Here is a 114,939-nt window from a genome sequence, read left to right as displayed (position 1 = left end):
ACAACAGGGCCTCTAGACGTGCGAGATTGTCAGTCGTTCTCTGACCCTTGTAAGCGCCGTAATAGAGTTCATGAGCGACGATGGCTGAAAGCGCAAAATCCTGCGGTTTGTTTCGCCTGAGTCTGGTGAGGATATCCTCATCGCCTTTCATGACAGCGATGACTGCATTCGTGTCCAGCAGATAGATCATTTGAAGATATCGTCGAGGGCCGGCCGCTCCTGCTCCTCAGGCTTGTCTAGCGCCGCATCGATGAAATCGTCGTCAACTCTCCCGATCACCTGATCGAGCCAAGCCCAATCTTGCGGGAGAGGTTCGAGCACTATTGCCTGGCCGTGGCGGCGTATTGAAACCTCATCGGTTTCGAAGCGAAATTCCTTCGGCAGACGTACCGCTTGCGAGCGACCCGACCAGAATATTTTTGCCTTGTTCATTGTGTCCAGAGCCAATGATATCTAGCAAAAATATATAGCAACTCTCCGATGTGAACAAGGACGCTCCTTCCTGAACTTTACGGCGCGCAGGCCGACTGCGGCATCGGCTGCAGCCGATAGACCTTGTCGTCGGACTTGGTCTTGCCATGCGCCGCCTTCGAGCAGAGATCGACGACCGCCACCGCATTGTTGGGGTTCGCGAGCATCATCATGCCGTTGGCGCCGCGCTTGAGGAAAATCTCCTTCTGCGAGATGTCGCAGGAAAAATCGCTCATCTTCGAGCTGGCCGAGCAGCGCCACTGGTCGGCCTCGCCCTGGCAGGAATAGGTCTGCGTGACCTTTGCCCCTTTCTGCCTGGTGGTCACCGAAACGGCGATGTCGGCGCCATCCGGCCAGTTCGCGGTATCGCCGCTTGCGGCGAAGGAAGCGAGCTCGACCGGGCCGCGGAAGACGCGGATCGATTGCGTCAGTTGGTTGGGATGCGACTTCAGATGCGCATCGTCGTAATCACGCCCGAAGCAGAACGGTTGATCGGGCTTAAGCCGCACGCGCAACGGATCCCCTAGCGCCGGGTCGATCGGGTCGATGCGCGCGAACTCCGCCTTGCAGGTGTCGGCCGGCATCGGGTCCAGCTTGAAATTGTCGTCCCCGCTGCCCAGCGCCTGCTTGTTGTACTCCGCCTTGCTCATCTGTTCGGCGGCGTCCGGGTCGAGATATATGTCGGGGGACAGACCGGACAGGAGCAGCTTGCCCTTGTCGTCGACCTTCAGTGAAGCCAGCGTGCGGTCGCAGTCCATGCCGCAGCGGATGCCGCTCGAAGGATCGCTCGGGTCGTTCTTGTTACACCAGCTGCCCGCCCATTCCGGCTTCTTGGCGTCGCGCACCGTGGTGGTGAGAAAGCCGGTATAGGACGTATTCTGGTTGGCGGCGGGTTCTTCATTCGGCCGGCTGACCGGATCACGGCCGTAGAAGAAGAAAATGCGCGCGACCTTCTGGTGCGGATGCGCCTTGAGATGAGCGGCATCGTAGATGCGGCCGAAGCAGACGTCGGCGCCATTGGGGCTCAGCTCCTTGAGGGTGAGAGCATTGTCGGCGCGCGCCGCACCGGCAAAAGCGGCAAGGACAGCGCCAAGAATAGCGCCCGCCATGGTCCTCGCTACCATGGTCCTCGATGTCATATGATCCTCCTCCCACCGACAGGACTGGGGTTATGCTAGTCTAGGAGTGCGGGCCGGACCACGCAAAACTGCGCGAGAGGGCAAGGCAAGGGAGGATGCGATGTTGCGCCGTGATGTTTTTCGTGCCGGTCTTGCCGGCGCAGCAGGCCTTTTCGGCCTGAGCCGGGCAAATGCGGCAACAGCCGAGGAAAGGCTGAAGGTCGCCTATCACCTCAGTGACGCGGACAAGGTCAACTTCGTCCTTGGCAACATCAAGAACCACTATGAAGGCACCAACGGCAATGTCGATATCGTGCTTGTGGTGCACGGTCCGGCTCTTGCCGCCTTCAAGTCGAAGGGCGCTTCCGGCGCTATTTCCAGCCGCTTTGCCGGCCTTGTCCAGCAGGGGCTCGTTCCGCAAGCCTGCGGCAACACCCTGAGTGGCATGGACATCACGCTGACCGACCTGCTGGCGGGCTTCCAACTTGCCGAAAAGGGCGGCGTCGTGCAACTCGCCGAACTGCAGCACCAGGGTTATGTGTATCTGAGGCCCTGAACGCGCGCACTTGAACGCCAACACTTGAACGGAAGGCCGGCAATGGCCTACGAAAGATGGCAATCCGGAGGCCAGCCGACATGACGACACTTGCCATCCCCGATCTTGCCGGCAAGGCGGTGCTGGTTACCGGCGCCTCGACCGGCATAGGCGCAGCACTTGCGCGTGCTTACGCGGCGCAGAGGTGCCGGGTTGCGCTGCACTACAATGCGAGCCGCGAGGCCGCCGAAAACCTGGCCAAATCCGTCCGTGACGACGGCGGCGAAGTGTTTCTGACCCAGGGCGACTTCTCGATCGCCGCCGACGTCGAGCGTGTGGTCGAGGAAAGTGCGGCGCATTTCGGCCGGCTCGACGGTCTGGTCAACAATGCCGGCGGCATGCTCGGCCGCGTCGCCTATGCCGACCAGGACGAGGCGCATTACGACGCGGTGATGGACCTCAACGCCCGCTCGGTGCTGACCGCCTCGCGCAAGGCGATCCCGTGGCTGAAGCGTCAGGGCGGCTTCATCATCAACACGTCCTCGATCGCCGCCCGCAACGGCGCCGGCGGCGGCGCCGGCCTCTACGGCTCGTCCAAGGCCTTCGTCTCCAACGTGACGCGCGGCATGGCCAAGGAGCTGATCGGCTTCGGCATCCGTGTCAACGCGGTCGCGCCCGGCACCATCCTGACGCCGTTCCACGAACGCTATTCGAGCGCCGAGCAGGTCAAGGCCATGGTCGCCACCATTCCGCAAGGCCGCGCCGGAACGGCGCAGGATTGCGTCGGCGCCTATCTGTTCCTGTCGTCCGATCTGTTGAGCGGCTACATCATCGGCCAGGTGATCGAGGTCAATGGCGGCCAGTTGATGCCGTGAGCTGGCAACTGCATACTGAGTTCCGCGTGTAACCTGGAGGGAGATCAAGGCATGTACGGACTGATCGGCAAGATGCGGGCGGCGCGCGGCCAGCGCGATGCGGTCATGGACGTGCTGAGCGAAAGCACCGGCGCGCTCCCCGGCTGCCTGAGCTACATCATCGCCACCGATCCGGTTGACGCCGACGCGATCTGGGTCACCGAAGTGTGGACCGACCAGGCGAGCCACAAGGCCTCGCTGCAACTGCCGGAAGTCCAGGCGGCGATCGCCAGGGCACGTCCCTTCATCGCCGGTTTCGAATTCCAGATCGAGACCCAACCGGTCGGCGGCTTCGGCCTTCCGGCGCCCGAAAAGGCCGGTTGATCTCTTCGGAAATCTCAAAACTCGCCGGGCTGAGTCGCCGCCTTCTGCAACATCGCTATTGGCGGCAGATATCCAGTTCCCGACCACTTGCAATGCCCGAGCGATTGAACTAAGTTCATCAGACTAAGTCTGATTGGAGTGGCCAGCGATGCAGATCGTAAACATCCACAATGCCAAGACCAATCTCTCACGTCTCGTGGACCAGGCTGCCAAGGGTGAGCCGTTCATTATTGCCAAGGCGGGCAAGCCGCTGGTCAAGGTCGTTCCCATCGATCAGCCAGCCGCGACACAGAAAAAACGGCTTGGTTTCATGGTGGGCCAGTTTTCCGTGCCCGACGATTTCGACCGCATGGGTCAAGATGAGATCGAGCAGTTGTTCGGCCTCAAAACATGAAGTTGTTATTCGACACTCACTTGCTGCTGTGGGCAGCCAGTGAGCCAGACCGGCTGCCACTTGCGGCTGTAGCCGAGATGGAGGCTCCATCAAACGAATTGCTGTTCAGTGCTGCCAGCCTCTGGGAGGTCGCAATCAAGCGCGGCCTTGGGAAGGACGGCTTCACGGTCGATCCGCGCTTGCTTCGGCGCGGCCTTCTCGACAACGGCTATGGCGAATTATCCATCACCAGTGAGCACGCCGTCGCTGTCGACGGACTTCCGTCCATCCACAAAGATCCCTTCGACCGAATTCTTATTGCCCAAGCGACCGTGGAAGGCATCACCTTGCTGACTGTGGACGATCTTGTCGCCCGTTACCCTGGTCCTGTCCGAAAGGTCTGAGCAGAGATCCTTCAAGGGAGGATCGGTTAAAGGACGACGGGTTTCGTTTTCCTGTGTATTCAGGTTCGCATTTCCCGCATCCGGGTCTAAGACCAAAGATGGATTCCTCGCCAGAGCGATCATCCCAGGACCAAGCGCCGCCTGAACGCATGGCGCGCCTGCGCCCGCCGCGGCAGTGGCTGGTGCTGGTGGTGTTTTCGTTGCTCTTCGCCGGCGCGCTCGAGCTTGCCGCCCTGCCGGCGGCGCTGTTGATCGGCCCGATGCTTGCCGCGATCCTGGCCGGCACCAACGGCGCCACCGTGCGCGTGCCCCGCCCGCTGTTCGGATCTGCCCAGGCGATCGTCGGCTGCCTGGTCGCGAATTCGATCTCCGCCGACATCTTTCCGGTGTTCTATGACGAATGGCCGCTTTTCCTCGGCGTGGTCGTCGCTACCGTCGCCGCCTCCAGCCTGCTCGGCTGGCTGATCAGCCGCTGGCGCATCCTGCCCGGCACCACGGCAGTCTGGGGCTCCTCGCCCGGTGCCGCCACCGCCATGGTGCTGATGGCCGGCGCCTTCGGCGCTGACCAGCGTCTCGTCGCCTTCATGCAGTATCTGCGCGTCATCTTCGTCTCGATGACCGCGGCGCTGGTTGCCAAGATGTGGGTCGACACATCCGGTGTCGAGGTGCCGCCCATCATCTGGTTTCCGCCGATCGATCTCTTCGCCTTCGCCGCCACCATCGGCATCGCGGTCGTCGGCGGCCTGCTTGGAAAGCTGGTCAGGCTGCCCTCGCCCTTCTTTCTCGGCACCTTCATTTTCGGCGCGGTGATCCATCTCGGCCTCGGCGTGCCGATGCAACTGCCGCCCTGGCTGCTGGCAATCAGCTACGCCATGGTGGGCTGGTCGATCGGGCTGAATTTCACCCGGCCGATCCTGCGCCATGCGGCGCGCGCCCTGCCGCAGATCATCGGCTCGATCGTCGCGCTGATTGGCTTTTGCGGCGGCATGGCCTTCGTCATCAGCCGCCTGCTCGGCATCGACCCGCTGACCGCCTATCTGGCGACCAGCCCCGGCGGCATGGACAGTGTCGCCATCATCGCCGCCGCGGCGCGGCACGTCGACATCTCCTTCGTCATGGCGCTGCAGTCGGCGCGCTTCCTGGTCGTGCTGCTCATTGGGCCAAGCCTAGCCAAGCTGGTGGCGCGAAACGTCGGGGCCTGATCTGGGCTGTCCGGTGCAGGGGGAGCGGAGGAGAAGGGCCCATGGAACGCCGTCAGAATGCCGTCGATCTTTTCCGGTCGCGTTGCCGTCGTGACAGGTGGCGCGCAAGGGCGCCATGACGCCATGTGGCCTCAGCTGATGATCAGGCTTGCGATCCGGTCGCCGTCCAGCGTGAAGGCCATGTCGCCCTCGCCGTTGAAGCCATTGCCCGTCACCGCGACGCGGGCGTGGTAGACGCCGTCGCGTTGCGCGACGCGCACGATGCGAAGATTGGATTGCACGCCGATATTGTCCGACTGGTTCCATCGCGCGACCTCGTCGCGGCCATGGAAATCGCGTCCCCAGTCACTCAGGAAAGCATCGTCGGTGAATGTGCCCAGAAAGGCCTCGGTATCGCCGCCGTTGGTGGCTTCGACAAAACGGCGGATCGGGTCGGGCGTGCTCATCAATCCAGCCTGTGCATCAGGTCGTCATCCAGCCAGCGGCCGAAGAAATAGACCAGCTGCTTGTGCCACCATGGCCAGTCATGGCTGACATCGCCGCCCCAATAGTCGACCCAGGCAGGGATGGACTTGTCGCGCAGCACCTGTTCCAGCTCGCGCGTTTCGACAAGCATGCGCTCTTCCCAAGCGCCCTGGCCGCAGCAGAAGATCAGCCGCAGCGCCCGCAGCCGCCCGAGCAGCTTCTGGTCGACGATGCCCGGCAGATAGTCGAGCGGCGAGTTGAAATAGATGTTGCCTTCCAGCGTCCGGCCGAAAAAGTCGCGGGCCGAATAGACGCCCGACAGCGAGATCACGCCGCTCGCCAGTTCCGGGAAGCGGAACACGAAATTCGACGAATGGTAGCCGCCCATCGAGCAGCCGCAGAACAGCGGCTTGAGAACGCGCCCGCCATTGGCCTTGGCGGCAGTCGCCTGCAATTCCGGCAGCGCCTCCTCGCGAACATAGCGGAAATAGGCCTCGTGACGGGCGATGCGATGCGCCGCATCGGCATGCTTGTCGAAGAAGGATTCCGAATCGATGCCGTCGAGTGTGAACAGCTGGATGCGGCCGGTGTCGATGAAGTCGGCAAGTGCTGCGACCCCGCCCGAATCCTCGAACTGATAGAACCTTCCTTGCGAGGTCGGGAACACCACAACCGGGCGCCCGGCATGGCCGTAGCGCTTGTATTCCATGTCGCGGCCGAGATTGCGGGCATGACCCTTGTGATAGGAGACGTCCATCCGCTCAGGCCCTTTCCGCATGGATATAGTCGACCGCCTGGCGCAGCGCCTTCGGATCCTTCGAACGCATCTGGTAGGCGTAATTGCCCATGGCGCGGCTGAAGACCTCTTCGATGGCCTGGTGATGGACGATCTTGTCGCCGTGGGCGGCTAGCACGTCCGCATGGCTGTGCAAATAGTCGATGTGGCGTTTGCGGCTGGCGTAGGCGGTGAAATACTTGCCCTTATAGGGGCCTCCGGCGGCATCCTTGACCACCATATCGGCCCATGCCGCATAGACGTCGATGTCGAAAGTGTAGTTGATGGCATCGGTCATCCAGGCGCCGGGCGGGCGCATGTTGACCTCCAGCGCGATGACGCGATTGTCCTTGGTCTCGAAAAGCTCGATGTGGAAGAAGCGCTCGCGCACGTCGAACGCCTTCAGGATCTTGCGGCCCGCCTCTTCCACTGCCGGCGTGATCTCGGGAAAGCAGGTGTAGCTCATGTGGCGGTCCTTGTTGACCGCATCCATGATGCTCTGGTCGTAACGGTGGCTGGCTGCCAGCACCACCTCGCCGTCGCGGTTGACCAGCCCATCGAATGTCACCACCAGCCCCTCGATGAACTGCTCCATGACGAAGGTCACGCCCTCCGGCTTGTCCCTGAAGAACTGGTCGAGCTCCCTGGCGTTGGAGATCTTGAAGGTGTTGGAGGCGCCCGAGCCGGAATCCGGCTTGACCACCACCGGATAGCCGACGCGGCGGATGAAGGTCATGGCGCCGGCGCGGTCGGAGCATTTGCGCTGCGGGATGGTCTCGACGCCGCTCTTGCGGAAGAAGGCGCGCATGCGGCTCTTGCGCTTCAGGTTTTTGACGAAGTCGAGCTTGGTGCCATAGATGTTGAAGTCGGTGCGGATGTTGGCTTCGAGCTCCAGCCAATGCTCGTTGAGCGACTCGAAGCGGTCGATGCGGCCCCATTTGTGGATGAAGTGGCCTATCGCCCGGAACACCGCATCGTAGTCTTCCATGTCGGCGATGCGGTAGTATTCCGAAAGCGCCGGCTTCAGCTTGCTGTTCAAGCTCTCGTAAGGCGCATCGCCGATGCCGAGCACGGTGGCGCCGGCCTTCTTCAGCCGGTCGCAGAAATCGGTGCCGTTGGCTGGAAAATGCGGCGAGAAGAACACGAAATTCATGGACGACCCCTCCCCGGAGCTTTGCCCGGTAGCCAAACCTTCGGAGCCAACTCTGGCGCATTTGCGTGCCGCGGGGAAGACTATCCGCATCGGCGACGACATCGACACAATGCATTCATCCATGCGTCCCGCTTGCCTCCGCCGGGCCGCTCCTGTAAGAGAGCCGCCATGATCACGCGTGTCCGCTCCGTCGCTTCTTCTCGCACCGGCTTTGCTGGCGAGACCGCGCGCGCGCTCGCTTCGACCCTGCTTCTTCTCGGCCTTATCGGCGATCGCCGGGTTCGCTGAAGGAGCGCCCGGCGGTCGAAAACCGCCGCTTAAGGCACATGCTCCTTGGCCAGACTTTGGCAAAGTCACATCAAGCGAACGAATTTTTGGTTGAGGCGACGCTCGCCACCCATCCGCCTGAAGCGGGCATGCGGGCCGCCGGGAGAAATGACGATGAACGCACGAGACGAGATCCGCGCCGGCGAGGCTGAAGCCGAGAAGCGCGCGGCCGGCCATATGCCGGATGCAGCACGTAAATATCAATCCTACCCAACCGTCGGCCTGACCGACCGTACCTGGCCGAACAAAATTATCGACAAGGCGCCGATCTGGTGCTCGGTCGACCTGCGCGACGGCAACCAGGCACTGATCGACCCGATGGGCCATGAACGCAAGGCACGCATGTTCGCCATGCTGCTCGACATGGGCTTCAAGGAAATCGAGATCGGCTTCCCCTCGGCCTCGCAGACGGATTTCGACTTTGCCCGCTGGTGCATCGAGGAAGGCGGCGTGCCCGAGGATGTGTCGCTCCAGGTGCTGGTGCAATGCCGGCCCGAGCTGATCACGCGGACTTTCGAGGCGCTGAAGGGCGCGCACCGCCCGATCGTTCATTTTTACAATTCGACCAGCGAACTGCAGCGCCGTGTCGTCTTCGAAAAGGACGTCGCCGGCATCAAGCGCATCGCCACCGACGCCGCCAAGATGATCACCGACATGGCCGCCAGGGCCGGAGGCGGCTACCGTTTCGAATATTCGCCGGAAAGCTTCACCGGCACCGAGCTCGAAGTCGCGCTGGAGATCTGCAACGCGGTCACCGAGATCGTGAAGCCGACGGCCGACAACAAGCTGATCATCAATCTGCCCTCGACGGTCGAGATGTCGACGCCCAACGTCTATGCCGACCGCATCGAATGGATGTGCCGCAACCTCGACAACCGCGAGAACCTGATCGTCTCGCTGCATCCACATAACGACCGCGGCACCGGCATCGCCACCACTGAGCTCGGCCTGATGGCCGGCGCCGACCGCGTCGAAGGCACGCTGTTCGGCAATGGCGAACGCACCGGAAATGTCGACATCGTCACGCTGGCGCTCAACATGTTCACCCAAGGCGTCGATCCGGAGCTCGACTGCTCCGACATCAACCGGATGAAGGACGTCTACGAGTATTCGAACCAGCTGAAGATCCCGGAACGTCACCCTTATGTCGGCGAACTGGTCTATACGGCCTTCTCCGGCTCGCATCAGGACGCCATCAACAAGGGCATGAAGGCGCTGAAGAAGGCCAACACGCCGATCTGGGAAGTGCCCTATCTGCCGATCGATCCGGCCGATGTCGGCCGCACCTACGAGGCGATCATCCGCATCAACTCGCAGTCGGGCAAGGGCGGCATCGCCTATGTGCTGCAGGCCGATTACGGCCTCAATCTGCCGCGCAATCTGCAGATCGAGTTCAGCCAGGCGATCCAGGCGATCACCGATGCGGAAGGCAAGGAAGTGCCGGTCAAGCGCATCCACGAACGCTTCCTCGAAACCTATGTCGACCAGCCCGGCGCGCGGCTGAAGTTCCTCGACCACCGCACCTATCCCGACACCGAGGTGAAGGGCCGGCGCATGGTCGAAGCGGATATCCTCGACAACGGCAAGGAAGTGACCATCACCGGCTCGGGCACCGGCCCGATCGACGGCTTTGTCGATGCGCTCTCGCGACATGTCGGCGTCGACATGTCGGTGCTGGACTATTCCGAGCATTCCTTGCAGCGCGGCTCCAACGCCTCGGCGATCTCCTATGTCGAAATGGAGTATCCGGGTGGCAAGCTGTTCGGCGCCGGCATCAACACCAACATCGTCGCCGCTTCGCTGGAGGCCGTTGTTTCGGCCGCCAACCGTATCATCGGTCGCTAGAAAGGAATGGTTGGACTCGGCGGCTTCGCCGTAGCCTCCGTCCGGAATTGCGTTGAAACAAAGAGATAGAGCGCTTCGCCGTTTCCGTGAAACGGCGAACCGCTCTCATGCATGTCGCCCAGAAGTGCGCAGCGGTTCTGGGACAACGACATGCATCAAAACAAAGACTTAAAGCGCGTCGCCTGAATCCGTTTCAGCGCGACGCGCTTAGGCCGGCTGACCGGATGATACATCCATCGGAGCGTGGCGCATTCCAGCTCGCGCCACGCTTCAAGGAAAAACGCGCCTGCCATTCGTTAACCGGCGGGGGAATTTCCGGTGGCTTACGCGATCGTACAACAGAAGCATCCTTGTGCGGGGACGCGAGCGCTATATGATCGCGCCCTAACCTGTGCCGACTTCGAAAGGATCGACACTTGGAGCATGCCCCGCCTGCCGCCCCCGCAGTGCGCGAGACATTGGAGCGACTGCTTGCCAGCGAAACGTTCGGACGCTCCGAGCGTGCCCGCAGGCTTTTACGTTATCTGGTCGAACGCGAGCAGGCCGGCGAGGCGGACAGGCTGAAGGGCGTTTCCATTGCCATGGACGTCTTTGGCAAGGACGGCGATTTCGACGCCTCCACCGACGCCGTGGTCAGGGTCCAGGCCGGTCGCCTGCGCGAACTCCTGGAGCAGTACTTCGCCAATGAAGGTGTCGCCGAGCCGGTGCGCATCGCGATCCCGCGCGGCGGTTATGTCCCTTCCTACGAGCTGAACGCAATCCGGCTGCCTGGCGCCGCCAAGCCCGCCGCCGGCGGCCATGCTGCTTCGCCCTTGGCTGAGCATTTGGAGAATCCCGCGCCCGCCGATGCCGCGCCTGCGGATGCCGCGCTGCTGATGACCAACCCGGCGACACCTGTATTGGCGTCATCGCTGACGCGCCAATTGCGGTTCTTCTGGGCTGCCATGGTTCTGGTCATCGCGATGCTGGGCGTCCTTGTCGTCCGCCAGGGCAATGCCTTCCTCCATCACGGCGACGACGCGGCCGCAGCGGCCGAAACGGCGGGCGTCACCGACAGCATCGCTTCGCAAACGTTCGACAGCTTGCCTTTGATCTATATTGCCACCAGGGCCGACGGCGCGGAGGCGAGCCGTGTCGCCTCCGCGCTGCGCGCTGGCCTCGCCGGCTTCGATACCATAGATTTCATCGGCCGCGACGCCGACGCAACGCGCGATAGGTCCGCCGATCCGATCAGCTTCGTTTTCGACATTGTACCCGGACCCGCGACGGGCGACATCACGGTCGAATTGCAGAGCGTTGCGACCGGACGGGTTCTCCTGTCGCGCAACTTGACATCGGCCGAAAGCGCGCCTGGTGTGGTTGAAAGCAACATCGCCAGCCTCCTGACTTCGACCGTTCCCGCTTCCGGTGCGATCTACAGTTACATCGACCAGAGCGACATCCGGACCAGCCAGATCGGTTGCCTGGTGCTCGACGACCGCTACTATCTCGACCAGAGCGCCAAGACGCATGAGGCTGCGTATCGCTGCCTTGAGAAGCTGGTCAGCCAAGGCAGCAAATCATCGCTCGTCTATGCGGAACTGGCCTCGCTTCACCTCGAAGCCGTCACCAATTCCTACGCCTATCCCGCCGACGCGACGCTCGAAAAAGCCATGTCGCTTGCCCACCGCGCCGTTCAGATGGGGCCGATGAGCCCGCATGCGCATCGCGCCTTTGGCTACCTCAACTCGCGTCTCGGCAACACGGACGAAGCGATCCGCTTGATGCGCAAGGCCTATGAGCTCAATCCATACGATCTCGGCATGGCCGCCGCCTACGGCTACGGGCTGATCTTCGCCGGCAAGTATGACGAGGGAACGCCGATCCTGGGCCGCGCGGTCGACGCCTTCAGCGGCCATCCGACCTGGTGGGATTATGGTCTGTTCGTCGGAGCCTTCATGCAAGGCGACTTGAAGAAGGCCGCTACCGCCAGTGAATCGCTGCGCACGACGGCATCCAAGTCGCACTATCTGGCCGCGCGCCTGATCGGCGCCAGGATTTCGGGCCGCGACAAGCTGGCGGGCGAGCTTGCCAACGAGCTCACCGCCGAATTCCCGAAATTCGCCGCCGACCCGCGCGCGACATTCGTCGACCGCAAGTACCCCGCGGATCTCACCGATCGGCTGGTGCAATCCTTGCGCGCCGCCGGGATCGGCAACCCGAGCTAAACACGCCTTCCGCCATGTTTGGGACATGCATGCGCGTCGAGCCCTCGACGGGTCGTGGCGGTCGCGAAAATTTTACTGGCCATCGGTCCGGATCAGGAGCAATTCAGCCACAATTCGCAATACCTGCCTGTCTTGTTAACCGCTTCCATTTTTCATGCTTCCATTCCCTTATGCCGTCGAAGGCGGCGCTGGTCAAAAGACGATCGTCTTTCTGCATGGCTTCGGAGCTTGCAGCGAGATTTGGCGTGACGTCATGGCATCGCTAGCGCTGGAAGGGACCGTATTGGCCTACGATCTGCCGGGCCATGGCCAGTCGCTGGAATGCGAAGGCATGGGCGGCGCCAAGCCGGCCGCGCGAGCCATCCTCGCCGATCTTGGCGCCCGCCAGCTGGTCAAGGTCCATCTCGTCGGTCACTCCATGGGCGGCGCGATCGCGACGTTGATGGCGCTTGCCGATCCTGGCCGCGTGGCTTCGCTGACGCTGTTGGCGCCCGGCGGCTTCGGCCCGGAAATCAACGCGGCCCTCTTGCGCCGCTATGCCGCCGCGGCCGGCAGGAAACAGGTCCGCGCCAGCCTTGCGGCCATGTCGGGTCCGCGGAGCGTGCCGCCGGACCACGTGGTGGATGCCCTCTTCCGGATGCGCAAACGGCCTGGCCAATTGCAGACCCTGATCGATATGGCGGCCGCGATGACCAGGGATGACCGGCAAGGCGTCATCCCCGGCGCGCAACTGGATACGCTCGAGATGCCGGTGATGGTTGTTTGGGGAGCGGAGGATCCGCTCCTGCCTGTCGAGCAGACCGAGGCTCTGCCGTCGCACTTCCATCTGCACCATGTTCTTGACGCAGGTCACATGCTGGTCGAGGAGGCTCCGGACCTGGTTGCTGAGATCGTGCGCCGCAACACGCGCCGCCGCGGCCGGCGACAACGACCGGTGTTCGGCGCGACGGCAAGCTGACCGTCGCTATCATTCAGTGCATTTTGCCGGCGATTGTGTTAACCCGCTGTTAACCAACAGCGAGGCAGCCGCCATGAAGGACGCAGGCGACAAAATCACTCCGATCGAGCCGTCGCGAAAGCTCTCGGATGCCATACGCGACGTCAAGAACGCCTTTGCCGACCGCGATGACGTGGTCGTCGACATGCGCGAGGCGCATCGCATGCGGCTCGATCTGTTGGCGAGCGAGCTTGCTCCGGTCTTTGCCGATGTCCCGGCCGACATGGACAGCTTCGACTTCGCCGTCTCGTCGGGCCTGCAGCCGAGGCTATGGATCGATGCGGTGAGCCACGTCGCCATGGGACGCGACCGCCGCACCTACCGCTTCCTCAAGGATACGCGCGTCGGCCGTGTGGTGCTGGCCGAATCGACCGAGATGAAGGCCGTCGCCGATGCGGTGACGCGCTACGTGGCCGAGCGTGTCGTCGAGCGGCAGCGCATGATGGAAGGCGGCATGGAGAGCGCCGTTCCCTGCCTGCATCGTCCCGTGGTTCAGGAAGCGGAGCCGCCTATCCAATCCGAAACCCGACGCAACGGCTGGACGAGCTTCTTCGCCGGCCTTGGCCTGATCACCGCCGGCGCCCTTGTCGGCCTGGCGGTTTCGCTGGCCTTGTTCTGGGACCGCATCATGCAGATGAAGATCAGCTTCTGACCAGAGCAATTCCTGCCTGGCCCGCCGCGCCGGCCGGCACGTCGAGGTCCATGGTCTGCAGGTCCGATGGCGGCAAGGCGGGGCCGGTCAGGCCGCGCCGGATCAGGCGCAGGCGCCAGTTGCCCTGTTCGCCATCGATTTCGAAGATGTTGTACTGCGCCGCCGGGTGCTTGCTGCCGGGCGCCTGGCCGGCGGCGGCAACTCCGACCACGGGCACTTTTGCGGCACGTGCGCCGATGGTGAACAAGGACGGCAGGTGCGAGTGGCCGTGCAGGACGAGTTCTGCGCCATGCCGACGAATGACCTTGTGGAAACGGGCAATACCGAACAGCCGCTTATGCTGCGGAACCGCGCCGCGCACCGGCGGGTGGTGGATCATGATGGCCCGGAACAGCCCCTGTTTCGCCGTATCGTCGAGAACCTTGCCGAGCCGCTCGGCCTGCTCTTCCATGAAGAAGCCGTTTGCCATGAAGGGCGCGGTGGCGCGCGCCGTGGTGATGCCGATCAGCGCGACATTGCCGCGCACGCGCAGGTACGGAAAGGAATTGCGGTCGACCGGACTGTTGACGCCGTCGCCCGTCATCCACGGAGCCCACGCCCGGCAGACCTTGTCGAAGGCGCCCGGCACATAGGCATCGTGATTGCCGGGAACCACGGAAACGTCGTGCGGCGATCCAAGCGTCTCCAGCCAGTGCTTCGCCATCTCGATCTCGCCGTCGAGCGCCAGGTTGACGAGATCGCCGGTGACGGCGAGGTGGTCGGGAGCGCTGGCCTTGATATCGGCGACCAGTGCGTCGATCACCGCGTCATGCATATGGCGGCGGCGGTTGCGCTGCCAGTTGACATAGCCCAGCACGCGCTTGGACGCGAGATCGCGATAGGTTACATCGGGCAGCGGTCCCAGATGAGCATCGGAAATATGCGCGAGCCTGAACATGATCCCTTCTTAAGCGACGCCGGCGAGGCTTTCCACTCACCGTTTGCTGTTCGCCTGGGGATCGTGGGATGAACCGCCGAGCCGATCCGGAAGAGGCATTCCGCCAGACCGGTTGGCCGGGGCTGCGGGCGAGGCTCTTCCATTTTTATTTCCTGCTGCGCCGCCCGATGACGCTCGGCGTGCGCGGCCTGGTTTATGACCGCGCCTCCAATTCCGTCTTCCTGATCCGCCACACCTATGTTCCGGGCTGGCAATTACCGGGCGGCGGAGTCGAGATCGGCGAGACGCTCGAGGAAGCGCTGGCACGCGAGCTGGCCGAGGAAGGCAACATAGCGCTGACCGCTCCGCCGGTGCTGAAGTCGATGCATTTCAATCGCCGCTCCAGCAAGCGCGACCATGTCGGCCTTTATCTGATCGAAGCTTTTAGCCAGACGGCGCCTAAACTGCCGGACCATGAGATCGCCGAAGCCAGCTTCTTCCCGATCGACCGCTTGCCAAAGGAGACGACACCGGCGACGAGGAGAAGACTCGAAGAAATCTTTGGTGGCGAACGTGTATCGCCCTATTGGTGATTTCTCAAAGCCGTTATCTGCTCCAAAGAATCAAAAGCGCCGTCGTATCCTCTATAGATTGTTGGAGACATCTGCATGACAACCGAAACCGCCAAGCCCGCCAACGTATGGCCGTACGTTGGCATTTACATTGCGACCACAATAATATTGACGGCAATATGGGTGATGGTTGGTTACCTGGCTCCCGCTTTGGTCGAACTGGCTCCCACTTTGGTCGAAAAAGCGAAAACGGCCGCCAGCTTCGTGACGATTTTTGCATCCACGCTTTCCGCATATTCGATCTTCATAAGACGAAACGGCAGGCTTTTTGATCGTGGTGAATATTGGAGGGTGGTCTTACTCTCAACGGCGGCCACCCTGCTGTTTTCAGCAATCATGATGTTATTTTCGATTACGGTTAGAACCGCACCAGGAAGCGTGAACGACGTTCCCGCCAGGATTTGGATCATCCTGCTGATTATCGGCGCGATTTTCGGGCTTTGCGTCAATGCTATAGGCTTTTCCAGCCGGTTCGGCAAAACGCTTTTGAAGGCCCATAGCAAGCGACAGACTCAGCTCGACACTGAGCCTTTCCGATAAGCTATCGCTGCAAGCAGCGTCACGCCGCCTTCCTGAATCTGCCCCGGTCATGCGGCGCGGCATAATCAAGCTCCGGCCCCACCGGAACGATCCCCGTCGGATTGATCGATCTGTGGCTGCCGTAATAATGCGCCTTGATGTGGTGCAGATTGACCGTGCTTGACACGCCCGGAACCTGATAGAGATCGCGCAGATAGTTCGACAGGTTCGGATAGTCGGCGATACGGCGCAGATTGCATTTGAAATGGCCGACATAGACCGGATCGAAGCGAACCAGCGTGGTGAACAGCCGCCAGTCCGCCTCGGTGATGCGATCGCCGGCCAGATAGCGCTGTTTGGATAGCCGCTCCTCCACCGTATCGAGCGCGGAAAACAATTCGCCGAATGCCTCCTGGTAAGCCGCTTGCGTGGTGGCGAAGCCGGCGCGATAGACGCCGTTGTTGATCGCCGGATAGACCAGCGCATTGATCTTGTCGATCTCAGCGCGCAGCGCTGCCGGATAGAAGTCGAGACCCGCATCGCCCCATTCGTCGAAGGCGGAGTTGAGCATCCGGATGATCTCGGAGGACTCGTTGTTGACGATCGTCTTTTCCTGTTTGTCCCACAGCACCGGCACCGTCACGCGGCCTGAATAAGCCGGATCGGCCTTGGCGTAGATCTGGTGCAGGAAATCGAGGCCGTAGAGCGTGTCCCCGGTGGCGCCGTCCTCGGTTTTGAAGGTCCATCCGTTTTCGCCCATGAAATGGTGCACCACGGACACGGAGATGATGCCCTCGAGCTTCTTCAGGGCACGGAAGATCAGTGTGCGATGTGCCCATGGGCAGGCGAGCGACACATAAAGATGATACCGGCCGGGTTCCGCCTTGAAGCCGCGCGTGCGCCCTTCCGCCGGCCTGCCGTCGCGCGTGATCCAGTCGCGCCATTGCGACTCCGTTCGCACGAACCGGCCGCCGCTGTCGGTGTTGTGGGAGCGGTCCTGCCATCTGCCTTCAATCAACAATCCCATGCAAAAAATCTCCGTGTGGTTCGCATTATCTAGGCTGATGATCGGGCCGGCGAAGCCCCTCAGGCGCTGAACAGTTCGTCAAATGACGAACCAGTTCGTCAAAGGGTGCAAAGAAAAAGGCAAAGAGCGCCGATTGCAGCGGCACAAAATTGGTGCTAGCGGAAGCGCCCATGTTCGACTTTGCTTCGATCCGGTTCGACCGACGACGAAAGGGCGCCCGCGCTTAAGAAGCGCTGATTGGCGAACGCTGCCGCTTGCAGCAAACCTTCCTCGCATACCGGAACGCAAAGACCATGAGCCTTGCCGACGTGAAATACCTGCCGGAAACCCCGGCGCATGACGCTGAAATCGAAGCCATCAACGACGAGGCCTTCGGCCCCGGCCGTTTCGTGCTTGCTGCCTACAAGATCCGCGAGTCGGGAGGACATGACCGTTCGATGTCCTTTGTCGCCGTCAAGGACGACAGGGTGATCGCCTCCGTGCGTATGACGCGCGTCGCGGCAGGCGCGGGTCGCGCCATGATGCTCGGTCCGCTTGCGGTGCGCCCCGCCTTCAAGAATCTCGGCATCGGCCGCAAGCTGGTCGCGATTGCGCTGGAGGCGGCCAGGAAGGCCGGCGCGCCCGCCGTCATTCTGGTTGGCGACGAGCCATATTATGGGCCGCTCGGCTTCAGGCGCTTTCCGCGGGGGCAGATCACCATGCCGCGCCCGGTCGATCTCGACCGGCTGCTGCATCACGAAATCAAGTCGGGCGCCGTCGCTCGCTTTGCCGGCGATGTCTGTCACGCCAACACGGCGAGGATTGCGGAATTTGCCCCGGCTTTGGCGCGCTCGGCCGCCAATGCGCAGCCGTCGTTGGACCATGGTATTGCGGTTGCGCCCCCTTTGCAGGCTTCGTAGCATAATCCGAAATCCTGGGAGGCTTGCATGAACCCGAATGGCCAGATCGCGATCGTCACCGGCGGCGGATCGGGCCTTGGCGAGGCGACGGCGCGCGCGTTGGCGAGCAAGAGCGCCCGTGTCGCCATCCTTGACGTCGGCATCGAGCGCGCGGTGAAAGTCGCAACCGACATCGGCGGTATTGCCGTCCAATGCGATGTCGGCAGCGGTGACAGCGCTACGGCCGCGATCGCCGAAGCGGCCGACAAGCTTGGTGAACCGCGCATCCTGGTCAATTGCGCCGGCATCGCCATCGGCGTGAAGACGATCGGCAAGGATGGACCGCATCCGCTCGACCAATACCGCAAGGTGATCGAGATCAACCTGATCGGCACCTTCAACATGATCCGCCTCGTCGCCGATCGGGCGGCGAAACTCGATCCGCTCGCTGGCGGCGAGCGCGGAGTCATCGTCAACACCGCCTCCGTCGCCGCCTATGACGGCCAGATCGGGCAGGCCGCCTATTCGGCCTCCAAGGGCGGCGTCGTCGGCATGACGCTGCCTGTGGCGCGCGATCTGGCGCGTTCGGGCATCCGCGTCTGCACCATCGCGCCCGGCATCTTCAAGACGCCGATGATGGCCGGCATGCCGCAGGAGGTGCAAGATTCGCTCGGCGCTTCCGTTCCCTTCCCGCCCCGGCTTGGCGAGCCGTCGGAATATGCATCGCTTGCCCTCCACATCATCGAAAACCAGATGCTGAACGGTGAGACCATCCGCCTCGATGGCGCCATCCGCATGGCGCCGAAATAGGCCGGATGACTGGATCGCCGACAAGCGCGAGCGTTTCGGCCGAAAAGACCGGCCCGCTCGCCGGCTTGAAAATGATCGAGATGGCCGGGCTCGGCCCGGTGCCGCTTGCCGCCCTGATGCTGTCCGAGATGGGCGCCGAGGTGTTGCGCATCGAACGTGCCGACACCGGCCAACCGCTTCTGAACCTGCCGGAAGAATACGACCTCGACCGCCAAGGCCGTTCGATCCTCAAGCTCGACTTGAAGCGTCCGGCGGGCGCGGAGCTGTTGCTGCGGCTTGCGGCACGGGCCGACTTGCTTGTCGAAGGCTTCCGCCCAGGCGTGATGGAGCGGCTCGGCCTCGGGCCTGATGTCCTTTTCCAACGCAATCCAGCGCTGATCTATGGCCGCCTGACGGGATTTGGCCAGGATGGGCCGCTATCCGGGCGAGCCGGGCACGACATCACCTATCTCGCCTATGCCGGCCTGCTGCACGCGATCGGCAGGAAGGACGCGCCGCCAGTGCCGCCTCTCAATCTCGTCGCGGATCAAGGCGGCGGCGCCATGATGCTGATCGGCGGCGTGCTCGCCGCTCTCTTCCAGCGTTCGCGCACCGGAAAAGGCCAGGTGGTCGATGCCTCGATGATCGAGGGGGCCTCGATGCTCGCCGCGCCGATCCACGCCTACATGGCGGCGGGTCTCTGGAGCGACAGGCGCGGCGAGAACCTGCTCGATTCCGGCGCACCGTTCTACGACACCTATGAGACGGCGGACGCAAGGCACATTGCCATCGGCTGCCTCGAACCGCGCTTCTTCGCCGAATTCGCCAGGCTGCTGCCGCTCGCCGGGCATTTTGTCGGCGGCCAGTACGACAAGTCGCTATGGCCCGCGATGCGCGCCGCCATTGCGGGGCGGGTCAAGGAGAAACCGCGCGACGAATGGGCCGAGCTTTTCGCCGCGACCGATGCCTGCGTGGCTCCAGTGCTGTCCCTGGTAGAAGCCAGGAACCATCCGCACAATCGCGCCAGGCAAAGCTTCGTGAGGTCCGGCGGGCTCGAGCGCCCGGCGCCGACGCCGCGTTTCTCGCAAGGCCCCCAACCGCTTGCCGCGATGCCGGCCGCCGCCGATCGCCAGCCCGCAGGCATATTGACCCGTTTCGGCCTGGGCCAAGAGGAAATCGAGGCCCTTGCAAAGGCGGGTGCGCTCGGTTGATAACCGGAGAATAGAAATCAACTTATCCCGGGTGAGCCAGTGACCGAACCGAAAAAAGATGTCATTCGCGAAACCGACGCCGAGGCGATCAGACTGGCGAAAGCCCTGATCCGCGGAGCCCGTTTCGGCGCGCTCGCGGTGATCGAGCCCGGCACCGGCGCGCCGCTGGCAAGCAGGGTCGGCGTCGCCACCGACATCGACGGCGCGCCGCTGATCCTGATCTCGATGCTGTCCGCGCACACCGGTGCGCTTGTCGCCGATCCGCGCAGCTCGCTGCTGCTTGGCGAACCCGGCAGGGGCGATCCGCTGGCGCATCCGCGCATCAGCCTGGCATGCCGAGCGCTGCAGCTGGAGCGGGGATCGGCCGATCATATCCGCGCCGAAAGGCGCTACCTCAACCGCAATCCGAAGGCAAAGCTCTATGCCGGGCTCGGCGACTTCTCGTTCTTCCGGCTCGAGCCCGAGCGAGCCAGCCTGAATGGCGGCTTCGGCAAGGCCTATCTTCTCGACCGCGATGATTTCATCACCGGCGGCGCCATTGTCGAGGAGCTCGCCGGCAGCGAACAGTCCGCGCTCGACCACATGAATGCCGACCATCGCGACGCGCTATGCATTTATGCCCGTCATTTCGGCCGCGCCGAGGGCGACGGCTGGATCGCCACCGGCTTCGACGCCGACGGCATGGATCTCGCCGCTCCGGATGCGACCTGCAGGATTTTCTTTCCACAATCCCTGCAAACCGTGCGCGGATTGCGTTCCGTGCTGGTGGAGATGGTCAAGACGGGACGCGCGGCAGAGCAAGGACGATAGTTGATCGTGCGCCGTCGAAAGCAACTCTTGAGATTTAAACGAAATGATCTACCTTCGTTGTGACGCTGATTCAGCAGCGCCTATAGACATCTGAACATTGTGGAATCGGGCGCCATTGCCCCCTGGCGCCAGGATGAGCCAGGACCCTTGGGGGATCTATGATCTCAAATAAGCTAATCGCCAGTGCGGAATCGGCGGCCGCGTTTCTCACTCTCATGGGCAACGAAAAGCGCTTGATGATCGTGGCCCATCTGATCGACGGCGAAATGTCGGTAGGCGCCATCGCCGAGAAGGTGCAACTCAGCCAGTCCGCGCTGTCGCAGCATCTCGCCAAGTTGAGGGCGCTCGATCTCGTCGAGACCCGGCGCGACCGCCAGATGATCTACTATTCCTGCAGATCCGAAGCGGTTCGCGAATTGCTGCGTATGCTGGAAGGCATTTTCGGCGACGGCGACCTTTCGCAGATGGCCTATCGGTTGCGCCGCGCCGGGGCTTGACCCGCGGCTCCTGTCGCTCATTACCTCGCTGATGAACCCCGGAGCAGTTCCAGGAAAGGTGTGAGACGGCTGATGCTTGTCGCCCAGAAGTGTGCAGCGCTCTGGGACAACGACATGCATCAAAACAAAGACTTTAAAGCGCGTCGCCTGAGTCCGGTTCAGCGCGACGCGCTTTTAGGCTCGGCGACCTCGCGCTAGCCGCCCGTCCGGAATTGCGTCAAAACAACGAGATAGAGCGGTTCACCGTTTCGGTGAAACGGTGAAATGCTCTGTCCGGCGAGGCGTGCATGAATCTCATCCCTATCGACGATCCCCAGGACCCGCGCGTCGCCGCCTATCTCGACATCCGCGAGCGCGACCTCGTCGGTCGACACGGGCGCTTCGTCGCCGAAGGCAAGGTGGTGCTGGACCTCTTGCTGTCGACCGGGCGCTTCTCCGCCGAGTCGGCCCTCATTCTCGAAAACAGGCTGGCCGGCCTGCAGGCGGTCTTGCGCAAGGCGCCTCCGGATTTTCCAGTCTATGTTGCCGCCGGTGAGGTCATGGACCGAATCGCCGGTTTCCACATGCATCGCGGCATCCTGGCGATCGGCATCCGTGGCGATCCGGCGCCCGCCGAGGTTCTGGTGGAAGCCTTGCCTCAGCACGCGTCGGTCGTCGTCCTGGTCGGCATATCCAATCACGACAATGTGGGGGCGATCTTCCGCAATGCCGCGGCCTTCGGCGCGGACGCCGTGCTGCTCGATCAGACCTGCTGCGATCCGCTCTACCGCAAGGCAATCCGCGTTTCGGTCGGCGCAGCGCTGAAGGTTCCCTTCGCGTCCTTCGGCGATAGCGGAACCTTCATCGCGACGCTCGATCGGCTTGGCTTCAGCCAGTTCGCTCTCTCGCCGCGCGGAAACGTCGACATCCGCGCCGCGGAGCGTTCGGCCAGGCTCGCACTCTATCTCGGCACCGAAGGCGAAGGCCTGCCGCCGGATATGCTTGCCCAGCTCCACACTGTGAGAATCGGCATGGCGGAAGGCTTCGACAGCCTGAACGTCGCGGCAGCCTCGGCTATCGCCCTGCATCATTTTTCGAAGGCTAGTCTAGAGCCGGATGATTTCAGGTCCAATAGACCTGAAATCTGAATCCGCCTCTCGATCAGAGAGATAGAGCATGATGTCGCCTGAAAACCGCTTCACACTTTTCGGCATCATGCTCTAGCGACCGACAGCCTGGATAACCGGGCAGGCTTGTTCAGTTGGTCGAGCCGGCTTTCTGCAAAGCCCTCACCCGGTCGGCAAGGCTGATGCCGCGCCCATTTAGCTGCCCGTCGCCCGCCAGGGCCTTGGCGATAGGGGAATCCGGCCCGTCGAGTTTCATCGTCAGGTTGACGACCTCGGCCGCCAGTTCGTTCATTTGTTCGCGAAGGCCGGCACCGGGGCGCGTGTCGCCTGCCGATTCGGGCATTGCGGTCCCCGAGGCGGCAAGATCGGTTTTCAGTCGTTTGTTCTCGCGCTCCAGCGCCGTCAGCCTTGCCTCCAGCCGTTCCCGGTCGCCCTCGAGCTTGGCGATTGCCTTGTCGACATCGTCGCTTTTCACATCGCCGCCGGCGGCCAGCCGTGCGACGCCGTTTGCGGGCGCGGTCTCTTTCGAACGTTCGCGCATTCGAGCGAGGTCCTTCTCGCGCCGGTCGAGCTTTTCCTCGCGGTCGGCCAGCGTAGCGAGCAGCCGCTCGACCTTCTTGTCGAGCTCGGCCGTTTTCTTCTTCTCGACCTTCAACGCTTCGCGCGCGGCCTTGCTTTCCGAGGCGACTTCCTGGTTTCGCCTGTCCGCCTCCTTGCGCTGGCTGCGCAGCATCGCGATGTCGCTGGCGAGTTTTTCCAGTTCCGATTCGCGCGCAACCAGCTCGATCTGACGGTTCGAGGACGAGAAGCTGGCGTCGTCATACATCTGCTCGAGCTTTTGCAGCTCCACCGCGCGTTTCTCCAATGCCCGCTCCGTCTGTGCGTGCTTTTCCGACAGACGGTGCAAGTCCTCCTCGCGCTGCCTGAGCTCCGCATTTTTGGCCTGCAGATCGGAGAGCGCCTGGTTCTTGTCCTTCGTTTCGACCGCGAGCCCCTTCAAGGCCTCGCGCCCGCGACCGATCTCGACCAGCTGTTCGGCCGCCTTCTCCTGCAGGTTCTTGACGGTTATCTCCAGCCGGCGCGTCGTCATGGCATATTCCGCCCGGACCCGGTCCTTGTCCGCCTGGATTTCGGCGGGCGTCAGTGGCAGCGAGGCCTCGAGGCGCCTGCGCGTCAGGACAACGGCCCGCCGCCAGACAGCCGGCGCGATCAGCGACACCAGAAAAGCGGCGCAAAGGAAACCGAGTACGAAGAACAGGACCGACTGGACCAAGGCGTTCTATCCACTTTACGAAACGGCAATCGCTGGATCGTGCCACCTTGGCATGGCGGAAATTCAACGCCGCGGCAAGAGCTCGCTGTCCGAGCGATTGTAACGAGCAGAACCCGCTCAGAACGGGTTCCAGGTCGGCCTTTCGGTGAGCTTCAGATAGCCGAGATTGACGCCGAGACGGGCACCGACGCCGGTACGGATCGGCACGATCAGCACACGGTTGCTCTGCAACACGTTGAAACCGACACCCGCAATCACATAGGCGGAGCCGGCAACGCCGCCGAAGCGGTTATAGAGGCTGCTGATGTCGTCGAGGTTGTAGACCAGCATCATCACCCGCGATCCCTCGCCGCCGAAATCCCAGCCGAGCGATGGACCTTGCCAGAACACCTTATGGTCGCCGGCGTTCTTGGTGTAGAGCGTGCCTTCGCCATAGGTCAGGCCACCGATCAAGGCACCGGAACCTTCCTCGCCCAGCAGGTAGCCGTTGGGCAGGCCGTAGGAGGCAAAGATCTTCTCGACCACGGTGGCCAGTCCCCCGGACGTCTCGCCGAAGAATTTATGACCGGAATCGACGATCTCCTGAGCGGTGTACTGCTGGGCCCGTGACGCCGAGGTCGAAAGGACAAAAGCCCCCAGGAGTGTGATGGTCATGGTGAGGACACGGACGAACGTCCGGTCGTAGTATCGGGAAAACATGCTTCCAATCTCCGTCAGGGAGCACTTTCGCCGACGCCTCGCACCCCTGCGGCTCTTGGCGGCCGTTCAGGGTGGCTATCACGGGCAAATTATGCCGTAATCCTTTTTCAACCATTAAGCTCTCACAGGAAGATGGCGGTTCGAAGGCTGTGCTGTCGCTCGGCGATGGGTTTTCCCGCTGTGAACACACCATTTTTGCCGTCGACAATTGTGGATTTGTTGATGCGCGCTCGGGCGCTGTGTATTCAGAAAGCCTTGGAAAGAGCGTGATTCGTGTGGGCAGGCGCGAAAACGGTCGCTCGGCCATGAACAACTGACCTAAGCAGGGATTTCACCGATGGCCGAGCTCTTTACCCTTTCCGCGCCCGATCTCGCCGCGCTGCTTTGCAGCCGTGTCTGCCACGACATCATCTCGCCGGTCGGCGCAATCAACAACGGACTGGAACTGCTCGACGAAGGCGGCGCCGACGAAGACGCCATGAAGCTCATTCGCCAGAGCGCCAAAAACGCCTCGGCGCGACTGCAGTTTGCCCGCATCGCTTTCGGCGCCGCGGGTTCCGCCGGCATGATGATCGACACCGGCGATGCCGAAGCCGTGGCCATCGCCTTCTTGAAGAACGAAAAGCCGGAACTGATATGGAACGGCTCCCGCGCGCTGCTGCCCAAGAACAAGGTCAAGCTGCTGCTCAACCTCATTCTCGTCGCCCATGCGGCCATCCCGCGCGGCGGCAAGCTCGTGATCACGCTGGAAAATCTCGAAACCGAGCCGCGTTTTTCGCTGTCGGCCAGCGGCCCGATGCTGCGCGTGCCGCCGAAATTTCTCGAACTGCATTCCGGCCACAAGCCGGAGGAGCCGATCGACGCCCATTCGGTCCAGCCCTACTACACGCTGCTTCTGGCGCGTGAGGCCAATATGACGATCTCGATCCACGCGACCGCCGAAGAGATCGTGCTCACGGCCGCGTAATATCAAGAAACGACAAAGTATCGCTTGTCGCCAATATTTGCATCCACAATGCAGGCGCAGCAATGTCCACGCCCATTGCGCTAAAGACGCCGCAGCTCAAAACGGCGCGATACGCCTCTTTGGAAAAACTTTACCTAACGTCTTTTCGGCTTCTTTACCAGATTGGCCTATGGTGCTCACCGGTTACCCGGAGGGTGCCAGTTCGGTAGATGGCAAAGAGGACCCGGACATGAAGCGCTGCCTGTTCGTCGATGATTCGAGCGTCATCAGGAAGGTTGCAAAACGCATTCTTGGCGGCTCGGACTTGATTGTCGTCGAGGCGGCGAGCGGGGTCGAGGCTGCCGAAATCTGTGCCAGCGACATGCCGGATGTCATCGTCATCGACGGCGGTCTTGCCGACATCCAGGCAGCGGACCTCATTCGCCGCCTCCGCGCCATGGAAAGTCCCATCAAGCCGCAGATCCTGGTGTCGCTGGTCGAGGTCGACGTCGCGGCGATCATGCGCGCCAAGCGTGCCGGCGCACAAGGCTATCTGTTGAAACCCTTCAACCGGGCTCAATTGCTCGAAAGCTTCCGCGTCCTGAAAATCGCCGCCTGATTCGCTGGAAGCATTTCAAACAAAAAACCCGGCCTGAGCCGGATTTTTCCTTGAAATCATCCGCTCGCTTTACGCGCTGACGCGGATATCTTCCGGTTCGCGCAACACATAGCCGCGGCCCCACACCGTCTCGATGTAGTTCTGGCCGCCGGACGCAGCGTCGAGCTTCTTGCGCAGCTTGCAGATGAAGACGTCGATAATCTTCAGCTCCGGCTCGTCCATGCCGCCATAGAGGTGGTTGAGGAACATTTCCTTGGTAAGCGTCGTGCCCTTGCGCAGCGAGAGCAGCTCCAGCATCTGGTATTCCTTGCCGGTTAGGTGCACGCGCTGGCCGCCGACCTCGACCGTCTTGGCGTCGAGATTGACCACCAGGTCGCCGGTGGTGATGACCGACTGGGCATGGCCCTTGGAACGGCGCACGATGGCATGGATGCGCGCCACCAACTCGTCCTTGTGGAAGGGCTTGGTCATGTAATCGTCGGCGCCGAAGCCGAGGCCGCGCACCTTGTCCTCGATGCCGGCCATGCCGGAGAGGATCAGGATCGGCGTCTTGACCTTGGAGAGGCGCAGCGTGCGCAGGACTTCATAGCCCGACATATCGGGGAGATTGAGGTCCAGAAGGATGATGTCGTAATCGTAGAGCTTGCCGAGGTCGACGCCTTCTTCGCCGAGATCGGTCGTATAGACGTTGAAGCTTTCCGATTTCAGCATCAGTTCGATGCTTTGTGCGGTTGCACTGTCGTCTTCAATCAGCAGAACACGCATTTCATTCCCCTTTTCTGCTGCCGGACCCTGTCACGACCCGTCCGGGACCCGGAGCAGTGATTGCCTGAACAGAAGGTGCCACCGACTGGTTAACAAATCCTAATTTCGTGCCATCCACGATACCAGATTTTTTAACCCCTTTCTACACCCACTTGAATCTAATAACGAATCACAGACCAAAATCGCTAACGCACCACATTAAAAAGTCAGCCTAAGTGACTCCAGAGACTCGTTGGCCGGGCTTCCCGCCGCAGCCGGAATTTTTACCCGGCCTTAAGTCCTCGCCCGTATGATTAACAATGCCCGTAAACGAATGGTTACCGCCGGCAAAAATCTTTAGGGCTTTGTTTCCCATAGCCCAGGGAAAGCCGGGGGAAACTTGCGGCGCTCGGCTCGTTCCGGGCGGGTTGGACGGGTATGCAGGTGTGCGTTTGCGGAGTATCGAGTCATGAAGTCACGTGAAAACCTCGTTCGGCTGAAGCAATTTCAGGTGAATGAGAAGCGGCGGCAGCTTTTGCAGCTGGACATGATGATCGCCGAGTTCGAGCGCATGGCCGTCGAGCTGGAAGCGCAGATCATCGCCGAAGAGAAAAAAGCCGGCATCACCGACATCAACCATTTCGCCTATCCGACCTTCGCCAAGGCGGCGCGCCTGCGCCGCGACAACCTCAGGAATTCACAAAGCGACCTCGCCCAGCAGCGAAGCACTGCCGAATCATTACTCGGCGAAGCTGAAGCGGAGCTGTCCAAGGCGGAGATGCTGGAATCGCGGGACACCAAGATCCGCGAGGCCGAAACAGGCGGCCGCAGCGCCATGATCGGCTGATCGCCGCGCATTTTTTGAAAGTCGTTGCCGCGGACATACCGGCTTTTTCAGAACCGACTACCGGTCGAATCGGCCTCGCCGCCGGCTTCAGGACGCAGCCGCCATCTCGCCATGAACAGCCGATGCCCGGACCCGGGCATCCTTGATTTCCGGCGTATGCTCTTCCGCCCACGACCGGATTTGGTTGAGCAGCCCCGCCAGGTTCTGGCCAAGCTCCGTCAATTCATACTCCACGCGCGGCGGGATGACCGGAAACACCTCGCGCCGGACAAGGCCGTCTCGCTCCAGCACACGCAGCGTCTGCGTCAGCATCTTGGGCGTGATGCCCTCCAGCTTGCGCGCCAGCTCGCCATTGCGCAGCCGGCCGCGCCGCAATGCGCAAACGGTGAGATAAACCCATTTGCTGGCCAGCATCTCGAGCACCGTGTGCGACGGGCATGTCCGCCGGAAGGCGTCGTACCCGAACGGGGATCTGTCTTCACTATCCATGAGGTGCCTATATATAGAAAAGGTACATACTAGACAATAGAATATTACTATCCAAATGATACCGGCACATTCAACAGGAGGTGTTCATGCGTGCCGTTATCCAGAACTCCGTCGGCGGACCCGACGTCCTTTTCGTGGCCGAGCAGCCCGACCCCTCACCCAGGCCCGGTGAAGTTCTCGTCCGCGTCAAGGCGGCGGGCATCAATCCGGTCGACGGCGCCGTGCGCGGCGGTTTCTACCCGCTGCTCGGCGAGCCGCCATTCATTCTTGGTTGGGATATTTCAGGGACCGTCACGGCGCTCGGCGACGGCGTGAGCGCCTTCAAAGTCGGTGACGACGTATTCGGCATGCCGCGCTTTCCCAAGCAGGCCGCGGCCTATGCCGAGCTTGCCGCGGCGCCGGCGGACGAGATCGCCGCGAAGCCCGTCGCCATCGACCATGCGCATGCCGCGGCGCTGCCGCTGGCTGGCCTGACGGCCTGGCAGGGCCTCGTCCGGCATGGCGCCCTGCAGGCCGGACAACGCGTGCTGATCCATGCCGGCGCCGGCGGCGTCGGCCACCTGGCTGTTCAGATCGCCAAGGCGCGCGGCGCTCATGTCATCGCTACAGCAAGCCCGGACAAGCTCGATTTCGTTCGCTCGCTCGGCGCCGACGACGCCGTTGACTACACCAAGGGCAACTTCGTCGAGCAGGTCCGCAATGTCGATCTTGTGCTGGACGCTATCGGCGGCGACCATGTCGACGAGTCGCTGAAGGTGGTGCGTGATGGTGGCGTCCTGGTGTCGCTGCTCGACGTCCACGACGCCACCAGGGCGAAAGCCAAGGAGCGGAACATCCGCGTTGAACGCATGTCTGTAGTCCCCGACCGCGAAGGGCTTATCGAGCTCGCCAGGCTCGCCGATACCGGGAAGCTCGCGGTCCATGTGGTGAAAGCCTTTTCGCTCGACCAGGCGGGGGCTGCCCATGCTTTCCTCGCCACCCGGCCGATCGGCAAGGTTGTGCTGACCGTCTGAAGCTTTTGCAGAAAGCGAAAGGGGCGCGGAACACCGCGCCCCTTTTCGTTCTACGGCTGTCCAGCCTAATGCCGGTATTGCTGGATACGCGTGGTGCGCAGCCCGGCAAGGCCGTATTCGTCGATCGATGCCTGCCAGGAGAGAAATTCTTCGGTGGTGAGCTTGTAGCGCTGGCAGGCTTCCTCAAGGCTGAGCAGGCCGCCGCGTACCGCGGCGACCACTTCCGCCTTGCGCCGGATAACCCAGCGCCGCGTGTTCGTCGGTGGCAGATCGGCGATCGTAAGAGGGCTGCCGTCGGGCCCAATAACATACTTGACTCTAGGTCTAACCAGATCGGTCATCGTACTCTCTACTAAAAAATCAAAGACCCAATCCCCGCCACAGTACCGCCACAGCTTTAAAAATTGCCTAAGCGAACCCTAATCACTAGGTAAGGATCGTGAACGCCCGGTTAGGATTTCGTTTAGGATTTGAAACAACGGCCTCCAGGCCCTGGTTTTGCCCATAAACCCGTCTCGACCCGCAAGCTGGCGCAAGCGTGGCGCTTGACCTATATTCCGGCCATTGGCATTGAGCGCCGCACAGTGAAAGCACCATGAACAGCCTCGATCTTCCCCGCCGCCCCGAAGAAACCCGCGTCGTCGTCGCGATGTCGGGCGGTGTCGATTCGTCGGTGGTTGCCGGCATCCTGAAGCGTGAAGGCTATGACGTCGTCGGCGTGACGCTGCAGCTTTACGACCACGGTGCGGCCACCCACCGCGCAGGCTCCTGTTGCGCCGGACAGGATATCGACGATGCGCGCCGCGTCTCGGAGACGCTCGGCATCCCGCATTACGTGCTGGACTACGAGGAGCGCTTCCGCAAGGCGGTGATCGATCCGTTCGCCGAGAGCTATGTCGCCGGCGAGACACCAATCCCTTGCGTTTCCTGCAACCAGACGGTGAAGTTCGCCGACCTGCTGGCGACCGCCCAGGATCTCGGCGCCGACGCTTTGGCCACCGGCCACTATATCCGTTCGCGCGCCAACGGCGCGCATCGCGCGCTCTACCGGCCTGTCGACGCCGACCGCGATCAGAGCTATTTCCTGTTCGCCACCACCCAGGCGCAGATCGATTACCTGCGCTTCCCGCTCGGCGGCCTGCCGAAGCCGCAGGTGCGTGCGATTGCCGAGGAAATGGGGCTGACCGTCGCCGCCAAGCAGGACAGCCAGGACATCTGCTTCGTGCCGCAGGGCAAATATTCCGACATCATCGCCAAGCTGAAGCCGGCGGCCGCCAATCCCGGCGACATCGTCCATATCGATGGCCGCGTGCTCGGCCGCCATGAAGGCATCCTGCGCTACACGATCGGCCAGCGCCGCGGCATCGGCATCGCCTCGGGCGAGCCGCTCTACGTCGTTCATCTCGACGCCGACCGCGCGCGCGTCATCGTTGGCCCGCGCGAGGCGCTGGAGACGCACAAGATCTACCTGCGCAACATGAACTGGCTGGGCGACGGACCTCTGTCCGACGTTCCGGCCGGCGGGATCGAGCTCTTCGCCAAAGTCCGCTCGACCAGGCCGCCGCGCCCGGCCGTGCTGCATTACCGCAACGGCGTGACGTCGGTCGAGCTGGCCGACGGAGAATCGGGCATCGCGCCCGGACAGGCCTGCGTGCTCTATTGCGACGACGGCAACGAGGCGCGCGTCTTCGGCGGCGGCTTCATCGAGCGCTCTGAGCGCGGCGCCGAGGCCGAGGCCATGCTGTCCCGGCTTGCCGCCGGGCCGGCGCAGATCCCGGCCGAGTAAGTTCTAATGCATGTCGCCCAGAAGTGTGCAGCGGTTCTGGGACAACCGACATGCATCAATACAAAGACTTAAAGCGCGTCGCCTGAATCCGGTTCAGCGCGACGCGCTTTAAGTTTATCGCCGCTGCTTCAGGACGGGCTCAGACGGACGAGCCGGTATGGATCACCGTGCCGGCGGTCAGGATGCGCAGCACCCGGATCGCTTCCTCGCCGTCGGTGCGCGGCTCGGCGCGCGTCTCGATGCATTGCATGAAATGGGCGAGTTCGCGCGTCAGCGGCATGCCTTCTCCGACCGGCACGTAGGAAGGCTCGTTGGCGGTGAAGGCCCATTGGCCGCTGTCCTGCCAGACAGCGTGGCGATAGACGGCAAGCTTGCGCTCCCATGGCTCGACGTCGTCGAACACCGCCATCGCCTTGGTGCCGACGACCGTGAGACGTCGCTCGCGATAGGGATTGAGGCGCGAGGCGAAGAGATGGCTGCGCAGGCCGTTCGGGAAGCGCATATGCAGATGCGCGAAATCGCTGAGATTGTCGAGCAGCGCTGCCCCCTCGCCCCTCACCTCGATCGGCTCGGTGCCGGTGATGGCGAGAATCATCGACAGGTCGTGCGGCGCAAGATCCCAGAGCGCGTCGTTTTCGGTATGGAACTTGCCGAGGCCGAGCCGATGCGAATGGATATAGCGCACGTCGCCGAGCTCGCCATTGTCGATCAGCGCCTTCAATGTCTCGAAAGCCGGATGGAAGCGCAGCACATGGCCGACCATGAAGACGCGGCCATTGTCTTTCGCCGCCTTCACCGCGCGCTCGGCGTCCGTGACCGTCAGCGCGATCGGCTTTTCCACCAGCACGTCCTTGCCGCTTTCGACGGCGCGCACCGCGGTGTCGGCATGAAACTGCGGCGGCAGCGCCATGACGATGGCGTCGATGTCGGCTCGCTCGAACAGCTTGTCCGGCTCGATCGCGAGGCAATCCTGCTCGCTGGCGAAACCTTCCGCGCGGGCGCGGTTGGCGTCGGAAACGGCGTGGAGCGCGCCAAGCGCCTTGAGGGTGCGGATATGGTTGCTGCCCCAGTATCCGCAACCAAGGACGGCGATGCGCGGCTTCATTCGCTCAAACTCTAGAATTTCATGGCCGAGACATAGCGACGTGCTCCGCCGAACTCAACCCCGCGACATGCGCCGAGTGCCTGCCCGGCAAAGCTTTTCTGGGATGAGATTATTCTGGCCAGATTATGCAGGCATGTCGGCCGCTTCCAAGCTTGACAGCCTCACCCTCCCAACCTTATATCCGCGCGACCTTGGCGAACGCCTTGAAATACCGATCCGTTCAGGACGGTTTTTTCGAGCCATTTGCCACCCTGGCGGGGTAGCTCAGTTGGTTAGAGCACGGGAATCATAATCCTGGGGTCGGGGGTTCAAGTCCCTCTCCCGCTACCAAAATCCCTCTAAACTATTGAAATCACTGCTAAAATCGCGGATAGATGGTAGCGCCCAGCGCTAAAATCCTCAATGATTTCAAGACCGAGCCTGTTACCATTGCGGCGCCAACGAACGTGTCGCGACGCTTGGCGACAACATGGCGAATGTCTTGATTGGGCCGGAAGCAGTAGGTCCGCTTGTGATGCAGGCAAGAACGATAGCGACTTCAAATCTCAGCAACTGACTTCCTGAGTTGGACCTAAAGCGCGTCGCGCTGAACCGGATTCAGGCGACCCGCTTTAAGTCTTTGTTTTGGTGCATGTCGTTGTCCCAGAACCGCTGCACACTTCTGGGCGACATGCATTAGATTAGGACAGACATTTGGCGCTCGCTCGGTAATCGACCGCTTGGCGCACCGCTGCGAACATTCGAAACCGTGATGTTCGACTGGCCTGAAATGCAGTGCGCTCCAGGTCGGCACAGCCAAGCGGCATCAGGCCAGGAGCCGCCACATTCGCACGCGACCTGTACCACGCAATTCCGTTTCCTCGAGGGGGTCGCAAGAAAAATTGGGTCCAAGCAGTTCGTGGGTTCCGTCCGAAATACGGATTTCATCGGGCTCCGCGGCCTTTTGAATGCGCGCGGCGAGATTAACGGTGTCGCCCCACAGGTCATAGACAAACCGCCTTTTGCCTATCACGCCCGCCACGATCGGTCCGGAGTGAATTCCAATCCTGAGACTTAGCGGTTCGCCTGCGAAGCGCTCGCGCCTGGCCGCCTCACGCAGCTCAAGTGCATAGTGCGCAAGGGCTTGCGCATGATCGGGTCGGGCGGTGGGCAGGCCAGCGACCGCCATGACACAATCGCCGATGGTCTTGATCTTTTCGCAGCCATATTCTTCGGAGAGCAGATCCGCCGACTTGAAGAAGTAATTCAAAATAGCGAGCGTGGGCGCGGCTCCGACGCTCCGCGCCCTTTCCGTAAAACCGACGATGTCGGCAAAGAGCACACTGACTTCCGCATGGCTGTCCGCAATCTGCTCGTCCGCTTTCAGTCGCTCCGCGATCGACGCCGGAAGAATGTTGAGGAGCAGGGATTCGGCACGCCGGTATTCGCGCGACAAACCCTCCTGGCTCTCCCTCAATGCCTCGTTAGTCGATTGCAGCGTCGCATTGAGTTGACGCTCCCTCTCCTGAAGGAGCGTCATTTCATAAGCCTTCTGCTGAAGTCGCTGCTGGTGGTCGCGTTCGGGAGCGGCGTCGAGAAAGACCAGCCACACCGAGTCGCTGCCACCAAAGAGATGAAGGTCGGCGACGTGGCCGCCGGGCAGTTCCATCATGGGCATATGGAATGGAAGCTCCGGGCAAGGCAGCAGCCCTTCCATGAATTCAAGCTGATCGGCAACGAGCTCGCCAGTGTGAAGCGACGAGAGCCCGTAATGTTCGAGGTTGCCGCCCTTCTCTTCTATGCATTGCCGGGCGTCGATTTTCAGAAATGCGGCAAAGCGCTCGTTAGAGAAGAAATCGTATATCCAGCTTCTGACTTCTTTCGGCAATCTGGCCATGGTCTAATTGGTGACCATCGAAGCAAGCTGACGGAACGCATCGTCGACATGTTCGCCCGAAAGCGCGCTCGTCAGATAGATTTGCCATCCACGTTGCTTCAGTTCGTCGATCTCACCATCCGATATCGCCCACCGGTCGGCCAGATCGGATTTGTTGAACAGCAATACGAACGGCATTGCGCCGAATTCGGCCTCGACCCGCTCGCGCAGCGTCAGCGCCACGGCGAGCGTGGCGGGCCGGGTTCCGTCGACGACAAGCACGAGCCCGGTCGCACCTCGCACATAGCTGACGCGGAATGACCCGATGTCGTCTTCGCCGGCTAGATCCCACAAAATCAGGTCCACGGTTTTGTCCGGAAACGCGACGCTCTTCTTGTCGATTTTCACGCCCACCGTGGTCAGGTAGTTCTCCGAGAAGATGCTTTGCACGAACCTGCGCACCAGGCTCGTCTTGCCGACAGCGAACCCGCCCAACATGCAGATCTTTTTTTGCAGCATCCTGGGCTCCGCACTACTCCAGGTTCACCGTAACCGAAACCCGGCGATTGGTGGAGTTCCCAGTTAGACTATTTTCATTTTCGGGCACCGCCGGCTCAAAGGTGCCGGCGCCGCGAACCTGCAGCAGTTCCGGAGCGACGCCGCGCTTGTTGAGAAGCGCGCGAACTGTCTCCGCCCGGGCGGCGCTGATCGACGCATTGGCCGTCTCACGGCCCGTGGTGTCCGAATGGCCGGTCAACATGAACCGCGCTGTCACGCCTGCCTTGCGGGCAGTTTCGGCGAATTCCTTCAACTGATCAGCCAATCTGTCGAGCACCGGCGTCTGCTCCGGTCCCGGCACAACTCGACCGGAAGAGAAGAAAATATCGGTCGTCTGGATGGCCTCTCTCAAATGATTAAGTTCTGCAAGGTTCAGCTCGCGCAGCTGCGAGACATCCAGAACCACTCCGTCCGCCGAAAGCTGGTCGGCGGCTGCCTGCGCCCGGCTGATCCAGCCGGCAGCTGCCTCGCCCACGACAACGATGCGACCCTGGATGATCGAAAGCCGAACCGATTTCGGCGGGGACAGCGACGCCGTCAGCCGCTTCACAACGAACTTCGGATCAAGACTCTGATAGAATTGCCACTGTGAATGAACGCGGGCGGGATCAACCTCCGTTCCGGACAGCAGAGCTTGCGGGTCGGCGGCAAGCGGGTCTCTCAGGCCGGAAATGTAGAAATGCCCGCCCCTCTCCGTTTGTTGAGCGACGATGATTCCCGGTTGGGCCTCAAGTCGCGACACATAATACTGCCAGTGCTCCGCCGCGCGTGCATCGGGGCTCACATCACGAACCTTGGAGATGTCGAACTCCGGTCCGCCTGCTGAAAGCTGTCGAGCCGCTGCGCGCGCCCGATCTATCCAGGTGTCGGGAGCCTCACCCTCGGCAACGATGCGGTCATTGACGATCGAAAGTCGTACTGTATCCGGCGGATACAGCGACGCCGTCAGCCGCTTCAGCACGAACGCCGGCTCAAGGCTCTGGTAGAACTGCCAGCTTGCATGAACGCGCGCGGGATCGACCTTCGTTCCGGACAACAGCGACTGGGGGTCGGCGGCGAGTGGGTCTCTCAGGCCGGTAATATAGAATTGGCCATCGCGCACATTCTGTTGGGCGACGATGATGCCGGGCTGGGTCTCCAGTCGCGACACATAGGCCTGCCAGCGCTCCTCGGGGCTCACGTCACGGACCCCGGAGATGTCGAAGACCGGTCCGCCGGCCGAAAGCTGCTGGGCGGCGGTCCGCGCCCGGTTGATCCACGCGGTGGTGGCCTCACCCGCGGCAACAATGCGACCATCGACGATCGAAAGCCGCACCGAATCCGGCGGAGCCAGGGACGCCGTCAGGCGCTGCAACACAAACTCCGGCTCGAGGCTCTGATAGAACTGCCAGCTTGCATGAACACGCGCTGGATCGACCTGCGTTCCGGCCAACAGCGACTGCGGGTCGGCGGCAAGCGGGTCCCTCAGACCGGTAATATAGAATTGGCCGTCGCGCACATTCTGATCGGCGACGATGAGGCCAGGCTGGGTCTCCAGTCGCGACACATAGGCCTGCCAGCGCTCCTCGGCGCTCACATCACGGACCCCGGAGATGTCGAAGACCGGTCCGCCTGCCGAAAGCTGCTGGGCGGCGGCCCGCGCCCGGTTGATCCACGTGGTGGTAGCCTCACCCTCGGCGACGATGCGACCATCGACGACCGAGAGGCGTACCGAATCCGGCGGCGCCAGCGACGCCGTCAGCCGCTTCAGCACGAATTCCGGCTCGAGGCTCTGATAGAACTGCCAGTTTGAATGAACGCGCGCGGGATCGACCTCCGTTCCCGACAACAGCGACTGCGGGTCGGCGGCGAGCGGGTCTCTCAAGCCGGCAATGTAGAACTGGCCGCCGCGAATTTTTTGGTCCGAAACGACGATCCCCGGCTGGGTCGCCAGTCGCGACAGATAGGTCTGCCAGCGCTGCCCGGCTTGCCAGGAAAGAAAGAACCAGACGCCTGCCGCAGTCAGAATCAGCAGGGCTGCCGTCACCACCAGCCACGGGAATCCCTCTTTTGAATCCGTATGCTGCAGCTCGACGCAGGTCTGCAACTGGGTCTCTACGCCGGGCAACTGCGAGGTATCCCCGTCGAAGCGCTCCAAAGCCTGCGAGGACTGATCATGGATGCGAAGCAATACGTCGCGGATTACGTCATGCAACTGCTCTGGCGGATTTCCCCTGATCACCGCAACCAGCGTCGCAAACGGTCCGACTTCCGACCAGAGGCGAAGCTCTCCGAACCGGATGGTGTCCAGGCCGCTGTTTTCTTTCTCGTTGAACGAATCCTTCACAAAATCCTGGATTGCGCTGAGCATCGAGGAAATCAGTTGAGGGTCTTCGCTGGTCGCGTTTTCGGCTGTTACATGCGCGATCAAAAGCCCGGAGCTGCGGCTAATGAGAAAGACATGCTCCACGCGATATACGAGAGAATGCTTGAGAACGACTTCCGAGAAGCTTGTTCCCGTTCTCCAGGCCTCAAATCTCCACTTGAGGCCATGCCAGGTAAATATATGCCTTAAAGATTCATTCAGCGACTGGAAGGTCTGGTCAATCTTTTCGCCAATCGACTTGCGAATGGCCGGCAGAAACACCGGATATAATATATCCGTCAGTGTGTTCGGGTTCTTCTGGATGGACCGTTGCGCAGCTCTTTCGACGGCCGGCGCGAGGGCCTCGCCGAGTTGCATATGAGACGCGCGCGCGGTCGCGTCGGGGAGAATGTTTCCTACAGCGGCCGCAAGCTGCTCAGGTTCGTCGAGCAGGTGCGTAACGCGTGAAAGCTCCGAGATTTCGTGGCCGACGAGCAGTTGGCGAAGCTTTTCCAGCTGATGATCGGCGGCCGGAACGCCTTCGTAAAGCGCATGGTTGTCCGGATCGACGTTCCGGGCGATTTCCACCAAAAGGCGGGCCAAAGCCTCGCGATCAATCCCGGTATCGATCGAAGCTTGTCTCTGAGGTAGGCTGATTGGTTCGACGCTCGACGTCAAGTTCCGATCAACTCACTTTCCAGCCACGCTCCGAATTGCCCTTGCTGCCGACGGGATCCTGGTTGAGACATTTCGCGACCTCGACGAACAGGCCGGCCAGAAGATTCCGGTCGGTCTTGACGTTGCTGAGATCGGAAAAGATCTTCTCCATCAGCATTTGAGCGCTTTCATTCTTTTGCTTGATTTCCTCGCGCAGCAAATGGTCGCTTCTGTTCATGCGATCCGCGATTTCGCGCTCGAGCTCGCTCAATTGATCCGACAAGGCGCGCACCTGCTTTTCGAGCGCCTGGTTTTGATCGCGAAGATTGCGGTCGATCTCCTTGTCGGCCTCGGCGCGCGCATCTTTTTCGTTCCGCAACTGCGTCGCCAGCGAGTCAACCTGCTTCTTGGCATTCGACTCGTAGGTTTCAAGATTACGCTTGGCTTCGGACTCGACATCCTTGAAGCGTTGCAGGAACCGCTCCTCAAGCTTGGAGAAGCGGCGGTCGTAATCCTGCATCTGATTGCCGAACAAAAGATCACGTATCTTGTCGACACCTGGAGCGTCACCGCCTGCCCCGCCCTCGCGAGCCTGGCCCGCCATGAAGTTCAGCCCGTTTCCCTCCGCATTACCTATCAGATTTGCATCCGCTTTATTTGCTGAAGACGCGGCACTCGAAGATTCCTTAGCCATCACTATGCCCCAATTGCCCAGTGGAAAACTCGGAAACCGGAATTATGTCAGACAAATACCCGACCGGCAAGCCGAAATCCTCTTGGCTTAAACCGATTCGTGCGTCCCTCGCTCCCTCTTGGACTAGCAACAAATGCATACGTTCCGATTGATGTTGCTTTGCATCTCTTTGTCGTAGCGAAAATAGCTGGCTAATCCGATTGATCATTGGGCACGATCCACTGTTGAAAAAGTAGCTTATCCCAAAAAATGAGGCGAAGTTATGCGTTATCTTTGGATCAGTCGGAATTATCTAAACTATATGTGTAGATACTGCCTCACGCCTGGATGTATACTGCGACAGTCGGCTTCTAACGCGTGCCCAACGCGTGACGGAAGGTCTTCGTTCGGACGGAGAATGGCTGTTCGAGAATGCACGGACAACGGCTGTTATTGCCGCAAGGGCTGCCTGCGGCCTTTGCATTAGCGATGTCTACTTTTGATGAATCGACAGGACCTTAGAAATGTCTGCCATGCGACGCATTCGTGACAGGCAGCTTGGGGCCGGCACTGGACTGTCGGGTTTTGGGACGGCCGGGCAACCAGCTGACGGATGTGGTTGGAAACCGTCGGGTCGAATTTGAAGCAGGCTTTCAAATGGAACCCGCTGTGGTATCTCGGGAAAGTTCGCAGGAGACTGTTTGGACGCAGCGTCCCTGAGGACCGTTTCCGTTGGCAGGAAATCGCCCGCTATGTTTCGGGACTCTTGCCATACCTTCGAACCAGGAGTGGGTAAGACGGCGTGGCGCATAATCCCTTGGTTTCAATCGTGGTTCCTGCGCACAACGCGGAGGCGACGCTGGCGCGCGCACTCGATTGCCTTCTCGATCAGGAAGTAGTGGATTGGGAGGCGATCGTCGTCGACGATGCCTCCACGGACAGCACCGCCGCGATCATCGCCGGTTATGTGGAGCGCGATGCCCGGTTTCGGACGTTGAGCTCTTGCGCGTACAGCGCCGCCGGCGCCCGCAATAACGGGATTTCGAAAGCGCGCGGCCACTGGGTCTTGTTTCTGGACGCGGACGATTGGGTGGATGCCAGCTTCCTTGTGAAAATGCTGGCCGCATTGAAAACCGCTCCCGATGCAGTGGCCGCCTATTGCGGTTCTCGGCGCGTGATGCCCGATGGCGAACTCACCCCGTCGAGCATCTCAACGGAGGTTGCGATCCAGCCCTTCGAAACATTCGCCCGCCGGTGTGCCATTCGCACTCACGCGCTGCTGGTCGACCGCGAGAAAATTGTCGAGTTGGGCGGTTTCGATGTGTCGCTGCGTACCTGCGAGGACTGGGATCTGTGGCAGCGCCTCGCGCGTCTAGGCGGACCTTGGGTGATGGTCGACGAGCCGCTCGCTTTCTATCAGACCGGACCCAACTCGCTGACCCGCAATTCGACGCAGATGCTGGTCGATGCGGAAACCGTGATCGCCCGCGGCTTTTCTCCTGATCCCAGGGTCGAACACCCAGCATCGGCCCACGCCAACGGAGCGATCGAGGCCCACGGCTGCACTGCTTCCGAAGCACTCGCGTGGTTCGCGTTGTGGAACGCCGCGTCGGATTGCGGCCGCGGCTCGCGCTCGATCAACACGCAGTCCCTGCGCGCGCTCCCGGCAGGACGCAAGTGGGCGCGTGAGATCGCCAAAGTGGTCTTCGACGGCCTTATGGTGGGAAGCCTGTCGGTGCCAGCGCAGCTGGCTGCCAGGTGGGACAGGTTCAGCGGCCCCCTCGCCGAGTTGATCATCGAACTCGGCAAGGTCTGGGGCGATCCCGTAGCCGGTCGCCGCGTCCAGTATCACCTTGAGCAAATGATTCTTGACGTCGACGACCTCGCCGCGCCGCGCAGGCTGACGCGGACACTCGGAATTCGCGTCGACGCTCGAAAACCAACCCCGACCGAATTGCCGGAAGGAATCGATCAGATTTATGCCTGCCTGATGATGGATGGCCAGATCGAGGCGCGCGTGCAGTTCGGCGTCCTCGGAACGGTGACAAGGCGTCATTGGATTGAATTGATCCTGAATTCCGTGCCCCCTGAGCGACATGCAAACAGTCTCTCCGGCGATAAGCGCGCGGGCCGCCGGCCTGATCGGGACAGCCACTTCGGCAAACTCGCGCAATTGGCCGCGCAAGCGCGGCGTCTGGTTCGGTCGAGTCCCGAAGCTACAGGGCCCCTTGCAGCGCCGCGCCGTGCAAAGGCCGCGGATCGGCACGACAATGATCGCACGTCGTTCTGGGATCGCCATTTCGCGATCGAGGATCCCTGGAACTATGGCTCGGCCTACGAACAGGAAAAGTATGAGCGGCAGCTCGAAATTCTGCCTGCCGGTCCTATCGGACGGGCGCTTGAGCTGGCCTGCGCAGAGGGCCATTTCACGCGGCGACTGGCGCCGCGAGTGGACCATTTGACCGCAACCGACATCTCCGCCGTAGCCGTCGGGCGAGCGCGCGCGCGATGCGGCGATCAGCCGAATATTGAGTTCGGCGTGCTGGATTTCGTCGCCGACACGCTGCCGGGCGAGATGGACCTGATCGTTTGCTCGGAAGTGCTCTACTACCTGGATGATGCCGCCGAGTTGCGGCGCATCGCCAAGAAATTCGCTGAGGCGTTGGCGCCTGGCGGCAGTTTCATCAGCGCACACGCATTCGTGTTGCGTGACAATGTTGAGAAGACGGGCTTCGACTGGAACACATTCGGTGCACAAGTGATCTCGGAGACGCTGGCGGCGACCGAAGGTCTCGTGTTGGAGCAATCGATCCAGACCGAGCTTTACCGCATAGACCGCTTCCGCCGCATGTCCCCGGACGACGTGACGACGCAACCGACGATTGATCATGTGCCAATCCGCGCGCGCCTCGAATTCGGGGTAGCGCGAAATGTCGTCTGGGGCGGGGCGCGGGCCTTGCGCCGCGACGTCAAACGGAGTGAGCGGCGGCAACGTATCCCTATCCTCATGTATCACGGCGTCGCCGATGATGGTCCGGCCGCGCTCGCCCGTTTTCGGTGCACGCCGGCCGCGTTCGGCAGCCAGATGGCATGGCTGCGCGCCAATGGCTTTCACGCGATCACGTCCGAGCAACTGGAAACTTTCATCGCCAACCGCCAACCGTTCGTTGGCCGGCCAGTGCTCATCACCTTCGATGACGGCTTCCAGAACTTTGCCGACCATGCCTGGCCGGAGTTGCGCAGCAACGACCTGACCGCGGAAGTGTTTCTGGTGACGGATCTAGTTGGTGGCAGTGCACGGTGGGACGCCGCCATCGGCCCGCCGACGCCACTTATGGACGCCGGGACCGTGCGACGCCTCGCGGGCGAAGGTGCATTCTTCGGAAGCCATCTGGCGACGCATCGCGCGATCGATGGTCTGTCGAGTTCCGACCTGGCCGCCGAGCTCCTGCGCTCTCGTATGTTCATCGAACGGTGGACCGGTCGGCCAACCACTGCGTTCGCGGCACCCTTCTCTGTCACCGACCGACGGCTGGGCCGGCTGGCCAAGGAGTGCGGCTACCGGATCGGCTTCGGCGGCAGACACGGGCCGGCGGACCTCGATTGCGATCCCATCGACCTTCCGCGCATCGAGATTCGTGGGGATCGCTCGCTCGATGATTTTGTTGCCATTGTCGAGGCCGTGCTCGAATGAACCGTGACCCTGTCAGGGTCATTATTCCCGCTGACAATGCGCGAGATGCGATCGACGAGACGCTCCGCAGCGGCTCGCAGTGCTGACACGCGCGAGCAGGCAACGCGAAATTCCGCTAATGACTGACCCTAAAGCGCGTCGCGCTGAACCGGATTCAGGCGACGCGCTTTAAGTCTTTGTTTTGAAGCATGTCGTTGTCCCAGAACCGCTGCACACTTCTGGGCGACATGCATTAGCCGACATTCAGAGCGTCTGCACCAGTGTGGCGCGGGCCGCCCTAAGGCTCGAGACAGACGAAGGATTTCCATCCATTCGCATCGGGAAGGATTTTTTGGTAGGCTGCCGCAAGGCAAATTGGGGTTTCGGCGTGATGGTGGTCGACGATCGCCTTCTCGAAGGCAAGATGACCGAGATCGAGCAAGCGCGAGCCTGGAGCCCGCGCGTCATCTCAAAATTCGAGACGCTTATCAGGAGCGGCGACGACCAGGCGCTCTATCGGGTCAATCCGCTGGCCTTCGCCCGCGACCGCGCAATCGCCGAGCCTGAAGCAATCGACCTCTTCCTCCACGCGGCCCGTTGCGGCCTGTTCGATATGAGCTGGGACGTGCTCTGTCCGCAATCCGGGATGGTGCTCGACAGTTTCGGCGCCCTGCGCACGCTGCAGACGCATTACGTCTGCGGTCTCTGCGACGTATCGGGCGATACCAACCTCGACGATTTTATCGAGGTCTCCTTCTCTATATCGCCGCATCTGCGGCGCCTTCCGTTCCACGAGCCCCAGACGCTCTCTGTCGAGGATTTTCACTGGAAGCTACACTTCAGCAATGCCGGGCGGCTACCCGGGCAGGACGTGCGCTTTTTGGACGTTCTGCGAGGCTTCGTGCGGGGCATGACGTTCCTGCCGCCGGGCACCACGACAATGCTGTGCGCGGACCTCGATCCCGGCTCCCTGTCGGGCGTCAACGTGCAGACTCAGGCGGCATTCGCTGTACCTGTGTCAGGGGATCCGGTGTTGGCGCCGACACTTCTTAAGATCAGCTATGACGGCAAGCGTTTCTTGCCGGCGTTGCCGGCCGTGCCGCCCGGTCCGGTTGTCATTGAGGTTGCGAATACCGGACCCGGTCGTGGCGCGTTGCTTCTCATCAACTGGCCGCCTGAGCTTGTCGCGTTGACGACCAAACCGACGCTCGATTTCGATCCATATGTTTCCGGCGGGGCGCTGCTTGCGCAGCAAACCTTCCGCCAGCTCTTCCGTTCCGAGCGTGTCGACGAGAAGGAGGGGCTCGGCATCCGGCAGATCACCTTCCTGTTCACGGACCTCAAGGGTTCCACCGCCATGTACGAGCGTCTTGGCGACCTCAATGCCTATGCCCTGGTCCGCGAGCATTTCGCTCTTCTCAATGCGGCGGTCCACCAGCATTCCGGCGCTGTCGTAAAGACAATCGGAGATGCGGTGATGGCAGTATTCTCGCGACCATCGGATGCAATTTCGGCCGCCCTGCATATTTTTGAAGAAATCGATCGCTTCAACAGCGGTAGTGTCAGGCCAGGGATTATCCTCAAGATGGGTGCGCACTGCGGTCCATCGATTGCCGTCACACTCAACGACAACCTCGACTACTTCGGCCAGACTGTGAATGTCGCCGCACGCGTGCAGTCACTGGCGGAAGCCGGACAGGTCTGCATCTCCGAGGCGCTCTATTCCGCGCCCGGTGTAAGTGACCTGCTTGCCGGCCGAGACGTCATCGCGTTTGAAGCGCCACTTCGAGGTGTAGAGGGCGATGCAACGGTCTATCGCATTACGAGGGGATAGATGCGATTGCGTGCCGCAAACTTATCAGCGGTTGCCTCGGCCCGAGTAAAAACAAATACTTACAGCGGGTCCATCTACGAAAAAGCTGAACCGCTCTGGCGTTCCGAGCCAAGCCCCCAAAGGCACACGTACTGAAGTTTCACCACCACTGCCGTCGACATATTCCGCACGGCAGTCCATCGGTGCTCATCTCAAGGTGTTTTGCGCGCCTTGACGCGGACGGGTATGAGCAAACGGCAATATGGCAAGGCGTGAGGTTTCGTCTCGTCGACTAATAATAGAGCGAGTTCTGCGAACATAGCTGCATCGTCGCAACATACTCCCGCAAAAGTGTCTATTGGGCGACTTGGGACACGGCTGACATCAGCTCCTGCGGGCTAGGCGCCCCAAACATGTATCGCCCACCCTCTGGAACCTCCGTGAAACTCCAGCGGACAACCCCCTGCCGGTCGAGCAGGAACTGACCGATCAGTTGTCCGTGTCCGGTTGCCATCATCTGCTGGTCGGCTTCGGTCACGTCGTAATGGTCCCTCTTGTCGAGGAATTCGCTGGCCGCAAAAGGGTCCATTGGACCGGGCAACTCGCCCGGTATGTCGACCCGCATATCCTTTGCCACTGCCATCGAGACCTTATACGGCCAGTTTGTCTCGTCTTGGGTGAATTCGAGATTGGGTAGACCAAAAGCACGATGTGAAGCGCGTTCAGGATCGGAGGCGGCAAGCAGATTCGGCATCGGGTGGTAGCGGAAGTAGAGACGCGCCCGCTCGATCGGCGTGTTGACAACCGTCAGGCTCCCCACGCCTTTTTCGCGCAACTCCGGATCAAGCCGCGCCTGGGCAGCGATATGGCGCCGGCAAAACGCACAATGAAGACCTCGAAAAAGGCCGATCAGCACAGGTTTTTGTCCGCGAAAGTCGTCAAGCGCGATCTTGCCTTCCTGGGTAATGGCGTCGAGCACCACGTTCGGCGCACGGTCGCCCGGTTGAAGCGGTACCAAGTCAATACGCGTGGACATTTCCAACCTCCCACCCCGGCTAGTCGAGAAAAGGCAGCACCACAAGCGTTTCCGGGTCGAGCCCGTGCTGGGCGCATATACCCTGCGCCAGGGAAAAGTAGCGTTCGGCCTCTGCCAGATTGTCGAGGTCGAGATTAAGCGTTGCAAGACCATCATAGCACGGAAACAGCAGTTGGGGTTCGCCCGTTTCGCGGGCTACGTCCATTGCTTCGTTGAACAAGCCAACCGCCAGTTCCGGATGGCCGTTGCACTGGTGGATCTGCCCAAGCACGATTAACGGCACCGGCAGGTGCTCGCGCTGGTCGAGTGCCCGGTCGATCTCGATGGCCTTCTCGGCAGCAGGCACGCCCTCGGTTGGACAGCGATCCGTGAAAGTACAACAAGCGACGGCCAGATTGGCGAGGAGGCGCGCCTGGAAGCCCAAATCACCAATATGGCGCGCCACTTCAAGACCGCGCCGACAGACCTCCATCGCCTTTGCCGGATCGATGGTCGTGTAAAGCACGCCGAGATTGGTGTAGCCGCGGCAGGCCGTGCCCAGTAGGCCGGCGGCTTCGGCCAATTCAATGCTGCGCTCAACCAGACGCAGGGCTTCATGGTTTCGCCCAAGGCGAGCCAACGCAACGGCCTTCGTATTGAGTGCCTCGGCGGTCACAAGAGTGGCATCACACCCTGCCTCTGAGATATGCTCCGCTGTCAGAGTGCCCACGCAATCCAGCGCCGCGTCTGCCCATTTTGTCGCGAGAGCGTGATCTCCGCTACGGAACGCCTGTCGGCCCCGTTCTTGCCAGAGATGCGCCTGCTCTATCGGGGCATCCGCTCCATCGAGGAGCGCTGCCGCTTCGGCATAGCGGGATTCTGCGTTGTCCCGCTTGCCGACATCCCAGAGCAGCCGGCCGATCTTACGCAAAACGCGCGCCGAAGCGACACGATTGCCTGACTCGCGATATGCCTGCAGCACCGCCTCGTAGTGGTGGTGCGCGATCTCGCGGCGGCCTACCGGGCCGCTCAAATCGGCAATGCGCTCTGCAATTGCCAGTTTGAGCGGTGTTTGCCCGGTCACGCCCAACGCAGTCAGTGCTCGCTCGTAGAAACGAAGGGCGTCGTCGTTGGCGTATATCATGCGAGCGCGATCGCCCGCCGCCTGCAGGTAATGCGCGCCCTTCTCCCGCTCGGCGCTCTGTGCGAAATGATGACCGAGCACGGTCAAATCCTCGAGCCGTTCCGGCTTGTCGCCGCACAGTTGCTCCAAGGCAGCACCGACCCGCCCGTGGATGTCGGTCCGGCGTTGCAGGAGCAGATTCTGGTAGATCACGTCCTGCAGCAATGTTTGCGTAAAGCGGTAGCTTTGCGACGAGACCGAGCCTGATCCGGCAACCTCCTCGATGATTTCCGCATCGCAAAGCAGTTCGCAGCCGGCTTCGAGGCGGCCGGGGTCGGCTGTCACGGCTTTCAGAAGTGTGGCATCGAAGCGCGGGCCGATTACCGCGGCTTCCTGGGCCAACCGGCGCACCTCTTGGGGCAGCCGGTCGACGCGGGCAAGCAACATTGCCTGGATAGTGGCGGGAATGCCGGTTGCGACTTCGCCTGCCACAGTCCGCCATTGCTGGCCGTCGCGCATGAGCACACCGCGATCGATAAGGCCGCGAACGATCTCCTCTACAAAAAGGGGGTTGCCGCCCGCCCGCTCGAGGATCTGGTCGGGAAGCCCCCCTGCGGACTTTACCCAGCTCTCGCCGAAAAGCGCCGCCAGCAGGCTGCGTCCGTCATCACTGTTGAGCGGCGAAAGCCTGAGCGCCGTGTGACTGACCCGACTTGACTCGAGTTGGTCGTTGTCCGGTGCCGGACGATGCGTGACCAGTAACATCAACCGCGTGCGTTCCAACCTGTCCATCACGAAACGTAGTGCCTCGAGCGACACGGCGTCGGCCCAGTGCAGGTCTTCGACGACAATCAACAGCGGCGACAACGCAAGCCGCCGCTCGATGATTGTGCGGACTGCGTAGAGAATTTGCCGCCGCAGCTGCTCGGGCTCGACATGCTGCAAGGTGGCATCGGGGTCGCCAAGGCCAAGCACATGGTAGAGCAAAGGCATCAGCCGCTTCGCCTCCTCGCCCTGCAGGCCGAGATCGGTAAGCAAGCCCGCGAGCTTCCCCCGCATTTCGTCCCCATTGTCGTTTTGCATCATCCCGGCAGCGCTGCGCACCACCGCGCCCAAGGCGCCAAATGATTGTTCGCCCAGCGGTGAGCAGATGGCCTGCCGCACCGCGACGTTGCGAAAACGATCCTCGTCGCCGACGCGGGCGACGAACTCCTTCACCAGCCGCGATTTCCCGATGCCGGCTTCTCCGACGAGGCGGACAAGTTGGGCCGCGCCGCCGCACGCCTGGTCAAGGCTCGCCAGCATTCTATTGAGCTCCGCACCACGACCTATTATCGGCGCGCTGAGGCCGAGCGTCTCGAGCCCACGCGCCGCGCGCGGCGCCGCAAGCGGTGCATCCAGTCGATGGACGAGGACACTGCCAGCCTTGCCGCGGAGCACGACATCACCCAGCGACTCATAAGAGAAGGCATGCCGGGTCAGCCTGTGGGTGAGCTCGCCGACCAGCACCTGACCCGGTGCGGCCAACGATTGCAGGCGTTGCGCCGTATTCACTGTATCGCCGGTCACCGAATAGGATTTAGCGGTGCCGATGCCCAATCCGCCAGTGACGACCGGACCGGTGTTTATGCCGATGTGGAGTAACAGAGGCGAGCCGGAGTGGGGGGCGCTTTCGCCGAGCCGCGCCGTCCGGGCGATCATGTCGAGTGCGGCGCGAAGCGCACGTTCCGGATCGTCCTCATGTGCTACCGGCGCACCGAACAATGCGAGCATTGCATCGCCGATGAATTTGTCGACGAAACCACCGAAGTTTCGCACGGCCACCGTCAATTCCTTGAACAATTCGTTCTGCAGCGCTTGCATGACCTCGGGGTCGAGCTGCTCGCTGAGTGTCGTGAAGCCGCAAAGGTCGGCGAACAGGACCGTTACCGTCCGGCGATCGGCGTCTGAGACGGGATGCAGCCCATCGCCTTCGATGTTCGGAAGCAGCGACGGAGTGCGAGAAGGCGGCACAATGGTCCGGCTTGGTGTCGGAGCAGGCCGTTCGAGGGCTTTTGCGGGCGCACCGACGCTTGCCCCACATTTCGGACAGAACTCGAAATCAGGTGCGCAGAGGTAGCCGCAACTGGCACATGGCACGGGCTGGCGCCGGCCACACCTTGGACAGAAGGCGTAACCGCCCTCAACCTCGAAACCACAGCCCGCGCAGTCCATCGAACAAGACCTCACCCAGGGGCCGTCACGGCGTGATCTCGCTACGCACTTCACGGCCGGGTATTCACACAAGGATGAACCGTTAGTCGTCGACCAGCAAGCGGCAACGCAAATGGCCATCGAGCGATCGGCGTGGGTCCGGTGGCAGAGCGCTGCCGATTCGGGCCGCTGCGTGGCCGTCGATTGCGAAAGTTCCCTCTTACCCTCCGTCTTCCTGCTATCCTGGAGATGAGGAGACGACCCATGAGCGAGAATCGTAAGCTAGCGGCAATCCTGGCTGCAGATGTGGTCGGGTATAGCCGGCTCGCGAGCGCGGACGAAGATCTTACTTTGGCGAGGTTGCGGGCTCTGCGCAGCGACTTGATCGATCCGACCATCGCAGTGCACCACGGGCGAGTGATCAAGCGCACCGGGGATGGAGCGCTGGTTGAGTTCCGCAGTGTGGTGGATGCCGTGCGCTGCGCCGTTGAGGTTCAAAATGGTATGGTTGAGCGCAATGCCGGCGTGCCGCAGGACCGCCGCATCGAGTTCAGGATCGGCATCCATCTGGGGGATGTGGTCGAAGAGAGCGACGGCGACCTCATGGGCGACGGCGTCAACATCGCCTCGCGTTTGGAGGGCGTCGCGGCGCCCGGCGCCATCTGCCTGTCCGAGGATGCCTATCGCCAGGTCAAGGCGAGGCTCGACCTCTCGGTCAGCGATCTCGGCAGCACGCAGCTCAAGAACATCGCCGAGCCGATCCGGGTCTACTCGCTGCAAGTCGGCAGCGCCGGGACCAAGGCGGCCGCCACCTCGGAAACCGCGACGGGTCGGCCGGCGACGGCCGTTCCGCCGAAGCTGTCGATCGCCGTCCTGCCGTTCACCAACATGAGCGGTGACGCCGAACAGGACTACTTCGCAGACGGCATCTCTGAAGACATCATCACGGCGCTGTCCAAGCTGTCGCAGCTCTTCGTCATCGCACGCAATTCGTCGTTCACCTTCAAGGGCCAGAACGTCCATGTGCAGGAGGTGGGCACGAAGCTCGGCGTGCGGCATGTGCTTGAGGGCAGCGTACGCAAGTCGGGGAACAGGGTGCGCATCACCGCGCAGCTCATCGATACAGCCTCGGGCGGCCATCTCTGGGCGGAGCGGTTCGATCGCGACCTGACCGACATATTCGCCGTGCAGGACGACGTCACGCAGCAGATCGTCGGTGCGCTGGCGCTCAATCTGACTGAGGGTGACCGTCAGCGGCTGGCGCCCGAGCACCCGCGCAACACGGAGGCGTATGACTGTTTCCTGCGGGGGCGGGAGCTGTGGCACCGGCTGACGAAGGAGACGAACGTCGCAGCCCGCGACCTCTTGCAACGTGCCATCGAACTGGAACCGAAGTTTGCCTCTGCCCACGCCTTCCTCGCCCTCACGCACGGACTCGATTACCTGAACCGGTGGGGCGCGTCGCCGCCGGAATCGATGGCGCAAGCGGAAGAGGCCGCAACGCGAGCGGTAACGCTGGATGACAGCGATCCCTGGGCGCACTGGGCGCTGGCTATAGTCAAGCTGTACACACGACGACACGATGAGGCCATCAACGAGGCCGAGCGCGCGATAGTCCTCAATCCGAACTTCGCCGAAGGGCATGTCATCCTCGGCGAGGCGCTGTACTATTCGGGCAGATCCGAGGAGGCCCTCGAGAGTTTCGCCCGGGGGAAGACCTTGAATCCATACTTTCCGGATGTGCTTCTGCACTTCCAGGCTTTGGCCTTGTTTCAACTAGGAAGGTACGAGGAGGCCGTTGACCTCTTGATGCAACGGCTGGCGCGCAACGCTGTCACCGACGTCTCGCGCGCGCTTCTGGCGGCCAGCTACGGCCATCTGGGCCGCTTCGCCGAAGCCCGCGCGGCATGGCAGGAGGTGCTTCGCGTCAATCCCGACTATTCGCTGGAATACCGTCGCAAAGTCTTGCCCTACAAGAACCCTGCCGATTTCGAGCTCGTGGTGGACGGGCTCCGCAAGGCCGGTGTCGTGCAATGACAGTTTGGGCCATGTCAGGTCAGGCTTGAACTGCAGCCGATCGCGATGGCCCCTCCGCGAATAAGGCCTGAAGCGAGGCTCAGGTCGCCTTGATCGCTGCCCGGCCGATCTTGCGCCATCGGGCGTCTTCGCGAACCAGTCTCAGGTCGTCGGTCGTCTCGGCAAATGTCCGTAAACGATATTGCCGGAGCAGTTCCGGGAAGAGTGCCCCTTGCGGCTGGCCGGCAAGCTGCTCGCGGACCGAGATCTTTTCATCGATGACCCGCATGCCCCAGGCATTTTCCCGAACCTGCAGCTCCGCAGCCAGATCGCGCTCTTCGGGCGCGTTTTCGTCTAGCACAGCCAGCAGGATCGAGTGGAAAAGCGCTACATAGCCAATCTGTCTCAGGCCGCCCACGACCCGCACGCGCGGCAGTATGGCGAGAACGAGAAACATCAGGAACAGGTTCGGCAACAGCACGCCGTCCAGCAGTGCTTGCCTGAGATGCAGCCGTTCGAACGGGATGGAAAGACCATGCGGCCTGTCAGGCTCGACCAGGTGCCCGTTCCTGATGACGAGCTTGCGCACGCGCTCCTCACGGATGCCCCAGAAATAGTCCGTGGCATTGGGCAGAAATCTGCCAAATGGGCTCGATACGGCCTCTTGCAAGGCACTGTCGAGCCGCTGACGTCTTGCGGGCTCGATGAGCAGCCTGGAAAGAAGGCTGTCGTCATGTTCCAGATGGCGCGCCATGGCAGCAGCGGCGAGCCGATCATCGATGAAAACCGGCAGGGCCATGCCGGATCGATCCCAATTGGCGATCAGATCCTCGTTGAGAGCTGTCAGCGCATCGGCGGCGGTTCCAAACACCTTGTCCTGGTTGGCAAGCAGTGTGCCCAGCCAGCGGCTGACATCCGTCTCATCGCCCACCGCTTCGAGCGCGCGGGTGTTGAGAGACACGGGACCGGCCGCGCAGGTGCTTTTGCGGCACAGTTTGTGGCGGCCCAGGCCGAACAGGTTGATTTTGTCGTAGCCGACATCGAGCCATCCTGGGCCCTCGCGGCCAACTGTCTCCATGGTCATCGTCGTTCCCATGAAGCCGAAAAAGGCCGACAGGCCGTTTTCGACCGCGCCGAGCCAGGCAAGCAGGACGGCATCGAAGGTAATCCGGTCCATCAGAAGCAGGCAGTGCAGGCCGGACTGAATCACCGGTCTGTGCTCGAACTCTTCGAGGGCCTTGCCGATTTCCTCAGGCCGCATAATCACATCGAGGCGCTCATGCAGGGCTTCGCGCAGGATCGAGCGGGCAGCGATCGCCGGGCCGGATGCAGGCCTTGCCACCGGGCGCCACAGATGGCGGGCATAATCGGAAACCGATGCGTTCCAGTTCTGCTCGATATCACGCACGACTTCAGGGCAGAGCAACGACAGCACAGCCAGAATTTCCACCGGAGGCGTAGCTGCTGGATCAAAGACGACGGTCATTGATACCGTCTAGCCGCTTGCGCCGCACACGCCAAGGGCGACCAGACTTGCTTGATGCGACCAGCCCACACATGGATCCTCAACTCGATCAAAACCAGGATCTTAAAGCGCGTCGCGCTGAACCGGATTCAGGCGACCCGCTTTAAGTCTATGTTTTGATGCATGTCGTTGTCCCAGAACCGCTGCACACTTCTGGGCGACATGCCTTAGAACCGCAGCCGGGCCATGCTCAGCAGGTCGTGGTACTGCCCGTCGGTAAAACCGGCCTTCACATGCCGACCTTCGACCTCGAAGCCGTGGCTTTTGTAGAGACGGACGGCCGGTTCGTTGTCCGCATAGACGGTCAATTCGACCCGCTTCAGGGCGCGCCAGTTGTCAGCCACGTCAAGCAGCGCGCCAAGTATGGCAGAGCCGATGCCCTTGCCGACAAAGGCATCGTCAAGGCCGATATTGATCTCGCCGATATGCGAACGACGCGGCGAGCCTTGCACGACCAGGCTGCCATGGCCGACGACCTTGCCGTCCAACTCCGCGACGATCCAGGTGGTTTCCTGGCCGGACTTGGCGATGCGCCGCTCCACCTGCTCCACCATTTCGAAGGGCATCCTGAGCGTGCCCCAGCGAAATCCCGGCATGTTGAAGATGGCGCAAAGCGCCTCCGCATCGCTTGGCCGGACGGATCGGAGCAGCGGCTGGATTTTCTCGGAGGATGGCGAGGTCGTGCTGGTCATGGCGTTCCCGGCGAAGGCAATTAGCCCGGCACGATGCACCGGACGTCACCTGAAAATCCAGCCGTGTCTGCAAGCTATGATGCCGATTGCGAGCTAAAATACCGGGAAGCGACGTAGAGTTTGAAGACGCCGCTGATGCCGATCCAGCCGAAAAGGGCGAGCCAGCACAATGTCTTGGTCGCCGCCCAGTCGATCCGGTGCACCGCAGCGTCGGTGATGATGAGGCCAAGGATGGCAAGCAGGCCGACCAGAAACTGCGCCATGCCGAGCACCAGCAGTTCCTCGCGCGGCGCGCTCCTCCAGACGACATATATGCCGCCCGCACCGGCGAGGAAGATGGCGCTGTAGACCTGGGCGTGGAACGGATCGACCGTCCATGGCCAGGTGCTGCTGACTATCAGGGGAAAAAGCAACATGCAGACGCCATAGAGCCCAAGGATCGCCGTTTCCAACAACATGTAGCCACGCCATGCGGGGTTCAGGGGCACGCCTTTCGCTGAAGGACGGGACCTGGCCCGCCATAGGAACAGCCCGGATACCGCGGCCGAAGCAAGATAGACCAGGAACCAGAGCCAGGTCGCTTTGCGCCCGAAGTTGAAATAGCCGAGATTGACGAACGAAGCCGCTGAGACGATGACGGTGAAGATGAAGGCCATCACCAGCACGAGCCTGCCGGGCGACCAACGATTCCAGTACAGCAGCGCCGCCATCACCGTGATTTCGGCGGTGTAAAAGCCGCCGAGGAAGCGGGCACTGAACGGCGTGACGGCCCAAGGCCAACGCGGCTTGACCAACTCAGGCGCAAAAAACAGGCCGGCGCCTACGATCAGGACGATGATGACCCCCGCGGAGAAAAGGCGCAGGGCCGCGGGAAATGGCGGGTTGTCGGATGTCGGCATGGGAGAGACCCCCGAAGATGAACGCCCGTGGATCATCATAGTGCCGCTTGCGGCTGGTGAAAATCCGCCGAATGGAAATTGAACTTTCACCAGGTCTATTCGAATGGCCGTACGGTCCGTTTCGACGTAAAATGCAGAACTCGGGCCAAAAGACCGGCCCGGTCAACGCGTCTCGGGGCGCATTTTCCGGAGCCTGCACGATGAGCGACGCTCAGGACCTCTTCTCGCTTCTGCTGCAATCGACCGATGTCGACCCACAGGCAATCGACGCGATCAAGCGAACCATCGCGCAGGGCAAGGACTACGAACTTTGCCGCATCAATGCTCCAGCCTTCGCCAGCAGGCATGGCCTCGACGAGGAACGCACCATCAGCGCCTTTCTGCATGCGGCGCGTGTGGGCATCTTCGACATTTCATGGAATGTTCTATGCCCCGGCTGTGGCGGCGTGCTTGACACCAACGCCACGCTGAAAACCCTGCAAAAGGACGAATACACCTGCGCACTGTGCTCAGAGGACTATTCGCCGACCCTCGACGAGATGGTCGAGGTGACATTCACGGTCAGTCCCCGCCTGCGCAGGATTGCCGCCCACAATCCGCACGAACTGCCGTTGCTGGAATATTTCCGTCAGATCTATTGGGGGTCCGGCGTCGATCTGCCGGAAGAGGATTTCGCGAAAAAGATAGAAGCGTTCCTGCTGGAGGATATCGAGCTTGCGCCCGGTGAAAAGGCGGTTCTGCCTATCCAGCTTCCATCCGAATTCGTCATCGTCTTCGAGCCGGTCACCCATTCGGCGCAGTTCATCGACGGGAAAGGCGAACCGACAAGCGAGCGCCGAAGCCTCTCTTTGGTCTTCGACCGCGACCATGTGCAGAACCAGACGCTCGAGATGCAACCCGGCCCGCTGCGCATTTCGCTGGAAAACAGGACCGATACCCGCGTGCTGCCGACGGTCTTCATCGCCGGCCATGCATTGCATGATTTCCTGGGCAAACGCCGGCCCTTCCTGACCGCCAAGCGCCTGCTCACCAGCCAGACGTTCCGCGACCTCTATCGTACGGATACGCTCGACATCAACCAGCGCCTGAAGATCACCAGCCTGACCTTTCTGTTCACCGACCTGCGCGGATCGACCGCGCTTTACGAGCGCGTAGGCGACCTTTCGGCCTTCGATCTCGTGCGCGCGCATTTCCAGGTTCTGCACGAGATCGTCGCGGCGGAGGCAGGCGCGGTGGTGAAGACGATCGGCGATGCGGTGATGGCGACTTTCGCGACGCCTGATCGCGCGATTGCCGCGGCCCTCAGGATGCGCGATGCCATGCGCGCGCTCAACGACAAGAGCGGGCGCGAGGACCTGCTGCTCAAGATCGGAGTCCACACCGGCCCCTGCATTGCCGTGTCGATGAACGAGCGACAGGACTATTTCGGCCAGACGGTCAACATTGCTTCGCGGGTGCAGAACCTTGCCAACGCACAGGCGATCTTCGCCACTCGTGCGGTGGTCGACGACAATCTCACCGCCGATCTGTTGCACAGGAACGCGCTGACGCCCGTGCCCCACGAGGTCTCGCTGCGCGGCATCGAGCGCGAGATAGCAGTCTACACGATCCCCTGAAGGCTTGGCCCCGGAAGACTTGGCCCCTGAAGATTTGGCCCCTGAAGATTTGGCCCATGAAGATTTGGGTAGTCTCGGACCCTCACACGCGCCTACAGATAAAATAACGATCGGCGGGCACCGAAGGCGGCGACGGCAGGCGTTGCAACTGCGGGTGATCGAGCGGCGTGCCGCTGACCGCGATCCCGCCGACGCGAAGCAGGCGCGCGGTCAGATCGGGAAGCCAGGTGGAGGTCACTGCATCGCGATCTTCATAGCCGGTGCCGATGTCGGCATGGACAAGAGCGGCGTCGATGCCGATGAACCTGCGAGCCGTCTCGCGTATTTCGCCGAGCACGAGGTTTTCAGCTTCGGGAATTGAACTGGCGTGCGCGGCAAGCGCGCGGTCGAACGCCACGATCCGGCGTCCGGGCAGGCGCTCGCGCAGATGGTGGAACGTCCGGCCGTTGCCGAGGCCGAGCTCGAGCACCGGGCCTTCAATCTTCGCCACCTCCGCGCAGACTTGATCGAGAATGTCGCGCTGTGCCGTCATCCTGCGGATGAAACTGTCGAGGCGACTCATATGCGATCGTATGTCCTGAACCAGTCCGCGAAATTGGCGATGACGTATTAAACGCGATCGAGCGTCGCCGCATATAGAGGCGAACGATGAACGCTGCAACAACCGAACAGGCTGCCGGCAAGGATCATACCGGGTGGAGTCGGCCCGGCGCGCGGCGCAATAGCGATGTTACTTGTAAGGGTCTGCGGCGTCCCGCAAGCCGTCGCCGAGGAAGTTGAACGCCAAGATGACGAGAATGACGGGAAGCATCGGCAAAAGCAGCCACGGATAGAACGCGATCACGCTGACGCTGCGCGCCTCGGTGAGCAGGATGCCCCAGCTGGTAGTCGGCGCCCTCAGGCCGAGCCCGAGGAAGCTCAGCGCCGTCTCGCCCAGGATCATGCCGGGGATGGAGATCGTCGCCGTCGCGATCAGATGCGACATGAAGCCGGGAATGAGGTGCCGCCGGATAATGCGGCTGCTGCTGGCGCCCATCAATTGCGCGGCCAGAACGTAATCCTCCTCGCGCAAGGCCAGAAGCTTTGAACGCACGGCCCGCGCCAGTCCGGTCCAGTGGAGCAGCCCGAGGATGACGGTGATGCCGAAATAGATCAGGATCGGACTCCAGGTTATCGGCATGATCGCCGCCAGAGCCAGCCATAGCGGAATGCTGGGGATCGATTGCAGAACTTCGATTATCCGTTGAACGATCAGGTCGAAGACACCGCCGTGATAGCCGGCCAGTCCGCCGATGACGATGCCGAGCAGGAAGCTGAAACTGATGCCGACGAGGCCGATTGTCAGTGAAATGCGCGCGCCATAGATGATGCGCGAGAACACGTCGCGCCCCAGCCTGTCAGTGCCGGCCAGAAAGAGCTGGCCGTTTTCGGCAGGGCAGACAAAATGCCTGTCACCTTCGATCAGGCTCCAGAACCGGTAGCTGTCGCCCTTGCAGAAGAAACGGATGCGCTGAACATCATCCTGTTTGTCGATGTAGTTCCGCTTGAGCGTGTCCATATCCAGCGTCATCCGGCGGCCATAGACGAACGGCCCGATGAACTGGCCGTTGTGGAACAGGTGCACCCGCTGCGGCGGCGAATAGATGTAGTCCATGTTGCGCGTGTGCAGATTGTATGGCGCCAGGAACTCGCAGATCAGTATCCCGAAATAGAGCGCTGCCAGGAATATGCCGGATATGAGGGCAAGCCGGTGCCGTCGGAATTTCCACCACATCAGCCGCAACTGCGACGCCTGAAACACCTTCGACTGCTCGGGCGTCATCGCCTCGACCGACTGCAGGTCAAAGGGCGCGATGGAAACGTAGTGTTGCAGTGGAGCACCCGGAGCGGGCAGCGGCGATTGCGTGTTCATTTGGTGCTGCCGCCCTGCAAACGAATTCGCGGATCAAGCAGCGCCAGCGCTAGGTCGGAAATCAGGACACCGATGACCGTCAGGAAGGCGAGGAACATCAGGAACGACCCTGCCAGATACATATCCTGGCTTTGCAGCGCCCTGATCAGCATCGGTCCGGTCGTTTCCAAGGAAAGCACTATCGCGGTGATTTCGGCGCCGGAGATGATGGCCGGCAGGATGGAGCCAATGTCGGAAATGAAGAAATTGAGCGCCATGCGCAGCGGATATTTGACCAGCGCCTTGAAGGGATGAAGGCCCTTGGCGCGTGCGGTCACGACATATTGCTTGTGAAGCTCATCGAGCAGATTGGCGCGCAGCCGCCGGATCATGCTTGCCGTGCCTCCGGTGCCGATGATCAAGACCGGGATCCAGAGATGCGCGAGGATCGACTTCGCCTTGGCCCAGCTCATCGGCTCGCTGAGATATTGCTGGTCCATGAGATGGCCGATGGACGTGCCGAACCAGATGTTGGCGAAATACATCAGGATCAGCGCCAGCATGAAATTCGGAATGGCAAGGCCGAGAAGGCCGAAGAAAGTCAGGCCGTAGTCGCCCCAGCTGTATTGATGGGTGGCTGAGTACATGCCGATCGGAAAGGCGATGAGCCAGGTGACGATGATCGTGACGAAGGAAACCAGCACGGTCAGCCACATTCGGTCCCCGATGACGTCGCGAACCGGCAGCTCATACTCGAACGAATAGCCGAAATCGCCATGCAGCATCCCGCCGACCCAGTAGAAGTAGCGAATGACCGGCGGCTTGTCGAAACCATACTCCTTGCGCATCATCTCGATGCGATCGGAATCCACCGCTTCGCCCTGTGCCCGAAGCTCGGAAACATAGCTGTCGAAATAGTCGCCTGGGGGAAGCTCGATGATCGTGAACACCAGCGCCGATATGATCAGCAGCGTTGGAACCATCACGGCAATGCGCCAGACAATGTATCGAAGCACGCTCAGGACTCTCCAAGCCAGAATGTATCCGGCATGTAGACACCGAAATAGGCGGTCGGGTCGTAGCCGTAGAGCGCCTTGTCAGGCAGATTGCGCAGCCGCGAGGATGCCAGAACCGGCTGATGCGTTCCGTTCACCGTGCCGATCGAAAACACCTGATCGGTGTAGATCGACAGCATTGAATTCCAGATTTCGGCGCGCTCCGTGGCCTCGGTCGATGCGTTCCAGCGCTTGAGCAAGGCCATCAACTCGACCACAGGCGGAAGATCGGGCGCCTCACCGGCCGTACCATGAGACAGATAGTGAGCACCCCAGAGCGGCCATTGCAGCTGGTCGTCGATGGTGGGGGCCAACTGGTACGGATTCATGTCGGCGGTCGGCACGCCATTGTCGATGCCCGACCATATCGACATCATGATCTGGCCGCCAAGCGCGCGGCTGCGGAAGATGTCGCGCTGCGACGTCCGGACGAACAGGGCGATGCCGATCTGGCGCCAGTGATCGGTGATGAGTTCGAGCGCGTCGGTTTCCAGCGTGCTTTCGCCGGCCGTTTCCACTATGATTTGCGCCGGGCGTCCGTCGGAAAGTATCCGCAGGCCGTCATCGTCACGCGTCTGAAGCCCGACCTCGTCGAGCAGGGCGTTGGCCTGGTCGGGATCATGGGCGACCCAGGCTTTCGCGAATTCCGGCCGGTAGAGCGGGCTCTCCGGCAGGACCGTATCGGCACTTTCCTGCGCCAATCCGTAGAACACGGCCAGATTGATCTCGCGCCTGTCCACAGCGAGCGAAAGTGCGCGACGCACACGCACGTCACGAAAAAGGCCACGCCACACCTGGTCGGCACAATTCAGATTGGGCAGCAGCGCCAGCCGCGAACCCTGTGTGCGTTTCCAGAGATGCATCTTCACCGGGTAACGCTTCTCCGCATCCTTCAGGAACGAGTAGTCGGCAAAGTCAATTCCCATGCATTGCAGGTCGCTCTCACCCGCACCGGTCTTGGCGGAAATGATCGCCGACGAGCTGACATTCATGACTACCCGGTCAACATAGGGCAGTTGCCGGCCATTCTCGTCTATTCGATGAAAGAACGGGTTCCGCTCGAAGACGAACTGCTCGGCCGGCGGCTTGGTCCGGTTCTGCCAGGGATCGAGCGTCGGCAGCTCCGGGTTCTCCGGGCGATACTGCCGCGACATGCGGATATGCAGGAGCGTCCATTTCTTGGCCCGGTTCTCCTCCATTAGGCCGGCGAGCCGGAATGGATCCTGGTATTTCTTGTGGAACTGCTTGAGATAGGCGGCCGGCAGAACAAGCGATAGCGGCGAAGCGGCAGCGAGCTTGGGCAGGAAGTCGGGATTGGGCGCATCCCAACTATAGCGGACCGTCAACGGATCGACGATCTCGAAGCGTGGCGGCTTGCCGCCCGCCAGCAAGGTCGGGGCGAGCCCGCCTTGCGTAAGCTCATCGTTCAGCCAGACATCTTCCCAGCAATAGCGAAAATCCTCCGGCGTCAGCAGGCTGCCATCAGACCATTTATGTCCTTCCCGTATCTTGAAAGTGAAGACGCGGTCATCCGCCACGTCGAAGCTTTCGAGAATGTCGGGTTGCAGGTTAAGCTTTTCGTCATAGCCGACCAGGCGAGCATATCCGTAGATCGTCATCATTCGGATATCTTTCTGGCTGCCGATGATCGTGCGCAGCGTGCCGCCATACTGGCCGGGCTGCCGGCCCATCGCGGCGAGATTGAGCACCCGCGGGCTCTTGGGCAGGCGTTCGGCGAGTGCCGGCAGCGCCAAGGCCTTCAACCGCGGCTGAAGAAACTCCGGCTCCAGACCGCCGGCGCGCAACGTGCTCGGCAGAAATGCGGAAGCCATGAGGCCAAGGACGGTGCGCCGGCTGATCAATGGCGTAGCTCGCTGACATTGGCCGAGCGTCGGGCCAGAACGAGGTGGCCGCCGCCAAGATCGAGCGGCGACAGCATATCCTCGTCGCCTTCGTCGCGGAATTGCGGTCCCCATGCGCTGGTGTCCGAAGCGCCGCTGAGCTTCAATGTCTTGAAATCCATCGGCCTGTCGAGATCTGGGAAAGGTACCGCGGCGACCAGTGAGCGCGTGTAGGGGTGGACCGGTTTCCTTAGCAGAATTTCGCGCGGCGCAAGCTCGACGATCCGCCCGCCGCACATCACCGCGATGCGGTCTGCCATGTAGTCCACCACCGCCAGGTTGTGCGATATGAACAGGTAGGTCAGGCCCAGCTCCTTTTGCAGGTCCTTCAGAAGGTTCAGGATCTGCGCCTGGACAGAAACATCGAGCGCCGAAACCGGCTCGTCGCAGATCAGGAGTTCAGGCCCCAGCGCCAACGCGCGCGCGATGCCGATACGCTGACGCTGCCCGCCGGAGAAACTGTGCGGATAACGCTTGATGAAGCGCGGATCGAGCCCGATTGCCTGCATCAGGCTCTTGACCGTGGCGAGTCTGGATGCGGCATTGCCACGTTGATGGATTTCCAGCGGCTCGCTTAAGATGTTCTCCACCGTCATGCGAGGTGAAAGCGACGAAACCGGGTCCTGGAAGACCATCTGGATTTTCGCGCGCAGCATGCGCAGGGCGTCTCCCTCGCCTTCCAAGACGTCGATCGGTCCATCGCGGCCGTTGAAGATCACAGAGCCACCGCTAGGTGTGACAGCCCGCATGAGGATCTTGCTGACGGTGGTTTTGCCGGAGCCGCTTTCGCCGACCAGACCCAGGCACTCACCCCGCCTGATATCGAAGCTCACGCCGTCCACGGCGCGAACAGAGGTCTGATGATCGCCGCCGAACCATCCGGACTTGCGGATGGTGAAGGTCTTTTTCAGATCCCTGACCGACAGCAGGATGTCGTCCGGCCCCTTCGACGCCGGCGCCGTCTGCTTGCCGAGCAGATTCTCGACATTCACCGGCACCTCGCGGAGCGCCTTTAGCCTTTCGCCAGGCTTCAGCTCGAAATGCGGAACGGCTGCCATCAGGCCCTTCAGGTAAGGATGACCCGGCCGGCGGAATATCGCCTCGACAGGCCCCGCTTCCATGATCTCGCCGTGGTAGATGACCACCACCTCGTCGGCGACATTGGCGACCACGCCGAGGTCGTGGGTGATCAGCAGCATCGCCATGTTCAGCTTGGTCTGAAGCCCGCGCAGCAATTGCAGGATTTGCGCCTGGATGGTGACGTCCAGCGCCGTCGTCGGCTCGTCGGCGATCAGCAGGGCAGGCCGGCAGATAAGCGCCATGGCGATCATGGCGCGCTGACGCAATCCTCCTGAAAGTTCAAAGGGATACATATCATAGGCGCGCTTGGGATTGGGAAAGCCGACAAGGCTGAGCATCTCCTCGGTCCGTGCCTTGCGCTCCGCCCGAGCCATGGGCGTATGAATCTGCAGGGATTCGCTGACCTGGTTGCCGATCGTGTGCAGCGGTGACAGCGATGTCATCGGCTCCTGAAAGATCTTTCCGATGCGGCTGCCTCTCAACGCCCGGATTTCGGGTCCATCACGCGGCATCTTCAGGATATCCTGCGTCGTGCCGGGCTTTTCAGGATCGGAAAACAGGATACGGCCGCGAACATGGGCCGAGCCCGGCAAAATGCCCATCACTGCCTGGCTGAGAACCGATTTTCCGGAACCTGACTCGCCCACAAGCGCGGTAACCTTGCCGGGCAGGACTCGAAGATTTGCGCGCCTGACGGCATGCAACGGTCCGCCGATGATGGCAAAAGAGATGCCAACATCTTCGATCCGCAGCAGATCAACACCCGAATTCATTCCACACCAGCCCCACTCTGGCAGTCCAGAACGTGAGACTAGCGCATTGCCAGTTTAGAGCAACTTGGATTCGAAACGGTGGCCAGTGGCGGAACCGGCGACCGGACTGCCTACCGAAGGCGTTCGGATTTTACTGAAGCTTCCTCGGGTCGCCGGTCGACAGCCGCGCGGTATCGCGGTGAAGCAGCATGACCTGCTCGGCGTCGGATCTTCGGTCGTAAATCGGCTCCAGCGCACCGTCTTCATCGAGTGCGAGAGCACCCGACAGATCGGGTGAAAGAACCGTCAGCTTCTTGATGCCCGCCAGTTCCTCGTTGCCGAGCGTCAGCCAGTTGTTAGCGCCGCAATAGCTGGCGAAGTCCTTGCTGGCCAGAACGCTGTGCGGATATTTCTTGGTCAGGGTCTGGAGGCGCTGGACCTCGTTTACAGCCGATCCGAAGACAGAGAATGTGAGCCGGTCGGTAAGCCCGACATTTCCGAACATCACGTTGCCGACATGCAGGCCGATGCCGAATTTTATGTCGGACAACCCCTTTTCCTTTCTTTGCACATTGAGTTCCGTCATGCGCGCGGTGGCCTTGTGCGCTGCCGCAAGAGCGGCTTGACATGCGACCTCGGACTGCGAGCGGTGCCTTTCGCAAGGGTAGACGGCAATGAAGCCATCTCCTATGAAACTCATGATCTGCCCGCCTTTGCGATTGAAAGGTGCGGCAACGGCGTCGAAAAACTGGTTCAGCGTATCGATATAGGTTTCTCGCCCGGCGGTTTCGGCAAGCTTTGACGACCCGCGCATATCGCCCATGACCAATGCGGCCCGGATTGTATCGCCCTCGCCGCGCTTGATCTGACCGTCAAGCACGCGCCTGCCGGCGTCGCCCCCGAGATAAGTGGTCATCATGTTGTCGGCGAGCTTGGTGAGCACCGCCATCTTGGTTGCGATGGCGAGATGGCTCTGGAGACGCAGCAGCGCCGAAATCATGCTGTCGCTGAAGCCTGCGGCACTGTCGGTGGACCAGGATCCCATCATGCCCTGACTGGTGTTGCCGCTGAAGGGAAGAACGAAAGCCATGTAGTCGGTGACACCCATAAGCCGGAGTTCATCGAAAACAGGAAACTCCGACGGCACCGACGGGTCGAGCCGGCGTCGCAGATGGTCGAGCTGATTGCTGAGCAGATGGTAATAGGGGCTGGTCAGGAATCTGTCAGACGGAACGCCGGCTTTTTTGCGGAAGCCTTCCACTTCCATGCCCTGGCCGCGGAACCAGGTGAAGCCAAGCGCGTCATAAAGCGGATGAAGCATCGAAAAGCTCAGATGCACCCGCTTCAGCGGCAGGCCGGCAGCAGCCAGCCGTTCGCAAAAGCCTTTTATTAATGTCTCAAGGTCGTTGCCCGCCAGCGCCGATTGGTTCAGCCAATCGGCAACCTTATCCATGAGAATGGTGGAAATTTCTGCTTGCGCTGTGCTCATACTATCTCGAAACCCATCAAAGACGGAGCCGTTATCCTTTGATCCGCCATAACACAGTCCGCCAACGACCCAAAGGTAAGACCGCCTAAAGCGCGTCGCGCTGAACCGGATTCAGGCGACGCGCTTTAGGTCTTTGTTTTGATGCATGTCGTTGTCCCAGAACCGCTGCACACTTCTGGGCGACATGCATTGAGTCAACAAGGCCCGCTTCGGCGGCAAAAGCGGCGAAGAATTTTCCCGGTTGACTATCCTTGCGGCCAAGGAACAGGCCTAACCGCATCTATGTCCTGCGGCATTATGTGGCGAGGCTGCCGGCGGAGTGCAATCTCGATCCTGACATCGGGCAAGAAATTCACCGGCTCGGACGCCGTCACGCCTTCACCACCGTCTTACGGGCTAGCCCGAGGCGGCCAAAAACATTGCGTGTGTCGACGATCAGAAGAGCGTGATCGGCGATCGCCTGATAGTCGATCGCGTCGTGGTCGGTTGCAACGAGGACAGCATCGAAATCCTTCAAGGCCGCCTCGGTCAATTCGACCGAGCGACGCCCCTTGATCGCCATGTGCTCCCGTGTGGTCGGGATCTCGGTTACATGCGGATCGTGGAATTCCGCCCTGCCGCCCCATTCCTCGATGAGTTCAATGAGCCGCAATGAAGGGCTTTCGCGGATGTCGGGCACATTTTTCTTGTAGGCGAGCCCGATGATGAGAATACGCGAGCGGCTGAGCGCCTTGCCGCAGCGCCGGTCCAGCGCCTTCGCCAGTTCATCGACCACATGACGCGGCATGGCCGTATTGATCTCTGCCGCCAGCTCGATGAAGCGGGTCGGCAGTTCGTATTCGCGCGCCTTCCACGTCAGGTAGAAGGGATCGATCGGAACGCAGTGCCCGCCAAGTCCGGGGCCGGGATAGAAAGGCATGTAGCCGAAAGGCTTGCTCTTTGCCGCCTCGATCACCTCCCAGACGTCGATGCCCATCGCACCGAGCACGACCTTCAACTCGTTGACCAGGGCTATGTTGACCGAGCGGAAGATGTTTTCCGTCAGCTTGACCGCCTCGGCGGTCGCCGTGGTGGAGACCGGAACGACGGTGTTGACCACGCCCTGGTAGAAGGCCTGCACGAGCGTCGCCGCTTCAATGCCGTCGCCTGCCACAACCTTGGGGATCGTCGCGACTTCAAAGCTGCGGTTCCCGGGATCCTCGCGTTCGGGCGAGAAGCCGAGGAAGAAGTCTATCTTCGATTGCAAGCCGGTTTCTTCCAGTATGGGCTTGATCACGTCGTCGGTGGTGCCTGGATAGGTGGTCGATTCCAGCACGATCAGCTGGCCGAGACGCAGATGCTTCGCGATGGTGCCCGCCGTGTTCCTGACAAAGGAGAGGTCCGGCTCACGGTTTTTCGTCAGCGGCGTCGGAACGCAGATGATGATGACATCGCAGACGGCCAGTTCGGCAAAATCCGCAGTGGCGCGGAACCGTCCGCTCGCCACCTGGCCGGCAAGGGCTGTAGACGTCACCGCCTCAATGTAGGATTGGCCGCTGTTCAGGCTCTCGACCTTCTGCGCTTCGATGTCGAAGCCAAAAACCGGGAAGCCGGCGCGTGCGATCGCAACCGCCAGCGGCAACCCGACATAGCCCAGTCCGATCACGCCGACTTGCGCGGCTCGCGTCGAAATCCGGTTCAGAAGACGGTCATATGTCGATCGCGAGGCGTCCAAAAATCTGCTTTCCCTTAATTCGGACAGGCCGTCCGCATCCATGGCGAGGCTCACCCGGCCCCAAGAATCCCGAGACATTATGCGGAAAATCGATTTCCGCAAGCCGTCGTCAGACCGGCACCTTCGCCTTCAGGCCTGCGGCAGCCATCGCATAGCCGCCGGCGGCGCCATCGATGAAATGAACGTGATCGCGCTGCAGCGGCGAGGCGACGAGGCATGTCATCAAGGCCGATTTCTGGCGGTGCAGGCCATAGTTGCAGATGCCTGCCTCTTCCGCCTGTTTCAGGCGGTTCTCGATCCGTTGCAACACATCCGCGTCAACGTCGATGGTCATCTTCAAGCCGTCGTCGAACTTCCGGAAATCGGAATTGCTGGCCACATCGCGTTTATAGATCTTCGGGTCGAAACTGCCGATCGTCCAGCCAAATTTATCGGTGACAGCCGTAAGCGTCATCAGGAAAACTACCCACAGCTTCGACAGCCACCGCCGTCCTGCCGGCGCCGTGGCCCGCGCCTCGATATCGAGGCCGGCGGGCAGCAAACTGTAGCTCGGACCGTCCACCGGCACCGGGTGGCCATCACGTTCCTGCCTGCTGGCAAGGGCGATGATATCGGAAACCAGAATCTGAAAACCGCGCGAGTCGCGCGAGGCACCCGGTATTGCTATAATCGAGACGATTTCGCCATGCCGGGCTTCGATCGGGTTCCAGCGGCAGGAGAGACCGGTCAGATCCGGCCGCGCGCCAGCCGGCGCAGGATCGATGCGGTAGCGCCCCGCTTTCATCTCGGCTTCCGCCCAACTGCCGCCACCGCCGGCGAACATGGCATAGAAGACCGCTTCGGAGGCTTGGAACCTCGCCACGCGAACGTCGAGGCCTTGCGCTCTTATATCCTTTATCGGCACGATTGCGGCACGCAAGGTCAGGTCCAGTTCGTCCGCCACCCATCTCTGGACAGCCGCCAGCGCGTTGCGCGTGATCTCCAGCGCCGAGCCTGGAAACGCCACTAGCGCGCCGTCGCCGCCGAACACAAAGGGAAGGTCTTGCCGACCCAGCGCATTCAGCAGCGCCGAAATGACGCTGGCGCCTGCCATATTGACGGTTTTATAGCGCCCGGCCTCGATCGCCTTGGTCGAGCCGACAATGTCTGCGGCGGCCAGCGCCCAGCCATCGGGGAGCGGTCTGTAGTTGTCGATATCGGCAACGCTTTCGAACTTTGCGAAGACCGGCAGGGAAGCGACAAACGGATCGGACGCGGCAGCTGTTTCCATGAGCATGAGATAGCACATTCCACTGCTTGAAGGTGAAGTCGATCGTGCGTCGAAATTGACTTGCCCCGGCTTTCCGATGATAGGGTCCGGCGATGCGAATTGCCTTCTACGCGCCGCTGAAGTCACCCAATCATCCCGTTGCCTCCGGCGACCGCCAGATGGCACGGGCGCTGGTCAAGGCACTGAAGCATGGAGGGCATAGCGTCGAACTGGCATCCGAATTACGCTTCTATTTACGCGAACCGGAGTCGAAATGTTTCGATGCGCTCAAGATCGAGGCCCGAGAGGAAGCCGCGCGGCTTACAAGGCTTTGGGACCGTGACGGCAAGCCCGATATCTGGTTCTCCTATCATCCCTATTACAAGGCGCCCGACCTGATCGGGCCCGGCCTCGCGTCGGCCTTTGCTGTCCCCTATGTGACAGCGGAAGCTTCATATTCGAGGCGGCGCAACGCCGGTTTGTGGGCTGATACACAAGCGTTGGTGGCGCGAGCCGTCGAACAGGCGGCGCTGAATATCTGCTTCACGCAACGGGATCGTCAGGGACTGACAAACGCAATTCCCAATGCCGCTCTCGGCATGCTCTCACCCTTCATCGACACATCGGTATTCCGGGAAATGCCGGCACGCGGTTGCCCGACGCGCCTCGTTACCGTCGCGATGATGCGCCCGGGCGACAAAGTCGACAGCTATCGCATGCTGGCGCAAGCGCTCGGTCCGATCGGCCACCTGCCCTGGACCTTGTCGGTCGTCGGGGACGGGCCCGCTCGTGAAGAGGTCAAAGCGCAATTCGCCGGCTTGCCGGCCGACCGTATCGAATGGCTTGGCGCGATTGAGCCAGCCGCAGTGCCGAATGTCCTCTACGGTGGGGGAATTTACGTCTGGCCGGGTTTCGGCGAGGCCTATGGCGTTGCCTATCTTGAAGCACAGGCCGCCGGCCTTCCGGTGGTGGCTCAGGACATCGCCGGCGTGCCGGAGGTCGTGCAGAACGGCCAGACCGGATTTCTCACCCCGCCGGGCGATGTGGCGGCGTTCGCTTCTGCCATTGAAAGGCTTCTGGCCCGCAACGACGAGAGAACCATCATGGCCGCAGAAGCAAGGCGTTTCATCCTCGAAGAACGTTCCCTGGGTGCTGCAGCGGCTCGTCTGGCCGAACTTCTTGCGAAGATCCCGCTTTCATGACATCCGATCAGATCTGGCAGCCCTTGGTGGAAGAACTGGCCTGCTGGCAACGGGCGGGGCGGCAGACAGAGTTCTGGCTGCGCGATGATGACGCCGTCAATCCGACGACTGCGCTTGATCGGCTGCTCGACCTCACCGGTGAATTCGCGGTTCCAGTCACTCTGGCCGTTATTCCGGCGCTGACTGATGAGAAGCTTGCCGCCCGGCTTGACGGGGCGCCGCATGCCACGGTCGCTATCCATGGCTGGGAGCACCGAAATCATGCGCCCGAGGATCAGAAAAAGCAGGAACTCGGCGCGCATCGGCCACGCGAGGCGGTGCTCGATGACCTGGCTCGCGGGCTGTCGCGCGTAACCGGCCTGCACGGCGCACGTGCCGTTCCAATGCTGGTGCCACCTTGGAACAGGATCGACGCCGGCTTGGTATCCGACCTTGGGTCGATAGGATTTGCGGCATTGTCGGTCTTTGGGCCGCCGAAGCCGGCTTCGCTAGCGGTCATCAACAGCAATGTCGACATCATGGATTGGCATGGCACGCGCGGCTGCCGCGATCATGGCCTATTGGTTCAAGCTATCATCGCGCAATTGCAGCACGCATTCGACGGCGGCGAACCAGCCGGCCTGCTCACCCACCATCTCGTGCATGATGAATCGGCCTGGCTTTTCCTCGAACGGCTGTTCACAGTCACCGCGCAGACCGAAGCCTGCGCATGGCTTCCGATCAGGACATTGATCGAGCGCGGCGCCGGTAGAGCAATTCCAGGAAAAATGTAAGCGGTTTTCTGTCCGGAATTGCGTCAAAACAAGAAGATAGAGGAAAATAGCTCAGCGCTTTTTGTGCAATGAGACTGGAAATTTGAGCGTCTGGCCATCCCGCGCGGCAAATGCGCCGGCAAACCTGTCCTTTGCCAGTTTCTCCATCGCGTCCAGTTGCTCGTCGGTGCGTGTCGGATCGTGGTGAAACAGCGCGAGCCCCCGCGCACCGGCCGCCTCACAGAGCTTGACGCCCTGCTGCCATGTCGAGTGCCCGTTACCACGGCGTCGCTCCATTTCCTTCTCGGTATAGGTGCAATCGTAAATGACGAGGTCGGCATCTTCGATCAGGCCGAGCACCGCCTGATCGAGTTTGTCCGGCTCGTGCTCGGTGTCCGTGATCACCGCCACGACGCGGCCGCCCCATTCGACGCGGTAGCCTATGCAGCCGCCCGGATGGGTAAGACTGCCGGTCCGAACCACCACCCCTTCGCGCGGCCGAAGCACGTCTCCAGACACGAAATCGCGGCAGTCGAGCTTTGCTTTGCAAACGTCCATTTTCACCGGAAACCACGGCGGCCGTATGAACTCATCGATCATCTGCCGGGTCGTCATGCGTCCTGCAAGATGCCCGGACCAAACCGTAATTTTGACGCTTGGGTCAAAGATCGGCACAAAAGCCGGCAGCCCGATGATGTGATCGTAATGGCAATGGGTGAAAAGCAGATCGAAATCGGTCATATCCGCCGCCTGAAACGCCCTGCCGGCAGGCCGCAGGCCCGATCCGGCGTCGAACAGAAGCGTATGCTTGCCGCATCGCATCTCGATGCAGTTTGTGTTGCCGCCATAGCGAACGAATTCTGGCCCGGATACCGCAATGCTGCCGCGCACGCCCCAGAATCTGATCTGGAAAAAGTCGTCGTCCATACTGCTTTCGCCCATCGTAGCTCTAGGCGGTTCGTGCGTCGATCAGATCCGCGGTCGTATGGCTTAGCCGATCGGCAAGAACACGCACCATCTCGATGGTCATTTCCGGGAACTCCTTCATAAGCCTCAGGAAATGATCCTTCCGGATTCTCAAGGCCTCCAGATCACTTGCCGCTCTGACGGTGGCGGTGCGGGAGCTGTTGCACAATATGGCGATCTCGCCGACGATCGAATTTGGCATCAATTCGGCAACTTTTATCGGCCCGCTGTCGGAATCGACCAGAATATCCGCGCTGCCTGAAAGGATGACATAGGCGGCGTCTCCCTCGTCGCCTTGCCGGAAAAGGATCTGCCCGGCGCTGTAGCTCACGCGATCTGATGTGAACGCAAGCAGTTTGAGCTTTGCCAGCTCGATGCCAGAGAACAAGGGAACGCGTTGCAGCATTCCAACTTCATCCTTCAGCAGCATTGTCGCAAACCTTCCCAAAATTCGCGTTTGCCAGGCTATGACAGAAGTTCCTTGAAGATACCGTTTTCTGCCAAAAGTGTCTCGTGTGTTCCGTCTTCCACCAATTGACCCGCATCGAAAACGATAACGCGATCGAACATCATCGCCATTGCCGGATTCGTCACCACCCACACAATTGCCGGCGAATGGCCGTCGCGTCTGGCTTCCTCGAGCACGTTTCGCAGCACCTTGTCCTGCACGCGTTGGTCGAGCGCTGACAGCGGCCGGTTGAGAATGAGAAAATCGGGACGCTTGAGCAGGGCCCGGGCAACATCGAGCTTCTGTCGCTGTCCACCGGTCAGCCGCCTGCCGCCGGCGCCGACGTTGAAGTCCAGGCCGACATTCAGAAGCTCGGCATAAAGGCCCAGTTCGTCAAGAATATCGTAGACGATGGAGCGTATGCGGTCCGGCGCGTCGGGATGATTGTTGCCCACGCGCCCGAACAGGACATTGTCCATGACGGTGGCCGCGGCAATGTATTTGGCGGGATCATACCGTTCGACCGCATTTTGCAGGTCGGGCGGAAGATCTTCATAGAACTGGTTGCGAGCGGCGACGATCTTGCTCATCAGCTCGTCGGTCAGCAGGCCGAAGCGGTGCCGGGGCTCGATATAGGCGAAGCTCAAGGTGATGATCATGGCGCGGTCGGCCTCTGAAACCGCCTCGTAGGGACGATTCTTGAGCCGTTGCAGCAAGGTTTCGTAGGCGGGTATCTCCTCGGCGCTCATGAAGGCGAGCTGCTGGAAGAACTGGTGATCGGGCGGCAGGTCGGCAAACAGCTCGATCGCCTGTTCGGCGATCTCCATGCCCATTTCGTAGAGTGTCCGGTCGAGGCCGGCTTGCTTCAGCACAGACGCGAAATAGGGATTGGCCGCCAGGGCCCTGTCGGCCAGCTCGGGGCCGGCGGCAGCGCCGAAGAGCAGGTTCTGGCCAATCGTCGCTTCCTTGTTGTAGGCGCCCGGTTCGAAAGGAACCACCAGCCCGCTCAGCCCTTCTTGTTCCAGCCGGGTTCGCAGCGCCGCACGGAGTTCGACGATCCGCTCGGCAAGTTTCGTGTGACGCGTGAGGTCGGCCGAAGAGCGCAAGCCAAGATCCAGAATGTCGCGCGACAGAAGAACCGCGTCGAGCACCTGGCGCACGGCTTCAAAGAGGTCGTGCGGGCCGGTAGCGCCGGCGGAAGCATAGTCGATCCAGTCGCTGTGGATATCGAGATCCGGATTGCCCGACCGGCTCGCCTCCTCGATGTTCCAACGCTGCTGGTCTGCCGCGGCGCCGTCATAAGGCACCGATGTCAGCGGCGCATGTTTCAACCCGTAGAGCAGGTTATCGCGGAGGCTTGCCTGGAACAGGAAAACATCCGACGAGGCGTAGGACATGCGCCGGCCGGTCACTGCTTCGGGGAGTTCAAGCAGGTCATCGGCGCCCGAAGTAACCTTTCCACTGTCCGGCCAATTCAGCCGCGCGAAGGCTTCCGCAAGCGCCTCCGCTCCACCTGTTGCGGTGCTGACCAGCGCAACCGTCTCACCCGGCCTGACCTGCAGGGAGATACGGTCGAGGAGCATTGCGCCGCCATCGTCTGCTATGGACAGACCGATCGCCGAGAGGGGGTCGGTCATCGGACCGGGATCGTCGACGGTCAGCGCTCCGATTCCCGGCGCAATGAGACCCTCAACGGTGAACTGCTCAACGACCTGCTGATATTTGACTTGGACATCCTGCCGATCCTGGTCCCAGTCGATCAGTTCCTTCATCGGTCCGGGCAGGTCCTTGTAGGCGCCGATCACGGCCACGAGCTGGCCGACGTCCAGCCGTCCTCCAATGACCAGGTACCCGCCAATCATGTAGAACAGAAAGGGCGTGAGCTGCGCGAGAAAATTGTTGAGGAACTTCACCATGAATTTCCATTGGTAAAGATCGAAGCGGATCTTGAAGATGAGCCCGAGCCGGGCTGCTATGTCGGCACGCTCGTAGTTTGACGTATCGTGGACGTGAACCGCGCCGATGCCGTCGACGATTTCGCCAACCCGGCCCGAAAGCGCGCGCGCAGTCAGCTGCCGTTGGCGCCCGAGCACGAGCAGCCGCCGCCGCATTCGCGGGATGAGCACGATCTGGATCACCACGATCACGACCGCTATCATTCCGAGCCAGACGTTCTGGACCATGATAAACAGCATGGCCGTCAGCGCCTGGCCGCCGAGCAGCACCGGCTGCAGGAAGGCATCGCCGATGAAGCCGCCCAGCGGCTCTACCTCGTCCTTCACCATGGTCGCCACTTCGGCGGATTTCACCCGCTTGAAGTAAATAGGCGGAAACCGCAGCACACGATCGACCAGATCGAAGCGGATACGGCGCAGCATGCGTTCGCCGAGGCGGCCCTTGTAGGTGTTGATGTAGAGTTTGAACAGGCCGTTGATGACGACCAGCAAGAGGAACACAATGCTCAGGGCAAGCAGCGTCGCCTTGCGGCCGAGCTGAAAACCGGAGAACAACAGGACCTCGCCGATGAACGGCAGGTTATAGTGCAACCTCATGAATGGCTCGGTCGCGCCCGGTTGCTCGAAGCCCCTGCCCTGGATCGGGCCGTTGACGATCAGCTTCGGCAGGTCGAAGGACATGAAATACGGGATCATCGACACCAGGACGATTATCAATATCCAGACCTGCTGCTTCTTGGTGTGCGTCCAGATATATCTGGCTAGCCTGGGTTCCATATGCGGCTGCGGACCCTTCAGTTGGAAGGATGCAGGATGTAAAAGCTCCTGCTGGCGAATGGCGTATCGGAAATTTCTTCGTCGCCAATGACAAGCTCCAAGCTGCAGTGCACGGAGGTACTGCTGCGCTCAGCAAGATTGCGTTGTGTCGCCCGAAATCCCAACATAAGAAGGCAACTATGATGGATGTCACGCAACCGCGCAATGCCGGCATGGACGGGCACGAGCAAGCCTTGGACCTCACCCGAGGAATTGCTGCCTATGTCAAAAGCCCTCTCGTGGCAGGGCTGGCGCGCGTCATCGCCAAGCACCCGAAGGCCGATATCGCCAACGCCTTCAACCACAAGCAGGTTGCCTGCAAGGTCTGGGCGCTCGACAGGCTGTTCGAAAGCTGCGGCGGCCGGTTCGGGCGCCTATGGGTTCTGGGTGGATGGTACGGCGTATTGCCGGCAATGCTTTTCAACGACGGCCGCTTCGAGATCGCGGCGGTCGATAGCATCGACATCGATCCCGACGTCGCGCCGGTCGCCCGGACCCTCAACCGGGAAGCCGGCGACAGGTTCCGGGCGCTGACGGCAGATATGTACGCACTCGACTATGCGGCCGGGCGGCCCGACCTGGTGGTCAATACGAGCTGCGAACACATTGCCGATCTGCGCGCCTGGCTTGCCCTGCTTCCGCGGGGCACGAATGTATTGCTGCAATCGAACGATTATTTCAGCGAGCCGACACACATCAACTGCGTTGCTTCACTTGCGGCCTTCGAAGCAATGGCGGCGCTACGGGAGGTGCGGTTCTCCGGCCAACTGCCGACAAAAAATTATACGCGCTTCATGTTGATTGGAACTGTTTGATGCATTTTCGCCCAAAAGTGCGTAGCGGCTTTGGGACAACGACATGCATAAAACAAGGACTTGAAGCGCGTCGCAGGAATCTCACCAGACGCGACGCCCGTTAGCATCTATCGCCTGTTTGCTCATGAACTTTTTCGAAACCGGACCCCACTTTTAGGGACCATGTTCGATACCGCTCGCGCAGGATTTGCGCCGAGCGACGCGCGCCTTCCAGATCGAGACGATGCGCGGATGGCGTCGGACGTACAAGCGCCTGTTGGACCGTTTGCGCCAAACCTTCAGGCGTTAGGTCCTTTTCCATCAGCACCGTGGCAAGACCGAGTTCTTCGAGCATCAGGGCCCGTACCGTCTGTTCGGTTTCCCCGCCGGCTGCAAACGGAACGAGCAGGGAGCGACAACCCGCGCGCAGGACATCGCACACCGTGTTGTAACCCGCCTGCGAGACTGACAGGCGGGCGCCGGTCAGCAGGCTGGCGAAATCCTCGCGAAACCGGAAGATGGACAAACTTGGCGTGGCATCGCGTGCGATCACGTCAAACTCGTCTTTCGGCAGATTTGGGCCGGTGATTAAACACCATTTCCAAGCGTTGTTGGCATTCCGCGCCGCTGCGATGGTGGAGCTGACAAGCCTCTTTCCGGCCGCCCCCCCGCCAACCGACACCAGAACGTCGAAGCGCTCGGAGGGCGCGGGCGATGGCGGCGCGGCAACGAGCCCTGTGTAGGTAACCTCGGCCCTGATCGCTCGGGCCAGCGGAAATGTCTTGTCGATGGTCGCGAAAGCCGGATCGCCGTGGACCATGACAAGGTCGAAATGCCTGTTGACGAGATCGACCGTTTCTTCGTTTCGGCCCGGCTTGACGCGCTCCTGAAGGATATCACGCACGGACGTCGCCAGCAGCGGCCTGGGCGACGACGCGTCGATGGCCTCGATCAGCGGCAGGAGTTCGAAACGCATCTGCCGGCGTCCAAATGGAAATGCCTCGACAATGACGATATCGGGGCTGCAATCCCGGAATGCCTGCAACAGCATCCCCGAACGCCGGTTCTTGAAAGCATCGTCGATGGGTTTGCCCTGCAGGTCGACAAGTCCGGAAAATCCTTCATCACCGGAGGTGACAGGTGGCAAGGATACCGATTTTACACCCAGTCCCGGAAACCCCTCGATCGGCGCTCCGCCGGTCACCATGGTTACCTCAAACCCATCATCGGCGAGAGCCGCCGCAATGCGGCTGGCGCGCGCGAGATGGCCGATACCGAGGAGGTGCTGGACATAGAAGAAAGCGCGCAGTCGCTTCATTCGGCGGCCCGCCACTCGCGCTCGAACAGTTCCTTGAGCTGTCCAATGCTTACCATATGATCGAAATTGCCGCGCACGCGCCGCTCTGCGGCGTCGCCGAGGCGGGCGCGCAGCACGGGATCACGGATCAGGAGCTCCAGCGCCTCGGCCAGGGCAACTGGGTTTTCCGTCGGAACCAGCAGCCCGGTTTCATCCGGCGATAAAAGCTCCGGCACGCCGGAAATATCGGTCGACACGCAGGCAAGCCGCTGGCTAGCCGCCTCCACCAGAACATTTGGCAGACCGTCCCGGTCGCCATTGGCGGTGATCCTGCAGGCTAGGGCGAAGATGTCGGCGCAGCGGTAGTGCTCAAGCACCTGCTGCTGCGCAAGCGCGCCTTTCCAAGAGACGCGACCATCCAGTCCGAGCTTTTGCGCCAGCGCCTTGAACCGTTCCAGCCCCTCGCCGCCGCCGATATGCTCGAAACGCCACGCCAAATCACCAGGCAAGAGGGCGAGCGCCTCCAACAAGGTATCGTAACCTTTCTTTTCGACGGCGCGCCCGACGCTCAGCACGATGACCGGTTCGTCCGGCGCCGAGCCGTCATTGTGTTTCCGCGCCTCGCCAAAACTGCCGAAGCGATCAAGGTCGAGCCCATGATAGCTCAGATGCACGGACGAGTTGCCGTTAGCGAGTTTTTTCAGACGGTCGAAGCCGGTCTTCGTGCAAGTGACCGTCCATCGCGCCGAGGAAAGCTTGCCAGCCAGATCCCAGTCCGCCGAAGTCCAGATATCCTTGGCATGGGCCGAGCAGCTCCAGGGCAGGCCACGAAGCAGGCTGGCATAGCGCGTCACCGATGCCGGTGTGTGCGCGAAATGCGCATGCAGCCAGCCCGCGCCTTCCGGCCATTCTGCCGCCAGCACGAGCGCTTGTCCGAAGCGACGCACGCGATTGCGCGTAAAGTCGCGGCGGATATCGGTAGCCAGTGATCCGAGCGCGCGCCAGAAGCTTGGCCGCATCAAATAAGCAAACAGCGAGCGAACCACGCGCAGCGGCTCCTCATGCAGATATTCCGGAAGATAATGGACGGGTGCTTTGATCTCGTCATGCACGGGGTGGCGCTTTTCGTCGGTCGGCCGCCTGAGTGCGACGAGTATCAGGTCGAACCCTGCACGCTCCAGACCGAGCAGTTCCTGCGCGATGAAGGTTTCCGACAGCCGCGGATAGCCCTTCAGAACCACGACGATCTTGCGACGTTGCAACTCAGTTCATTCCTTCAATGACCGAAAGGTGAGGACTGGCCCGCCGGTCGAGCAGTTCCGCGACGATTTCGGAAATATGGGGCAGCCCTTCCAGCCTCAGTTGCGGATTGCTCTGGGATGGGCGGGGCCGGTCCGGCAGCACCACCAGTGCATCGGCAAACCGCTGGGAATCCTTGGCTTCTTCCGGCAAAAGCATCTCGATGAGGCCGAGTTCGGCTGCGCGCCGAGCGCGGATCAGTTGTTCCTCCCGAGGCTCGGTGCGCGGCACGATCAGCGCCGGCTTGTCGAAAGACAGTATCTCGCAATAAGTGTTGTAACCGCCCATCGCCACCACCGCCTTGGCCCCGGCAATCAGGTCTTCCATGCGGTTGTCGAACTCGATGATCTTGATATAGGGGATCTTTGCCCCCTTCTTGAGCAGCTTGTTGCGCTTGCGCGCCGGCATGTAAGGCCCAAGCACGATCAGCGCCCTATGCTGCAATTGCGGGTCCTGCTGATAGGCATCGATGACGTCGTGGATCAGTTCCGCGCCGTCACCGCCGCCCCCGGTAGTAACGAGGATATACTCGCCCTCGGGCCGGTGGCCGGGCAACTCGATCCGCTGCAGGCTCCGTTGCAGGAAACCGACGAACCTCATCTTTGCCCTGACAGCCGGCGGCACATCCAAGCCGGTCAACGGATCGTAGAAATCCGGCGGGCCATAGGCCCAGACCTTGTCGTAGAACAGGCCTATCTTGCGCATCACATCCCTGCGTGCCCACTCTGCTTCGAGCAGATGCGGCGCGTCCATCACCTCGCGCAGGCCAAGCACGAGCGTGGTACCCCGCGTCTTGAGGTAGGACAGAGTGTCCTCGATCTCACCGCGCAGGCCGAGCGGTTCCTTGTCGACGATGAAGATATCCGGCCGGAAGGTCTCGGCCGTGTGGCGGATGATCGACTGCCGCATCCTGAGCGTCTCGTGCAGATCGATATCCTTTTCCAGCGAGGTGTACTCGCCGTTGCGCAACTTGATGACGCTGGGGATCTTCACGAAGTCGACACGGGCGCGATAGTCGAAGGCGCCGGCGATGGGCGCGCCTGAAATGATCAGCACCTGAAGTCCGCGGAAATCCTCGACCAGCGAATGCGCAATCGTACGGCAGCGCTGCAAGTGGCCGAGCCCGAACGTGTCGTGGCTGTACATGAGAATTCGAGCGTCTTGTACGTGCTGGGTCATTTTTGAACTTTTTAGAATTCTCGCCTTGGGAGCCGGGGCGACCCCGCAGGCTGGGAAGCCATCCGGAGGTCTAACCGACCTGTTGTGAAACATGAGGGCGCAATTTTCAATTCGTATTACTGAACAGGGTCCATATGAAGCCAGGAAGCTGCGTCTGCCCAACTGCCCGCTTGCCACGTGGTCGGGAAGAACCCGTGTCACTTTGCCAATGGGTTGCAGTGGCAAATGCACGCCATAGTAGCGGAGCGAAGCAAGCAACAGGCGCCGCTTGCTATCCTGTAGTGTAGTGCGCGAGACAGTAGGCCTCTCCGGTGGCGCGCTCGGCCGCCAGTGCGAAGACTGTGCTCTGGCCAACGAAGTGGATCTTGGCGTCGTATTTGTTCAGGTCCGAAAAACAGGAGCGGGCGCTTCGCGCGAATGCAACTCCATGGAAGGCTTCGAGCCTTTGGCGTGCATTGACACCACGACGTGGGTGTCCTGAGTGAAATGCGCCGCCACGTACCCGGCGCAAACTCGCAACGATGACGTCTTGAACCGCAACATCGGTTTCTTCAAGGTAAGGCAACAACGGACAAAGATGTCGTTGACTGCCGATTTGACCGGAAGGCTAACAGCACGATGCCACTCATGAATCGACGATTGGGAGCCAGGAACCCGGCGCGCCTGGCACGGCGTCTCGGAGACCTGACGGCGATGTCAGTCCTGATTGCCAGGTCGCTCGTCTTTGGGATCGCCCTCTTGTTGGCCGGTCCGGCACAGGCGCAGGCGCCGGCGACCGTCCCGCCTGAAAGGGTCAAACAGCTATTCGAGCTTCTCGACGATCCGTCGGTGAAGGCCTGGGTGTCCGAACAACGAAATCGGGACGCCGGATCAACGGGAGCACCTGCCGAGCCAGGAGCTTCGCCGGCGCACGCATCGTCCGACGCCGTGGCCGCGCCAGGCCAGATGAATACGATGGCATCCTCGACGCTCGATCGGATCAGGCATCATATCGAAAGAATCGTGCAAACTTTGCCTCTGCTTCCAGGGCAGTTCGCGCAAGTTCGGGCAAAGACCATGGAGGATATGTCCAGCAAGGGATCTGCCGGCGTATTCTTGCTGGTTGCGATGTTCATCGCAGCCGGCCTGGCGCTCACCTGGGCAACATACAAGCTCACCCGCCCGTTTCGCCTTTGGATCATCGCGCAACCGAAGGATACGCCCATCGGGCGAGCCAAGAAGATTGGTGGTCGCCTGCTTTATTCCAGCTTGCTGATCGTCTCGTTCGCATTGGGCAGCGCCGGCGCGTTCATGTTGTTCGACTGGCCGATGCTTATCCGTGAGATTGTACTGACATTTCTGATGGCGGCCGTCGTGACATGGGGTGTGCGCATGTACGTCATAGCCACGCTCGTCCCTTCGTTCATGAAGGTCGAGAACGCCGTTGAAGTTCGCGCTTTGCCGGTCACCAACGAAGCGGCTGACCATTGGTCCTATTGGCTACCTCGGATCTTCGGCGTCTTCGCCTTCTTCGGTGCCGCGTTTATCCTCTTGCCGGGCCTCGGCATCGATGGGGACGGAATGATGGTCCTGTCGCTGGGCGCCGATTTCGTGCTGCTGTTGCTCTTTCTGCTTGCCGTCTGGCGTCGGCCAAGAACGCAGCGAGACGGTGTGCACCAAGGCGGCCACACGGCAGCGACATGGTTGTTGACTTCCTATTTCGTCGTTCTGTTCCTGGAGCGCATCGCCGGCCTTTATATATTGTTCTGGTTTACCTTCGCGGCATTTTTCCTGCCCTTGGCAATCGTGCTGACACAGCGCGGTGTGAATTTCGTCCTGCGGCCGGGTTCGGAAGATGCTGGCCGGCCTACTATCCCGGCGGTGACGATCGCTGTCATCGATCGCGGAGTCCGGATGATCTTGATCCTGGCGGCGGCTTACTTTCTCGCGCGTGTCTGGGGTCTGGACATGCAGTCCATGCAAGGCAGCGATACGACGACCATGCTCATATTGCGCGGCCTGATCAATGTCGTGGTCATTGCGCTTGCCGCCGATTTCGGGTGGTCGATCATCAAAGCCTTGATCGAACGAAAGCTGGGCATCGAAACGCCGCACGCGGTGATCGACGACGAGGAGGTTCCGACCCTTGACCCACAGCAGGCGAGGCTGCGAACGCTCTTGCCGATCATCCAGAACATTCTGCTCGCAGTGATCGTCGTGATGGCGGTGCTGATGATGCTCGCCTCGATGGGTATCGAGATCGGCCCGCTGATCGCCGGCGCTGGAGTCGTTGGTGTCGCTGTGGGATTTGGAGCACAAACGATAGTCAAGGACATCATTTCGGGCGTGTTTTTTCTGCTCGATGATGCGTTTCGTGTTGGCGAATACATTACATCCGGCCGTTATGTGGGCACGGTGGAGAGCTTTTCGCTGCGCTCGGTGAAGCTACGCCACCATCGTGGCCCGCTGTTCACAATACCTTTCGGTGAACTCGGGGCAGTCCAGAACCAGAGCCGTGACTGGGTCACCGACAAATTCAACATCACCGTTGGCTATAACACCGATATCGACTTCGCCCGCAAGCTGATCAAGCGAATCGGCCTCGAACTGGCGGAAGATCCCGAATTCAAACACTGGGTGATCTCACCGATCAAAATGCAGGGCGTGCAGGAGTTCGGCGAGTACGGCATCGTATTGAGGGTCAAGGTCACAACAAGACCGGGAGGCGCCTTCAGTATGAAACGCAAATTCTATGTACGCCTCCGCCAAGTCTTCAAGGAGCAGGGCATCGAACTGCCATTTCCGACCGTCCACGTCGAGGGGCTACAAAACCCACATGGGGCAGAGAATGCGCCTGTGGAGGCCACACCCGAGTTGAAAATGGCCGTCGCGCAGTCGCACACCAATCGGCGCAGAAAAAAAGCTGGCACGACGGAATAGGAAAGCTGTGGCACCTAATGCCCGAGATCGAAGATCTGGCCGGCACCGAGATCTACGCTCAAGGCGAAAAAGCCGGCGCCCTTACCAGGTCGAATTCGGGCCGTCCGCATCTATCGCCTGCTTGCCGATGACCGCAGGCAGATCAGCGCGTTCCATCTGGCGTGAGAAACTTTCGGCTTCGAAGCCGACACCACCCACCACTTCTTCGCCGAGGCAATCAACGCAACCGGCGTGCGGGTCTTTCGCACTCCCTCGGGCATGGACATGTCCCGCCAGTTGCACACCTGGTACCGTCAAGCCATCGGCGCCGCGCCGCGCCGCTCGAGCGCGGTCTTGCGGATGATTTCCGCGATCTCCGGGCTGCTGCTGCACAGCATCTGGAAATCCGACGAGTGCAGCGACAGCAGTGAGACGGCCGTTGCGGCGCTGACGGTCGCCATACGCGGCTCGCCGCTGATCAGCGCCATCTCGCCGAAGAAGGCGCCAGGGCCAAGCTCCACCGGATTCGGCGTCGCGACGCTGACGCGCCCCTCCACGACGAAGAACATCTGATCACCGATCTCGCCATTGCGGCAGATCACGGCGCCCGCCGGCACCATGCGAGGTCTTAACGCGCGCACGATCTCGATCAGCACGGCCGGGCCGAGCTTCTGAAACAACGGCACGGCGGCGACCAATTGCCAATTGCGGACGAAATCCCCGCGACGGACTTCTTGATAGAAGCCGGTGGCAAGAATGCCAGCCCAGAGCCCGAAGATGCCGATGCCACTCATCATGACAGCCCCGGCAAGGACGCGGCCGGCGAAGCTTTTCGGAATGGCGTCGCCATAGCCGGTGGTGGACAGCGTGACCACCGCCCACCACATTGCCTGGGGGATGCTGCCGAACTTTTCCGGTTGGATATCGCGCTCGATGACATAGCCCGCGAGCGCGACACCGAACAGAACGACGCCGAAGAGCGTGGTGACGCCGATCAGGTTGCGCGCTTCGTTGGCCAGCACCCTGCCCAACACCGGGAAGAAAGTCGAGTCGCGCAGCGGTTTCAGCAGCCAGACAGCACAGTAGAGGCTCCAGTCGGGTGTGCCGACAAGCAGAAATGCGGCGAGTGGAACCAAGACCGCGAGCACATCGATGGCGATTGCCGCCGTCCTTTCCCTAACGTCTCCCGCCCGCCGCTTGAGCAGCGTCGCGGCCATTTGCAGGAGATAGGCGCCCCAAATGACAGCGAGCACGGCAATCAAAGCCAGTCTGCTTCGTCCGGACATGTCCGGTATCGTGAGCGCAGCCACCGCCAGAAGCCCAGGCGCAGCCAGCACCGCGTTGAGCGGCGCGTAAATTCTTAAGAAAGGCAGTACCGACATTTCTATGCCCACGAGCGGCTGCTGCCCTCCAAAATAGGATGCCTTCGAGGCAAGCGTAAAGGTGCTTACTGTCGCTGCGAAATGCATCAAGACAAGGGTATGTCGGCAAGCCGAAGCTTCGCTGGGACATCAACCGCGATTGCCTGCTCAATGACATGTGTCCCCACCGGGCTGATGGGAAAGAAAATTCGTCGGCTCCTTGCGCGACAACAATGATTGGGGCCTTGCGAGCGACGTAATTCGCGCGATCCTGGCGTGGCACCTCGACCCTGCGTTTATCTTCGTCGACAGCAGCCGCATGCAACCTCTGCCGGCTTGGCACCAGCGGAAAACGAAACAATCCCGGGTTCTTAAGTTACCGCCAAAAGGCTCGCCGGGGTCGACTGCAACACGCCGGGGAACGGCCCGATCCTGGCCGGGCGATGCCCGGACTGGAACAGGTTGCTGTGGAGGTTGGCTATCCACTGCTTGCCTTCGGTCGTCAGTTCCAGATATCGGATCGCGGCGCCGATATAGGGCTCAACCTGCAGCGTGAAGAAATCGGTGAAGATGGCGCCGAGATCGGCGGCGGTCTTGCAGCCGAGCTTTTCCACCATCCCGATCTCGGAGAACTCGGCAAACAGCGCCGGCAGCTTGCGGTGGTAGAAGGGATCAGCGAGCTGGCCGATCAGGTCCGCGGCCCTGACCAGCGCCGGCTCGGTGTCGGTGACCTGGTAGGCCGGATCGTTCGGTACCGGAAAGCGCGTCATCTCGATCGCCTCGACAATACGCTCCTCGTTGACGAACTTCGAGGAACCAAAACGTTGGCGCGCATAGATCTTGGCGCGCTCGATATGATAGGGTGCAAGCACCGCGTCGGAGGCGCCGCGGGGTGGCGTATGGCGGTCGCCGGCCTCGTTAATGACGAAGCTATCCTCGGTGTCGCCCTGGCACACGCCGTGCACCATGCCAATGTCGTGGACAAGCAGCGCGCAGGTATAATGCAGCCAGTCATCGGGGGTCAGGGATTCCGAAAGCAGCCGACCGCGGATGATCTGCTGGCCAGCGAGCGTAACCATCAGCGTGTGCTCGATGTTGTGATAGAGGGCGTTCGAATTGCCGATCCGCTCCAGGACAAGGCGGGCCGCCCCGCCTATGTAGCTCGCATATTCCGGATTGCGATGCGAGAAATACTGGAGATAGAGTTCTGACAGATAGTCGCCGAGCCGGTCGGCCATGATGGAGATTGGATTGAGCATGACGATCGTTCCTGAGCGCTTTGAAGTTCGACAAGTCGCGCCGCGGCGGCCATCCTAGCACGGTTCCGGCGCCGATTTTATCTTAGGACCAAGGCCCCAAGGCAGGGGCGACCTCCGAATGTTTGCTGCGGTCGCCATCGTGGGGAAAGACGGTAGCGCCCCCCGCTACCATCTCCCTACATTTTTGCTTTCGCGCTCGCGGTCAGCCCTTGCGTTCCTGCAGGATGTTGCCGCCATCCACGACGAGAACGGCGCCGTTGACATAACTGGCTGCGTCGGATGCCAGGAACAACACGGCGGCCGCGACTTCCGCGGGGCTGCCGGCGCGCCCAAGCGGCGTGCTCCGGGCAGCGGCGAGTTCCTCAGGTGTCGAGGCGCCGGTCGCGATCCAGCCCGGCGCCACGGCGTTGACCGTGACGCCGCTGCGGCCGACCTCCAGGGCAAGCGCGTGCGTCAGCCCGATCATGCCGGCCTTGGCCGCCGAATAGGCGGCCTCGCCTTCATTGGACACGTAAGGCCCGGTCACCGAGGCCATGTTGACGACGCGCCCATGGCCGCGCTGCACCATGCCGGCCAGAAATCCGCGCGTGCTCAAAAAGGCGGTCTTCAGGCTGACATCGATGCCGCGGTCCCAGTCGCTTTCGCTGAGATCGAGAAACCGCCGCTGCAACGCCGGTTGGGCGATTGTGCCCATCCCGGCATTGTTGACGAGGACGTCGATCTCGCCGGCCTCGGAGCACAGACGCTCGACATCGCCCGGGAGCGTCAGGTCGGCCGCAAAAGCGCGGACATCCAGCCCATCCGCCCGCAGTTCCTCTGCCCGCTGTTCCACCCGTGCGGACGAAGCTGTGATGATGACCGAAAGACCGGCCTCGCCCAGCGCTCGCGCTGTCGCGATCCCAATGCCATCGGCGGCGCCCGCGCCGGTCACCAGTGCCTTGCGAGATTTGCGGAACACGACCATTTCCTCTCCACGACGCCAGCACCGACATGCCGGGCAATCATACCCGCGATGAAACCGATCCCCGGCTCAATAGCCGGCGCTGACGCCGAAATCGATCGAAAGCGCGGCTCCGGTGATCGGCGCCGCGCCCGGCTGGCAAAGATAGTGGATGAAGGAAGCGATCTCTTCCACCTGGATGAATCTGGCTCTGTCCCCTTGCGGATAGTGCCCCAGCAGCCGGCGCTTGTAGCCGTCGGGGTCATCTGCGCCATAAGTCCTGGCCTGATATTCGATCATCGGCGTTGCCGTGTCGCCGGGGCAAACGGCGTTGACCCTGATGCCTTGTGGGGCGAGTTCCAGGGCGAGCGCCTTGGTCAGCAGCACCAGCCCGCCCTTCGAGGCGCAATAGACGGCCGCCCCATTGTTGCCGACGATGCCGGCGTCGGACGCGATGTTGACGATCACGCCTTGCGCCGCCGACAGATGGGGAACGGCCGCCGAGATCAGGAAGAACGCTCCCTTGAGATTGACGTCCAGCACCAGGTCCCATTGGTCTTCCTCGACCCCGTTTGCCGGTCCCTCGAGCCAGACCCCGGCGGCGTTGACGAGAATGTCTATGGCGCCGCCCCAGTTTCGGGTCATGCCCACCACGTCGCGGCAGGCGGCGACGGAGCGGATATCGAGCGGCAAACCGATCGCATCCGCTCCGGTCGAGGCGATCCTCGCCACGGCGGCGTCGAGTTTGGGGCCTGGGAGATCGGCAAGCGCGATCCGCTCGCCGTCAGCCGCAAGGCGCATTCCGGTCGCCAGACCCATGCCCCCGGCGCCCCCGGCAATCAGAACTGTCCTGCCAGCCATTCGACAACCTCCACGAAACGCAGCTCCAGCAAAGGCAAACCATGTCCCCCAAACCATGTCATTGGGCCATGTCGCATGGACCAGGCAGGCAAAACAATGATCTCAGCAGCTTCTGCCGGGCAGCCCGCGATCATCCCAACTCAAGCGTCGTGATGCCGAAAACCATCGATGGGGCATTACCGGGTTTGCCGCCCTTGTACATGCGCATCGTCGTGAAGCCCGCAACCATGCCGGCGGCCTGGAGCATGGCGATGAATGCAAGCTGGCTGGCCGGCACGTCGATGTGCAATGCCTCATTGCCGATCCTGCCCGAGAGGCCTGCCACCAGTGCCAGGGCCAGATCCGTCCGGTCGGCCAACAGCGGCCCGACCTTGAAACCTTCCCGGCATCGGCGCGCCACGCCGTAGCCGGCAAAGCCGGTTGATCCGGTCAAGGACAGCGCGATCCTTGGCTGCTGCAGCCATTCTCTTAGGAAGGCGTCCCGTGGCGCCGGGAAGCACTGGCGATCATAGGCGAATAGCCCGACCATGTCGGCGGCCGTCACCGGCCGTATGTCGCTGCCGTCAGCCACTCCGGCGGGGCGACCGCTGTAGCGGACGGTCTCATAGGCAGGCACGAAGCCCATGCTCTGATAGTTGGCCCGCTGCTCGGCCACTCCGTCGAGACCGATGATGCGGTTGCCGAGGCGCGCCATGCCGGCATCCCAGACTGCCTTGCCATGGCCTTCGCCACGCCGGTCCGGCCGGCAGATATAGAGGCCGATGAAGCCGAAGCCCGGGCCGTAGGCGACAGCCGAAATGCCGGCCACCATCTCGCCGCCGACAAAGGCGCCGATAAATCCCTCAGGATCGGCCGCTCGCAAAGCAGCGGCGTCACCGAGCCCGGGATTCCAACCCTCTCCCGCCGCCCAGTCGACAAGCGTTTCCACTTCGTTGGCGGTCAGGGTCCGGATTGTTCTCGGCATCATTTCACTTCACGGCGGGAGGTAGCCATTGTCAGGCATCAGTTGCCAGGATAGGCCGCCATTTGCGGACTGCAAAGGCCGCGCGGAGCCGCGACCTCGGCATATTGAGCGGCACGTTTGCTCCGGTCGACTTGGTCGTAACGGCGTGGCCCGGCAGCAACTCTTTCACCGTTGTTCCAATGGGCAACTGGACACAACCGGCGAAGACTGGGAATCTTCATTTGTCGTTGCTTGGAATCGCATGGAGTACCGCAGGAAATGCCGCTGAGTGCCGCAGAGATCGCCCGTCATCCGGCAGCGCTTCGCGGTGTCCAGGAACAGGCCAGAGCGCTCATCCATATATATGAAACGAGTCCGCGGCTGGCCGCCGTGTTTGCCACCCAGCAGCGCTGGCTGCTCGCTCATGTCGGACTGGCTCTGCATTTCCGGCGCGATCCCAACGACCGCCGCACCGAAATGACGGTGGCGCGTTTCATCGAGGTCGTGCGCCGCCATTCCGTGGCCAGCCGCAACACCGCCGAGTCCTTCGTCAAGGAGATGCTACACTACAACATCGCCGAATATATTTCGGCCAGCGGCGACGGCCGCGCCCATCCCTTGCGGGTCACCGAGGGCACGATCGAGACCTTTACCGGCTGGATTTACGCGCATCTGAGGACGCTCGACCACATAGACGGCGGAACCCGGCTGGCAGCCTTCCTCGATCGGCCCGAAATGTTGCCTGTATTGCAGCCGCTGATCGCCGACGGATTGCTGGCCAGCGAGGGCGTGCGGGAGCCTGGGCATACTTTTTCATTGTTTATCTGGCTAAACAACGGCGGCATCGTCATGGACTGGCTGATGTCCGGCATCGATCCTGATGATGTCCATCTCGACAGGATACCGACCGGCGTCATCTCGGTCAGTGAATTCGCCCACTGGCTGAAGCTCTCACGCACCCATCTGGCGCGGAAACTCCATGATGCCGAGGCGCTCGGCAACATCGGCTGGGTCGGCCAGCGCGGCCATTCCGTGATGTGGGTTTCGCGGCAGTTCTTCGACGAGTACATGGCCGTCCAGGCAGCCAAGCTCGCGGTCGTCGACGAGGCCTTCGAAGCCTGCATCTCAGCTCTGAAAGATCGCTGACCACCCGAAGCTCGGCGCGGCGTTGCGCAAAACCGGCACCCGCAAGCGACCGACTGAGCGTTTGCGCTTTTCTATCCGGCCTTCAGGATAGCGGAAAACCGCGGATCGAAGGCCCGGCTGATCGGTTCGGCCGCGGCGCCCACGGCAATCGCCCAGGGATCCGTGGTGCCGAGTTGCAGGCGCGGCAGGCGTCGGGCCGGACGATCCGCAATCGACGGCAGCAGCGGATGCATGGCCTGGACCAGAAGCCGGGCCAGCGCCTCGGGTGCGCTGCTGGTGAGGATGACGGTCTGCGGATCGAAGATCGTTTCAATCAGATGCACGCTCCACCGCAGGTCGGACGCGGCTCTCTCGACCCACGCCATGACCCTCGGGTCTTGCGCAAGCGCCAAGGCGCCGAGCTTCTCGTAGAGGCCCCTCTCGGCGGGGTCGAGACCGAGATGCTGGTAGAGCGAGGCGAGCGAGGCGCGGTGCTCCAACGGCGTGGAACCGGGACCGGTCGGAGAAAGCAGCGCCCGGCCGATCTCGCCGGCATTGCCGTTGCCGCCATTGTAGAGCTCGCCGTTGAGGATCAGCCCGGCGGCTATGCCGTAACCGATATAAAGGCAGACGGCGTGATCCACACCATGAGCGGCGCCAACGATCCGCTCCGCCGTTGCACAGGCCGCCGCGTCATTCTGCAGCCCGACATTCAGTCCGGTGCCGGCGGCAAGCGTCTCGAGCAGCGGGAATTGCTGCCAGGCGGGCATCATCCATTTGTCGTCCGATTCCTTTAGGCCGAACGGCCCCGGCATGGCGACACCAAGGCCGACCAGCCGCCGTTCGGACTGCGTGGAAATGCCGGCCAGCTCGCGCCTGACATCCGCGACGAGACCGAGGATGGTCCGGACACCCGGAGACGGTTCATCGAGCGGCAGGTTGGCTTCGGCGCGTGCCATCACCTTGCCGACGAGGTCGACCACCACAACGCGTGTCAAATGCCGGTCGATCTGCAGCCCGATGGCGAAGGCCCCCTCGGGGACCAGCCGGTAAGGCGTGAAAGGCTGCCCCCTGCCCTTGCGCACCGCATCCAGCGCCACGACCAGGCCATCCTGCTCGAGATCCTCGATGATGTTGGAAACCGCTTGCTTGGTAAGCTGCGTGGCCCGCGCCAGGTCGGCGCGCGAAAGCGCGCCGTTGAGCCGCAACGCCTCGATCATGACGCGGCGGTTATGCGCGCTCGTACCTTCCTGGTTGGTGCCGCTTTTGGCACGGATCGGCCTGATGTCGTGCACTGTCGTTTCCCCTCTTGACTCCATTAAAGGATTGATCGACTAATTAAGTCAAGCGAATTGACTTAATAGGTGAAACCCGCGCGGTTCAACAAGAAGACGGCCAAGGCCTTGAGCCCTCGCCGCACGCCATTCGGGGCAGATCCGGTCACACGCGAGGCGAATTCGAGGAAGCGGCACAGCCTTTGCCGCCCACTCGCAGCTGTCGAAAATGGGAGAAGACAAATGCTGAAATCGATCGGTAAGACACTTCTGGGCGCGGTGTTCGTTGGCGGACTGTTCGTCCCCCACGCCTTCGCTGAAACGACCTTGAACGCGCTCTTCATGGCGCAAGCCGCCTATAGCGAGGCCGACGTGCGCTCGATGACGGAGGCCTTCACCAAGGCCAATCCGGACATCAAGGTCAATCTCGAATTCGTTCCCTATGAAGGCCTGCACGACAAGACCGTGCTCGCGCAAGGGTCCGGCGGCGGTTACGACGTGGTGCTGTTCGACGTCATCTGGCCGGCTGAATATGCGACCAACAAGGTGCTGGTCGACGTGTCGTCCAAGATCACCGACGACATGAAGAAGGGCGTGCTGCCCGGCGCCTGGACCACCGTCCAATACGACGGCAAATACTACGGCATGCCGTGGATCCTCGACACCAAATACCTGTTCTACAACAAGGAAATCCTGGAGAAGGCCGGCATCAAGGCGCCGCCGAAGACCTGGGAAGAACTCGGGCAGCAGGCCAAGATGATCCAGGACAAGGGATTGCTGAAGACGCCGATCGCCTGGAGCTGGTCGCAGGCCGAAGCCGCCATCTGCGACTACACCACGCTGGTCAGCGCCTATGGCGGTGACTTCCTCAAGGACGGCAAGCCGGACTTCCAGAACGGTGGCGGCGTCTCGGCGCTGAAATACATGGTCGACAGCTACAAGTCGGGCCTGACCAATCCGAACTCCAAGGAATTCCTGGAAGAGGACGTCCGCAAGGTGTTCGAGAACGGCGATGCCGCTTTCGCGCTGAACTGGACCTATATGTACAACATGGCCAACGATCCGAAGGACTCGAAGGTCGCTGGCAAGGTCGGCGTCGTGCCGGCGCCGGGCGTTGCCGGCACCAGCGAGGTCTCGGCCGTCAACGGGTCGATGGGCCTTGGTGTCACGGCGGTATCGAAGCATCAGGACGAAGCCTGGAAATATATCGAGTTCATGACCTCGCAGGCGACGCAGAACCAGTATGCCAAGCTCTCGCTGCCGATCTGGGCTTCGTCCTATGACGATCCGGCCGTCACCAAGGGCCAGGAAGAACTGATTGCCGCCGCCAAGCTTGGTCTCGCCGCGATGTATCCGCGCCCGACCACGCCGAAATATCAGCAGCTGTCGACGGCGCTGCAGCAGGCGATCCAGGAATCGCTGCTTGGCCAGACGACACCGGAAGACGCGCTCAAGACCGCCGCCGAAAACAGCGGCCTCTGATCCGGCGTTCCTCGACGTGCGGGCGGCCTCATACACGAGCGCCGCCCGTGCTATTTCTGATCGGATGAAGGAAGAGAGGCGCCTCTGATGTCAGGCACCTGGATGACGACTCGCGCGTGGCTGTTGATGCTGCCGCTTCTGGTGATCATGGTCGCCGTCATCGGCTGGCCATTGGTCGATACCGTCAGGCTCTCCTTCACCGACGCCCAACTGGTCGGCACGGCGGGCAATTATGTCGGCTTCGACAATTACACCAAGATGCTGACGAGCTCGAATTTCAACCGCACGCTCGCGACCACGACCTGGTTCGCGGTCATCTCGGTCGCCGCCGAGATGGTGATCGGCGTGCTTGCGGCACTTTTGCTCAACCAGGAATTCCGCGGCCGCGCTATCTTGCGCGGGCTGATGATCCTGCCCTGGGCGCTGCCTACCGTCGTCAACGCGACGCTCTGGCGGTTGATCTACAATCCCGAATATGGCGCCCTGAACGCAGCGCTGACGCAGCTCCGTCTCATCGATGACTATCGCTCCTGGCTGGGTGAGCCGGGAACCGCTCTGGCGGCGTTGATCGTGGCCGACTGCTGGAAGAATTTTCCGCTGGTGGCGCTGATCGCGCTTGCCGCCCTGCAGGCGGTGCCGCGCGACATCACCGCCGCGGCGCTTGTCGACGGCGCCGGCCCCTTCGCCCGCTTCCGCTTTGTCATCCTGCCCTATCTCGCCGGTCCGCTGATGGTGGCGCTCGTGCTGCGCACCATCGAGGCCTTCAAGGTCTTCGACATCATCTGGGTGATGACCCGCGGCGGCCCGGCCAACAGCACGCGCACGCTGTCGATCCTCGTCTACCAGGAGGCCTTCTCTTTCCAGCGCGCCGGCTCCGGCGCCTCGCTGGCGCTGATCGTCACCTTGCTCGTCACCGTGCTCGCCGTCGCCTATGCGACACTGGTCCGCAAGACCGCCGGGAGCGCGGCCTGATGGAGCGCAAGGGCCAGGTCTTCACCGCTTTCATCTATGTCTGCGCCATCCTGCTTGCCGCCGTAATCCTGGCCCCGCTCGCATGGCTCTTCGTCATGAGCATATCGCCGGCGGCCGATCTCGCCGCCAAGCCGCTGCGCTGGTGGCCGCAAGCGGCCGACTTCTCCCGTTACGCGCAGCTTCTTTCGACCGCCGAAAACAGCGCCGGCGCCGCCTTCACCGCCTCGTTGCGCAACAGCCTGGAGGTCGCCGGCATGGCGACGCTCGCAGCTATCCTGCTTGCCGTGCCGGCTGGCTGGGCCGTTTCGCGCACGCCTTCGGTGGGCTGGTCGCTGTCGATGGTGATCGCCACCTACATGCTGCCGCCGGTCGCGCTTTCCGTGCCGCTTTATATGGGCCTGTCCTATCTCGGCCTGCTCAACAACGTCTTTGGCCTGGCGCTGATCTATCTGACGATCCTGGCGCCCTTCACCACCTGGCTGATGAAATCGGGTTTCGATTCCATCCCGCGCGAGATCGAGGCCGCGGCGATGATCGACGGGGCGGGACTGTTCCAGACCTGGCGCATCATCACCTTGCCGCTGGCGGCACCCGTGGTGGCGACATCGGCGCTGTTTGCCGTGCTGCTTGCCTGGGACGAGTTCTTCTACGCCTTGCTCTTCACCTCGGATCAGCGGGCAAAGACGCTGACTGTCGCCATCGCCGATCTCGCCGGCGGCCGCGTCTCCGACTACGGACTGATCGCCACCGCCGGCGTGCTTGCGGCCTTGCCGCCAGTGCTGATCGGCCTCGTCATGCAACGCGCGCTGATCTCGGGCCTCACTAGCGGCGGTGTGAAAGGATAATGATGACTGCAGAAAAGAAACGCCCGGCCGGGCTTGTCGCGATCGACCGCGAGATGGCGCGCCAGCATGAGGATGCGCTTGCCTCCTTCGAGAACAATCAGGAGGTAGCCGCCAAGGTCGCCGCCTCGATCAGGAAGACCGGCAGGCTTGTCCTGCTCGGCATGGGCGCCTCGCATGCCGTCGCCCGTGCCGTCGAGCCGCTCTATCGCGCGCACGGCATCGATGCCATCGCGCTGCCGCTGTCGGAACAGCTCGGCCAGCCGCTGCCGCTTGCCGGCAAGACGGTGATCGTCACCTCGCAGTCGGGCGAAAGCGCCGAGGTGTTGCGCTGGTTTGCCGAGACTGGCGGTCACGCCGAAACCTTCGGCCTGACGCTGGAGGCTGGCTCGTTCCTTGGCCGTACCGTGCCTTGCCTCGTCGGCGCCGGCGGCACCGAGCTCGCCTTTGCCGCGACCCGCAGCCTGACCGTGACCTTCGCCCTGCATCTCGCCATCCTGGCCGCGTTCGGCGAGGATCCCGCCGCCGCCCTTGCCGCACTTAACGAGCCGGAGACGGTTGCGATCGATGCGGCGCTTGTAGCGCTCGGCAATGTGGCGACCGTGGTCACGTCGGGCCGTGGCCTTCAAGGTGTGGCCGAAGCATTGGCGCTCGGCCTCACGGAACTGTCGCGCCTGCCCTGCTATTCCCTCGAAGGCGGCCAGCTTCGCCATGGACCGATGGAGATGCTCGGCGAAAAAATCGGCATCGTCCTCTTCCGCGGCAAGGATTCGACCGCCGATCTCGTTACCGCCATGGCCCTGTCCGTCGTCGAAGCCGGCGCGCCGCTGATCGTCTTCGACGCTTCTGGCATGCCGCCGGTCGCGGGCGCCGTCACATTGAGGTTCAAGCCTGCCTCCGGGCTGGCGGCGGTCTTTGCCATGCTGCCGGTGGCGCAGCGGCTGATGATCGCCTTCGCCGATGCCCGCGTCGAGAATGCCGGAACGCCGGTGCGCACCACCAAGATCACGCGGAGCGAATGATGCGGCCGCTCGCGGTGATCGGCAACGTCAATGTCGACCTGATCGTCGGCCCGGTCGCGCCATGGCCGAAGGCAGGCACCGAGACCGTCGTCGACCACGATGATCTACGGGCCGGCGGCCAGGCCGGCAACACGGCTCTCGCCTGGCAGGCGCTGGGCATCGATTTCGAGATCGCCGCCAATCTTGGTGACGACCAGTTCGGCCGCTGGCTGCGCGAGGCGTTCGGACGCCGCGCGCAAAAATGGCCGGTTCGTCCCGAAGGCACGACGCTGTCGGTCGGCATGACCCATCCCGATGGCGAGCGCACCTTCTTCACCACGCGCGGCCACCTGCCCCGCTTCAGCCTGGGCGACGTGCTCTCCGTGCTCGATGGGAAACGGCTTTCCGGCGGCTATGCGCTGCTCTGCGGCTCTTTCCTCACCGACGACCTGACGCGCGATTACGACGCTTTCTTCGACTGGGCCGAATCGCACGGCATCGCCGTCGCGCTCGACACCGGCTGGCCGATCGACGGCTGGACGGAGGCGAACTGCAGCGCGGCGCGCGGCTGGCTGTCGCGCTGCGAACTGGCCCTGTTCAACGAGGTCGAGACGACGACGCTGGCCGGCCAGGCAAACCCAGTGGAAGCCGCGCGCAAGATCCGCGACGGCATGAAGGGTGGGGCCACCGTCGTCGTCAAGCGCGGACCGGACGGCGCGATTGCCATCGGCGCGGACGGCGAGCTCATTGGAGCGGCGGCACCGCGTGTCACCGTCGTCGACACGATCGGCGCCGGCGATGTCTTCAACGCCGCCTTCCTGGCCGCATTGGCGCAGGGGCGACCGCTGGAGAACTGCCTGTCCGCCGCCATACGGGTGGCCTCGCGCGCCATCTCAACCCTGCCCCGCGACTATGGCGGGCCGATCCAATTCGAGGATGCCGTCCATGAGCGCGCTTGAAATCCGCGACGTCCGCAAGAATTACGGCAGCGTCGAGACACTGAAAGGCATCGATATCGCGCTCGAAAACGGCGAGTTCCTGGTGCTGCTCGGCTCCTCGGGCTGCGGCAAGTCCACCCTGCTCAACATCATCGCGGGTCTCGCCGAGGCAACGAGCGGCGACGTGCTGATCGGCGGCCGGTCGGTGCTTGGCGTGCATCCGAAGAACCGCGACATCGCCATGGTCTTCCAGTCCTACGCGCTCTATCCGAACCTGACCGTGAGCCGCAACATTGGCTTCGGCCTGGAGATGCGCAAGGTTCCCGCCGCCGAGCGCAACAAGGCGGTGCACGAAGCAGCGAGACTCTTGCAGATAGAGAGCCTGCTTGACCGCAAGCCCGGCCAGTTGTCCGGCGGCCAGCGCCAGCGCGTCGCCATCGGCCGGGCGCTGGTGCGCAAGCCGCAGGTCTTCCTGTTCGACGAGCCGCTCTCCAATCTCGACGCCAAGCTGCGCCTCGAAATGCGCACCGAGCTGAAGCGCCTGCACGAGATGCTGCGCACCACGGTCGTCTACGTCACGCACGACCAGATCGAGGCGATGACGTTGGCGACCCGCATCGCCGTCATGCGCGACGGCCGCATCGAACAGCTCGGCACGCCGCAGGAGATCTACAACCATCCAGCGACGCTCTATGTCGCGGGCTTCGTCGGCGCGCCGGCGATGAACATGCTGGAAGCGGTTGTGGCGGACGGCAAGCTCGCCATCGCCGGCACGGATGCGCGGCTGGCGCTGCCGGCGCGCTACGCAAGCGTGGCCCGTGACGGGGCAAGAATTGTCGTCGGCATCAGGCCCGAAGCGCTCCGCCTTGGACCGGGCAGCAGCGCCGACTTGTCGCTGCCGGTCGAGATCGACGTCGTCGAGCTGACAGGTCCCGAACAAGTCACCACTGCCCGGGTCGGAGCGCAAAGACTGACGGCGACCTTGCCGCCGCAAGCCCGCGTCGCCAAAGGCCAGCCATGCGCGTTTGTCTTCGACGCGGACGCGCTTCGCCTGTTCGATCCCGTGACCGGCAAGGCTTTCTAGAGCAACTCCAGGAAAAGTGTGGGCGGTTTTCCGTTCGGAAAACGGCGCCGCTCTAATGCATGTCGCCCAGAAGTGTGCAGCGGTTCTGGGACATCGACATGCATCAAAACAAAGACCTAAAGCGCGTCGCCTGAATCCGTTTCAGCGCGACGCGCTTTAGGCGGCGCCGTTTCGTTCAATCGATGTCGAACGAGACGCCCTGCGCGAGCGGCAGCGCCTTGGAGAAGTTCACCGTGTTGGTGGCGCGGCGCATATAGGCCTTCCAGGCATCCGAGCCGCTCTCGCGGCCACCGCCAGTTTCCTTCTCGCCGCCGAACGCCCCGCCGATCTCCGCGCCCGAGGTGCCGATGTTGACGTTGGCGATGCCGCAGTCCGAACCGTCGACGCCGAGGAAGCGCTCGGACTCCTGCAGGTCGCGCGTGAAGATCGATGACGACAGGCCGGCGCCGACCGCGTTGTGCTGCTCCAGCGCCTCGTCGAAATCGGAATATTTCATCACATAGAGGATCGGCGCGAAGGTCTCTTCGGTTACCGGTGAAACCTGCTTCGGCATTTCGACCAGCGCCGGATGCACATAATAGGCGTCCGGATGGCCGTTCTCGACGCGCGTGCCGCCGGTCACCTTGCCGCCATGCGCCTCGGCCGCCTTCAGCGCCTTCTGCATGTTGTCGAAGGCAGCCTTGTCGATCAGCGGACCGACCAGCGCCTTGCCTTCGAGCGGATTGCCGACCGAAACGGACTGATAGGCCTTCTTCAATCGTGGCAGCAGCGCGTCATAGACGCTGTCATGCACGAACAGGCGCCTGAGCGTCGTGCAGCGCTGGCCGGCTGTGCCCATCGCGCCGAAGGCGATGGCGCGCAGCGCCATGTCGAGATCGGCGGTGGGCGTGACGATGCCGGCATTGTTGCCGCCGAGCTCCAGCACCGCGCGGGCAAAGCGCTTGGCGAGCCGCGGGCCGACCTCGCGGCCCATGCGTGTCGAGCCGGTGGCCGAGACCAGCGGCACCTTCGGATGGTCGACCAGCACCTCGCCGGCGACGCGGTCACCGATCAAGACCTGCAGCAGGCCTTCCGGCGCGTCGGCGCCGAAACGTTTTGCGGCGCGCTTGAAGATCGCCTCGCAGGCGAGCGCCGTCAGCGGCGTCTTTTCCGACGGCTTCCACACCACGGCATCGCCGCAGACGAAGGCGAGCGCCGAATTCCACGACCACACCGCGACCGGGAAGTTGAAGGCCGAGATCACGCCGACGACGCCGAGCGGATGCCAGGTCTCCATCATGCGATGTCCGGGACGCTCGGTGGCGATGGTGAGACCGTACAATTGCCGCGAGAGACCGACGGCGAAATCGCAGATATCGATCATTTCCTGGACCTCGCCGAGACCCTCGGACGGGATCTTGCCGACCTCGATCGACACCAGCCGGCCAAGCTCGTCCTTATGCGCGCGCAATTCCTCGCCGAGCAGGCGCACCAGTTCGCCGCGCTTCGGGCCCGGCACCAGCCGCCAGCTCTGGAAAGCCTTGTGCGCGGCATCGATCGCCTTGCCCGCATCTGCGGCCGAGATCGACTTCAGCGCCGCGATCTGTTCGCCCGTCACCGGGCTGCGCACGATGAGGTCACCGCCGGAGAGCGCATCCTTGGCAACTCCGAGTTTCTCAAGAAGTGAGGCCGTTTCCTTCGCTAACGTCATTTTTGTCCCTTTCAGATCCCGCCTCTCATGGGGTGGGAATGGAGCCATGCGCCATGTCCTGGACCTGCCGTCGGGCACGCCTGGGCGCTTTGATGGCGTGGCATTACTCGTTTCAGGGAAAAACCGCCACCCCGGCATGGTCCAAGGCCGGATTGCGAAATTGGGCCAGACAGCGAAGTCGGATCAGCGTGCCTTCTGGATCGAGGACGTTTTGCTGCTTTCCTTGATCAGCCGGTCGATATGCATGCGGATATGCGCTGCCTCTGCCGCCGTGTTGGCCAAAGCGATGGCGCGGTCGAAGGCAACACGCGCCTCCTCGTTGCGGCCAAGCTGCATCAGCAGCCCACCCCGCAGGCCGAAGAAGTGGAAATAGCCCGACAGCCGCTCTTCCAGCGGCTCGATCATGGCAAGTGCGGCCTCCGGGCCGCGCACCTTGCTGACCGCGACCGCGCGGTTCAACGTCACCACCGGCGACGGCTGCATCTGCTCCAGCAGACCATAGAGCAGGTCGATCTCGTTCCAGTCGGTATCCTCGGCGACAGCCGCCCGCGCATGCAGCGCCGCAATTGCCGCCTGCACCTGGTAAGGACCGGGCTTGCGGTGGCGCAGCGCCTTGTCGACCAGCGCCAGGCCCTCGTCGATCATCTTGCGGCTCCATAGCGAGCGGTCCTGGTCTTCCAGAAGGACGATCTCGCCATTCTCGTCGAAACGCGCCGGCGCCCGCGCATGCTGCAGCAGAAGCAGCGCGGTAAGACCCATGATTTCCGGTTCCGTCTGGAACAGCCGCAGAAGCAGGCGGGCGAGCCGGATCGCTTCTTCGCAAAGCGGCGCGCGGGCCGGCGCCTCGCCGCTGTTGGTCGAATACCCTTCGTTGAAGATCAGATAGACCATAGCGGCGACAGCGGCGAGCCGCTCCGAGCGCTCGACCGCGCCCGGCGTTTCGAACGGCACGCCGGCATCGGCAATGCGCGCCTTGGCGCGTGTGATGCGCTGCTCCATGGCGCTCTCGCCCACCAGGAAAGCGCGCGCGATCTGCTTGACGGTGAGGCCGGACACGATGCGCAGCGCCACCGCGATCTGCTGCGTTGCCGGCAGATCCGGATGGCAGCAGATGAACAAGAGCCGCAGGATATCGTCGCGGTAATGCGCGCCGTCGAGCCGCTCGGCGATGTCTCTCTCGGCGTCCTCCAGATCGGAGATCTGGTCCTCTTCCGGCATCGGCGCCTGCTTGGCGCGCTTGCGCACGGCGTCGATGCCGCTGTTGCGTCCGACGAAGATCAGCCAGGCCGCCGGATCGCGCGGCGGCCCATTCTTCGGCCAGTTCTTGAGTGCCCTCAGGCATGCGTCCTGGAAAGCCTCTTCCGCGGCGTCGAGGTCGCGGAAGTAGCGCAGCAGCGCGCCCATCGCCTGCGGACGGGCATTGCTGATCGCTGTGCTTATCCAGGCAAGCTCCGTCATACGGCGACCTTGGTGGGGTTGAAGATCGAAACCGGCCGGATCTCGTAGGAGCCACCGCTCGGATTGACCTCGGAAAGTTCGCGGGCGAACTCGACGGCTTCATCGAGATCGCGGCATTCGAGCGTGTAGAAACCGAGGAATTGTTCCTTGGTCTCGGCGAACGGCCCGTCGAGCACGATCGCTTCGCCCTTGACCTTTCTCAGCGTGGTCGCCGCAGTCGTCGGCAGAAGGCGGGCAACCGGCCCGAGCCGCCCAGCCTTGGCGTATTTGTCCTGCACATCGAGGAGCTTCGCCATGACCTCGTCGTCCTGTTCCTTGCTCCAGGAACAGACGACGTCTTCGGAGGCGTAGCAAAGAATGGCATAGAGCATGGCAGGTCCTTTCCGTATCAAAGGACGCGACAGTAGGACCCTTCCCGACACAAGGTCGATAAAAAAATTAGGCGGGCGATCACGGGCTTGGCGGTCTTTCGCGGCCGGCTGTCAGGCGCCTTGGGCCTGCAGCCATCTGAGCACGAGCGTTTCTTCCTCGTCGAGGCCGGATATCAGGCGTTTGCGCTTGTTGGCCTCCGCCATCTCGTCAAGCAGGCGCCCTTCGGTCCACGCCTCGAACACCAGCGGGTGAATGTAGCATTTGCGGCAGACGGCACGGGTATTGCCCAACCGCTCGGCGACCTTGTCGACGACATTGTTTATCACCCGTTTTTGCTGAGTTTTGGCCTCGGGAAGTTCCGTCTGAACAAACAGCGACGCCGCATGGATGGTGCCGCCCCAGGTGCGAAAATGCTTGGAGCTGAATTCGGCGCCGGAAGCCTCGCGAATATAGCGGTTGACGTCTTCCGAACGCACCGGCCGCCGGTCGCCATCCTCATCGAGATATTGAAACAGTTTTTGTCCGGGCAGATCCTGCGTGCCGCGCACAACCTTGGCGATGCGGCGATCGACCAGCTTCAGCTTCCATTCCTTGCCGGACTTGCCCTTGAAGGCGAAGCGCAGGCTGGAGCCGGTGATCTCGACATGGCGATCGCGCAGCGTGGTCAGCCCGAAGCTCTTGTTATCCCGGGCATAGGCCGCATTGCCGATCCGGATCATGGTGTTGTCGAGCAGCCAGACCACCGAGGCGACGACGCGCTCCAGAGGCAGCCCGTGCCGGCGCAGATCGGCATCGATCTGCCGTCTGAGAGCGGGCAGGCTTTCCGCGAAGGCGACGAGGCTGGAATATTTGACGCCGTCGCGTTCCTCGATCCATTGCGGGTGATAACGGTACTGTTTACGGCCGCGCTGATCCCGGCCGGTTGCCTGGATATGGCCGCCCGGATCGGGCGAGATCCACACATCCGTCCAGGCAGGCGGAATGACGATCGCCTTGATGCGGGCAAGCGCCCCTTTGTCGACGGCTCTTCCATTGGGTCCCGAATAGGAAAATCCCGCGCCGTTCCTCAATCTGCGGATGCCGGGATCGGCATCGCTCACATAGCTGAGCGATGCGCTCTTGGCGGAGCCGAGCGCACCGTTCCTGCGGGATTCCTCGTCCCGCGCTGAACGGCCCGAAGACAATTGTGAATGCCGCAACATGCCGGCTCCGCGAGATTATCCGTAGATAAAGCCGCACGCCGGTGACTGGTTCCGAAACAGCTTTTCAGCCCTGCCGGTCGGCCGATACATCCGCCATCCAGAGTCCGCCATCGTCGGCATGGGCGGGAAAATACTCCCGCCCCGCCGGTACGGCCTCGAGGATCATTCCCGCCTCGTCAGCCAGATAGTCGTAGCCAATCGGCTGCAGTTGGCGATCCGGATCGAGACGATTGTAGAGGTCGCGACGCGCCACGCGCCGCTTTGGCTCGATCATCTTCAAATGATAAAGATTGAGGCCGCTGTCCTTGAGCCTGAAGCCGATATCCTCGGGAAACCAGGCGCCATGCAGATCCTTCGATCGATAGCGGTCAGGGTGATAGGCGCTGAAAAGCCTGTGCTGCGTCTTCCGGCCCCAGGCACCGTCGATCCTGTAGCTGGCCGGCGTGTACATCTCCCGGCAGCGGAACCCCCACGCGACATGCCTGGACCCGCTGATCAATCGGCCGATCCGGCTGGCGACGGCATTTTCCAGCCTTTCGTCGGGATCCACGGCCAGAACCCAATTTGCGCCCACCTCATAGGCCGCGGCGATAAGCGCGCGCCGCCTTTGCGGCTCGCTGCTGAAAATCCCGTCCGAGGCGCGGTCATCATAGGCGATCCAGCCGTCGACGACGGGGTCGAGATTGGCGATAAGGTCGGGCACAAGATGCTGATCGTAGCGATAGCTGAACACGGCGACGATTTTCTGCCGCGACCAAAGCCATCGACCGCGGCGCCGGCGCGGCGACTTCATCGCGATGGTGATCATCGGCGGCGGCCCGTCTTGTCGCCATACCGTGCGCCGACGGACGCCCCCAGCGATTTGGCGAACAATGCCATCCACACGATCGGCAGCGACAGCCTTGCGAAAGTCCTTTCCTTGCCGGACAGCCCCTCTTTGGCCAGCTTGCCGACATTGCGCCGGTCCCGGAACACCTTGCGGAACGGGCGCACGGATTTCTCGGCGTCGACGGACCCGAGATAGACGCCGTAGCGGCGCCCGCGCCGATACTGGTCGGCAAGCAATCCGAATAGGCTCGTCTCGTTGCGATGAATGGTCAGGACCCTCGGTTCCCAGACCGGCTGCAAAGCCTCCGGCAGCCTGGCCATGAATTCGGTGTCTTCTCCCGACGTCATCCGCTCGTCGAACGCCCCGTATCGCTCGAACAGCTTCCGGTCGAACGATACGCCGTAGCGCTGTGCCTTTTCGGCGGGAAGGCCGGGCAGGCGCCGCATGTAGGTGACGAGATGCGCCGCGCAGGCGACCAGATTGCGCGGGTGACTGTTCGAGATCGCGCTCGCAACAGCCGGGATGCCCTGCCGGTGTCGTTGCAGCCTGGCTTGCGCCCATCCCGGATGGGCGAGACAATCGTCCGCAAGAAAGGCGACGAAAGGAGCCTGCGTGGCCACGATGCCGCGATTTCGAGCGGCGCCGGCAAGCAGCCGCTCCTCGACATCGATGACCCTCACGTCGATGCCGCAATCGGCAAGAAGCGCCTTGGCGTTTCCGCCGCCGGAATTCACCACCACGATTTCGAGCGGAATATCCTGGTCGAGCACCGACCTTACCGCAGCCACCAGTTCGGCGGGCGCCCGGAAACCAATCACCACGACCGCAAGGTCCGGCCTCTCGGCCATCAGGCGCGTTGCAGTTGGCCGGCCGGCGCCGAGAACCGGCGCCGCAGCCTGATCTTCAACCGATAGCGCATGCAGCGCCAGACATCCCCGCCCGCCCGTGGCGCGGCCTCGGCCACCCTGAGGAATCTCGCCGCCATGTCGAAATCGCCGCGCGCGTAATAAACGCGCGCGATCTTCAAGGCGACGAGGCCCTCCCTCATCTTCAGCGACTGCTTTGCGATGCCGCAGGACCGGAGCTGGCGTAGCGCCAGGCGCCATTCGAGAAAGCGCGCAGCAGCTCTGACCGTGAAACGATCGTCGGAGCGCTCCGCCGACACGAAATAGATGAAGATGGGTTGTGTCACGACCGCGAGCGAGGCCTTGGCCATCAGGCGCGCCCAGAACAGCGTGTCCTCATCATAGGCAAGCCCGGTCGGGAATCTCGTTTCGCCGATGATCCGCCGCGACACCAGCGCGCTGCCGACGGCGATCGACCGTATCCGCCCTTCGAGATAGGCGCAGGCGTTGGGGGGCCCGCTCGCCGCGTATCCGCTCGGTATTTTAGTGGACCGTTCCTCGCCGTCGACCCGCCGGTGGTAGGCGCCGACCACCATGTCGGTGCCCGATTGCGTCATGGCCTTGGCCAGCAACACACGCAGGCCGCCCTCCAGATGAAGATCGTCGGCATCGATCATATAGATCCAGGGAAAGCAGGCCTGTTCCAGAGCCAGATTTCTGGAGCCGCCGGCATCGCGGCAGCTCGACCTGATGACGCGCAAGGGCAAGCCAAGTCGCAACGCAGCTTCCGTGGCGACGGCAGCGGTGGCGTCGGAGGAAGAATCGTCGACCAGAAGCACCTCGCCGATAACCGCTTTTTCCGACGCTAGCGAAGCGAGCGTGCGGGCAATCGTGCGGGCCGCATCGTGTGCCGGAATGATGACGCTGACGGCTTCCAAATCTGTCTCCGCGCCGCTACGCGATCCGGGAGCGGCCAATCCCGAGGCCCAAGATACCGGCCACACCTCGCCTTGAGAAGCGCCTATCGCCCGATCGGTAGGTGGTCAAACCTTTTCGACAGCGACCGGGATGACGTCGACCGCCTGCTCGCCGACCTGGCCGCCGGTGGTTTTCAGCACGCCGACGATCGGCGCCACGTCGGAATAATCGCGGCCGTAGCCGACGGTGATATGGTCGTTGCTCGCCCGCATGCCGTTGGTCGGATCGAATTCCTGCCAGCCGGCATCGCGCCCGCACCAGGCCTTGACCCAGGCGTGCATGGCATCCGCGCCTTCGAGCCGAGGCTTGCCCTTGGGCGGGATCGTGCGCAGGAAGCCGCTGACATAGCCGGCCGGAATACCCAGTCCGCGCAGGCCGGCGATCATGATATGCGAAAAATCCTGGCAGACCCCCCGCTTCAGCGCAAAGGCGTCGCTGGCCCGCGTCTGAACGGTCGTTGCCTTGCCGTCATAGGTGAAATCGCGATGGATGCGGTTGCAGAGATTAACCGCCGTGGCCACCGTCGAGGAGGCCAAGCTTTCCCGCGCATAGGCCGTGATCGCCGCGTCGATGGCGGCATGATCGCTGGCGGCGAGGAAATGATGCGGCGCAGCGGGCGACAACGAGCGCACCAGATCGAGCTCCGACTTCAGCCCGCTTAAATCGGGCGAGACGTCGAGACCCGGCTCGGGCCGCGAGACCGACACGCGCGCGCTCATCCGGATGTCGAGCGTCTCATGCGCGTCGCGAAAGGCGATCGATGTGACGTTGTTGCCGAAGAAATCGGAAAAATCGGCACGCTCGGCCGGCATCGGCTGGAAGGACAGCGAGGCGGCGATCACGCGCTGCACCCCGGCGATCGTCTGCGGCATGACGCGCACCTGGTGCCGTCCGCCGCCGGCGGCAGCGGCGTAGTCGTAATGCAACTGAAGCTTGATGTCGTACAGCATCGCCTACCCGAAATAGGCTCTGGAGAGGCTGTTGTAGAGATCGCCGATCTGGCCGGCGAGCTCATCAAGCACCTTGGCGCTCATGTCCGACGGCTCCATGACGGCTATTGCCGTGTTGAGCTGCAGGATTTCCTTGGCCGCGGGCGACATGTGCCCTTCGCCGCCGATCGAAGGCAGCATGCCGATCTCGGCCTTCAGCCGCTCGAGCTGGAACAGGATCGAGCGGGGATTGAGCGGGTCGAGCGCGAGCAGGTCGATGACCGTGCGCCGCCCGGCCTGCACCGGATACTGCCGGCGATGGGTCATGACGCTGTCGCCGATCTCCAGCATCATGTCGAGCGCCCCCTCCGGCGCCCCGTTCATTGTCAGCCGGCTGAGCGTTCTGGCGATCTGGATGCCGCGTTCCAGCCTGCGGCCGATCTCCAGGAAACGCCAACCGGTGAAGCGATACATGTTCTCGTGCAGCAGGCCGGAAAAGCCGGCGAGCTTGCGCAGCATCACCGTCATCGCCCGCGTCGCGTCGTCTCCGGGCGCCACCGTGTCCGCGAACTTGTGAATGGTCTTCGACAGATCCTTCAGCGCCAGCCAGCCATCGGGCGAGAAACGGTCGCGTATCTGGCCGGCACTGTAGACCGCGCTGTCCAAAGTGCTGATCAGCCCCAGCGGTATCGCAGTTTCGACCTCGATGCCGAACGGCTCGAGATAATCCCTGATATCGGCAAGCAGCGGCATGTCCTGATCGGACGTCTCGGCAAGCCGCACGTGATAGGCGCGCAGCACGCGCACCGTGTCTTCCGAGCGCTCGATATAGCGCCCGAGCCAGGTCAGGTTCTCCGCCGCGCGGCTGGGCAGGCTGCCCGGCATGGTGCGGGTGAAGCCCTCATGCTCCTGCGGCAACAGCGTCTCGCGCTCGACCGGCCTGTCGCTGACCACCCAGACATCCGCCGCCTGGCCGCCGCGCTGCATGGCGATCGCTGTCGGGTCGAGCGAGAAGCCGACACGGGCGAAGCCGCCGGGCATTACCGTCCAGCCTTCGGGCGTGCGCGCCAGATAGACGCGCAGGCTGGCAGGGCGTGGCTCCAGCAGGCCGCCGACAAACACCGGCGTGGTCGACAGCGTCACCGCTTCCTGGCCGACGAAACCGGCGCCGTTCGCCTCGATGCGCGCGACGAGCTCGGCCCGCTCGCCCGCCGAAAGGGCCGATCCGAGCCGGGTCGCGCCGTCGTCCTCGAAGGCAAGCCGGGTCGACAGCGCCGGGCCGACGACCATACGGTCGATGTTTGCCAGCACATGGCTTCGCTCGGTCTCCTGGCCGCACCACCAGGTGGCGATGTTCGGCAGCTTGAGATCGTCAGCCTGCAGTTCCCGCGTGATCCTGGGCAGGAACGACAGCAATGCCCGCGTCTCCATCAGGCCTGATCCCAGGGCGTTGACCGCCGAGACGGAGCCGCGCCGGATCGCCTCGACGAGCCCCGGCGTTCCGATCTGCGAGTCCGGCCTGAGTTCCAGCGGATCGGCAAAGGCGGCATCGAGCCGCCGCCACAAAACACCGATCGGCATCAGGCCGGAAACGGTGCGCACCATCAGCCTGCCGCCGGAAACGGTCAGGTCCTCGCCCTCGAGCAGCATGATGCCGAGATAGCGGGCGATATAGGCGTGCTCGTAATAGGTTTCGTTGAGCGGCCCGGGCGTCAGGATGGCGACGCGGCCGCCGGAGTCCCTGGCCATGCCGTTCAGCGCATCGCGAAAACGGCGGAAAAAACCGGCGAGCCGGTGCACATGCATCTCGCCATAGATGTCCGACAGCGCGCGCGTGGTGGCGACGCGGTTCTCCAGCGCAAAGCCAGCGCCCGACGGCGCCTGGGTGCGATCGCCAAGCACCCACCAGCGGCCGTCCGGGCCGCGGCCGAGCTCGAAAGCCACCATGTGCAGAAAATGGCCATTGGCCGGCCGGACGCCGGCGATGGGGCGCAGATATTCAGGGCTCGCAGCAATCAGACCGGCCGGCAGAATGCCCTTCTCGACCAGTCGGTTCGGTCCGTAAACATCGGCCAGGATCGCCTCGAACAGGTCGGCGCGCTGGACCAGCCCGGCGCTGATCTCGGCCCATTCCTTCTCGTCGATGAGCAGCGGGACATGCGCCAGCGGCCATTCGCGCTCATTGGCGCCGGCCTTGTCATAGACGCGGTAATAGACCCCGGCATCGCGCAGATACTGGTCGGCGCGGACAAAGCGCCGGCCAAGCCGCTCCGCTCCCAGTTCGTCCAGCGCCTCTATGAAGGCGCGCCAGGCCGGACGCGGAGCGCCCGATGCGTCGACCATCTCGTCGACGACGCCTTCGATCGGCCGGTAGCGCCCCAGCAGGCTCGGCGCCCGCGGCCTGCCGCTCGCCCGTTTCTGATTCCCCTTGGCCATTGTCGATCAGAATCTCGCCGGCCGCCTCAGGTCAAGGGTCATGGAGAACTCTTCAGAGGCTTCTTCGTCACGCAGCACATAGCCGCCCGGCGTGTGGCCGCGCGGTTCGAACCGGGCAAGCCGCCGGGCCTCGGCCTCGTTGCCGTTGACCGGGAACGTATCATAGCTGCGGCCGCCCGGATGCGCGACATGATAGACGCAACCGCCGACAGAGCGCCCCGACCAGCGGTCATAGATGTCGAAGACCAGCGGCGTGTTGACCGGCAGGGCCGGATGCAAGCCGGAGGCCGGCTGCCAGGCCTTGAACCGCACGCCGGCCACCGCGACCTCTCTGGTGTCTGTCACCTTCATCGGCACGATGCGCCCGTTGCAGACGATGGCGTGACGCTCCGGGTTGAGGCCTTCGGTCCGCACCTGCAGCCGCTCGACGGAGGAATCGACGAAGCGGACAGTGCCGCCGATCGCGCCCTGCTCGCCCATCACATGCCAGGGCTCCAGCGCCTGCCTCAATTCCAGCTTGACGCCGGCTTGGCTTACCTCGCCGCAGAACGGGAAGCGGAATTCGAGCTGCGCCGCGAACCACTCCGGGCGGAAGTCGAAACCGTTGAACTTCAGATCCTCCAGCACATCGAGGAAATCCGCCCAGACATAATGCGGCAGCATGAAACGGTCATGCAGCGAGGTGCCCCAGCGAACGAAGCGGCCGTCGAGCGGGTTCTTCCAGGTCCGGGCGATGATCGCGCGAACCAGCAATTGCTGCGCCAGCGACATGCGCGCATTGGGCGGCATCTCGAAACCGCGGAACTCGACCAGACCGAGCCGGCCGGTCGGGCCATCCGGCGAGAACAATTTATCGATGCAGATTTCCGAACGATGCGTGTTGCCGGTCACGTCGGTCAAGAGATTGCGGAACAGCCGGTCGACCAGCCAGGGCAACGGCGCTGCGCCCTTGTCCGGATGCGGCACCTGCGCCAGCGCGATCTCGAGCTCATAAAGCGAATCGTGACGCGCTTCGTCGAAGCGTGGCGCCTGGCTGGTCGGGCCGATGAACAGGCCGGAAAACAGATAGGACAGCGACGGGTGCCGCTGCCATTGCAGCACAAGGCTCTTCAGGAGATCTGGCCGGCGCAGGAACGGGCTGTCATTTGGCGTCGCACCGCCGACCACGACATGGTTGCCGCCGCCGGTGCCGGTGTGGCGGCCGTCGATCATGAACTTGTCGGTGCCGAGCCGCGACTGCCGCGCTTCCTCGTAAATGGCCGTGGTTGTGGCTACGCATTCCCGCCAGTTGGCGGCTGGATGGATGTTGACCTCGATGACGCCCGGATCCGGCGCCACTCGGATAACGTTGAGGCGCGGATCATGCGGCGGACCATAGCCCTCGATATGCACCGGCAGGCCGATCGCCTTCGCCGCGTTCTCGGCTGCTGCCACCAGTTCGAGATAATCTTCCAGCGCCTCGACCGGCGGCATGAACACGCAGAGCCGCCCGTCGCGCGGCTCGACGGTGATCGCCGTGCGCACCGCGCCGCCGATCTCAGTGAGCTCCTGCTCGACGCGATCCTGCTGGCCGGTCGCCGCCGTGAAGGACACCGCCTGCTGACGGCGCGCCATTTCGTCGGCGCCTTCAGTCCCTACCGGAGCGGCATCCGGCAGGATTGCCTCGCGCGCCGGCAAGGCGCCGCGCGGCACAGACGGATCGACCGGCACGATATAAGGGAATTGCGCCGGCGGCACATAGGGCAGCGTGCCGAGCGGCAGCCGGTAGCCGACCGGAGAATCGCCGGGCACCAGGAACAGGCGGCCGCGCCGCGTCTTCCATTTTTCCGAGCGCCAGCGCTGTCCCGTGGCCTGGCTGTTCCAGCGCTGCACGGGCAGCACATAGCCCGACGGCTTTGTCAGCCCGCGCTCGAAGACGCGCGCCATGCGGCTGCGCTCTTCCGGGTCTTCCAGCTTCGAATTGGACGGGTCGACATTGTCCGGCAACTTGCCTTCCTTGAGCAGCCATTCGCCCGGATCCTCATAGGCCTCGCCGACCATCGACTGTTCGATGCGGAGCTCGCCGGCAATCGCCCTCAACAGTCCCTCGGCCTGCTCGGGTCCGACGGCAGGATCGCCCTTCTCCCGTGCGATCAGCGAAGGGTCGCGCCACACCGGCTCGCCATCGGTGCGCCAGTAAAGCGAGAAGGTCCAGCGCGGCAGGCTCTCGCCCGGATACCATTTGCCTTGCCCGTAATGCAGGAAGCCCCCCGGCGCGAAGCGTTCGCGCAGCCGGCGGATGAGCTGGTCCGCCTTGTCGCGCTTGGTCGGGCCGACGGCTGCCGTGTTCCATTCGGCGGCTTCGAAATCGTCGATCGAAACGAAGGTCGGCTCGCCGCCCATGGTGAGCCGTACGTCGCCGTCTCTCAGCGCTGCGTCGACTTTCTCGCCCAGCGTATCGAGCGCCTGCCAGCTTTCGTCCGAGAACGGCTTGGTGATGCGCGGATGCTCGGCGATCCGGTCGACCCGCATGTCGAAGCCGAAATCGACATTGGCGAAGCTCGCCATGCCGGAGATCGGCGCGGCATTGCGGAAATGCGGCGTCGCGGCGAGCGGCACATGGCTTTCGCCGGTCAGCAGGCCGGAGGTCGGGTCGAAGCCGATCCAGCCTGCGCCCGGAATATAGACCTCGCACCAGGCGTGCAGGTCGGTGAAGTCGACGGCGGTTCCCGGCGGCCCGTCGAGCGAAACGAGATCGGGCTTCAGCTGGATCAAATAGCCGGAGACGAAGCGCGCGGCGACGCCCAGATTGCGCAGGATCTGCACCAACAGCCAGCTTGAGTCCCGGCATGAGCCCTTGGCCGCGGCGAGCGTCTCCTCGGGCGAGTAGACCCCGGTCTCCATGCGCACGATGTAGGCGATCTCGCGCTGCAGCCTTGCATTGAGGTCGACCAGGAAATTGACGGTATTTGTCGGGCTGCGATCGACGCTTTCCAGGAATTTGGACAAGAGCGGCCCGGCTGGCTCCGGCGTGCGGTAGATGGCAAGGTCTTCCCTGATCTCTTCGGGATAGTCGAACGGGAAGGTCTCTGCGCTCTCCTCGACGAAGAAGTCGAACGGGTTGTAGACCGTCATGTCGGCGACGAGGTCGACCTCGATCTTCAATTCGGTCACCGGCTCCGGAAAGACGAAGCGGGCGAGGAAGTTGCCGTAGGGGTCTTGCTGCAGATTGACGAAGTGGTTTGCCGGCTCGACCTTCAGCGAATGGCTGAGCACCTTGGTGCGCGAATGCGGCGCCGGCTGCAGCCTTATCACCTGGGGGCCGAGAACCACCGGCCGGTCATATTTGTAATGGGTCAGGTGATGGACTGCTGCCAGAATTGCCATGGGGCCCCGGAGAACGGCGTTTCAACCGCCAGACCCTGACACAAATCCTGGCCGTTCTCCAAGCAGAGATGTTGCGCTGCACCTAATTTAAGCGGCGTTGCCGGCTTAAGGTGTGTCGATATTCAGGTCAGGCCAGCCTCACCTGAATATCGGCATATCTTAGAAAAACGCTTGGATACCCGTCTGCGCCCGTCCCAGGATCAGCGCATGCACGTCATGCGTGCCCTCATAGGTGTTGACCGTCTCCAGGTTCTGCGCATGGCGCATCACGTGGTAGCCGATCTGGATGCCGTTGCCGCCATGCATGTCGCGCGCCTGGCGGGCGATGTCGAGCGCCTTGCCGCAATTGTTGCGCTTGACGATCGAGATCATCTCCGGCGCCATCTTGCCTTCGTCCATCAGCCTACCGACCCGCAAGCTGCCCTGCAGGGCGAGCGCGATCTCGGTCTGCATGTCGGCGAGCTTCTTCTGGAACAGTTGCGTGCCGGCGAGCGGCTTGCCGAACTGTTTTCTATCGAGGCCATACTGTCGCGCCCGGTGCCAGCAATCCTCGGCCGCGCCCATGGCGCCCCAGGAGATGCCGTAACGCGCGCGGTTGAGGCAGCCGAACGGACCACCGAGGCCCTTGGCGTTGGGCAGCAGCGCCTCTTCGCCGACCTCGACGCCCTCCATCACCACCTCGCCGGTGATCGAGGCCCGCAGTGAGAGCTTGCCACCGATCTTCGGCGCCGAAAGCCCCTTCATGCCCTTTTCCAGCACGAAGCCGCGGATCTCGTCCTTGCCGTTATCGCCCTTCAGCTTCGCCCAGACGACGAACACGTCGGCGATCGGCGCGTTGGAAATCCACATTTTGGAGCCGGAAAGCCGGTAGCCATTCGCCGTCTTCTCGGCGCGCGTCTTCATGCCGCCCGGATCGGAGCCGGCATCCGGCTCGGTCAGGCCGAAGCAGCCGATCCATTCGCCCGAGGCGAGCTTCGGCAGATATTTCTTGCGCTGCGTTTCCGAGCCGTAGGCATGGATCGGGTACATCACCAGCGAGGACTGCACGCTCATCATCGAGCGATAGCCGGAATCGATGCGCTCGACCTCCCGCGCCACCAGGCCATAGGTCACGTAGCCCGCGCCGAGCCCGCCATACTCTTCCGGAATGGTGAGGCCGAGCAGACCCGCCTCGCCCATCTCGCGGAAGATCGACGGGTCGGTCTTCTCGTCGGCGTAGGCCTCCTCGATGCGCGGTGCGAGTTTGTCGGCGGCGAAAACCGCCGCGCCGTCGCGCACCATGCGCTCGTCCTCGGAAAGCTGGTCCTCGATCAGGAAAGGATCGTTCCAGACGAACGCGTTCTTCTCGGCGGCCATGGCCTTGGACTCCCAGAATATTTTTGAGGTTGCCCGGCTTATCCGCCTCAGCCGGAGAAAAATCAAACAAAATTGCATCACGGATCAATGAGCGTTAGTAATGGATCATGAACGTCCAGCGCCGCCTTTTGCCCAACACGGCCGCCCTTGCCGCCTTCGAGGCGGTGGCGCGACTTGGCTCCTTCACCGCGGCCGCGCGCGAGCTCAATCTGACTCAGGGCGCCATCAGCCGACAGATCGGGCTTTTGGAAGAGCAGTTCGGGCGCCGGCTGTTCGAGCGCGACAGCCGCAATGTCCGGCTCTCGGCGGCCGGCGAGATCTATGCCGAAGCGGTGCGTTCGGCGCTCGGCCAGCTGCGCGATGCCGCGCTCGGATTGATGAGCAACCGGCATAGTGGTGTTCTTAACCTTGCCATCCTGCCGACCTTTGGCACGCGCTGGCTGATGCCGCTGATCCCGGATTTCGTCGCCCGCCATCCGGACATCACCATCAACTTCGCCACCCGCATCGGTCGCTTCGACTTCGCACGCGAAAGACTGGACGCTGCAATCCATCACGGCATGCCCGACTGGCCGGAGGCAGACTGCACGCTCTTGATGCGCGAGACCGTGATGCCGGTGGCCTCCCCCGAATTCCTGGCCACCCGCGACATCGTCACGGCGGCCGACATCAGCCGCCTGCCGCTGCTGCATATGGCAACCCGCCCCGGCGCCTGGAGCGAATGGTTCGAGCATCAGGGGTTCGAGGCGCCGACCGGTCCCGGCATGCAGTTCGAGCAGTTCGGCACGGTCGCGCAGGCCTGCATGGCGGGGCTCGGCGTGGCGCTGCTGCCGGAAATCCTGATTGCCGGAGAATTGCAGCGCGGCCAGTTGGTGCCCGCGCCCGGCCAACCGATGCAGAGCCGCAGCGCCTATTATCTGGTCGTGCCGCACGACAAGCGCAGCCATCCGCCGGTCGCCAGCTTTCGCGACTGGCTGCTGGATCAGGTTGAAAAGGAGCCGGCTTTCCTGGCGTGGTAGCTACTTGCGCTTCATCGCCTCCGCGAGCGCCGCACCGAACGCGTTTGGGTCGGTCCCGGCTGTCGTTGCGTCTCGACGTTCAGCTGAGCAGTTCCTGCCACCGCCGCGCGCCGTGAACGACGCGCACGATCTCGGCCCCGGCTTCGATCTGGCGATAGAGGATAAGGTAATTTCCTACGGGAAACGTGCGTAAGTCGGCTCGCACCTCCGGCCGGGCAATGCCCATTCCCGGCATTTCGGCGATGCGCTGACAATGGGTGAGCATCTCGCCATACCAGCGCAACGCCGCCGACGGACTATCTTCGGCGACGTAGAGAGCAATGGCCTCGATATCCGCCTGCGCTTACGGTCGTAAACGGAGCGTCATTTATGACTTGCGTTCAGCGATTTTCGCATCGAGCTTATTCTTGATCCGGGCGAAAGCCTGGTCCCCGTCGACCGCGTTGCCGCTTGCCATGCCTTCATCCCACAGACGGCCCAACTCGTGGATAGCCTGATCACGCTGTGTCCGGCGAAATTTCCAGTCGCGCAATGCCTCGCGCATGACTTCGCTAGCCGAGGCGTATTCGCCTGTAGCCACAACCTCCCGCATCATGTTTGCCATTTCGGGAGTGAGTGCAACACTCACTTTCTCTACATTCGCCATACGCATATGGTAGGCATCTTTACTACCGATTGCAAGGAACGGAACGCTTCACGCTCACCAGCTATTTCCGCTTCATCGCCTCCGCGAGCGCCGCACCGAACGCGCCCTGCGCCGGCTTTTCCGGCTGGCGCTGTGGCGCCGGCGAGCGCGGCGCGGGCTTGCCGCCGCCGCTGTCACGCTGGCCGCCGCGAGGCGCGCCACCCTCGCCGCCATCCTTGCGCATCGACAGCCCGATGCGCTTGCGCTTGATGTCGACATCGACGACCCGCACCTTCACCACGTCGCCCGCCTTCACCACCTCATGCGCATCCTTGATGAAGCGGTCGGCCAGCTGCGACACATGCACCAGCCCGTCCTGGTGCACGCCGATATCGACGAAAGCGCCGAAGGCGGCGACATTGGTGACGGTGCCTTCGAGCAGCATGCCCGGCTTCAGGTCCTTGATGTCGTCGATACCATCGGCAAAGGTCGCGGTCTTGAAGCCGGGACGCGGGTCGCGGCCGGGCTTCTCCAGCTCGGCGATGATGTCGCGCACCGTCGGCAGGCCGAAACGCTCGTCGACGAACACCCGCGGGTCGAGCGCCTTGAGCGCGGCGCTGTCGCCCATCAGCGAACGCACGTCACGGCCGCAGGCGGCGACGATCTTTTTGGCCACGCCATAGGCTTCCGGGTGAACCGAGGAAGCATCGAGCGGCTCGGTGCCATTGGCAATGCGCAGGAAGCCGGCGGATTGCTCGAACGCGCGAGGTCCGAGCCGCGCCACCTTGAGCAACTCCTTGCGGCTGGCAAACGGTCCGGTCACATCGCGATGCGCGACGATCGCGTCCGCAAGCGATGGGCCAAGGCCGGAAACCCGCGCCAGCAGCGGCGCTGACGCGGTGTTGAGGTCGACGCCGACGGCATTGACCGCATCCTCTACCACCGCCTCCAGCGAGCGTCCGAGCCGGTACTGGTCGACGTCATGCTGGTACTGGCCGACACCGATCGACTTCGGCTCGATCTTGACCAGCTCGGCCAGCGGATCCTGCAGGCGCCTGGCGATCGACACCGCGCCGCGCAACGAAACATCGAGGCCCGGGAATTCCGCCGCTGCCGCGGCCGACGCGGAATAAACCGAGGCGCCCGCCTCGCTGACGATCACCTTGAGCGGCTTCGGACCTGAACCCACGGGCATAGCGGACAGCATGTCCGCCACCAGCTTCTCGGTCTCGCGGCTGCCAGTGCCGTTGCCGATCGAGATCAGCTCGACCTTGTGCTGGCGGACGAGGGCGGCAAGTTCGGCCTGCGTGCCGCGCACGTCGTTTTTCGGCGGGAACGGATAGACGGTCGTCGTCGCCACCAGCTTGCCGGTGCCGTCGACCACCGCGACCTTGACGCCGGTGCGGATGCCGGGATCGAGCCCCATGGTCGGCCGCGAGCCGGCGGGTGCGGCAAGCAAAAGGTCCTTCAGGTTGCGGGCGAAGACATGGATCGCTTCCTCCTCGGCCCGCTCGCGCAGGTCGCGCATCAGATCGAGCGTCAGATGCAGGGAAAGCTTTATGCGCCAGGTCCAGCCGGCAACCTCCATCAGCCAGCGGTCGCCCGGCAGGCTGGCGCCGATCGCGTAGGCGTTGGCGATCATGCGCTCGACCGGCTTAACCGGCGACTGATCGTCGGCATCGACCTCGATGTCGAGCGACAGCACCTCTTCATTGCGGCCGCGCAGCATAGCGAGCGCTCGGTGGCTTGGCACATTCGCCCATCGCTCGACATGGTCGAAATAGTCGGAGAACTTCGCACCCGCCTCCTGCTTGCCGTCGACGACACGGGCGCGCAGGAAGGCGCGCTCCTTCATATGGGCGCGCAGCTTGCCGACAAGGTCGGCATTCTCGGCGAACTGCTCCGACAGGATGTCGCGCGCGCCTTCGAGCGCCGCCTTGGCGTCGGCCACCTCTTCGGTGACATAGGCGAGCGCAAGCTCCGCCGGCACCGCCGACCGGTTGGCGAGGATCGCCTCGGCCAGCGGCCCGAGCCCGCGCTCCCTGGCGATCTCGGCCTTGGTGCGCCGCTTCGGCTTATAGGGCAGGTAGATGTCTTCCAGCTCAGCCTTGGTGCTGGCCGCAGCGATCTTCGCCTCCAGATCCTCGGTCAGCTTGCCCTGCTCACGGATGGAACCGAGGATCGTCTCGCGCCGCGCATCGAGCTCGCGCAGATAGACAAGCCGCTCGGACAGGTCGCGCAATTGCGTGTCGTCGAGGCCGCCGGTGACTTCCTTGCGGTAGCGCGCCACGAACGGAACGGTCGCGCCTTCGTCCAGCAGCCCGATCGCCGCCGCGGCCTGCTCCGGCCGCGCGCCGATCTCGGCCGCGATGATTGCTGCGATGCGCTTGATGTCCGATGCCATGCCGATCCCTGTCGAAAAGAGCGGCGACCATAGGCCGGGAAGATCGCTTCGCCAACCGCGCCGTTTTCACCCGGCAGCGCAGGTCCACAGAAAACAGCCGTGAGAACAAACCGCCAATCGGCTCAAACCATCCGGCTCAGCGCCTCCAGGAAGGCCACGATGTCATCGTCCAGCTTCTCGTCCACCGGCTCCGGCTGCGACGACATTTTAGCGATCACCACTTCCGCCTTCGGGTTGACGTAAAGCCACTGGCCGTGGATGCCGATGCCGCAGAAGGCGCCGCTGTCGTGGCCGGTCTGGTACCATTTGTTGCGGTAGCGCCCCTTCGGGAACAAAAACACCATCGTGCCGCGCTGCCAGGCCTCATGGCTGCCGCCGGTGGCGACCGTGTCGCGCACCCAGGCTTCCGGCACGATGCGGCGGCCATTGGCCATGCCGCCCTGCCGCATCATCTCGCCGATGCGGGCAAGATCGCGCGGCGTCATCGACATGCCGCCGGCCGTGCGGGCGGTGCCTTCCATGTCGACCGTCACCGACATCTCGCTGGCGGCACCCAGCGGCAGCCACAGTTTCTCGCTGAGCAATTCGCTGACGCGCTTGCCGGAGGCCCGCTCGACCAGGATGCCGAGCACGTCCGAATTGGGCGACCGGTAGCGATAGGTCTGGCCGTGCGGCTCGGCCAGGCGCTGGATGGTCATAAGGAACGCCGCGAGGCTCTCCGATTCGCCGCCGGAATTCCACAGCGTCGAGCGGCGGTAGCGGGCGAAGGCGCTTTCCGGATCGAGATAGGCTTCCTCGAAATCGAGGCTGACCGTCATGTCGAGCACGTTGCGCACGCTCGCATCGCCATAGGCCGAGCCCTTGGCCTCGGGGATGTATTTTGTCACCGGCGCATTGGGGTCGAATAGCCCCTCGCCTTCCAATATGCCGGCAAGGATCGCCGTCACCGACTTGCTGATCGAAAAGATGATGTGGCGGGCTCCGAAAGGCATATGCGGTGCCGACCAGTCGCCGACCGGCTTGCCAGCCTTCAGGATCGCCAGCCCGTCCGTTTCGGAACGCTTCAGAAAGCCCGCGACGGTTTCACTGCCGCCGGCAAGCGCGAGCTTCTCCTCGAGCAATGCGCCGAGCGATTTCGCCTGTTCCTCGCTGCCGGCTGCTGCGGCGACATGCGCGCTCGGCACCAGTTCGCCGACATTCTGGAAAGACCATCGGTTGAACGGCGCCAGCCGCCAGTTGTCGAGCCGCACATCCTTGCGGGCAAAGCCGTATTTGGTCTCGAACGCGGTCTTGCCGGTCACGATATTCTCCCGGTTTATCTTTTCAGGCCAGCGCGGCGGCGATGGCATGCACCGCCTTCTGCGTCGCCACCGAATAGGCGGAGTTGAGGAAATCCGGATAGGTCGAAAGCTTCACCACGACCATCCTGTGTTCCCAGCTCATGTGGATCATTTGCCCAAACACGCCGCGGCACATCAGCGAACGCGAGCGCGAATCCTCGATCCAGAACTGGTTGCGGTAGCTGCCGTCCGGAAGGGTCGGGCTGAAATTCGGCCCGTGCTTGCCGCTACGCGTCGCCTCGATCCACTCAGCCGGGATCACGCCGCCGCCATTGTCGAGGATCAATTGCCCGAAGCGGCCATAGTCGCGCAGCGTCGCGTTGAAGCCGCCATCGGCCAGCGCATAGCCGGCGCTGTCGACGGTGAAGCAAGCGCTCTCGTCGGCGCCGAGCTTTTGCCATAGCTCTTCCGAGACAAGCTGCGCCAGGCGCTTGCCGCTTACCCGCTCCATGATGAAGGCGAGCACGTCGGTCTCGATCGAGCGGTATTCGAAGGCCTCGCCATGCGGGCGCACTCTGTCCTTCAGCCGCAGGATCAGCTCGAACAAATGCGAGGGCCACGGAAAATCCGGATCGCTGCCGGGCGGGATCGGCTTCCAGCCGGTCGCGACATCGACCTGGCCGATCTCGGAATAGCGGTCGGTATATTCTTCGGAAAAGCGTACGCCCGTCGTCATGTCGAGCACGTGCTGCACGGTGGCGCCGGCCCAGCCGGTCTCGCCGAGCTCCGGCAGATAGTCGGTTACCAGCCTGCCCGGGTCGATCAGGCCGCGCCCGACCAGTATGCCGCACACCGAACCGGTGACCGACTTCGCCATCGACTGCGACAGATGCAGCGTGCGCTCGTCCATGCCGTTGAAATAGCGCTCATAGGCAACCTTGCCGTCCTTCAGCACCAGGAAGCCGTCCGCATAGGTTTCGTCGAGCAAGCCGGCGAGCGTCGTTGGCGCTC

99 protein-coding genes, 1 tRNA gene and 1 pseudogene (2 of these 101 cut by a window edge) are annotated in these 114,939 nt (G+C 62.3%); 42 read left to right on the top strand and 59 right to left on the bottom strand.

What is annotated here, in order from left to right; genetic code table 11:
* The 3 genes from RFM98_RS16600 to RFM98_RS16590 form a co-directional block, all read right to left on the bottom strand.
* A protein-coding gene (locus RFM98_RS16600; RefSeq protein ID WP_320309871.1) for a type II toxin-antitoxin system VapC family toxin crosses the window boundary here: on the bottom strand, positions 1-190 show its start. The gene continues 197 nt to the left of window position 1, outside the view; the window shows 190 of its 387 coding nt (coding positions 1-190); the start codon lies at positions 188-190; its stop codon lies beyond the left edge, outside the window.
* Positions 187-432, bottom strand: a complete 246-nt coding sequence (locus RFM98_RS16595; RefSeq protein WP_320309870.1) for an antitoxin — start codon at positions 430-432, stop codon at positions 187-189. Before RFM98_RS16595 ends, RFM98_RS16600 begins: the two co-directional genes overlap by 4 nt.
* 77 nt (positions 433-509) lie before the next feature.
* Complete coding sequence (locus RFM98_RS16590) at positions 510-1,610, bottom strand: hypothetical protein (protein WP_320309869.1); 1,101 nt, start codon at positions 1,608-1,610, stop codon at positions 510-512.
* Positions 1,611-1,710: 100 nt separating this feature from the next.
* Here RFM98_RS16590 and RFM98_RS16585 point away from each other — a divergent pair, with 100 nt between their 5' ends.
* From RFM98_RS16585 to RFM98_RS16560, 6 genes are all read left to right on the top strand, one after another.
* Positions 1,711-2,145, top strand: coding sequence for a DsrE family protein (locus RFM98_RS16585; protein ID WP_320309868.1), 435 nt, complete (start codon positions 1,711-1,713; stop codon positions 2,143-2,145).
* Positions 2,146-2,225: 80 nt separating this feature from the next.
* Complete coding sequence (locus RFM98_RS16580; protein WP_320309867.1) at positions 2,226-2,999, top strand: SDR family NAD(P)-dependent oxidoreductase; 774 nt, start codon at positions 2,226-2,228, stop codon at positions 2,997-2,999.
* Positions 3,000-3,050: 51 nt separating this feature from the next.
* Entirely contained in the window at positions 3,051-3,362 is a 312-nt protein-coding gene (locus RFM98_RS16575) for a putative quinol monooxygenase (protein ID WP_320309866.1), read from the top strand.
* Between the two features lie 148 nt (positions 3,363-3,510).
* A complete protein-coding gene (locus tag RFM98_RS16570; RefSeq protein ID WP_320309865.1) occupies positions 3,511-3,756 on the top strand; it encodes a type II toxin-antitoxin system Phd/YefM family antitoxin in 246 nt (81 codons plus the stop codon).
* On the top strand, positions 3,753-4,139 hold the full coding sequence (locus tag RFM98_RS16565) for a type II toxin-antitoxin system VapC family toxin (RefSeq protein ID WP_320309864.1): 387 nt from the start codon (positions 3,753-3,755) through the stop codon (positions 4,137-4,139). Before RFM98_RS16570 ends, RFM98_RS16565 begins: the two co-directional genes overlap by 4 nt.
* 98 nt (positions 4,140-4,237) lie before the next feature.
* Entirely contained in the window at positions 4,238-5,341 is a 1,104-nt protein-coding gene (locus tag RFM98_RS16560) for an AbrB family transcriptional regulator (protein WP_320309863.1), read from the top strand.
* A gap of 131 nt (positions 5,342-5,472) precedes the next feature.
* Here the strand turns inward: RFM98_RS16560 and RFM98_RS16555 are convergent, their stop codons facing one another.
* The 3 genes from RFM98_RS16555 to RFM98_RS16545 are packed head-to-tail and all read right to left on the bottom strand — an operon-like array spanning position 5,473 to position 7,734.
* Complete coding sequence (locus RFM98_RS16555) at positions 5,473-5,787, bottom strand: nuclear transport factor 2 family protein (RefSeq protein ID WP_320309862.1); 315 nt, start codon at positions 5,785-5,787, stop codon at positions 5,473-5,475.
* A complete protein-coding gene (locus tag RFM98_RS16550) occupies positions 5,787-6,563 on the bottom strand; it encodes an esterase family protein (protein ID WP_320212307.1) in 777 nt (258 codons plus the stop codon). Before RFM98_RS16550 ends, RFM98_RS16555 begins: the two co-directional genes overlap by 1 nt.
* A 4-nt stretch (positions 6,564-6,567) precedes the next feature.
* Entirely contained in the window at positions 6,568-7,734 is a 1,167-nt protein-coding gene (locus tag RFM98_RS16545; protein WP_320309861.1) for an ATP-grasp domain-containing protein, read from the bottom strand.
* Positions 7,735-8,175: 441 nt separating this feature from the next.
* Here RFM98_RS16545 and leuA point away from each other — a divergent pair, with 441 nt between their 5' ends.
* From leuA to RFM98_RS16525, 4 genes are all read left to right on the top strand, one after another.
* Positions 8,176-9,906 (top strand): 2-isopropylmalate synthase, encoded by a 1,731-nt coding sequence (gene leuA, locus RFM98_RS16540; protein WP_320309860.1) that lies wholly within the window; start codon positions 8,176-8,178, stop codon positions 9,904-9,906.
* A 416-nt stretch (positions 9,907-10,322) separates the two neighbouring features.
* A complete protein-coding gene (locus RFM98_RS16535; protein WP_320309859.1) occupies positions 10,323-12,113 on the top strand; it encodes a tetratricopeptide repeat protein in 1,791 nt (596 codons plus the stop codon).
* A gap of 154 nt (positions 12,114-12,267) precedes the next feature.
* Positions 12,268-13,071: an alpha/beta fold hydrolase gene (locus tag RFM98_RS16530; protein WP_320309858.1), complete on the top strand. Its 804-nt coding sequence runs from the start codon at positions 12,268-12,270 to the stop codon at positions 13,069-13,071.
* Positions 13,072-13,144: 73 nt separating this feature from the next.
* Complete coding sequence (locus tag RFM98_RS16525; RefSeq protein ID WP_320212313.1) at positions 13,145-13,762, top strand: hypothetical protein; 618 nt, start codon at positions 13,145-13,147, stop codon at positions 13,760-13,762.
* Here the strand turns inward: RFM98_RS16525 and RFM98_RS16520 are convergent.
* A complete protein-coding gene (locus tag RFM98_RS16520) occupies positions 13,752-14,699 on the bottom strand; it encodes a metallophosphoesterase family protein (RefSeq protein WP_320309857.1) in 948 nt (315 codons plus the stop codon). The two genes, RFM98_RS16525 and RFM98_RS16520, sit on opposite strands and share 11 nt — an antisense overlap.
* Before the next feature lie 68 nt (positions 14,700-14,767).
* Between RFM98_RS16520 and RFM98_RS16515 the strand changes: the two genes are divergently transcribed.
* Together RFM98_RS16515 and RFM98_RS16510 are read left to right on the top strand one after the other, a co-directional pair.
* On the top strand, positions 14,768-15,271 hold the full coding sequence (locus RFM98_RS16515) for an NUDIX domain-containing protein (RefSeq protein WP_320309856.1): 504 nt from the start codon (positions 14,768-14,770) through the stop codon (positions 15,269-15,271).
* A gap of 75 nt (positions 15,272-15,346) precedes the next feature.
* Positions 15,347-15,850, top strand: coding sequence for an ABZJ_00895 family protein (locus RFM98_RS16510; RefSeq protein WP_320309855.1), 504 nt, complete (start codon positions 15,347-15,349; stop codon positions 15,848-15,850).
* A gap of 19 nt (positions 15,851-15,869) precedes the next feature.
* On the opposite strand, the gene RFM98_RS16505 is transcribed toward RFM98_RS16510, so the two are convergent.
* Positions 15,870-16,856, bottom strand: a complete 987-nt coding sequence (locus tag RFM98_RS16505) for a glutathione S-transferase family protein (protein WP_320309854.1) — start codon at positions 16,854-16,856, stop codon at positions 15,870-15,872.
* Between the two features lie 293 nt (positions 16,857-17,149).
* Here RFM98_RS16505 and RFM98_RS16500 point away from each other — a divergent pair, with 293 nt between their 5' ends.
* The 6 genes from RFM98_RS16500 to RFM98_RS16475 all read left to right on the top strand — a co-directional run bounded on the left by RFM98_RS16500 (position 17,150) and on the right by RFM98_RS16475 (position 22,168).
* Complete coding sequence (locus RFM98_RS16500; protein ID WP_320309853.1) at positions 17,150-17,755, top strand: GNAT family N-acetyltransferase; 606 nt, start codon at positions 17,150-17,152, stop codon at positions 17,753-17,755.
* A gap of 27 nt (positions 17,756-17,782) precedes the next feature.
* Positions 17,783-18,544 carry a 3-hydroxyacyl-CoA dehydrogenase gene (locus RFM98_RS16495; protein WP_320309852.1) on the top strand — a complete coding sequence of 254 codons (762 nt, stop codon included), beginning with the start codon at positions 17,783-17,785 and terminating at the stop codon, positions 18,542-18,544.
* A gap of 5 nt (positions 18,545-18,549) precedes the next feature.
* Positions 18,550-19,734: a CaiB/BaiF CoA transferase family protein gene (locus tag RFM98_RS16490; protein ID WP_320309851.1), complete on the top strand. Its 1,185-nt coding sequence runs from the start codon at positions 18,550-18,552 to the stop codon at positions 19,732-19,734.
* Between the two features lie 39 nt (positions 19,735-19,773).
* The gene (locus RFM98_RS16485; protein WP_320309850.1) at positions 19,774-20,544 is read left to right on the top strand and encodes a HugZ family pyridoxamine 5'-phosphate oxidase; all 771 of its coding nucleotides are present in this window, start codon (positions 19,774-19,776) and stop codon (positions 20,542-20,544) included.
* A 158-nt stretch (positions 20,545-20,702) separates the two neighbouring features.
* Positions 20,703-21,041 carry an ArsR/SmtB family transcription factor gene (locus RFM98_RS16480; RefSeq protein ID WP_320212323.1) on the top strand — a complete coding sequence of 113 codons (339 nt, stop codon included), beginning with the start codon at positions 20,703-20,705 and terminating at the stop codon, positions 21,039-21,041.
* Between the two features lie 287 nt (positions 21,042-21,328).
* Positions 21,329-22,168: a TrmH family RNA methyltransferase gene (locus RFM98_RS16475; RefSeq protein ID WP_320309849.1), complete on the top strand. Its 840-nt coding sequence runs from the start codon at positions 21,329-21,331 to the stop codon at positions 22,166-22,168.
* A 109-nt stretch (positions 22,169-22,277) separates the two neighbouring features.
* Here RFM98_RS16475 and RFM98_RS16470 read toward each other — a convergent pair whose 3' ends face one another.
* Both RFM98_RS16470 and RFM98_RS16465 read right to left on the bottom strand, forming a co-directional pair.
* On the bottom strand, positions 22,278-23,420 hold the full coding sequence (locus RFM98_RS16470; RefSeq protein WP_320309848.1) for a coiled-coil domain-containing protein: 1,143 nt from the start codon (positions 23,418-23,420) through the stop codon (positions 22,278-22,280).
* Between the two features lie 117 nt (positions 23,421-23,537).
* The gene (locus RFM98_RS16465) at positions 23,538-24,074 is read right to left on the bottom strand and encodes a DUF1134 domain-containing protein (protein WP_320309886.1); all 537 of its coding nucleotides are present in this window, start codon (positions 24,072-24,074) and stop codon (positions 23,538-23,540) included.
* 116 nt (positions 24,075-24,190) lie between these two features.
* On the opposite strand from RFM98_RS16465, the gene RFM98_RS16460 reads away from it, so the two are divergent.
* The 3 genes from RFM98_RS16460 to RFM98_RS16450 all read left to right on the top strand — a co-directional run bounded on the left by RFM98_RS16460 (position 24,191) and on the right by RFM98_RS16450 (position 25,684).
* Positions 24,191-24,436 (top strand): hypothetical protein, encoded by a 246-nt coding sequence (locus tag RFM98_RS16460; RefSeq protein ID WP_320309847.1) that lies wholly within the window; start codon positions 24,191-24,193, stop codon positions 24,434-24,436.
* A 20-nt stretch (positions 24,437-24,456) separates the two neighbouring features.
* Complete coding sequence (gene chpT, locus RFM98_RS16455; protein ID WP_320212329.1) at positions 24,457-25,086, top strand: histidine phosphotransferase ChpT; 630 nt, start codon at positions 24,457-24,459, stop codon at positions 25,084-25,086.
* Positions 25,087-25,315: 229 nt separating this feature from the next.
* Positions 25,316-25,684 (top strand): response regulator, encoded by a 369-nt coding sequence (locus RFM98_RS16450; RefSeq protein WP_320309846.1) that lies wholly within the window; start codon positions 25,316-25,318, stop codon positions 25,682-25,684.
* A 69-nt stretch (positions 25,685-25,753) separates the two neighbouring features.
* On the opposite strand, the gene ctrA is transcribed toward RFM98_RS16450, so the two are convergent.
* Positions 25,754-26,449, bottom strand: a complete 696-nt coding sequence (gene ctrA, locus RFM98_RS16445) for a response regulator transcription factor CtrA (protein WP_006203583.1) — start codon at positions 26,447-26,449, stop codon at positions 25,754-25,756.
* A gap of 448 nt (positions 26,450-26,897) precedes the next feature.
* On the opposite strand from ctrA, the gene RFM98_RS16440 reads away from it, so the two are divergent.
* The gene (locus RFM98_RS16440) at positions 26,898-27,275 is read left to right on the top strand and encodes a flagellar export protein FliJ (RefSeq protein ID WP_040989842.1); all 378 of its coding nucleotides are present in this window, start codon (positions 26,898-26,900) and stop codon (positions 27,273-27,275) included.
* A gap of 87 nt (positions 27,276-27,362) precedes the next feature.
* Here RFM98_RS16440 and RFM98_RS16435 read toward each other — a convergent pair whose 3' ends face one another.
* A complete protein-coding gene (locus tag RFM98_RS16435) occupies positions 27,363-27,764 on the bottom strand; it encodes a winged helix-turn-helix transcriptional regulator (protein ID WP_320309845.1) in 402 nt (133 codons plus the stop codon).
* An 86-nt stretch (positions 27,765-27,850) separates the two neighbouring features.
* Between RFM98_RS16435 and RFM98_RS16430 the strand changes: the two genes are divergently transcribed.
* A complete protein-coding gene (locus tag RFM98_RS16430) occupies positions 27,851-28,777 on the top strand; it encodes an NADP-dependent oxidoreductase (protein ID WP_320309844.1) in 927 nt (308 codons plus the stop codon).
* A 65-nt stretch (positions 28,778-28,842) separates the two neighbouring features.
* Here the strand turns inward: RFM98_RS16430 and sciP are convergent, their stop codons facing one another.
* On the bottom strand, positions 28,843-29,118 hold the full coding sequence (gene sciP, locus RFM98_RS16425) for a CtrA inhibitor SciP (protein ID WP_006203587.1): 276 nt from the start codon (positions 29,116-29,118) through the stop codon (positions 28,843-28,845).
* 254 nt (positions 29,119-29,372) lie between these two features.
* On the opposite strand from sciP, the gene mnmA reads away from it, so the two are divergent.
* Positions 29,373-30,563, top strand: a complete 1,191-nt coding sequence (mnmA, locus tag RFM98_RS16420) for a tRNA 2-thiouridine(34) synthase MnmA (protein ID WP_320309843.1) — start codon at positions 29,373-29,375, stop codon at positions 30,561-30,563.
* 139 nt (positions 30,564-30,702) lie between these two features.
* On the opposite strand, the gene RFM98_RS16415 is transcribed toward mnmA, so the two are convergent.
* A complete protein-coding gene (locus tag RFM98_RS16415; protein WP_320212367.1) occupies positions 30,703-31,668 on the bottom strand; it encodes a Gfo/Idh/MocA family protein in 966 nt (321 codons plus the stop codon).
* 253 nt (positions 31,669-31,921) lie between these two features.
* Between RFM98_RS16415 and RFM98_RS16410 the strand changes: the two genes are divergently transcribed.
* Positions 31,922-31,998: transfer RNA gene (locus RFM98_RS16410), tRNA-Met, on the top strand.
* 475 nt (positions 31,999-32,473) lie between these two features.
* On the opposite strand, the gene RFM98_RS16405 is transcribed toward RFM98_RS16410, so the two are convergent.
* Genes RFM98_RS16405 through RFM98_RS16390 form a run of 4 tightly spaced genes read right to left on the bottom strand, consistent with a single transcriptional unit; the run spans position 32,474 to position 37,776 of the window.
* Positions 32,474-33,544 (bottom strand): adenylate/guanylate cyclase domain-containing protein, encoded by a 1,071-nt coding sequence (locus RFM98_RS16405; protein WP_320309842.1) that lies wholly within the window; start codon positions 33,542-33,544, stop codon positions 32,474-32,476.
* A gap of 3 nt (positions 33,545-33,547) precedes the next feature.
* On the bottom strand, positions 33,548-34,042 hold the full coding sequence (locus tag RFM98_RS16400) for a Rab family GTPase (RefSeq protein WP_320309841.1): 495 nt from the start codon (positions 34,040-34,042) through the stop codon (positions 33,548-33,550).
* 13 nt (positions 34,043-34,055) lie between these two features.
* Positions 34,056-37,103, bottom strand: a complete 3,048-nt coding sequence (locus RFM98_RS16395) for an OmpA family protein (RefSeq protein WP_320309840.1) — start codon at positions 37,101-37,103, stop codon at positions 34,056-34,058.
* A gap of 7 nt (positions 37,104-37,110) precedes the next feature.
* Entirely contained in the window at positions 37,111-37,776 is a 666-nt protein-coding gene (locus RFM98_RS16390; protein ID WP_320309839.1) for a hypothetical protein, read from the bottom strand.
* 781 nt (positions 37,777-38,557) lie between these two features.
* Here RFM98_RS16390 and RFM98_RS16385 point away from each other — a divergent pair.
* Both RFM98_RS16385 and RFM98_RS16380 read left to right on the top strand, forming a co-directional pair.
* Entirely contained in the window at positions 38,558-41,449 is a 2,892-nt protein-coding gene (locus RFM98_RS16385; RefSeq protein WP_320309838.1) for a trifunctional glycosyltransferase/class I SAM-dependent methyltransferase/polysaccharide deacetylase, read from the top strand.
* A 367-nt stretch (positions 41,450-41,816) separates the two neighbouring features.
* Positions 41,817-43,262, top strand: coding sequence for an adenylate/guanylate cyclase domain-containing protein (locus tag RFM98_RS16380; RefSeq protein WP_320309837.1), 1,446 nt, complete (start codon positions 41,817-41,819; stop codon positions 43,260-43,262).
* A 334-nt stretch (positions 43,263-43,596) separates the two neighbouring features.
* Here the strand turns inward: RFM98_RS16380 and RFM98_RS16375 are convergent, their stop codons facing one another.
* Both RFM98_RS16375 and RFM98_RS16370 read right to left on the bottom strand, forming a co-directional pair.
* Positions 43,597-44,277 (bottom strand): redoxin domain-containing protein, encoded by a 681-nt coding sequence (locus RFM98_RS16375; protein WP_320309836.1) that lies wholly within the window; start codon positions 44,275-44,277, stop codon positions 43,597-43,599.
* 19 nt (positions 44,278-44,296) lie between these two features.
* Positions 44,297-47,593 (bottom strand): ATP-binding protein, encoded by a 3,297-nt coding sequence (locus RFM98_RS16370; RefSeq protein WP_320309835.1) that lies wholly within the window; start codon positions 47,591-47,593, stop codon positions 44,297-44,299.
* Positions 47,594-47,836: 243 nt separating this feature from the next.
* Here RFM98_RS16370 and RFM98_RS16365 point away from each other — a divergent pair, with 243 nt between their 5' ends.
* Positions 47,837-49,609 carry an adenylate/guanylate cyclase domain-containing protein gene (locus tag RFM98_RS16365; protein ID WP_320309834.1) on the top strand — a complete coding sequence of 591 codons (1,773 nt, stop codon included), beginning with the start codon at positions 47,837-47,839 and terminating at the stop codon, positions 49,607-49,609.
* 79 nt (positions 49,610-49,688) lie between these two features.
* Here RFM98_RS16365 and RFM98_RS16360 read toward each other — a convergent pair whose 3' ends face one another.
* The 3 genes from RFM98_RS16360 to RFM98_RS16350 all read right to left on the bottom strand — a co-directional run bounded on the left by RFM98_RS16360 (position 49,689) and on the right by RFM98_RS16350 (position 52,704).
* Entirely contained in the window at positions 49,689-51,074 is a 1,386-nt protein-coding gene (locus tag RFM98_RS16360) for a hypothetical protein (protein ID WP_320309833.1), read from the bottom strand.
* A gap of 206 nt (positions 51,075-51,280) precedes the next feature.
* Positions 51,281-51,805, bottom strand: a complete 525-nt coding sequence (locus RFM98_RS16355; RefSeq protein ID WP_320309832.1) for a GNAT family N-acetyltransferase — start codon at positions 51,803-51,805, stop codon at positions 51,281-51,283.
* 74 nt (positions 51,806-51,879) lie between these two features.
* Entirely contained in the window at positions 51,880-52,704 is an 825-nt protein-coding gene (locus tag RFM98_RS16350; protein WP_320309831.1) for a hypothetical protein, read from the bottom strand.
* A gap of 200 nt (positions 52,705-52,904) precedes the next feature.
* On the opposite strand from RFM98_RS16350, the gene RFM98_RS16345 reads away from it, so the two are divergent.
* The gene (locus tag RFM98_RS16345; protein ID WP_320309830.1) at positions 52,905-54,320 is read left to right on the top strand and encodes an adenylate/guanylate cyclase domain-containing protein; all 1,416 of its coding nucleotides are present in this window, start codon (positions 52,905-52,907) and stop codon (positions 54,318-54,320) included.
* 82 nt (positions 54,321-54,402) lie between these two features.
* Here RFM98_RS16345 and RFM98_RS16340 read toward each other — a convergent pair whose 3' ends face one another.
* The 8 genes from RFM98_RS16340 to RFM98_RS16305 form a co-directional block, all read right to left on the bottom strand.
* The gene (locus RFM98_RS16340; protein ID WP_320309829.1) at positions 54,403-54,882 is read right to left on the bottom strand and encodes a class I SAM-dependent methyltransferase; all 480 of its coding nucleotides are present in this window, start codon (positions 54,880-54,882) and stop codon (positions 54,403-54,405) included.
* 168 nt (positions 54,883-55,050) lie between these two features.
* Complete coding sequence (locus tag RFM98_RS16335) at positions 55,051-56,232, bottom strand: ABC transporter permease (RefSeq protein WP_320309828.1); 1,182 nt, start codon at positions 56,230-56,232, stop codon at positions 55,051-55,053.
* On the bottom strand, positions 56,229-57,227 hold the full coding sequence (locus RFM98_RS16330) for an ABC transporter permease (RefSeq protein WP_320309827.1): 999 nt from the start codon (positions 57,225-57,227) through the stop codon (positions 56,229-56,231). The genes RFM98_RS16335 and RFM98_RS16330 overlap by 4 nt, the downstream gene beginning before the upstream one ends.
* A gap of 2 nt (positions 57,228-57,229) precedes the next feature.
* Positions 57,230-59,128, bottom strand: coding sequence for an ABC transporter substrate-binding protein (locus RFM98_RS16325; protein ID WP_320309826.1), 1,899 nt, complete (start codon positions 59,126-59,128; stop codon positions 57,230-57,232).
* The gene (locus tag RFM98_RS16320; RefSeq protein ID WP_320309825.1) at positions 59,125-61,020 is read right to left on the bottom strand and encodes an ABC transporter ATP-binding protein; all 1,896 of its coding nucleotides are present in this window, start codon (positions 61,018-61,020) and stop codon (positions 59,125-59,127) included. The genes RFM98_RS16325 and RFM98_RS16320 overlap by 4 nt, the downstream gene beginning before the upstream one ends.
* A 130-nt stretch (positions 61,021-61,150) precedes the next feature.
* Positions 61,151-62,488: an adenylate/guanylate cyclase domain-containing protein gene (locus tag RFM98_RS16315; RefSeq protein WP_320309824.1), complete on the bottom strand. Its 1,338-nt coding sequence runs from the start codon at positions 62,486-62,488 to the stop codon at positions 61,151-61,153.
* 370 nt (positions 62,489-62,858) lie between these two features.
* On the bottom strand, positions 62,859-64,202 hold the full coding sequence (locus tag RFM98_RS16310) for a nucleotide sugar dehydrogenase (RefSeq protein WP_347349892.1): 1,344 nt from the start codon (positions 64,200-64,202) through the stop codon (positions 62,859-62,861).
* Positions 64,203-64,311: 109 nt separating this feature from the next.
* Positions 64,312-65,472 (bottom strand): DUF3095 domain-containing protein, encoded by a 1,161-nt coding sequence (locus RFM98_RS16305; protein WP_320309885.1) that lies wholly within the window; start codon positions 65,470-65,472, stop codon positions 64,312-64,314.
* 92 nt (positions 65,473-65,564) lie between these two features.
* Here RFM98_RS16305 and RFM98_RS16300 point away from each other — a divergent pair, with 92 nt between their 5' ends.
* Positions 65,565-66,653 (top strand): glycosyltransferase family 4 protein, encoded by a 1,089-nt coding sequence (locus tag RFM98_RS16300; protein ID WP_320309822.1) that lies wholly within the window; start codon positions 65,565-65,567, stop codon positions 66,651-66,653.
* Positions 66,650-67,426: a polysaccharide deacetylase family protein gene (locus tag RFM98_RS16295; protein WP_320309821.1), complete on the top strand. Its 777-nt coding sequence runs from the start codon at positions 66,650-66,652 to the stop codon at positions 67,424-67,426. The genes RFM98_RS16300 and RFM98_RS16295 overlap by 4 nt, the downstream gene beginning before the upstream one ends.
* Positions 67,427-67,477: 51 nt before the next feature.
* On the opposite strand, the gene RFM98_RS16290 is transcribed toward RFM98_RS16295, so the two are convergent.
* From RFM98_RS16290 to RFM98_RS16280, 3 genes are read right to left on the bottom strand one after another with little or no spacing between them, the layout of a single operon-like run.
* Entirely contained in the window at positions 67,478-68,332 is an 855-nt protein-coding gene (locus tag RFM98_RS16290) for an MBL fold metallo-hydrolase (protein WP_320309820.1), read from the bottom strand.
* A 22-nt stretch (positions 68,333-68,354) separates the two neighbouring features.
* A complete protein-coding gene (locus RFM98_RS16285) occupies positions 68,355-68,801 on the bottom strand; it encodes a cyclic nucleotide-binding domain-containing protein (protein WP_320309819.1) in 447 nt (148 codons plus the stop codon).
* Between the two features lie 35 nt (positions 68,802-68,836).
* Positions 68,837-71,551: an ABC transporter transmembrane domain-containing protein gene (locus RFM98_RS16280; protein ID WP_320309818.1), complete on the bottom strand. Its 2,715-nt coding sequence runs from the start codon at positions 71,549-71,551 to the stop codon at positions 68,837-68,839.
* A 182-nt stretch (positions 71,552-71,733) separates the two neighbouring features.
* On the opposite strand from RFM98_RS16280, the gene RFM98_RS16275 reads away from it, so the two are divergent.
* Entirely contained in the window at positions 71,734-72,405 is a 672-nt protein-coding gene (locus tag RFM98_RS16275) for a class I SAM-dependent methyltransferase (protein WP_430682316.1), read from the top strand.
* A 100-nt stretch (positions 72,406-72,505) separates the two neighbouring features.
* Here the strand turns inward: RFM98_RS16275 and RFM98_RS16270 are convergent, their stop codons facing one another.
* The 3 genes from RFM98_RS16270 to RFM98_RS16260 are packed head-to-tail and all read right to left on the bottom strand — an operon-like array spanning position 72,506 to position 76,159.
* Positions 72,506-73,702 carry a glycosyltransferase family protein gene (locus tag RFM98_RS16270; protein ID WP_320309817.1) on the bottom strand — a complete coding sequence of 399 codons (1,197 nt, stop codon included), beginning with the start codon at positions 73,700-73,702 and terminating at the stop codon, positions 72,506-72,508.
* Entirely contained in the window at positions 73,699-74,943 is a 1,245-nt protein-coding gene (locus RFM98_RS16265; protein WP_320309816.1) for a glycosyltransferase family 4 protein, read from the bottom strand. Before RFM98_RS16265 ends, RFM98_RS16270 begins: the two co-directional genes overlap by 4 nt.
* 1 nt (position 74,944) lies before the next feature.
* On the bottom strand, positions 74,945-76,159 hold the full coding sequence (locus tag RFM98_RS16260) for a glycosyltransferase family protein (RefSeq protein WP_320309815.1): 1,215 nt from the start codon (positions 76,157-76,159) through the stop codon (positions 74,945-74,947).
* A 627-nt stretch (positions 76,160-76,786) separates the two neighbouring features.
* Here RFM98_RS16260 and RFM98_RS16255 point away from each other — a divergent pair.
* Positions 76,787-79,078, top strand: coding sequence for a mechanosensitive ion channel family protein (locus tag RFM98_RS16255; RefSeq protein ID WP_320309814.1), 2,292 nt, complete (start codon positions 76,787-76,789; stop codon positions 79,076-79,078).
* A 38-nt stretch (positions 79,079-79,116) separates the two neighbouring features.
* Positions 79,117-79,357: pseudogene (locus RFM98_RS31375) on the top strand (cyclic nucleotide-binding domain-containing protein); the annotation flags it as partial.
* 14 nt (positions 79,358-79,371) lie between these two features.
* On the opposite strand, the gene RFM98_RS16250 reads toward RFM98_RS31375, so the two are convergent.
* The 5 genes from RFM98_RS16250 to RFM98_RS16230 form a co-directional block, all read right to left on the bottom strand.
* A complete protein-coding gene (locus RFM98_RS16250; protein ID WP_320309813.1) occupies positions 79,372-80,439 on the bottom strand; it encodes a cyclic nucleotide-gated potassium channel in 1,068 nt (355 codons plus the stop codon).
* A gap of 350 nt (positions 80,440-80,789) precedes the next feature.
* Complete coding sequence (locus tag RFM98_RS16245) at positions 80,790-81,677, bottom strand: metal-dependent phosphohydrolase (RefSeq protein WP_320309812.1); 888 nt, start codon at positions 81,675-81,677, stop codon at positions 80,790-80,792.
* Positions 81,678-81,879: 202 nt separating this feature from the next.
* A complete protein-coding gene (locus tag RFM98_RS16240) occupies positions 81,880-82,635 on the bottom strand; it encodes an SDR family NAD(P)-dependent oxidoreductase (RefSeq protein ID WP_320309811.1) in 756 nt (251 codons plus the stop codon).
* A gap of 72 nt (positions 82,636-82,707) precedes the next feature.
* Positions 82,708-83,478 carry an SDR family NAD(P)-dependent oxidoreductase gene (locus tag RFM98_RS16235; protein ID WP_320309810.1) on the bottom strand — a complete coding sequence of 257 codons (771 nt, stop codon included), beginning with the start codon at positions 83,476-83,478 and terminating at the stop codon, positions 82,708-82,710.
* Between the two features lie 130 nt (positions 83,479-83,608).
* On the bottom strand, positions 83,609-84,442 hold the full coding sequence (locus RFM98_RS16230; RefSeq protein WP_320309809.1) for a GNAT family N-acetyltransferase: 834 nt from the start codon (positions 84,440-84,442) through the stop codon (positions 83,609-83,611).
* A 258-nt stretch (positions 84,443-84,700) separates the two neighbouring features.
* Here RFM98_RS16230 and RFM98_RS16225 point away from each other — a divergent pair, with 258 nt between their 5' ends.
* A complete protein-coding gene (locus tag RFM98_RS16225) occupies positions 84,701-85,567 on the top strand; it encodes a hypothetical protein (protein WP_320309808.1) in 867 nt (288 codons plus the stop codon).
* A 71-nt stretch (positions 85,568-85,638) separates the two neighbouring features.
* Here the strand turns inward: RFM98_RS16225 and RFM98_RS16220 are convergent, their stop codons facing one another.
* The gene (locus tag RFM98_RS16220; protein WP_320309807.1) at positions 85,639-86,841 is read right to left on the bottom strand and encodes an ROK family transcriptional regulator; all 1,203 of its coding nucleotides are present in this window, start codon (positions 86,839-86,841) and stop codon (positions 85,639-85,641) included.
* A 222-nt stretch (positions 86,842-87,063) separates the two neighbouring features.
* Here RFM98_RS16220 and RFM98_RS16215 point away from each other — a divergent pair, with 222 nt between their 5' ends.
* The 6 genes from RFM98_RS16215 to RFM98_RS16190 all read left to right on the top strand — a co-directional run bounded on the left by RFM98_RS16215 (position 87,064) and on the right by RFM98_RS16190 (position 93,139).
* Positions 87,064-88,302, top strand: coding sequence for an extracellular solute-binding protein (locus tag RFM98_RS16215; protein WP_320309806.1), 1,239 nt, complete (start codon positions 87,064-87,066; stop codon positions 88,300-88,302).
* Positions 88,303-88,389: 87 nt separating this feature from the next.
* Positions 88,390-89,274 (top strand): carbohydrate ABC transporter permease, encoded by an 885-nt coding sequence (locus RFM98_RS16210; protein WP_320309805.1) that lies wholly within the window; start codon positions 88,390-88,392, stop codon positions 89,272-89,274.
* Positions 89,274-90,119: a carbohydrate ABC transporter permease gene (locus RFM98_RS16205; protein ID WP_320309804.1), complete on the top strand. Its 846-nt coding sequence runs from the start codon at positions 89,274-89,276 to the stop codon at positions 90,117-90,119. Before RFM98_RS16210 ends, RFM98_RS16205 begins: the two co-directional genes overlap by 1 nt.
* Positions 90,116-91,138: an SIS domain-containing protein gene (locus tag RFM98_RS16200; RefSeq protein ID WP_320309883.1), complete on the top strand. Its 1,023-nt coding sequence runs from the start codon at positions 90,116-90,118 to the stop codon at positions 91,136-91,138. The genes RFM98_RS16205 and RFM98_RS16200 overlap by 4 nt, the downstream gene beginning before the upstream one ends.
* A complete protein-coding gene (locus RFM98_RS16195; protein ID WP_320309803.1) occupies positions 91,138-92,076 on the top strand; it encodes a PfkB family carbohydrate kinase in 939 nt (312 codons plus the stop codon). Before RFM98_RS16200 ends, RFM98_RS16195 begins: the two co-directional genes overlap by 1 nt.
* Entirely contained in the window at positions 92,063-93,139 is a 1,077-nt protein-coding gene (locus RFM98_RS16190; protein WP_320309802.1) for an ABC transporter ATP-binding protein, read from the top strand. Before RFM98_RS16195 ends, RFM98_RS16190 begins: the two co-directional genes overlap by 14 nt.
* A gap of 175 nt (positions 93,140-93,314) precedes the next feature.
* Here RFM98_RS16190 and amaB read toward each other — a convergent pair whose 3' ends face one another.
* The 11 genes from amaB to RFM98_RS16135 form a co-directional block, all read right to left on the bottom strand.
* Complete coding sequence (gene amaB / locus RFM98_RS16185; RefSeq protein WP_320309801.1) at positions 93,315-94,829, bottom strand: L-piperidine-6-carboxylate dehydrogenase; 1,515 nt, start codon at positions 94,827-94,829, stop codon at positions 93,315-93,317.
* A gap of 183 nt (positions 94,830-95,012) precedes the next feature.
* On the bottom strand, positions 95,013-96,287 hold the full coding sequence (locus tag RFM98_RS16180; protein WP_320309800.1) for an RNA polymerase sigma factor: 1,275 nt from the start codon (positions 96,285-96,287) through the stop codon (positions 95,013-95,015).
* A complete protein-coding gene (locus RFM98_RS16175) occupies positions 96,284-96,658 on the bottom strand; it encodes a YciI family protein (protein WP_320309799.1) in 375 nt (124 codons plus the stop codon). The genes RFM98_RS16180 and RFM98_RS16175 overlap by 4 nt, the downstream gene beginning before the upstream one ends.
* A gap of 111 nt (positions 96,659-96,769) precedes the next feature.
* Entirely contained in the window at positions 96,770-97,861 is a 1,092-nt protein-coding gene (locus RFM98_RS16170) for a DNA topoisomerase IB (RefSeq protein WP_320309798.1), read from the bottom strand.
* 64 nt (positions 97,862-97,925) lie between these two features.
* Positions 97,926-98,669, bottom strand: a complete 744-nt coding sequence (locus RFM98_RS16165) for a glycosyltransferase family protein (protein ID WP_320309797.1) — start codon at positions 98,667-98,669, stop codon at positions 97,926-97,928.
* Positions 98,666-99,538 (bottom strand): glycosyltransferase family 2 protein, encoded by an 873-nt coding sequence (locus RFM98_RS16160; RefSeq protein WP_320309796.1) that lies wholly within the window; start codon positions 99,536-99,538, stop codon positions 98,666-98,668. The genes RFM98_RS16165 and RFM98_RS16160 overlap by 4 nt, the downstream gene beginning before the upstream one ends.
* A complete protein-coding gene (locus tag RFM98_RS16155) occupies positions 99,538-100,473 on the bottom strand; it encodes a glycosyltransferase family 2 protein (RefSeq protein WP_320309795.1) in 936 nt (311 codons plus the stop codon). Before RFM98_RS16155 ends, RFM98_RS16160 begins: the two co-directional genes overlap by 1 nt.
* Positions 100,474-100,578: 105 nt before the next feature.
* Complete coding sequence (locus RFM98_RS16150; RefSeq protein ID WP_320309794.1) at positions 100,579-101,463, bottom strand: transglutaminase family protein; 885 nt, start codon at positions 101,461-101,463, stop codon at positions 100,579-100,581.
* Positions 101,464-101,466: 3 nt separating this feature from the next.
* Positions 101,467-103,878: a circularly permuted type 2 ATP-grasp protein gene (locus RFM98_RS16145; RefSeq protein ID WP_320309793.1), complete on the bottom strand. Its 2,412-nt coding sequence runs from the start codon at positions 103,876-103,878 to the stop codon at positions 101,467-101,469.
* A gap of 6 nt (positions 103,879-103,884) precedes the next feature.
* Positions 103,885-107,244 (bottom strand): transglutaminase family protein, encoded by a 3,360-nt coding sequence (locus tag RFM98_RS16140; protein WP_320309792.1) that lies wholly within the window; start codon positions 107,242-107,244, stop codon positions 103,885-103,887.
* Between the two features lie 159 nt (positions 107,245-107,403).
* Positions 107,404-108,600, bottom strand: a complete 1,197-nt coding sequence (locus RFM98_RS16135) for an acyl-CoA dehydrogenase (RefSeq protein ID WP_320309791.1) — start codon at positions 108,598-108,600, stop codon at positions 107,404-107,406.
* A gap of 107 nt (positions 108,601-108,707) precedes the next feature.
* Between RFM98_RS16135 and RFM98_RS16130 the strand changes: the two genes are divergently transcribed.
* Positions 108,708-109,619 (top strand): LysR family transcriptional regulator, encoded by a 912-nt coding sequence (locus RFM98_RS16130; RefSeq protein ID WP_320309790.1) that lies wholly within the window; start codon positions 108,708-108,710, stop codon positions 109,617-109,619.
* Positions 109,620-109,698: 79 nt separating this feature from the next.
* Here RFM98_RS16130 and RFM98_RS16125 read toward each other — a convergent pair whose 3' ends face one another.
* From RFM98_RS16125 to RFM98_RS16105, 5 genes are all read right to left on the bottom strand, one after another.
* Complete coding sequence (locus RFM98_RS16125) at positions 109,699-109,950, bottom strand: type II toxin-antitoxin system RelE/ParE family toxin (RefSeq protein ID WP_320309882.1); 252 nt, start codon at positions 109,948-109,950, stop codon at positions 109,699-109,701.
* Positions 109,951-109,986: 36 nt separating this feature from the next.
* A complete protein-coding gene (locus RFM98_RS16120) occupies positions 109,987-110,271 on the bottom strand; it encodes a type II toxin-antitoxin system ParD family antitoxin (RefSeq protein ID WP_430682314.1) in 285 nt (94 codons plus the stop codon).
* A gap of 55 nt (positions 110,272-110,326) precedes the next feature.
* Positions 110,327-112,648 (bottom strand): Tex family protein, encoded by a 2,322-nt coding sequence (locus RFM98_RS16115; protein WP_320309789.1) that lies wholly within the window; start codon positions 112,646-112,648, stop codon positions 110,327-110,329.
* Between the two features lie 122 nt (positions 112,649-112,770).
* Positions 112,771-113,949 carry a serine hydrolase domain-containing protein gene (locus tag RFM98_RS16110; RefSeq protein WP_320309788.1) on the bottom strand — a complete coding sequence of 393 codons (1,179 nt, stop codon included), beginning with the start codon at positions 113,947-113,949 and terminating at the stop codon, positions 112,771-112,773.
* Positions 113,950-113,971: 22 nt separating this feature from the next.
* Positions 113,972-114,939: the 3' portion of a serine hydrolase domain-containing protein gene (locus RFM98_RS16105; protein ID WP_320309787.1), read on the bottom strand. 229 nt of this gene lie beyond the right edge of the window; 968 of the gene's 1,197 nt are visible here — the last part of the coding sequence; its start codon lies off the right edge, out of view; it ends in the stop codon at positions 113,972-113,974.

It is taken from the genome of Mesorhizobium australafricanum, from assembly GCF_033977265.1.
In the GTDB taxonomy this organism is placed as follows: Bacteria; Pseudomonadota; Alphaproteobacteria; order Rhizobiales; family Rhizobiaceae; genus Mesorhizobium; species Mesorhizobium australafricanum.
The sequence above is the reverse complement of the archived record's forward strand: the minus strand, read 5'-3'. Positions and strand labels throughout refer to the sequence as shown.

Bases quoted from the DNA above. Each gene is read 5' to 3' on its own strand.
- RFM98_RS16505 (WP_320309854.1), bottom strand. From the start codon at position 16,856: ATGGGATTGTTGATTGAAGGCAGATGGCAGGACCGCTCCCACAACACC.
- RFM98_RS16450 (WP_320309846.1), top strand. From the start codon at position 25,316: ATGAAGCGCTGCCTGTTCGTCGATGATTCGAGCGTCATCAGGAAGGTT.
- RFM98_RS16565 (WP_320309864.1), top strand. From the start codon at position 3,753: ATGAAGTTGTTATTCGACACTCACTTGCTGCTGTGGGCAGCCAGTGAG.
- RFM98_RS16595 (WP_320309870.1), bottom strand. From the start codon at position 432: ATGAACAAGGCAAAAATATTCTGGTCGGGTCGCTCGCAAGCGGTACGT.
- RFM98_RS16580 (WP_320309867.1), top strand. From the start codon at position 2,226: ATGACGACACTTGCCATCCCCGATCTTGCCGGCAAGGCGGTGCTGGTT.
- chpT (WP_320212329.1), top strand. From the start codon at position 24,457: ATGGCCGAGCTCTTTACCCTTTCCGCGCCCGATCTCGCCGCGCTGCTT.
- RFM98_RS16575 (WP_320309866.1), top strand. From the start codon at position 3,051: ATGTACGGACTGATCGGCAAGATGCGGGCGGCGCGCGGCCAGCGCGAT.
- RFM98_RS16225 (WP_320309808.1), top strand. From the start codon at position 84,701: ATGCCGCTGAGTGCCGCAGAGATCGCCCGTCATCCGGCAGCGCTTCGC.
- RFM98_RS16150 (WP_320309794.1), bottom strand. From the start codon at position 101,463: ATGCTGTACGACATCAAGCTTCAGTTGCATTACGACTACGCCGCTGCC.
- RFM98_RS16130 (WP_320309790.1), top strand. From the start codon at position 108,708: ATGAACGTCCAGCGCCGCCTTTTGCCCAACACGGCCGCCCTTGCCGCC.
- RFM98_RS16115 (WP_320309789.1), bottom strand. From the start codon at position 112,648: ATGGCATCGGACATCAAGCGCATCGCAGCAATCATCGCGGCCGAGATC.
- RFM98_RS16205 (WP_320309804.1), top strand. From the start codon at position 89,274: ATGGAGCGCAAGGGCCAGGTCTTCACCGCTTTCATCTATGTCTGCGCC.
- RFM98_RS16510 (WP_320309855.1), top strand. From the start codon at position 15,347: ATGACAACCGAAACCGCCAAGCCCGCCAACGTATGGCCGTACGTTGGC.
- RFM98_RS16495 (WP_320309852.1), top strand. From the start codon at position 17,783: ATGAACCCGAATGGCCAGATCGCGATCGTCACCGGCGGCGGATCGGGC.
- RFM98_RS16315 (WP_320309824.1), bottom strand. From the start codon at position 62,488: ATGAGCACAGCGCAAGCAGAAATTTCCACCATTCTCATGGATAAGGTT.
- RFM98_RS16550 (WP_320212307.1), bottom strand. From the start codon at position 6,563: ATGGACGTCTCCTATCACAAGGGTCATGCCCGCAATCTCGGCCGCGAC.
- RFM98_RS16375 (WP_320309836.1), bottom strand. From the start codon at position 44,277: ATGTCCACGCGTATTGACTTGGTACCGCTTCAACCGGGCGACCGTGCG.
- RFM98_RS16530 (WP_320309858.1), top strand. From the start codon at position 12,268: ATGCTTCCATTCCCTTATGCCGTCGAAGGCGGCGCTGGTCAAAAGACG.
- RFM98_RS16350 (WP_320309831.1), bottom strand. From the start codon at position 52,704: ATGCCGACATCCGACAACCCGCCATTTCCCGCGGCCCTGCGCCTTTTC.
- RFM98_RS16440 (WP_040989842.1), top strand. From the start codon at position 26,898: ATGAAGTCACGTGAAAACCTCGTTCGGCTGAAGCAATTTCAGGTGAAT.
- RFM98_RS16465 (WP_320309886.1), bottom strand. From the start codon at position 24,074: ATGACCATCACACTCCTGGGGGCTTTTGTCCTTTCGACCTCGGCGTCA.
- RFM98_RS16335 (WP_320309828.1), bottom strand. From the start codon at position 56,232: ATGAACACGCAATCGCCGCTGCCCGCTCCGGGTGCTCCACTGCAACAC.
- RFM98_RS16585 (WP_320309868.1), top strand. From the start codon at position 1,711: ATGTTGCGCCGTGATGTTTTTCGTGCCGGTCTTGCCGGCGCAGCAGGC.
- RFM98_RS16290 (WP_320309820.1), bottom strand. From the start codon at position 68,332: ATGGACGACGACTTTTTCCAGATCAGATTCTGGGGCGTGCGCGGCAGC.
- RFM98_RS16520 (WP_320309857.1), bottom strand. From the start codon at position 14,699: ATGTTCAGGCTCGCGCATATTTCCGATGCTCATCTGGGACCGCTGCCC.
- RFM98_RS16120 (WP_430682314.1), bottom strand. From the start codon at position 110,271: ATGCGTATGGCGAATGTAGAGAAAGTGAGTGTTGCACTCACTCCCGAA.
- RFM98_RS16210 (WP_320309805.1), top strand. From the start codon at position 88,390: ATGTCAGGCACCTGGATGACGACTCGCGCGTGGCTGTTGATGCTGCCG.
- RFM98_RS16525 (WP_320212313.1), top strand. From the start codon at position 13,145: ATGAAGGACGCAGGCGACAAAATCACTCCGATCGAGCCGTCGCGAAAG.
- RFM98_RS16145 (WP_320309793.1), bottom strand. From the start codon at position 103,878: ATGGCCAAGGGGAATCAGAAACGGGCGAGCGGCAGGCCGCGGGCGCCG.
- RFM98_RS16275 (WP_430682316.1), top strand. From the start codon at position 71,734: ATGGATGTCACGCAACCGCGCAATGCCGGCATGGACGGGCACGAGCAA.
- RFM98_RS16545 (WP_320309861.1), bottom strand. From the start codon at position 7,734: ATGAATTTCGTGTTCTTCTCGCCGCATTTTCCAGCCAACGGCACCGAT.
- RFM98_RS16170 (WP_320309798.1), bottom strand. From the start codon at position 97,861: ATGTTGCGGCATTCACAATTGTCTTCGGGCCGTTCAGCGCGGGACGAG.
- RFM98_RS16180 (WP_320309800.1), bottom strand. From the start codon at position 96,287: ATGACGGAGCTTGCCTGGATAAGCACAGCGATCAGCAATGCCCGTCCG.
- RFM98_RS16370 (WP_320309835.1), bottom strand. From the start codon at position 47,593: ATGGACTGCGCGGGCTGTGGTTTCGAGGTTGAGGGCGGTTACGCCTTC.
- RFM98_RS16270 (WP_320309817.1), bottom strand. From the start codon at position 73,702: ATGAAGCGACTGCGCGCTTTCTTCTATGTCCAGCACCTCCTCGGTATC.
- RFM98_RS16430 (WP_320309844.1), top strand. From the start codon at position 27,851: ATGCGTGCCGTTATCCAGAACTCCGTCGGCGGACCCGACGTCCTTTTC.
- RFM98_RS16415 (WP_320212367.1), bottom strand. From the start codon at position 31,668: ATGAAGCCGCGCATCGCCGTCCTTGGTTGCGGATACTGGGGCAGCAAC.
- leuA (WP_320309860.1), top strand. From the start codon at position 8,176: ATGAACGCACGAGACGAGATCCGCGCCGGCGAGGCTGAAGCCGAGAAG.
- RFM98_RS16355 (WP_320309832.1), bottom strand. From the start codon at position 51,805: ATGACCAGCACGACCTCGCCATCCTCCGAGAAAATCCAGCCGCTGCTC.
- RFM98_RS16590 (WP_320309869.1), bottom strand. From the start codon at position 1,610: ATGACATCGAGGACCATGGTAGCGAGGACCATGGCGGGCGCTATTCTT.
- RFM98_RS16570 (WP_320309865.1), top strand. From the start codon at position 3,511: ATGCAGATCGTAAACATCCACAATGCCAAGACCAATCTCTCACGTCTC.
- RFM98_RS16230 (WP_320309809.1), bottom strand. From the start codon at position 84,442: ATGCCGAGAACAATCCGGACCCTGACCGCCAACGAAGTGGAAACGCTT.
- RFM98_RS16255 (WP_320309814.1), top strand. From the start codon at position 76,787: ATGAATCGACGATTGGGAGCCAGGAACCCGGCGCGCCTGGCACGGCGT.
- RFM98_RS16560 (WP_320309863.1), top strand. From the start codon at position 4,238: ATGGATTCCTCGCCAGAGCGATCATCCCAGGACCAAGCGCCGCCTGAA.
- RFM98_RS16285 (WP_320309819.1), bottom strand. From the start codon at position 68,801: ATGCTGCTGAAGGATGAAGTTGGAATGCTGCAACGCGTTCCCTTGTTC.
- RFM98_RS16195 (WP_320309803.1), top strand. From the start codon at position 91,138: ATGCGGCCGCTCGCGGTGATCGGCAACGTCAATGTCGACCTGATCGTC.
- RFM98_RS16345 (WP_320309830.1), top strand. From the start codon at position 52,905: ATGAGCGACGCTCAGGACCTCTTCTCGCTTCTGCTGCAATCGACCGAT.
- RFM98_RS16365 (WP_320309834.1), top strand. From the start codon at position 47,837: ATGAGCGAGAATCGTAAGCTAGCGGCAATCCTGGCTGCAGATGTGGTC.
- RFM98_RS16405 (WP_320309842.1), bottom strand. From the start codon at position 33,544: ATGGCCAGATTGCCGAAAGAAGTCAGAAGCTGGATATACGATTTCTTC.
- RFM98_RS16300 (WP_320309822.1), top strand. From the start codon at position 65,565: ATGCGAATTGCCTTCTACGCGCCGCTGAAGTCACCCAATCATCCCGTT.
- RFM98_RS16165 (WP_320309797.1), bottom strand. From the start codon at position 98,669: ATGATCACCATCGCGATGAAGTCGCCGCGCCGGCGCCGCGGTCGATGG.
- RFM98_RS16475 (WP_320309849.1), top strand. From the start codon at position 21,329: ATGAATCTCATCCCTATCGACGATCCCCAGGACCCGCGCGTCGCCGCC.
- RFM98_RS16400 (WP_320309841.1), bottom strand. From the start codon at position 34,042: ATGCTGCAAAAAAAGATCTGCATGTTGGGCGGGTTCGCTGTCGGCAAG.
- RFM98_RS16260 (WP_320309815.1), bottom strand. From the start codon at position 76,159: ATGACCCAGCACGTACAAGACGCTCGAATTCTCATGTACAGCCACGAC.
- RFM98_RS16295 (WP_320309821.1), top strand. From the start codon at position 66,650: ATGACATCCGATCAGATCTGGCAGCCCTTGGTGGAAGAACTGGCCTGC.
- RFM98_RS16215 (WP_320309806.1), top strand. From the start codon at position 87,064: ATGCTGAAATCGATCGGTAAGACACTTCTGGGCGCGGTGTTCGTTGGC.
- RFM98_RS16250 (WP_320309813.1), bottom strand. From the start codon at position 80,439: ATGTCGGTACTGCCTTTCTTAAGAATTTACGCGCCGCTCAACGCGGTG.
- RFM98_RS16490 (WP_320309851.1), top strand. From the start codon at position 18,550: ATGACTGGATCGCCGACAAGCGCGAGCGTTTCGGCCGAAAAGACCGGC.
- RFM98_RS16245 (WP_320309812.1), bottom strand. From the start codon at position 81,677: ATGCTCAATCCAATCTCCATCATGGCCGACCGGCTCGGCGACTATCTG.
- RFM98_RS16515 (WP_320309856.1), top strand. From the start codon at position 14,768: ATGAACCGCCGAGCCGATCCGGAAGAGGCATTCCGCCAGACCGGTTGG.
- RFM98_RS16280 (WP_320309818.1), bottom strand. From the start codon at position 71,551: ATGGAACCCAGGCTAGCCAGATATATCTGGACGCACACCAAGAAGCAG.
- mnmA (WP_320309843.1), top strand. From the start codon at position 29,373: ATGAACAGCCTCGATCTTCCCCGCCGCCCCGAAGAAACCCGCGTCGTC.
- sciP (WP_006203587.1), bottom strand. From the start codon at position 29,118: ATGACCGATCTGGTTAGACCTAGAGTCAAGTATGTTATTGGGCCCGAC.
- RFM98_RS16320 (WP_320309825.1), bottom strand. From the start codon at position 61,020: ATGAATTCGGGTGTTGATCTGCTGCGGATCGAAGATGTTGGCATCTCT.
- RFM98_RS16480 (WP_320212323.1), top strand. From the start codon at position 20,703: ATGATCTCAAATAAGCTAATCGCCAGTGCGGAATCGGCGGCCGCGTTT.
- RFM98_RS16305 (WP_320309885.1), bottom strand. From the start codon at position 65,472: ATGGAAACAGCTGCCGCGTCCGATCCGTTTGTCGCTTCCCTGCCGGTC.
- RFM98_RS16340 (WP_320309829.1), bottom strand. From the start codon at position 54,882: ATGAGTCGCCTCGACAGTTTCATCCGCAGGATGACGGCACAGCGCGAC.
- RFM98_RS16235 (WP_320309810.1), bottom strand. From the start codon at position 83,478: ATGGCTGGCAGGACAGTTCTGATTGCCGGGGGCGCCGGGGGCATGGGT.
- RFM98_RS16555 (WP_320309862.1), bottom strand. From the start codon at position 5,787: ATGAGCACGCCCGACCCGATCCGCCGTTTTGTCGAAGCCACCAACGGC.
- RFM98_RS16160 (WP_320309796.1), bottom strand. From the start codon at position 99,538: ATGGCCGAGAGGCCGGACCTTGCGGTCGTGGTGATTGGTTTCCGGGCG.
- RFM98_RS16175 (WP_320309799.1), bottom strand. From the start codon at position 96,658: ATGCTCTATGCCATTCTTTGCTACGCCTCCGAAGACGTCGTCTGTTCC.
- amaB (WP_320309801.1), bottom strand. From the start codon at position 94,829: ATGACGTTAGCGAAGGAAACGGCCTCACTTCTTGAGAAACTCGGAGTT.
- RFM98_RS16140 (WP_320309792.1), bottom strand. From the start codon at position 107,244: ATGGCAATTCTGGCAGCAGTCCATCACCTGACCCATTACAAATATGAC.
- ctrA (WP_006203583.1), bottom strand. From the start codon at position 26,449: ATGCGTGTTCTGCTGATTGAAGACGACAGTGCAACCGCACAAAGCATC.
- RFM98_RS16435 (WP_320309845.1), bottom strand. From the start codon at position 27,764: ATGGATAGTGAAGACAGATCCCCGTTCGGGTACGACGCCTTCCGGCGG.
- RFM98_RS16390 (WP_320309839.1), bottom strand. From the start codon at position 37,776: ATGGCTAAGGAATCTTCGAGTGCCGCGTCTTCAGCAAATAAAGCGGAT.
- RFM98_RS16135 (WP_320309791.1), bottom strand. From the start codon at position 108,600: ATGGCCGCCGAGAAGAACGCGTTCGTCTGGAACGATCCTTTCCTGATC.
- RFM98_RS16360 (WP_320309833.1), bottom strand. From the start codon at position 51,074: ATGACCGTCGTCTTTGATCCAGCAGCTACGCCTCCGGTGGAAATTCTG.
- RFM98_RS16190 (WP_320309802.1), top strand. From the start codon at position 92,063: ATGAGCGCGCTTGAAATCCGCGACGTCCGCAAGAATTACGGCAGCGTC.
- RFM98_RS16500 (WP_320309853.1), top strand. From the start codon at position 17,150: ATGAGCCTTGCCGACGTGAAATACCTGCCGGAAACCCCGGCGCATGAC.